General features: G+C 71.4%; 104 protein-coding genes, 3 tRNA genes and 3 pseudogenes (1 of these 110 cut by a window edge). 57 read left to right on the top strand and 53 right to left on the bottom strand.

The window, feature by feature from the left end:
• The 5 genes in view from JW592_RS03055 to JW592_RS03035 are tightly spaced (at most 2 nt apart) and all read left to right on the top strand, a layout consistent with a single transcriptional unit that may run on beyond the window.
• Positions 1–845 carry the 3' portion of a condensation protein gene (locus JW592_RS03055; protein WP_209263278.1) on the top strand. It extends 634 nt beyond the left edge of the window, so 845 of the gene's 1479 nt are visible here — the last part of the coding sequence; its start codon lies beyond the left edge, outside the window; its stop codon occupies positions 843–845.
• Positions 842–1621 (top strand): class I SAM-dependent methyltransferase, encoded by a 780-nt coding sequence (locus JW592_RS03050; protein ID WP_209263277.1) that lies wholly within the window; start codon positions 842–844, stop codon positions 1619–1621. Before JW592_RS03055 ends, JW592_RS03050 begins: the two co-directional genes overlap by 4 nt.
• Positions 1621–2634: a DMT family transporter gene (locus tag JW592_RS03045; protein ID WP_209263276.1), complete on the top strand. Its 1014-nt coding sequence runs from the start codon at positions 1621–1623 to the stop codon at positions 2632–2634. The genes JW592_RS03050 and JW592_RS03045 overlap by 1 nt, the downstream gene beginning before the upstream one ends.
• 2 nt (positions 2635–2636) lie before the next feature.
• Positions 2637–2873: a Trm112 family protein gene (locus tag JW592_RS03040; protein WP_209263275.1), complete on the top strand. Its 237-nt coding sequence runs from the start codon at positions 2637–2639 to the stop codon at positions 2871–2873.
• Complete coding sequence (locus JW592_RS03035; protein ID WP_209263274.1) at positions 2870–3637, top strand: FkbM family methyltransferase; 768 nt, start codon at positions 2870–2872, stop codon at positions 3635–3637. Before JW592_RS03040 ends, JW592_RS03035 begins: the two co-directional genes overlap by 4 nt.
• An 86-nt stretch (positions 3638–3723) precedes the next feature.
• Here the strand turns inward: JW592_RS03035 and ku are convergent, their stop codons facing one another.
• On the bottom strand, positions 3724–4758 hold the full coding sequence (ku, locus tag JW592_RS03030; RefSeq protein ID WP_209263273.1) for a non-homologous end joining protein Ku: 1035 nt from the start codon (positions 4756–4758) through the stop codon (positions 3724–3726).
• 30 nt (positions 4759–4788) lie between these two features.
• Here ku and ligD point away from each other — a divergent pair, with 30 nt between their 5' ends.
• Positions 4789–5688: a non-homologous end-joining DNA ligase gene (ligD, locus tag JW592_RS03025; RefSeq protein WP_209263272.1), complete on the top strand. Its 900-nt coding sequence runs from the start codon at positions 4789–4791 to the stop codon at positions 5686–5688.
• A gap of 111 nt (positions 5689–5799) precedes the next feature.
• Here ligD and JW592_RS03020 read toward each other — a convergent pair whose 3' ends face one another.
• Positions 5800–6087: a YtxH domain-containing protein gene (locus JW592_RS03020; RefSeq protein ID WP_209263271.1), complete on the bottom strand. Its 288-nt coding sequence runs from the start codon at positions 6085–6087 to the stop codon at positions 5800–5802.
• A gap of 191 nt (positions 6088–6278) precedes the next feature.
• On the opposite strand from JW592_RS03020, the gene JW592_RS03015 reads away from it, so the two are divergent.
• The 9 genes from JW592_RS03015 (at position 6279) to JW592_RS02975 (ending at position 15114) form a co-directional block, all read left to right on the top strand.
• Positions 6279–6351: transfer RNA gene (locus JW592_RS03015), tRNA-Asn, on the top strand.
• A 236-nt stretch (positions 6352–6587) separates the two neighbouring features.
• A tRNA-Ile gene (locus JW592_RS03010) sits at positions 6588–6661 on the top strand.
• Positions 6662–7059: 398 nt separating this feature from the next.
• Positions 7060–7338: a helix-turn-helix domain-containing protein gene (locus tag JW592_RS03005; protein WP_209263270.1), complete on the top strand. Its 279-nt coding sequence runs from the start codon at positions 7060–7062 to the stop codon at positions 7336–7338.
• 5 nt (positions 7339–7343) lie between these two features.
• On the top strand, positions 7344–7937 hold the full coding sequence (locus JW592_RS03000) for a Clp protease N-terminal domain-containing protein (RefSeq protein WP_209263269.1): 594 nt from the start codon (positions 7344–7346) through the stop codon (positions 7935–7937).
• Positions 7938–8127: 190 nt separating this feature from the next.
• Positions 8128–8664 carry a hypothetical protein gene (locus JW592_RS02995; RefSeq protein ID WP_209263268.1) on the top strand — a complete coding sequence of 179 codons (537 nt, stop codon included), beginning with the start codon at positions 8128–8130 and terminating at the stop codon, positions 8662–8664.
• A 261-nt stretch (positions 8665–8925) separates the two neighbouring features.
• Entirely contained in the window at positions 8926–9465 is a 540-nt protein-coding gene (locus JW592_RS02990) for a hypothetical protein (RefSeq protein WP_209263267.1), read from the top strand.
• A gap of 316 nt (positions 9466–9781) precedes the next feature.
• A complete protein-coding gene (locus tag JW592_RS02985; RefSeq protein ID WP_209263266.1) occupies positions 9782–11233 on the top strand; it encodes an FGGY family carbohydrate kinase in 1452 nt (483 codons plus the stop codon).
• Between the two features lie 228 nt (positions 11234–11461).
• Positions 11462–13195, top strand: coding sequence for an ABC transporter ATP-binding protein (locus tag JW592_RS02980; RefSeq protein WP_209263265.1), 1734 nt, complete (start codon positions 11462–11464; stop codon positions 13193–13195).
• On the top strand, positions 13192–15114 hold the full coding sequence (locus JW592_RS02975) for an ABC transporter ATP-binding protein (protein WP_209263264.1): 1923 nt from the start codon (positions 13192–13194) through the stop codon (positions 15112–15114). The genes JW592_RS02980 and JW592_RS02975 overlap by 4 nt, the downstream gene beginning before the upstream one ends.
• Before the next feature lie 45 nt (positions 15115–15159).
• On the opposite strand, the gene JW592_RS02970 is transcribed toward JW592_RS02975, so the two are convergent.
• The 7 genes from JW592_RS02970 to cutA form a co-directional block, all read right to left on the bottom strand.
• Positions 15160–15996: a S1 family peptidase gene (locus tag JW592_RS02970; protein WP_229375088.1), complete on the bottom strand. Its 837-nt coding sequence runs from the start codon at positions 15994–15996 to the stop codon at positions 15160–15162.
• A gap of 243 nt (positions 15997–16239) precedes the next feature.
• The gene (locus tag JW592_RS02965; protein ID WP_209263263.1) at positions 16240–17589 is read right to left on the bottom strand and encodes an RNA polymerase sigma factor; all 1350 of its coding nucleotides are present in this window, start codon (positions 17587–17589) and stop codon (positions 16240–16242) included.
• A 180-nt stretch (positions 17590–17769) separates the two neighbouring features.
• Positions 17770–19686: a DNA primase gene (gene dnaG / locus JW592_RS02960; protein ID WP_209263262.1), complete on the bottom strand. Its 1917-nt coding sequence runs from the start codon at positions 19684–19686 to the stop codon at positions 17770–17772.
• Positions 19687–19871: 185 nt separating this feature from the next.
• A complete protein-coding gene (locus JW592_RS02955) occupies positions 19872–21614 on the bottom strand; it encodes a pyruvate dehydrogenase (protein ID WP_209263261.1) in 1743 nt (580 codons plus the stop codon).
• A 124-nt stretch (positions 21615–21738) separates the two neighbouring features.
• Complete coding sequence (locus tag JW592_RS02950; protein ID WP_209263260.1) at positions 21739–23058, bottom strand: NAD(P)/FAD-dependent oxidoreductase; 1320 nt, start codon at positions 23056–23058, stop codon at positions 21739–21741.
• Between the two features lie 208 nt (positions 23059–23266).
• Positions 23267–24649: a deoxyguanosinetriphosphate triphosphohydrolase gene (locus JW592_RS02945; protein WP_209263259.1), complete on the bottom strand. Its 1383-nt coding sequence runs from the start codon at positions 24647–24649 to the stop codon at positions 23267–23269.
• Positions 24650–24677: 28 nt separating this feature from the next.
• Positions 24678–25010 carry a divalent-cation tolerance protein CutA gene (gene cutA, locus JW592_RS02940; protein ID WP_209263258.1) on the bottom strand — a complete coding sequence of 111 codons (333 nt, stop codon included), beginning with the start codon at positions 25008–25010 and terminating at the stop codon, positions 24678–24680.
• 87 nt (positions 25011–25097) lie between these two features.
• Between cutA and JW592_RS02935 the strand changes: the two genes are divergently transcribed.
• A complete protein-coding gene (locus tag JW592_RS02935) occupies positions 25098–25493 on the top strand; it encodes a VOC family protein (protein WP_209263257.1) in 396 nt (131 codons plus the stop codon).
• A gap of 49 nt (positions 25494–25542) precedes the next feature.
• Here JW592_RS02935 and JW592_RS02930 read toward each other — a convergent pair whose 3' ends face one another.
• On the bottom strand, positions 25543–26250 hold the full coding sequence (locus JW592_RS02930; RefSeq protein ID WP_209263256.1) for a helix-turn-helix transcriptional regulator: 708 nt from the start codon (positions 26248–26250) through the stop codon (positions 25543–25545).
• Between the two features lie 83 nt (positions 26251–26333).
• On the bottom strand, positions 26334–27353 hold the full coding sequence (locus tag JW592_RS02925; protein ID WP_307805266.1) for an AraC family transcriptional regulator: 1020 nt from the start codon (positions 27351–27353) through the stop codon (positions 26334–26336).
• Positions 27354–27433: 80 nt separating this feature from the next.
• On the opposite strand from JW592_RS02925, the gene JW592_RS02920 reads away from it, so the two are divergent.
• Both JW592_RS02920 and JW592_RS02915 read left to right on the top strand, forming a co-directional pair.
• Entirely contained in the window at positions 27434–28321 is an 888-nt protein-coding gene (locus tag JW592_RS02920; RefSeq protein ID WP_209263255.1) for an NAD(P)H-binding protein, read from the top strand.
• 154 nt (positions 28322–28475) lie between these two features.
• Entirely contained in the window at positions 28476–28799 is a 324-nt protein-coding gene (locus JW592_RS02915; protein WP_209263254.1) for a cupin domain-containing protein, read from the top strand.
• A 57-nt stretch (positions 28800–28856) separates the two neighbouring features.
• Here the strand turns inward: JW592_RS02915 and aroQ are convergent, their stop codons facing one another.
• On the bottom strand, positions 28857–29366 hold the full coding sequence (gene aroQ / locus JW592_RS02910) for a type II 3-dehydroquinate dehydratase (RefSeq protein ID WP_209263253.1): 510 nt from the start codon (positions 29364–29366) through the stop codon (positions 28857–28859).
• Positions 29367–29491: 125 nt separating this feature from the next.
• Between aroQ and JW592_RS02905 the strand changes: the two genes are divergently transcribed.
• From JW592_RS02905 to trxA, 3 genes are all read left to right on the top strand, one after another.
• On the top strand, positions 29492–30412 hold the full coding sequence (locus JW592_RS02905; RefSeq protein WP_209263252.1) for an oxidoreductase: 921 nt from the start codon (positions 29492–29494) through the stop codon (positions 30410–30412).
• Between the two features lie 142 nt (positions 30413–30554).
• Positions 30555–31010 carry a MerR family transcriptional regulator gene (locus JW592_RS02900; RefSeq protein WP_209263251.1) on the top strand — a complete coding sequence of 152 codons (456 nt, stop codon included), beginning with the start codon at positions 30555–30557 and terminating at the stop codon, positions 31008–31010.
• A complete protein-coding gene (trxA, locus tag JW592_RS02895; RefSeq protein WP_307805265.1) occupies positions 31007–31348 on the top strand; it encodes a thioredoxin in 342 nt (113 codons plus the stop codon). The genes JW592_RS02900 and trxA overlap by 4 nt, the downstream gene beginning before the upstream one ends.
• A 207-nt stretch (positions 31349–31555) precedes the next feature.
• Here trxA and ppdK read toward each other — a convergent pair whose 3' ends face one another.
• Positions 31556–34345, bottom strand: a complete 2790-nt coding sequence (gene ppdK / locus JW592_RS02890) for a pyruvate, phosphate dikinase (protein WP_209263250.1) — start codon at positions 34343–34345, stop codon at positions 31556–31558.
• Between the two features lie 422 nt (positions 34346–34767).
• On the opposite strand from ppdK, the gene JW592_RS02885 reads away from it, so the two are divergent.
• Positions 34768–35217: a gamma-glutamylcyclotransferase family protein gene (locus tag JW592_RS02885; protein WP_209263249.1), complete on the top strand. Its 450-nt coding sequence runs from the start codon at positions 34768–34770 to the stop codon at positions 35215–35217.
• Positions 35218–35299: 82 nt separating this feature from the next.
• On the opposite strand, the gene dusB is transcribed toward JW592_RS02885, so the two are convergent.
• Together dusB and JW592_RS02875 are read right to left on the bottom strand one after the other, a co-directional pair.
• Complete coding sequence (gene dusB, locus JW592_RS02880) at positions 35300–36439, bottom strand: tRNA dihydrouridine synthase DusB (RefSeq protein WP_209263467.1); 1140 nt, start codon at positions 36437–36439, stop codon at positions 35300–35302.
• Positions 36440–36520: 81 nt separating this feature from the next.
• Positions 36521–37483, bottom strand: a complete 963-nt coding sequence (locus tag JW592_RS02875) for a helix-turn-helix transcriptional regulator (RefSeq protein ID WP_209263248.1) — start codon at positions 37481–37483, stop codon at positions 36521–36523.
• Between the two features lie 101 nt (positions 37484–37584).
• Between JW592_RS02875 and JW592_RS02870 the strand changes: the two genes are divergently transcribed.
• Positions 37585–39063, top strand: a complete 1479-nt coding sequence (locus JW592_RS02870; protein ID WP_209263247.1) for an MFS transporter — start codon at positions 37585–37587, stop codon at positions 39061–39063.
• Between the two features lie 64 nt (positions 39064–39127).
• Here the strand turns inward: JW592_RS02870 and JW592_RS02865 are convergent, their stop codons facing one another.
• Together JW592_RS02865 and JW592_RS02860 are read right to left on the bottom strand one after the other, a co-directional pair.
• Positions 39128–40246, bottom strand: coding sequence for a pyridoxal-phosphate dependent enzyme (locus JW592_RS02865; RefSeq protein WP_209263246.1), 1119 nt, complete (start codon positions 40244–40246; stop codon positions 39128–39130).
• An 11-nt stretch (positions 40247–40257) separates the two neighbouring features.
• A complete protein-coding gene (locus JW592_RS02860) occupies positions 40258–40683 on the bottom strand; it encodes an ATP-binding protein (protein WP_209263245.1) in 426 nt (141 codons plus the stop codon).
• 210 nt (positions 40684–40893) lie between these two features.
• Here JW592_RS02860 and JW592_RS02855 point away from each other — a divergent pair, with 210 nt between their 5' ends.
• The 3 genes from JW592_RS02855 (at position 40894) to JW592_RS02845 (ending at position 42592) form a co-directional block, all read left to right on the top strand.
• Positions 40894–41766 (top strand): helix-turn-helix domain-containing protein, encoded by an 873-nt coding sequence (locus JW592_RS02855; protein ID WP_209263244.1) that lies wholly within the window; start codon positions 40894–40896, stop codon positions 41764–41766.
• The gene (locus JW592_RS02850; RefSeq protein WP_209263243.1) at positions 41763–41972 is read left to right on the top strand and encodes a DUF397 domain-containing protein; all 210 of its coding nucleotides are present in this window, start codon (positions 41763–41765) and stop codon (positions 41970–41972) included. Before JW592_RS02855 ends, JW592_RS02850 begins: the two co-directional genes overlap by 4 nt.
• A 71-nt stretch (positions 41973–42043) precedes the next feature.
• The gene (locus JW592_RS02845) at positions 42044–42592 is read left to right on the top strand and encodes a hypothetical protein (RefSeq protein WP_209263242.1); all 549 of its coding nucleotides are present in this window, start codon (positions 42044–42046) and stop codon (positions 42590–42592) included.
• Between the two features lie 61 nt (positions 42593–42653).
• Here the strand turns inward: JW592_RS02845 and JW592_RS02840 are convergent, their stop codons facing one another.
• The 3 genes from JW592_RS02840 to JW592_RS02830 are packed head-to-tail and all read right to left on the bottom strand — an operon-like array spanning position 42654 to position 45062.
• Positions 42654–43445, bottom strand: a complete 792-nt coding sequence (locus JW592_RS02840; protein WP_209263241.1) for an ABC transporter permease — start codon at positions 43443–43445, stop codon at positions 42654–42656.
• The gene (locus JW592_RS02835; RefSeq protein ID WP_209263240.1) at positions 43442–44383 is read right to left on the bottom strand and encodes an ATP-binding cassette domain-containing protein; all 942 of its coding nucleotides are present in this window, start codon (positions 44381–44383) and stop codon (positions 43442–43444) included. The genes JW592_RS02840 and JW592_RS02835 overlap by 4 nt, the downstream gene beginning before the upstream one ends.
• 10 nt (positions 44384–44393) lie before the next feature.
• The gene (locus JW592_RS02830) at positions 44394–45062 is read right to left on the bottom strand and encodes a DUF4097 family beta strand repeat-containing protein (RefSeq protein ID WP_209263239.1); all 669 of its coding nucleotides are present in this window, start codon (positions 45060–45062) and stop codon (positions 44394–44396) included.
• Positions 45063–45286: 224 nt separating this feature from the next.
• Here JW592_RS02830 and JW592_RS02825 point away from each other — a divergent pair, with 224 nt between their 5' ends.
• Positions 45287–46045: a helix-turn-helix domain-containing protein gene (locus tag JW592_RS02825; protein ID WP_209263238.1), complete on the top strand. Its 759-nt coding sequence runs from the start codon at positions 45287–45289 to the stop codon at positions 46043–46045.
• A gap of 33 nt (positions 46046–46078) precedes the next feature.
• Here JW592_RS02825 and JW592_RS02820 read toward each other — a convergent pair whose 3' ends face one another.
• Entirely contained in the window at positions 46079–46432 is a 354-nt protein-coding gene (locus tag JW592_RS02820; RefSeq protein ID WP_209263237.1) for a hypothetical protein, read from the bottom strand.
• Between the two features lie 130 nt (positions 46433–46562).
• On the opposite strand from JW592_RS02820, the gene JW592_RS02815 reads away from it, so the two are divergent.
• On the top strand, positions 46563–47201 hold the full coding sequence (locus JW592_RS02815) for a LysE family translocator (RefSeq protein WP_209263236.1): 639 nt from the start codon (positions 46563–46565) through the stop codon (positions 47199–47201).
• A gap of 61 nt (positions 47202–47262) precedes the next feature.
• Here the strand turns inward: JW592_RS02815 and JW592_RS02810 are convergent, their stop codons facing one another.
• Entirely contained in the window at positions 47263–48363 is a 1101-nt protein-coding gene (locus JW592_RS02810) for an NADH:flavin oxidoreductase/NADH oxidase (RefSeq protein WP_209263235.1), read from the bottom strand.
• 98 nt (positions 48364–48461) lie between these two features.
• Between JW592_RS02810 and JW592_RS02805 the strand changes: the two genes are divergently transcribed.
• The 3 genes from JW592_RS02805 to JW592_RS02795 all read left to right on the top strand — a co-directional run bounded on the left by JW592_RS02805 (position 48462) and on the right by JW592_RS02795 (position 50298).
• Positions 48462–48800: an ArsR/SmtB family transcription factor gene (locus JW592_RS02805; protein WP_209263234.1), complete on the top strand. Its 339-nt coding sequence runs from the start codon at positions 48462–48464 to the stop codon at positions 48798–48800.
• 251 nt (positions 48801–49051) lie between these two features.
• Positions 49052–49528: a Uma2 family endonuclease gene (locus JW592_RS02800; RefSeq protein ID WP_372446441.1), complete on the top strand. Its 477-nt coding sequence runs from the start codon at positions 49052–49054 to the stop codon at positions 49526–49528.
• A gap of 29 nt (positions 49529–49557) precedes the next feature.
• A complete protein-coding gene (locus JW592_RS02795) occupies positions 49558–50298 on the top strand; it encodes an SAM-dependent methyltransferase (RefSeq protein ID WP_209263233.1) in 741 nt (246 codons plus the stop codon).
• Between the two features lie 92 nt (positions 50299–50390).
• On the opposite strand, the gene JW592_RS02790 is transcribed toward JW592_RS02795, so the two are convergent.
• A complete protein-coding gene (locus JW592_RS02790; RefSeq protein ID WP_209263232.1) occupies positions 50391–51773 on the bottom strand; it encodes a glycine--tRNA ligase in 1383 nt (460 codons plus the stop codon).
• A gap of 231 nt (positions 51774–52004) precedes the next feature.
• On the opposite strand from JW592_RS02790, the gene JW592_RS02785 reads away from it, so the two are divergent.
• The 4 genes from JW592_RS02785 to JW592_RS02770 all read left to right on the top strand — a co-directional run bounded on the left by JW592_RS02785 (position 52005) and on the right by JW592_RS02770 (position 55292).
• Entirely contained in the window at positions 52005–52988 is a 984-nt protein-coding gene (locus JW592_RS02785; protein ID WP_209263231.1) for a metal ABC transporter substrate-binding protein, read from the top strand.
• A gap of 53 nt (positions 52989–53041) precedes the next feature.
• Positions 53042–53842, top strand: coding sequence for a metal ABC transporter ATP-binding protein (locus tag JW592_RS02780; RefSeq protein ID WP_209263230.1), 801 nt, complete (start codon positions 53042–53044; stop codon positions 53840–53842).
• On the top strand, positions 53839–54771 hold the full coding sequence (locus JW592_RS02775; RefSeq protein WP_209263229.1) for a metal ABC transporter permease: 933 nt from the start codon (positions 53839–53841) through the stop codon (positions 54769–54771). Before JW592_RS02780 ends, JW592_RS02775 begins: the two co-directional genes overlap by 4 nt.
• Positions 54772–54878: 107 nt before the next feature.
• A complete protein-coding gene (locus tag JW592_RS02770; RefSeq protein ID WP_209263228.1) occupies positions 54879–55292 on the top strand; it encodes a Fur family transcriptional regulator in 414 nt (137 codons plus the stop codon).
• Between the two features lie 143 nt (positions 55293–55435).
• Here the strand turns inward: JW592_RS02770 and JW592_RS02765 are convergent, their stop codons facing one another.
• A complete protein-coding gene (locus JW592_RS02765) occupies positions 55436–56209 on the bottom strand; it encodes a TetR/AcrR family transcriptional regulator (RefSeq protein ID WP_209263227.1) in 774 nt (257 codons plus the stop codon).
• A 130-nt stretch (positions 56210–56339) separates the two neighbouring features.
• Here JW592_RS02765 and JW592_RS02760 point away from each other — a divergent pair, with 130 nt between their 5' ends.
• Positions 56340–57281: an ATP-binding cassette domain-containing protein gene (locus JW592_RS02760; RefSeq protein ID WP_209263226.1), complete on the top strand. Its 942-nt coding sequence runs from the start codon at positions 56340–56342 to the stop codon at positions 57279–57281.
• Positions 57274–58029 (top strand): ABC transporter permease, encoded by a 756-nt coding sequence (locus tag JW592_RS02755; protein WP_209263225.1) that lies wholly within the window; start codon positions 57274–57276, stop codon positions 58027–58029. The genes JW592_RS02760 and JW592_RS02755 overlap by 8 nt, the downstream gene beginning before the upstream one ends.
• A 51-nt stretch (positions 58030–58080) precedes the next feature.
• Here JW592_RS02755 and JW592_RS02750 read toward each other — a convergent pair whose 3' ends face one another.
• Positions 58081–58743, bottom strand: a complete 663-nt coding sequence (locus JW592_RS02750; RefSeq protein ID WP_209263224.1) for a TetR family transcriptional regulator — start codon at positions 58741–58743, stop codon at positions 58081–58083.
• 140 nt (positions 58744–58883) lie between these two features.
• Between JW592_RS02750 and JW592_RS02745 the strand changes: the two genes are divergently transcribed.
• On the top strand, positions 58884–59045 hold the full coding sequence (locus tag JW592_RS02745) for a hypothetical protein (protein WP_209263223.1): 162 nt from the start codon (positions 58884–58886) through the stop codon (positions 59043–59045).
• Positions 59046–59047: 2 nt separating this feature from the next.
• Positions 59048–59320, top strand: a complete 273-nt coding sequence (locus tag JW592_RS02740) for a DUF4190 domain-containing protein (protein WP_209263222.1) — start codon at positions 59048–59050, stop codon at positions 59318–59320.
• Between the two features lie 43 nt (positions 59321–59363).
• On the opposite strand, the gene JW592_RS02735 is transcribed toward JW592_RS02740, so the two are convergent.
• From JW592_RS02735 to leuA, 8 genes are all read right to left on the bottom strand, one after another.
• Complete coding sequence (locus JW592_RS02735; RefSeq protein WP_209263221.1) at positions 59364–60197, bottom strand: isoprenyl transferase; 834 nt, start codon at positions 60195–60197, stop codon at positions 59364–59366.
• Positions 60198–60260: 63 nt separating this feature from the next.
• Positions 60261–61022 carry a DNA repair protein RecO gene (gene recO / locus JW592_RS02730; protein WP_209263220.1) on the bottom strand — a complete coding sequence of 254 codons (762 nt, stop codon included), beginning with the start codon at positions 61020–61022 and terminating at the stop codon, positions 60261–60263.
• Positions 61023–61026: 4 nt separating this feature from the next.
• A complete protein-coding gene (locus JW592_RS02725; RefSeq protein WP_209263219.1) occupies positions 61027–61749 on the bottom strand; it encodes a response regulator in 723 nt (240 codons plus the stop codon).
• Positions 61746–63029 (bottom strand): sensor histidine kinase, encoded by a 1284-nt coding sequence (locus tag JW592_RS02720; RefSeq protein ID WP_372446440.1) that lies wholly within the window; start codon positions 63027–63029, stop codon positions 61746–61748. Before JW592_RS02720 ends, JW592_RS02725 begins: the two co-directional genes overlap by 4 nt.
• A 75-nt stretch (positions 63030–63104) precedes the next feature.
• On the bottom strand, positions 63105–65261 hold the full coding sequence (locus JW592_RS02715; RefSeq protein WP_209263218.1) for an MMPL family transporter: 2157 nt from the start codon (positions 65259–65261) through the stop codon (positions 63105–63107).
• Between the two features lie 116 nt (positions 65262–65377).
• Positions 65378–66808, bottom strand: a complete 1431-nt coding sequence (locus JW592_RS02710) for a glycoside hydrolase family 1 protein (RefSeq protein WP_209263217.1) — start codon at positions 66806–66808, stop codon at positions 65378–65380.
• A 7-nt stretch (positions 66809–66815) separates the two neighbouring features.
• Entirely contained in the window at positions 66816–67484 is a 669-nt protein-coding gene (locus JW592_RS02705) for a TerB family tellurite resistance protein (RefSeq protein WP_209263216.1), read from the bottom strand.
• A gap of 273 nt (positions 67485–67757) precedes the next feature.
• Positions 67758–69554, bottom strand: a complete 1797-nt coding sequence (leuA, locus tag JW592_RS02700) for a 2-isopropylmalate synthase (protein WP_209263215.1) — start codon at positions 69552–69554, stop codon at positions 67758–67760.
• 332 nt (positions 69555–69886) lie between these two features.
• On the opposite strand from leuA, the gene JW592_RS02695 reads away from it, so the two are divergent.
• Both JW592_RS02695 and JW592_RS02690 read left to right on the top strand, forming a co-directional pair.
• The gene (locus JW592_RS02695; protein WP_209263214.1) at positions 69887–70984 is read left to right on the top strand and encodes a M4 family metallopeptidase; all 1098 of its coding nucleotides are present in this window, start codon (positions 69887–69889) and stop codon (positions 70982–70984) included.
• Positions 70985–71061: 77 nt separating this feature from the next.
• Positions 71062–71340, top strand: coding sequence for a protealysin inhibitor emfourin (locus JW592_RS02690; protein ID WP_209263213.1), 279 nt, complete (start codon positions 71062–71064; stop codon positions 71338–71340).
• Positions 71341–71388: 48 nt separating this feature from the next.
• On the opposite strand, the gene JW592_RS02685 is transcribed toward JW592_RS02690, so the two are convergent.
• Positions 71389–72180, bottom strand: coding sequence for an HAD family acid phosphatase (locus tag JW592_RS02685; protein WP_209263212.1), 792 nt, complete (start codon positions 72178–72180; stop codon positions 71389–71391).
• A gap of 367 nt (positions 72181–72547) precedes the next feature.
• Between JW592_RS02685 and JW592_RS02680 the strand changes: the two genes are divergently transcribed.
• The 6 genes from JW592_RS02680 to JW592_RS32445 all read left to right on the top strand — a co-directional run bounded on the left by JW592_RS02680 (position 72548) and on the right by JW592_RS32445 (position 77689).
• Positions 72548–73750 carry a carbohydrate kinase family protein gene (locus JW592_RS02680; protein ID WP_209263211.1) on the top strand — a complete coding sequence of 401 codons (1203 nt, stop codon included), beginning with the start codon at positions 72548–72550 and terminating at the stop codon, positions 73748–73750.
• A 147-nt stretch (positions 73751–73897) separates the two neighbouring features.
• Complete coding sequence (locus JW592_RS02675) at positions 73898–74983, top strand: PhoH family protein (RefSeq protein WP_209263210.1); 1086 nt, start codon at positions 73898–73900, stop codon at positions 74981–74983.
• A gap of 12 nt (positions 74984–74995) precedes the next feature.
• On the top strand, positions 74996–75496 hold the full coding sequence (gene ybeY / locus JW592_RS02670) for an rRNA maturation RNase YbeY (protein ID WP_209263209.1): 501 nt from the start codon (positions 74996–74998) through the stop codon (positions 75494–75496).
• Positions 75493–76839, top strand: coding sequence for a hemolysin family protein (locus JW592_RS02665; RefSeq protein WP_209263208.1), 1347 nt, complete (start codon positions 75493–75495; stop codon positions 76837–76839). The genes ybeY and JW592_RS02665 overlap by 4 nt, the downstream gene beginning before the upstream one ends.
• 142 nt (positions 76840–76981) lie before the next feature.
• Positions 76982–77344: an MmcQ/YjbR family DNA-binding protein gene (locus JW592_RS02660; RefSeq protein ID WP_209263207.1), complete on the top strand. Its 363-nt coding sequence runs from the start codon at positions 76982–76984 to the stop codon at positions 77342–77344.
• 108 nt (positions 77345–77452) lie between these two features.
• Positions 77453–77689 carry a hypothetical protein gene (locus JW592_RS32445; RefSeq protein ID WP_229375087.1) on the top strand — a complete coding sequence of 79 codons (237 nt, stop codon included), beginning with the start codon at positions 77453–77455 and terminating at the stop codon, positions 77687–77689.
• Between the two features lie 374 nt (positions 77690–78063).
• On the opposite strand, the gene JW592_RS02650 is transcribed toward JW592_RS32445, so the two are convergent.
• On the bottom strand, positions 78064–79554 hold the full coding sequence (locus JW592_RS02650) for an MFS transporter (RefSeq protein WP_209263206.1): 1491 nt from the start codon (positions 79552–79554) through the stop codon (positions 78064–78066).
• A gap of 84 nt (positions 79555–79638) precedes the next feature.
• Here JW592_RS02650 and JW592_RS02645 point away from each other — a divergent pair, with 84 nt between their 5' ends.
• Genes JW592_RS02645 through era form a run of 3 tightly spaced genes read left to right on the top strand, consistent with a single transcriptional unit; the run spans position 79639 to position 81945 of the window.
• A complete protein-coding gene (locus JW592_RS02645) occupies positions 79639–80520 on the top strand; it encodes a helix-turn-helix transcriptional regulator (RefSeq protein ID WP_209263205.1) in 882 nt (293 codons plus the stop codon).
• Between the two features lie 32 nt (positions 80521–80552).
• Positions 80553–80924: a cytidine deaminase-like protein gene (locus tag JW592_RS02640; RefSeq protein ID WP_209263465.1), complete on the top strand. Its 372-nt coding sequence runs from the start codon at positions 80553–80555 to the stop codon at positions 80922–80924.
• A gap of 46 nt (positions 80925–80970) precedes the next feature.
• Complete coding sequence (gene era, locus JW592_RS02635; protein ID WP_209263204.1) at positions 80971–81945, top strand: GTPase Era; 975 nt, start codon at positions 80971–80973, stop codon at positions 81943–81945.
• Positions 81946–81967: 22 nt separating this feature from the next.
• On the opposite strand, the gene JW592_RS02630 is transcribed toward era, so the two are convergent.
• The 6 genes from JW592_RS02630 to hrcA form a co-directional block, all read right to left on the bottom strand.
• Complete coding sequence (locus tag JW592_RS02630) at positions 81968–82888, bottom strand: ribonuclease Z (protein ID WP_209263203.1); 921 nt, start codon at positions 82886–82888, stop codon at positions 81968–81970.
• 29 nt (positions 82889–82917) lie between these two features.
• On the bottom strand, positions 82918–83301 hold the full coding sequence (locus JW592_RS02625) for a histidine triad nucleotide-binding protein (protein ID WP_209263202.1): 384 nt from the start codon (positions 83299–83301) through the stop codon (positions 82918–82920).
• 108 nt (positions 83302–83409) lie between these two features.
• Positions 83410–84147, bottom strand: a complete 738-nt coding sequence (locus JW592_RS02620) for a 16S rRNA (uracil(1498)-N(3))-methyltransferase (protein WP_209263201.1) — start codon at positions 84145–84147, stop codon at positions 83410–83412.
• Entirely contained in the window at positions 84144–85229 is a 1086-nt protein-coding gene (locus JW592_RS02615; protein ID WP_209263200.1) for a nitronate monooxygenase, read from the bottom strand. Before JW592_RS02615 ends, JW592_RS02620 begins: the two co-directional genes overlap by 4 nt.
• Before the next feature lie 291 nt (positions 85230–85520).
• Positions 85521–86654 carry a molecular chaperone DnaJ gene (gene dnaJ, locus JW592_RS02610; RefSeq protein ID WP_209263199.1) on the bottom strand — a complete coding sequence of 378 codons (1134 nt, stop codon included), beginning with the start codon at positions 86652–86654 and terminating at the stop codon, positions 85521–85523.
• Positions 86655–87671 (bottom strand): heat-inducible transcriptional repressor HrcA, encoded by a 1017-nt coding sequence (gene hrcA / locus JW592_RS02605; RefSeq protein ID WP_209263198.1) that lies wholly within the window; start codon positions 87669–87671, stop codon positions 86655–86657.
• Between the two features lie 242 nt (positions 87672–87913).
• Here hrcA and JW592_RS02600 point away from each other — a divergent pair, with 242 nt between their 5' ends.
• From JW592_RS02600 to hemW, 3 genes are all read left to right on the top strand, one after another.
• A complete protein-coding gene (locus JW592_RS02600; RefSeq protein ID WP_209263197.1) occupies positions 87914–88678 on the top strand; it encodes an MBL fold metallo-hydrolase in 765 nt (254 codons plus the stop codon).
• A gap of 153 nt (positions 88679–88831) precedes the next feature.
• Entirely contained in the window at positions 88832–89665 is an 834-nt protein-coding gene (locus tag JW592_RS02595; protein WP_209263196.1) for a DUF3097 domain-containing protein, read from the top strand.
• A gap of 59 nt (positions 89666–89724) precedes the next feature.
• On the top strand, positions 89725–90948 hold the full coding sequence (hemW, locus tag JW592_RS02590) for a radical SAM family heme chaperone HemW (RefSeq protein WP_209263195.1): 1224 nt from the start codon (positions 89725–89727) through the stop codon (positions 90946–90948).
• A 44-nt stretch (positions 90949–90992) separates the two neighbouring features.
• Here the strand turns inward: hemW and JW592_RS02585 are convergent, their stop codons facing one another.
• Positions 90993–92948 (bottom strand): SpoIIE family protein phosphatase, encoded by a 1956-nt coding sequence (locus JW592_RS02585; RefSeq protein WP_209263194.1) that lies wholly within the window; start codon positions 92946–92948, stop codon positions 90993–90995.
• A 288-nt stretch (positions 92949–93236) separates the two neighbouring features.
• Between JW592_RS02585 and JW592_RS02580 the strand changes: the two are divergent.
• A pseudogene (locus JW592_RS02580) lies at positions 93237–93350 on the top strand (response regulator); the annotation flags it as partial.
• Between the two features lie 127 nt (positions 93351–93477).
• Here JW592_RS02580 and JW592_RS02575 read toward each other — a convergent pair.
• Both JW592_RS02575 and lepA read right to left on the bottom strand, forming a co-directional pair.
• Positions 93478–95370 (bottom strand): AMP-dependent synthetase/ligase, encoded by a 1893-nt coding sequence (locus JW592_RS02575; protein ID WP_209263193.1) that lies wholly within the window; start codon positions 95368–95370, stop codon positions 93478–93480.
• A gap of 383 nt (positions 95371–95753) precedes the next feature.
• Positions 95754–97631 carry a translation elongation factor 4 gene (lepA, locus tag JW592_RS02570; protein ID WP_209263192.1) on the bottom strand — a complete coding sequence of 626 codons (1878 nt, stop codon included), beginning with the start codon at positions 97629–97631 and terminating at the stop codon, positions 95754–95756.
• A 308-nt stretch (positions 97632–97939) separates the two neighbouring features.
• On the opposite strand from lepA, the gene rpsT reads away from it, so the two are divergent.
• Positions 97940–98206: a 30S ribosomal protein S20 gene (gene rpsT, locus JW592_RS02565; protein ID WP_209263191.1), complete on the top strand. Its 267-nt coding sequence runs from the start codon at positions 97940–97942 to the stop codon at positions 98204–98206.
• A 274-nt stretch (positions 98207–98480) separates the two neighbouring features.
• On the opposite strand, the pseudogene holA reads toward rpsT, so the two are convergent.
• A pseudogene (gene holA / locus JW592_RS32440) lies at positions 98481–99404 on the bottom strand (DNA polymerase III subunit delta); the annotation flags it as partial.
• 170 nt (positions 99405–99574) lie between these two features.
• Between holA and JW592_RS32435 the strand changes: the two are divergent.
• A complete protein-coding gene (locus JW592_RS32435) occupies positions 99575–99820 on the top strand; it encodes a hypothetical protein (protein ID WP_307805281.1) in 246 nt (81 codons plus the stop codon).
• 46 nt (positions 99821–99866) lie between these two features.
• Here the strand turns inward: JW592_RS32435 and JW592_RS32430 are convergent.
• The 6 genes and pseudogenes from JW592_RS32430 to JW592_RS02535 form a co-directional block, all read right to left on the bottom strand.
• Positions 99867–102329 (bottom strand): annotated as a pseudogene (locus JW592_RS32430) (ComEC/Rec2 family competence protein); the annotation flags it as partial.
• Positions 102330–102610: 281 nt separating this feature from the next.
• Entirely contained in the window at positions 102611–103426 is an 816-nt protein-coding gene (locus JW592_RS02555; RefSeq protein WP_307805264.1) for a ComEA family DNA-binding protein, read from the bottom strand.
• An 874-nt stretch (positions 103427–104300) separates the two neighbouring features.
• The gene (locus JW592_RS02550) at positions 104301–105146 is read right to left on the bottom strand and encodes a DegV family protein (RefSeq protein WP_209263188.1); all 846 of its coding nucleotides are present in this window, start codon (positions 105144–105146) and stop codon (positions 104301–104303) included.
• A gap of 35 nt (positions 105147–105181) precedes the next feature.
• The gene (locus JW592_RS02545) at positions 105182–106000 is read right to left on the bottom strand and encodes a hypothetical protein (protein ID WP_209263187.1); all 819 of its coding nucleotides are present in this window, start codon (positions 105998–106000) and stop codon (positions 105182–105184) included.
• 232 nt (positions 106001–106232) lie between these two features.
• Positions 106233–109106, bottom strand: a complete 2874-nt coding sequence (gene leuS / locus JW592_RS02540; protein ID WP_209263186.1) for a leucine--tRNA ligase — start codon at positions 109104–109106, stop codon at positions 106233–106235.
• Positions 109107–109484: 378 nt separating this feature from the next.
• Positions 109485–109557, bottom strand: a tRNA-Ala gene (locus JW592_RS02535).
• 153 nt (positions 109558–109710) lie between these two features.
• Here JW592_RS02535 and JW592_RS02530 point away from each other — a divergent pair.
• The gene (locus JW592_RS02530) at positions 109711–111078 is read left to right on the top strand and encodes a glycosyltransferase 87 family protein (protein ID WP_307805263.1); all 1368 of its coding nucleotides are present in this window, start codon (positions 109711–109713) and stop codon (positions 111076–111078) included.
• Between the two features lie 28 nt (positions 111079–111106).
• On the opposite strand, the gene JW592_RS02525 is transcribed toward JW592_RS02530, so the two are convergent.
• Together JW592_RS02525 and JW592_RS02520 are read right to left on the bottom strand one after the other, a co-directional pair.
• Positions 111107–111340, bottom strand: a complete 234-nt coding sequence (locus tag JW592_RS02525) for a hypothetical protein (RefSeq protein WP_019358162.1) — start codon at positions 111338–111340, stop codon at positions 111107–111109.
• A 288-nt stretch (positions 111341–111628) separates the two neighbouring features.
• Positions 111629–113026 carry an MFS transporter gene (locus JW592_RS02520; protein WP_307805262.1) on the bottom strand — a complete coding sequence of 466 codons (1398 nt, stop codon included), beginning with the start codon at positions 113024–113026 and terminating at the stop codon, positions 111629–111631.
• Between the last annotated feature and the right edge of the window lie 251 nt (positions 113027–113277).

Below are 113277 nucleotides of genomic sequence, written 5' to 3'. Positions count from 1 at the left end.
AGCCTTCGCCGGGCGGGCGCTTGTGGACGCGTCCCGCCCGCGTGGCGGCGGACAGCCGGCATCCGGCAGCGCCCGGCAACGGCATGCTGATCGCCGAACTGCCGGTGCCCGCGCGGCCACCCCGCACCCCGGGCGAGCCGGCTCCCTACACCGTCAACGACCAGCTGTTGGTGGCCACCTGGCTGATGGTGGCCCGCTGGAACAGCGCCCATGAGCGTCCCGTACGTCCGGTGCGGGTCACCATGCCGGTCGACGACCGGCCCCGCACCCCGGAGATGCCGATCGGCAACGGCACCCGGCTGGTGGAGGTCACCTTCGGGGCACAGGAGCGTGAACTGCACCGGGTGCTGACGGGCCCCGGCACACCCGACCGGGAGGCTGTCGAGCGGCTGCTGCGGGCGACCGCGGCGCGGACCCGCGCGTTGAAGTCCGTACGCCGTCCCCAACTCGGTTTCAGCGGCGATCTGCTGACCACCCCGCTGCTGCCCGTGGGACTGCGCGCGGCAGGCATCCGTACGCTGCGCAGGGCTGCGGGTCCATGGGCCTCCACCACTCTGCTGTCCAACATCGGCCGCATCCCCTACCCGCTGGACTTCGGTGACGCGGGACGCGCTCGCGCTGTGTGGTTCTCGGCGCCGGCCAAGGTGCCGCGCGGACTGTCGGTGACGACCGTCTCGACAGGCGGACGGCTCCAGTTGGCGCTGCGCTGGTCGCACGCCCGGCTGGACGACAGCGCGGGAGAGCGCCTCGGCACACTGTTCGCCGAGGCGCTGGCCGCCACCTCCCACCCGCCCGGCGAGGCCCCGAGCGAGACGGCGGGACCGGACGAGGAGCCCGCGCCGTGAGCGGCGGCACCAGCAGCCTCCGGCAGCTCTACGAGGACCCCGCGACGCCGGTCGCCTCCGGAGGGGACCGTGCGCGCCGCCAGGCGGCGATCCTGGCGCGCGCTCTGGGCACCACCCCCTCCACGGTCCTGGACATCGGCTGCGGTGACGGCAGCGCGGCGGCCACCGCCGCCCGTTCGCTGCCGGGGCACCGCCTCGTGGGCGTCGACTGGTCACAGGACGCGCTGCGCCGCGCCTCGTCCCGTCTGACGGCCGTACGGGGCGAACTGTCGGCGCCCGGCCTGCCCTTCGCGACCGGCTCGGCCGACGCGGCGCTCTTCTCCGAGGTGATCGAGCACCTGGTGGACCCGGACGCCGCGCTGGACGAGCTGCACCGGGTGCTGCGCCCGGGCGGACATCTGCTGCTGTCCACCCCGAACCTCGCCGCCTGGTACAACCGGGCACTGCTGTTGCTGGGCACCCAGCCGGTCTTCTCCGAGGTGTCGCTGCGCGGCATCCACGGCCGCCCCGGCTCGCAAGTGGTCGGCCACCTGCGGCTGTTCACCGCGCGTGCGCTGCGCTCGATGCTGCCTGCGGCCGGTTTCCGCGTCGTACGGATCACCGGGGCGCCGTACCACGACGTGCCACGTCCGCTGCGCGGCCTGGACCGCGCCGCCTGCCATGTTCCGTCCCTGGCCTCCATCCTGCTGGTGCACGCGCGGGCGGTCCCACGGCGCGACGGGCCGCGGGGCTCGGGGGCACCACGCCGGGAGCCGCCCGGGGAGGAGGGCGTCTGATGCTCTGGGGCGTCGCGGCGGCGCTGTTGGCCAATCTGCTCTTCAGCGCGGGCTTCGTCATCGAGAAGCGGGCGCTGGGCTCGCTGCCGCCGCTCTCCGCCGGACACCCCGCCAGGCTCGTGCTGCACCTGCTGCGCAGTCCGCTGTGGATGGCGGGTGCCGCCTCGCTGCTGCTGGGTTTCGCGGCGCAGCTCGCCGTCTACCGCACGCTTCCCCTGGTGGCCGCCCAGGGACTCTTCGTCACCGGCCTGGTGATGCTCCTGCTGCTGTCCGCGCTCTTCCTCGGGGAGCGGTCAGGCGGGCGCGAACGGCGGGGGATGGTGGCCATTCTGGCCGCACTGCTGATGATCGTTCTCTCACTGCACGACAGCTCCGAGACGATCAGCAAGCTGGCGCCCGCGCCGGTACTGCTCGTCATCTGCCTGCCGTCCCTGGCGCTGGGGCTGGCCCTGTTCCTGTCGGCGGAACGGCGCTCCCGGCGGCGCCACCGGCTGCCGACGGCCGGTGTGCCCTACGGAGTCGCGGTGGGCTTCCTGTACGGGGTCAGCTCGCTGGCCATCAAGGGTGTCGCCGGGCTGCTCGATCCCGACGACCCGGGCGGCACTGTGACGGCGCTGCTCACCTCGCCGTACCCGTACCTGCTGCTGTTCACCGGTTCGACGGGGCTGGTGCTCTCGCAGACGGCGCTGCAGCGGTGCCGCGCTTCCCTCGTCGTGCCGGTGTGCACCACGGTGAACTTCCTCTACGCGACAGTCAGCGGCACCGTCGCCTTCGCCGAGCCGCTGCCCGACGAGCCGCTGCGGCTCGCCCTGCGGCTGGGCGGCGCGGCGCTGGCCGTCTGCGTCCTGATCCTGCTGCCCCGCCACGAGACAGGCACCGCGACGGGCGCTCCACAGTCGCCCGGTACGGAGCCGGCACCCGGGCCCGTACCGAAGGCTCTCCCTCCCGCCGGGCGTCCGCTGTCGGCGACGCTGCCGCCCGCGCACCCCGAAGACGCACCCGAAAGGCAGTGACCATGCCCCCCTTCTGTGCCGACGACCCCCTGCTGAAGATCCTCGCCTGCCCGCTGGACAAGGGGCCGCTCACCCTGCTCCAGCCCGAGGAGGCCCTCTACAACCCGCGCCTGCGCCGCCGCTATCCCATCGTGGACGGGATTCCCCAACTGCTCCCCTCCTCCGGCGAGCAGGTCGGCGACGAGGAGCACCGGCGGCTGCTGAAACGGCTCTCCGAGCCGGAGGCACCCTCCTCATGACGCTCGCCTCCCGGATCGGCCCGCACCTGCCCGCACGCCTGCTGACGGCCGCGACCGACCTGCTGTACCCGCGCTTCGAGCCGGAACTGGGACGGCTGGCCGACTTCTGCCCGCGCGGCGGCACAGCTGTCGACGTAGGCGGCTGGTACGGCCCGTGGACACGGCGGCTGGCCCGGCGCGCCGACCGCGTCGTCACCCTGGAGCCCGTCCCCCATCTGGCGCGCCGGCTGCGGGCCACGGCGCCGCCGCGCACCGAGGTCCTCCAGGCGGCGGCCAGCGACCACTCGGGGACGGCCACACTGTGGCTGCCGCCGGACGGACGCGGCGACCGTGGTGTCTCCTCCCTGGTACGTCGGGAGGTGCACCAGGCGGCCCTCGACGTGCCCTGCCTGCCGCTGGACGAACTCGCCCTGACCGAGGTCACCCTGCTGAAGATCGATGTGGACGGGAGCGAGCTGGCCGTACTGCACGGCGCGGAGGCCACTGTCGTGCGCGAGCGGCCCGCTCTCTTCATCGAGCTGGAGTCGCGCATCCAGCCGCTGGCACCGGTGCTTACTGTGCTGTCGTCCCACGGGTACACGGGCTGGGTGCTGCCCGGTCGCACCTGGGTGCCGCTGGCCGACTTCGATCTGGCCGCACACCAGCGGCGCACCGCGCATGTCGCCGAGCACGGACTGCTGCGCCGCTCGCTGGCACCGCACCGGCGGTATGTGAACTCGGTGCTGTTCCTTCCGGCTGGGCGCAGACCGGGCCACCAGGGCTAGGCAGGACGCGCACCGTCAGGGGCGCGGGGAACTGCCCGACAAGCCGCAACGGGCCCGCAGACCGCGCACCTCGGGCAGGGGCAGTTTCAGGCCGTCTTACGCGGCCGCGTGGACTTCTTCGCGGCTGTCTTCTTCTTGGCCGCCGCCTTCTTCGGGGCAGCAGCCTTGGAGCCCGTCTTCTTGGCGGCCTGCTTGGACGCGCCCTGCTTGGCGGCGGTCTTCTTGGCGGCGGCCTGCTTGGATGCGGCCTTCTTGGAGGCAGCGGTCTTCTTGGCTGGTGCCTTCTTCGCAGGCTGCCGGTCCGACAGCTCGTGCACCGTCGCCTCGCCCTCCTGGCGGCCGCTTCTGGCCTCCTGGACGCTGCGCTCCAGCACGGACATCAGGTCCACCAGCTTGCCGCCGCCCGCCTCGGCCCTGCGGCGCAGTTCCTCCCCGGGCGGCTCGGCGCCCTCCACCTTGGCCCTCACGAGCTCTTCCAGCGCCTCGCGGTACTCGTCCCGCAGGTCGCTCCAGTCCAGTTCGCCGAGCGTCTCCATCAGGGTGTCGGCCAGATCGAGCTCTGCGTCCCGCACCTCCACCTGTCCCTCGGGCGCCACTCCGCCGACCGCGCGGATCTCGTCGGGCCACAGCATGGTGTGCAGCGCCAGCGCGTCCTCGTACACGCGCAGCATCCCCAGGCTCTCCCGGGCGCGCAGCGCCAGCTTGGCGACGGCTACCTTGCCGGATCTTCGCAGCGCCTCGCGCAGCAGCACATACGGCTTGTCGGCGCGCTTGCCGTCGGCGGCCAGATAGTAGGAGCGGTCGAGCTGGATGGGGTCGATCTCCTCGGCAGGTACGAAACCGAGGATCTCCACCGTCTTGGCGGTGGGGAGCGGAAGCGCTGCCAAGTCGTCGTCGGTCAGCAGCACCGTGCGGCCCTCTTCGGTCTCGAAGCCGCGGCCGATCTCCTCGCGCGGCACCTCCTCCTCGTCCAGCTCGCACACCTTGCGGTAGCGGATACGGCCCCCGTCTGCCGTGTGCACCTGGTGGAAGGAGACGCTGTGGTTCTCGGTGGCGGACACCACCTTGATCGGGATCGAGACCAGCCCGAAGGAAATGGTCCCTTTCCAGATTGAACGCATACTTTGTCCCTTCTATGGGACTCTCAGGGTATGCCGCACACGGAGATCGGGGGCCACCGTCTGGCCCTCAGCAACCTCGACAAGGTGCTCTATCCGGCGACGGGTTTCACCAAGGGCGAGGCGATCCACTACTACGCCTCGATCGCCCCTGTCCTCCTCCCCCACCTCGACGGACGCCCCCTCTCCTTCCTGCGCTATCCGGACGGCGTCGAGGGCGAGAAGTTCTTCACCAAGCACGTTCCGCCGGGCACCCCCGACTGGGTGACGCGGCGCAAGATCACCGTCGTCAGCAGGGAGCCGCTGCACCAGGTGCTCATCCAGGACGAGGCGACCCTGGTGTGGGCGGCGAACCTGGCGGCGCTGGAACTGCACACCCCGCAGTGGCAGTCGGACCACCAGGCCGAGGCGGACCGTCTGGTCTTCGACCTCGACCCGGGCGAGGGCGCCGACATCCTGGACTGCCGCCGGATCGCCGACTGGCTGCGCGAGCGCACCGGCGCCGACGGCCTCACCCTGCTGCCCAAGACCTCCGGGTCCAAGGGACTGCACCTGATCGCCGCCATCGAGCGCACCCCCTCCGACCAGGTCTCGGCATACGCGAAGAAGCTCGCCCAGGAGGCCGAGGCCGAGCTGCCCGAGCACGCGGTCAGCAAGATGGCCAAGAACCTGCGCCCGGGGAAGGTCTTCGTGGACTGGTCGCAGAACAACCAGGCGAAGACGACGGCAGCCCCCTACACCTTGCGCGCAAAGGAGCGCCCCACCGTCTCCACGCCGCTCACCTGGGAGGAGCTGGCCGCCGCCAGGAAGCCGCAGGACCTGGTCTTCGTCAGCTCCGACCTGCCGCCGCGGATCGACGAGTGCGGCGACCTGCTGGCCCTTCTGCTGGAGGGCGGCGGGGACGGGAGCGGCCGGGGCCGCATCCCCGGGTGACCGCCCGCCACACCCCGGCCGCCCGTCACGCCCCGGCCGCCCGCCGGCTCGTCGGCCTCAGCGGCCGCTCCTTCGCATCAGCCGAGACCCACCGCCTCAGTGGGCCTCGGCTCAGTGGGCCTCGGCGCCCCAGTCGCTGCCCGCACGGGCACGGTGGTCACGGACCGTACGAACCCGGTCGCTCACCGGCGAAGGGAGCCGGTCCTGAACGGCGTCGGCCGCCTTGGTGGCCGCCTGCCTCCCGCTGAGCGCCGCGGCCTCCCCGGCATTGCGTACCGCCGGGTTCTCCGCGATCCTGCGCACGCCCTTCATGATCTGCTCGTAGCGCTCGCGTCCCGCGCGGGCGCCGAGCACATAGCCGACGGCCAGTCCGGACACGAACGTGAGCCGGTAGCGCATAGCTTGCCCCTTCTCTCGGCTGGTGGTCCTGCTGCCGGTGCCCCGGCGGCAGCTACCGCCGTCGGGACCCTTGAGGGGTACCGCGTACGGGCGACAGCAATACCGATTTCGGAGCACCCCCTGGCATGCGCTAATGTATTCCTCACCGCAAGGGAGCGCCCCGGGGTTCCGGAGTGCGACCGACGAGACGGTCCCGTGTAGCTCAATCGGCAGAGCAGCCGGCTGTTAACCGGCAGGTTACTGGTTCGAGTCCAGTCGCGGGAGCAGCACCCGAAAGGGCCCCTTTCACAGGGGCCCTTTTTCGATGCCACCACTCACTCCTCCGGAGCTCCAGGGGGACGTTCTTCCGTTGTCCAGGGGAAGTTGGCCCCGACCGGGAACCGATCACCCCTGGTTCGCGGTCCTCACCTGCGTAGATCTCCCCCGGCGCGGGCGGCAGATCCTATGAACGGTTATGCTGCGGCAGACGGCGCGCACAGATGTGCGCGGTGCGCCGTTACGGGGCGGTAGCTCAGCCGGTTAGAGCAGCGGACTCATAATCCGTCGGCCGTGGGTTCGAGTCCCACCCGCCCCACTTCAGCACGACCCAGCAGAAACGTTCCACGCTGGACCTTGGGCGGGGCGCTCCGGACAACCGGGCGCCCCGTCCCGCTTTTCGGCGACAGACCGGCCGGACGCCGCCCCCTCACCGGTAACCCGTTCGGGACGCGAGCCGACCAGCCGCCCGCAAGCCGCCCCGCGCTCGCTGCGAGCGCCGCGCGAGCCACACGGAACGGCGCCGCAGCGGCCCCGCGCGCCCCTCCCCGGAGCCCCCAGCCGGCATGCGCAAGCGCTCGCGGGCCCCGACGCCTCTTCGGCGCCCCAACCGCATCCCCACCGACACCGGGGCGTCGCCATGCGGCACCGTCCGCCTCTCACAGCACACGTCAATGAAGGTTGACACGGCCCACCCTGTCATCTTAAGTTGACACCATGGCAGGAACGGAAGCGCACGAAGCCGATGAAGCGGTGCACACCGCACAGGCGGCCGTGCACCGCGACCCAGCGGTCGGACTGCGGGCTGTCGCCGCGCTGCGGCGGCTCGCGGAGCGCCTGGAGGCACTGCAGGTCGCGAGCGCGCGCCACCAGGGGTGGTCCTGGGACGAGATCGGCGCGGCCCTGGGTGTCAGCAGGCAGGCCGTCCACAAGAAGCACGCCAACCGGACAGAGAAGCGAACAGAGAACCGGACAGAGAAGCGAACAGGGAGGTAGGGCCGATGTTCGAACGGTTCAGCAAGGAGGCGCGGGACGTGGTGATCCGCGCCCAGGGTGAGGCCGGCTCGCTCGGGCACGACCGGATCGGCAGCGAGCACCTGCTGCTCGCCGCGCTGCACCATTCCGAGCAGCCAGGCGCGGCGACGCTCCTGCGGCTCGGCGTCACAGCGGCGTCGTGCCGGGCCGCGGTCGCGGGAGTGGTCACCGGGGCACACGAGGATCTCGGTCCGCACGACGCGGAAGCGCTGCGGGCATTGGGCATCGACCTGGAGGAGGTCCGCAGGCGGGCGGAGGAGTCCTTCGGCGAGGGCGCGCTGGAGAGCACGCCGGACCCCGGCCACACGGAGCGGCGACGCGGCAAGGACACCACCGCACTCATCCGGCACGTTCCGTTCGCCGCACGGGGGAAGACGGTTTTGAAGCAGGCGCTGCGCGAGGCGCTGGCGCGCAAGGACCGGCGCATCGGCGTGGCACACGTGGTGCTCGGCGTGCTCCGCGCCGAGGACAACATCTCCTGCGCCGTCTTCTCCCGGCTCGGCATCGAGCCGGAAGCGGTGCGCGCGCTGGTACTGGACGACCTGCGGGCGGCCGCTTGAGCCCGCTCCTGAGCCCGGAGACGCCCGCGTTGATGCGGCGTCAACTCACGGCGAAGGGAAGCGCGGTGGCGTACAACCCCTTGAGGGGGCGACGTGTCGTACTGGGTATCCCGCGCATCAGACCCATAGCTCGGATGCCCCGGATATCCCTGATGCGACCGTTCTTCGCCAAAGAGGGGGAAAAATCACTATGCGTTCCACACGCTTCTCCAAGGGCGCACTGGCCGCCGCGACCTCGGCGCTGGTGCTCCTGCCCGCCGGTGCGGCGTACGCCGGCAGCGGCCCGGCCACCCCGCCGTCCCACCCGCAGAAGCTGACCCGCTCCACCGCCCCCTCCCCCGACGGGAACCCGGCGAGCAAGCTGGCGCAGGCGGCGGGCGTGTGCGACGACGCCGTGCCGATCGGCACCCGTGGGCTGATCAAGCGCGGGTCGGAGACGATTGCCTCGGTCAAGCAGTTCTATTCGAAGAAGTGCAACGAGAACTACGGCTATGTGTGGGTGTGGGAGAGCTTCCGCAAGACCGCGGCTCCCTACGACATCACCGTCGGCGTCTACAGCTACAGCGACGACTCGGTGCATGCCGCCAAGGCATGGAAGGCCACCAAGCAGCAGGAGTTCTGGACGGACGGCGCGAACACGGTCGACCACTGCACCTCCGGTGTGGGCAGCCTGCGCCCGGCGGGCGCGCCGCACCCCTTCCAGGCGTACTCCGAGAAGCGCTGCTGACCGAAGCGCCTGCTCCCGTCCCAGGGCCCCGCGTCACCTCGGTGACTCGGGGCCCTTCCTCGTCCTGTGGCGGGGCTCCACAGCGCGCCGGCCCCGCGGCTCCCGCCCTGCACAAGAGCCCGTCCCGCCCGCCGTCCCGGTGCTGTACGACCCGCCGTTGCGCGCGAATACCCGCCATGGGGGCCGAAGCCTCTTACTGTGAGCGCGACCGGTCTGACCGATATGACCGGATTCCAACCTTCTTCCGATAGGAGGAGATCTATGCGCAACTTCTCTCCCGCCAAGGGCCTCGTCGCCACGGCCGCCTGCGCCATGATGCTGGTGCCCGCCGGAGCGGCCCAGGCCGGCGGCGGTGCCCCCGCGCCCGCTCCGGCCTCGTCGACAGCCGGCGAGGTGACGGCCGGCAACACCTCTCCCGAGGCGGAGACGGCGAGCCCGATGACGCGTGCGGCGCACGTGTGCAAGGACGCGTACCAGATCGGCTCGACGGGCTACATCAAGCGCAAGGGCTACACCATCGGCTCGGTCAAGCAGTTCTACTCGCCCCGCTGCCACCGCAACTACGGCTACCTGTACGTGTGGAAGGGCTTCCGCAAGCACCACCGGCACTACACCACGACCGTCGGTGTCTACGACTTCAACGTCAAGAAGCTGCTGGGGCTCCGCATCTTCCGCAACACCTCGGCTTCCTCGTTCTGGTCCTACCCCACCAACACCGTCCGCCACTGCACCGCAGCGCGCGGCTCCATCACGGTGCCCGGGGAGCAGAAGCACTACGCCTACTCCTCCAAGCGCTGCTGAGCGGTGGTGCACCCGCTGAGCTGACAGCATCCGACACCGTCCGGCGTGTGCCTCCGCCGGGCGGCGTCGAAGACGAGGGCGACCTGGCCGCGCTCCGGAAGGCCGCGGCCGGGTCCTCGCGCGAAGTGGCCACGAGGGGGCCACGAGGGGGCCCGCGACGGGAACACGCACGCCGGGCTCTCACGCACGCCGGCCTCCCCGCACGACACCCGGGTGCACGAGACCGGCCACGCGCCGGGAAGCGGCCGGGAGCCGGGAAGCGGCCGGGAAGGGGTACCGGGCCCGGTACGGGCGGCTATGAGGCATCATTCCCGCCATGGGGATAGTCGCCGGACTGGACAGTTCAGCCGAGTACACAAGCATCGTCGTCTGCGACGCGGAGACGGGCGCGGTCGTCAGGCACGGCCACGCCGAGCATCCAGGTGAGCGCGACGACCCGCAGTCGTGGCTGCTCTCGCTCGGTACGGCGGCAGGCGCAGGGCAGCTCGCCGAGGTGCAGGCGATCGGTGTTTCCGCGCAGCAGCAGGGCCTCGTCGCACTGGACGGCGGAGGGAACCCGGTCGGGCCCGCACTGCTGGGCAACGATCAGCGGATGCAGACGGCGGCGGCCGATCTGGTGGACGCGTTCGGCGGGCGCGCCGCGTGGGCGCAGGCCGTGGGCACCGTGCCGCAGGCCGCGCACCCGGTCTCCAAGCTGCACTGGCTGGCCCGCGAGCAGCCGGAGGCCGCGCGGCAGGTGACCGAGATCCTGCAGCCGCACGACTGGCTGGTCTGGCAGCTGCTGGGCCGTCCCGCGCGGCGGGTGACCGACCGCGGGGACGCCTCGGGCACCGGGTACTGGTCGGCGGCGACCGAGTCCTACCGTCCCGACCTGGTCGAGCTGGCGCTCGGCCACCAGGTGGGGCTCCCTGACGTGGTCGGCCCCTCCCAGCCCGCCGGGCACACCCCCGAGGGGCTGCTGATCTCCGCCGGTACGGGCCAGACGATGGCGGCCGCCTTCGGCCTGGGGCTCGGCCTCGGCGACGTGGTGATCTCGCTCGGCGCCACGGGCTCGGTGTGCGCCGTGCACCACGAGGCGCTCGTCGACCCCTCCGGCACCATCACCTCCTACGCCGACGCCACCGGGATGCACCTGCCGGTGGTGCGCACCCTCAACGCGACCCGTGTGCTGCGCGGTGCCGCGGGGATGCTCGGCACCGATCTGGAGGGCCTCTCCGAGCTCGCGCTGACCTCGACTCCCGGCTCCTCCGGACTGGTGCTGCTGCCGTATCTGGAGGGCGAGCAGACGCCGCAGCTCCCGCACACGGCGGGCTCGCTGCACGGGCTGCGGCGCGAGAGCATGAAGCCCGAGTTCCTGGCGCGGGCCGCCGTCGAGGGGATGCTGTGCGGGCTGGCGGACGCGCTGGATGTACTGCGCGGCCGTGGCGTGTCCGTACGGCGGGTCTTCCTGCTGGGCCAGGCCGCCGGGCTGGCTGCCGTGCGGGACGCGGCCCCGGCGCTGCTGGACGCGCAGATCGTGGTGCCCGAGCCCGCCGACTACGCCGCGATCGGTGCCGCGCGTCAGGCGGCGTGGGCGCTGTCCGGTTCCGGCCTCCCGCCCCAGTGGCCCACCGCGGCCTGCCAGGTCTTCGAGGCCGGGGAGCAGCGGGCCGTCGGACAGGCGGTGCGCCAGCAGTACGCGACCGTGCGCGAGGAGATGTATCCGGGAGCCCTGCCCGAGCCGTATCCGGGCACACCGGAGCCGTACCAGGGGGCGGTGGCCGGGTAGCCCGCGCCCTCTGCCAGGACTTGGCCGGGGAAGGGCCGGAAACAAGCAAAACGGGGGGCGGGAGCGAGCCGCACACTTGTACGCTCTTTCCCTTCCGTCGCCATGCCCTCGTCCGTCCGCCGCCATGCCCGCATCCGCTTCCGCCGCTCCGCCCGCGGCACCCGAGCCCGCTTCCCCCGCATCTTCCGCCGCACACCCAGCTGTCACTGACCGACCGAGGAACTCTGTGTGCTGATCCGCCTCCTACGCGCCCGGCTGCGCCAGTACCAGCGGCCGATCGCGCTTCTCGTCCTGCTGCAACTCATACAGACGAGCGCAACGCTCTATCTGCCCACCCTGAACGCGGACATCATCGACAACGGTGTCGTCCGCGGTGACACCGGCTACATACTGCGCCACGGCGGCCTGATGCTGGCCGTCTCGGTGGTGCAGGTGGTCTGCAACATCGGTGCCGTCTACCTGGGTGCGCGCACCGCGGCGGCGCTCGGCCGGGACATCCGCGCGGGCGTCTTCGACCGTGTGCAGTCCTTCTCGGCGCGCGAGGTCGGCCAGTTCGGTGCGCCTTCCCTGATCACCCGCACCACCAACGATGTGCTCCAGGTGCAGACGGTGACACTGATGGCGTTCACCCTGATGGTGACCGCGCCGATCATGTGCTTCGGTGGCATCTTCATGGCGCTCGGCCAGGATGTGCCGCTCTCCGCCGTGCTGCTGGGTGTGGTGCCGGTGCTCGGTGTCACCGTCGGACTGATCGTGCGGCGGATGCGGCCGCTGTTCCGCTCCATGCAGCAGCGGCTGGACGGCGTCAACCGCATCCTGCGCGAGCAGATCACCGGGGTCCGCGTCATCCGCGCCTTCGTCAAGGACGACTACGAGCGCCGCCGGTTCCACGAGGCCAACAGCGACCTGACCCAGGTGCAGCTGCGCACCGGGCAGTTGATGGCGCTGATGTTCCCCGTGGTGATGACGGTGGTGAACGTCTCCAGCGTGATCGTGGTCTGGTTCGGTGCGCACCGCATCAGCAGCGGCGGCATGGAGATCGGCGCGCTGACCGCGTTCCTCGCCTACCTGATGCAGATCGTGATGTCGGTGATGATGGCCACCTTCATGTTCATGATGGTGCCCCGCGCCGAGGTGTGCGCCGAGCGCATACAGGAGGTCCTGGGGACCGACACCAGTGTCGTGCCGCCCACAGCTCCGGTCACCGCGCTGCGGCGGCACGGCCATCTGGAGCTGCGCGGCGCCGGATTCGGCTACCCGGGAGCCGAGGCCCCCGTGCTGCGGGATATCGACCTGGTGGCACGCCCCGGCGAGACCACCGCCGTGATCGGTTCGACGGGCAGCGGCAAGTCGACGCTGCTGGGGCTGGTGCCCCGGCTGTTCGACGCCACCGAGGGACGGGTCCTGGTGGACGGCGAGGACGTGCGCACCCTCGACCCGCAGCTGCTGGCCGGCACTGTCGGCCTGGTGCCGCAGCGCCCGTATCTCTTCTCCGGGACGGTCGCCTCCAATCTGCGCTACGGCCGCCCCGACGCCAGTGACGAGGAGCTGTGGGAGGCCCTGGAGGTCGCCCAGGCCAAGGAGTTCGTCGAGCGGATGGAGGGCGGTCTCGAGGCGCCGATCGCCCAGGGCGGCAGCAACGTCTCCGGCGGACAGCGGCAGCGGCTGGCCATCGCACGGGTGCTGGTGCACCGGCCGGAGATCTATCTGTTCGACGACTCGTTCTCCGCGCTCGACTACGCGACCGACGCGGCGCTGCGGGCGGCGCTCGCCCGCAGGACAGCGGACGCGACGGTGGTGATCGTCGCCCAGCGCGTGGCGACCATCCGGGACGCCGACCGCATTCTCGTCCTGGACGAAGGGCGCGCCGTGGGCGTGGGCCGCCACCACGAACTGATGGAGGGCAACGAGACCTACCGGGAGATCGTGCTCTCGCAACTGACCGAAAGCGAGGCCGCATGAGTGGGCCGGGGGGAATGGCCGCGGGGCCGCCGCGGCGGTCCATGGACTTCACGGGGTCGGGCAAGCGGCTGCTGAGACAGTTCCGGCCGGAGCGCGGACGGCTGCTGCTGATGCTGGCGGTGCTCGTGGTCAGCGTCGGGCTGAGCGTCGTCGGTCCCAAGGTCCTCGGGCACGCGACGGACCTGGTCTTCGCCGGCTTCATCGGCGAGAAGCTGCCGGACGGGGTGACCAGGGAACAGGCGCTGGAGGGCCTGCGGCAGCGCGGTGACGGCGGGGTGGCCGACATGCTCTCCGGGATGGACTTCACCCCGGGCCAGGGCATCGACTTCGGTGCCGTCGGCAGGGTGCTGCTGGTGGTGGTCGTCGTCTACGCGGCGGCCGGGCTGCTGATGCTGTGGGCGGGGCGGATCTCCACCCGCGTCATCACCAGGACCGTCTTCCGGCTGCGGGAGCGGGTGGAGCACAAGCTGGGCCGGCTGCCGCTGTCCTACCTGGACGGGCAGTCGCGCGGCGAAGTGCTCTCGCGGGTCACCAACGACATCGACAACCTCGGCCAGACGCTCCAGCAGACGATGGGGCAGCTGATCAGCTCGCTGCTGACCATCGTGGGCGTACTGGCCGTGATGTTCTGGATCTCGCCGCTGCTGGCGCTGGTCGCCCTGGTGACGGTGCCGCTGTCGGCGCTGGTCGCCACCCGGGTGGGCAAGCGCGCACAGCCGCAGTTCGTCGCACAGTGGAAGTCGACCGGCGCACTGAACGCGCACATAGAGGAGATGTACACCGGGCACGCTCTGGTGAAGGTCTTCGGCCGCCAGCAGGAGTCGGCCCAGGTCTTCGCCGAGCAGAACGAGAAGCTGTACAAGGCCGGTTTCCGTGCGCAGTTCATCAGCGGGATCATGCAGCCGGCGATGATGTTCGTCGGCAACCTCAACTACGTACTGGTGGCAGTCGTCGGCGGACTGCGGGTGGCGTCCGGTGCGCTGTCCATCGGCGATGTGCAGGCGTTCGTGCAGTACTCGCGGCAGTTCAGCCAGCCGCTCACCCAGGTCGCCTCGATGGCCAACCTCGTCCAGTCCGGAGTGGCCTCGGCCGAGCGGGTCTTCGAGATCCTCGACGCCGAGGAGCAGTCCCCCGACCCCGACGAGGCACACGCCGAGCGGCCGTCCGAGCTGCGCGGCCGGGTGGAGCTGAAGAACGTCTCCTTCCGCTACACCGAGGACAAGCCGCTGATCGAGAACCTGTCACTGGCGGTCGAACCCGGCCAGACCGTGGCCATCGTCGGTCCCACCGGGGCGGGCAAGACCACCCTGGTCAATCTGCTGCTGCGGTTCTACGAGGTGCGCGACGGCCGCATCCTGCTGGACGGCATTGACATCGCGGCCATGTCCCGCGAGGGGTTGCGCTCGGGCATCGGCATGGTGCTCCAGGACACCTGGCTGTTCGGCGGCACCATCGCGGAGAACATCGCGTACGGGGCACAGGGGACGACCCGCGAGCAGGTGGAGGAGGCCGCGCGGGCCGCGCACGCCGACCGGTTCATCCGCACCCTCCCGGACGGCTACGACACGGTGCTGGACGCGGAGGGCGACAGCGTCAGCGCTGGCGAGAAACAGCTCATCACCATCGCGCGCGCCTTCCTCTCGGACCCGGTGATCCTGGTCCTGGACGAGGCCACCAGCTCCGTGGACACCCGCACCGAGGTGCTGATCCAGCGTGCGATGGAGCGGCTGGCCTCCGAGCGCACCAGCTTTGTGATCGCCCACCGCCTCTCCACCATCCGGGACGCGGACGTGATCCTGGTGATGGAGAACGGCTCCATCGTCGAACAGGGCACCCATGAAAGCCTGCTGGCCGCCCAGGGCGCCTACGCACGGCTGTACCGGTCGCAGTTCGCGGCGGCGGTGGCGGAGGTGGAGTGACACCTCCGCCACCGCCCCGTGGCCTGCCCCGGGGCTTGCGAGGAGTCAGCCGCCGAGCTTGCCGGCTGCGGCCTGGATGTCCTTGGCGAACGTGCTGACCTCGGTGTACACCCCGGGCTTGCCCGGCCTGGCGCAGCCGTCGCCCCAGCTGACGATGCCGACCTGGACGAACTCACCGGCGTCGTCCTTGCGGAACATCGGCCCGCCCGAGTCGCCCTGGCAGGTGTCCACGCCGCCGGTGTCCATCTTTCCCGCGCACAGTTCCTCGTCCGCGACGAGGTTGGAGTAGGCAGTCTTGCAGGTGGCGTCGTCCACGAAGGGGACCTGCGCCTTGAGCAGATACCGCTGCTGCCGGCCGCCCTCCTGGTCGGCGCCCCATCCGGCGATGGTGAACTCGCCCTTGTTGTAGGAGGCGTCCTCGGCGATGGGCAGCGTCGGCTGGTCGATGGGCTTGTTCAGCTTGATGAGAGCCCAGTCCTTGCCCGTGCCGTCGTAGCCGGGTGCCTGGACGACCTCGGTGGACTTGGCGGTCTTGGCGGCCGGGTCCTCCAGGTCGACGACGCCGCCGGTGGCGGTGATGCTGGTGTCGGGGCCACTGCCGTCGACGCAGTGGGCCGCGGTCAGCACGATGTCCTTGGTCAGCAGCGAACCGCCGCAGCCCATGGACAGCCGCACCATGAAGGGGAACTCACCCTGCCCGGCCTTGGTGCCGCCGACGACGGTCGCGCCCGGGTCGCGGTGGCCACCGGGTCCGTCGTCCGGTATCGCGGAGGCGACCGAGGGGCTGAGGCTGAAGGCGGCGAGCGCGACGGCGCCGACGGCGGTGACTCTCTTGAGGTGCTTCCTGGTGTCCTGCGCGGACACTGTCCCGGAGTGCTTCAACGGGCTTCCTCTCGTGGGGGGTTGCTCGCGCACCCGCACCCGCCCGTGGCAGCACGACGACAGCACGGCAGCACGCACATGCGTGCGATGTGGGCGAGCATGCCCATGCCAAACTGCGCCGACAGCGGTCCGCTGGGCAGCACGCTCCGCCGGACGTCCCGTCACGAGGGGCCGGTCCGCGAGGTACTGCCGCGATTATGGAGAGGACTCGAACAAACTGACAAGGGCGCCTCGAACAGGCGATCAGTCGAGATAGCCCCGCAGTTGGTCGGCGAAGGCGTGGTCCCGCAGCTTGGTGAGGGTCTTGGACTCGATCTGTCGGATGCGCTCCCGTGTGACGCCGAAGAGCCGGCCGATCTCCTCCAGAGTGCGCGGCCTGCCGTCGATCAGCCCGTACCGCAGCTGCACCACCTTGCGCTCCCGCTCGCCCAGCGTGGAGAGCACCGCCTCCAGGTGCTCGCGCAGCAACAGGAAGGCGGCCGATTCCACCGGCGAGGGCGCGTCCCCGTCCTCGATCAGGTCGCCGAGGTTGACGTCGTCCTCCTCGCCCACCGGGGCGTGCAGCGACACCGGCTCCTGCGCCAGCCGCAGCACCTCGCTCACCCGCTCCTCGGACAGCTCGAGCTGGGCTGCGACCTCCTCGGCCGTGGGCTCGTAGCCCCGCTCCTGGAGCATCCGACGCTGCACCCGCACCACTCGGTTGATCAGCTCGACGACATGCACCGGCACCCGGATCGTCCGCGCCTGGTCGGCCAGCGCCCGGGACATCGCCTGGCGGATCCACCAGGTCGCGTACGTCGAGAACTTGTAGCCGCGCGCGTAGTCGAACTTCTCCACCGCGCGGATCAGCCCCAGGTTGCCCTCCTGGACGAGGTCCAGCATGGTCAGACCGCGCCCCACGTAGCGCTTGGCGACAGAGACCACCAGCCGCAGGTTCGCCTCTATGAGCCGCCGCTTGGCGAGCCTGCCGCGCACCACGAGCCGGTCGAGATCGAGCGCAAGCTGCCCGTCCAGGCTGGGCGAGTTCGCCAGCTTCTCCTCGGCGAACAGCCCGGCCTCCACGCTGCGGGCCAGCTCCACCTCCTCGGCGGCGGTCAGCAGCGGGATACGGCCGATCTCGCGCAGATACTGCCGGAAGAGGTCGGCCGAGGGGCCGCTGGTGGGCAGCTCCCGCTGCGGAACGGCCGGTTCCGCCTCCACCGCCACCTCGACCCCGGGCGCCCCGCCCTGTTCGGGGACGGCGGTCGGCTCGGGGACAGCGGTCGGCTCGGGCACGGGGACGGGAACGGGCGCGGGCCCGGGCGGCTCGAAGGCGGTCGGCTCGTGCGCGGGCGACTGCCCCGGGTGCGCGGGGGGCGCTGAGGGCGCAGGGGGCGTGGCCACTGCGGCGGTCGGGGCGGCGAGAGGCGCCGCTTTCAGGGTCCGGGTCTGCACGGGGGCGACCTCCAGTGTGATCGCTGCCGGTTCGGGGGCGGCGTGCGAGGCGGGGACGGCTGCGGCCGGGCCGCGCTCCATCCCGTACGAAACGTGCGGATCCGCGGGGGACTGCGGCCCTTCCCGGCCGGCACCGCCCCGCTCCGAGGACTCAGGCACCGCTCACCAGTGTGGGGTACGACACATGTCCGCCACGAGAGGCGTGCGGGCAGTTTTTCCGCCAAACGTCACCCTCAGCGCACGGGTCACTACGCGCCTTTGAGGTGTCGGGGGCCGCTGTGCCCCTTGGGGCGGCGGAACTCGAGCCTCCCTCGCGACCGCGGGGCACCCAGTCGGCCGTCAGAGCGCCGCAGCGCCCCGCTCGCGCAGCGCGATGCCGTACTGCTGGAGCGTCCAGATCTGCTGGCGCACACCCGCCGACTGCTCGTACTCCCCGCGGGCCTCCAGGCGCCGCGCCGCACCCTCCAGCTCGGCGATGCGGGCATTGACGGCGGCACGGCGTACGGCGACCAACTGCTCACCCGCGTACGCCTCATCGACCTCGCGGTTGCGGGCGCTGCGCAGCGGCTCGACAGCCAGCTCGGTGATCAGGGAGCGCACCGTGTCGTCCGGCGCCGCGTCCCTGACCCGGCCCAGATAGCCGCTGTCGCCGATCCCTGCCTCGGCGCCGCCGGCCGCCTCCAGCGCCTGCCGCACCACGGCATAGGGCGCCGCGGTGAACTCGTCGGCACCGTAGGCGTCGAAGGCGGGCGAGACCAGCTCGGGGCGCTGGAGTGCCAGCTTCAGCAGCTCACGCTCGACGCGGTGCGCGGGGCTGCGCAGATTCAGCGCCGGGCCGCGCGGCACGAACGGGGCCTGTACGGCGGGGGTTTGCGGCGTACGGGAGGCGCGGGCCGCCGCGCCCGGGGGCGCCTGGCCGCGCTCGCGCGCCCACTTGGCGAGCTGGGCGACACGGTGGACGACGAACTCCTCGTCCACGATGCCCAGCAGCCCGGCCAGCCGCACCGCGTAGCCTCGCCTGATGGAGGGGTCCTTGATCTGGGTGACGACCGGCGCCGCTTCCTCCAGCGCGGCCGAACGGCCCTCCGCCGTATCCACGTTGTGCCGGTCCACGATCGAGCGGATGGCGAAGTCGAAGAGGGGGGTGCGGCTCTCCACCACCTTGGCCACGGCCTCGTCGCCCTGTGCCAGCCGCAGGTCGCACGGGTCCATGCCGCCCGGCGTCAGCGCGATCCACGTCCGCGCCGCGAACTTCTGGTCGTCCTCGAAGGCGCGCAGTGCGGCCTTCTGGCCCGCCGCGTCACCGTCGAAGGTGAAGACGACCTCCGACTGGGAGTTGTCCATCAGCACCCGGCGGAGGATCTTCACATGCTCCCCGCCGAAAGCGGTGCCGCAGGTGGCGATGGCCGTGGTGACCCCGGCCAGATGGCAGGCCATCACATCGGTGTAGCCCTCCACGACGACGGCGCGGTTGGCCTTGGCGATCTCGCGCTTGGCCAGATCGATGCCGTAGAGCACCTGGGACTTGCGGTAGATGGGGGTCTCGGGCGTGTTGAGGTACTTCGGCCCCTGGTCGTCCTCGCGCAGCTTGCGCGCGCCGAAGCCGACGACGTCCCCGGTGATGTCCCGGATCGGCCACATCAGCCGACCACGGAAGCGGTCGATGGGCCGCCCGTTGCGGGCCTCCTGAGCGAGCCCGGAGAGGGTCATCTCCTTGTCGGTGAAGCCCTGCCCGCGCAGATAGCGCACCAGGTGGTCCCAGCCCGCCGGGGCGTAGCCGATGCCGAAATGCCGGGCCGCCTCCTGGTCGAAACCGCGGTCGGCGAGGAAGCGCCGGCCGATCTCCGCCTCGGGCCCTTCCAGCTGCTCGGCGTAGAACCGTGCCGCGATCTTGTGGGCCTCCACCAGGCGGGTGCGCTCGCCCTGCTGAGAGGCGCGGCCGTAGCCGCCCTCCTCGTAGCGCAGCGTGATGCCGGCGCGGGCCGCCAGCCGCTCGACGGCCTCGGAGAAGGACAGGTGGTCGACCTTCATCACGAAGTCGAGCGTGTCCCCGCCCTCCTGGCAGCCGAAGCAGTGGTAGAGCCCCTTGCTGGGGCTCACATGGAAGGAAGGGGACTTCTCATCGTGAAACGGACAGAGTCCCTTGAGGTTGCCGCCGCCCGCGTTGCGGAGCTGGAGGTACTCGGACACCACGGAGTCGATCGGGACCGCGTCCCTGACCGCCTTCACGTCCTCGTCGTTGATCCTCCCAGCCACGCCACGAGTCTACGGGCCGTCGCTGACATGGTTGCCCCCTCCCGGGAGGGGGCTCCCCCGTCTTCCGGTGCGGGGGTGCCCCTGTCCGTTGTCTGCGGGCTGCGGGTGTGGTGTGGCTGTGGGAGCACCTCCCGGCCGAAGGCTGGGGGAGCGCGGTTCCCCGCGCCCCTCCGGGGGTGCGTCTGCTACGGCCGGGGGAGGTTGCGGAGGTTGGAGCGGGCCATTTGGAGCATGCGGCCGACGCCGCCGTCCAGGACGGTGCGGCCCGCCGAGAGGGCGAAGCCGCTCACCTGTTCGCGGGTGATCTTCGGGGGGAGGGAGAGCGCGTGCGGGTCGGTCACGATGTCGATCAGTGCGGGGCCGTCGTGGTCGAGGATGTCGCGGAGGGCGCCGCGCAGCTGTTTGGGCTTCTCGACGCGGACAGCGTGCGCCCCCGCCGCCCGGGCGAGCGCCGCGAAGTCCGGATTGCGGTTGTGCGTACCGTAGGCCGGCATGCCGTCGACCATCATCTCCAGCTCGACCATCCCGAGCGAGGAGTTGTTGAACAGGACGACCTTGACCGGCAGGTCGTACTGGACGAGCGTGAGGAACTCCCCCATCAGCATGGCGAAGCCGCCGTCGCCCGACATGGAGACGACCTGGCGGCCGCGGTCGAGGAACTGGGCACCGATGGCCTGCGGCACGGCGTTGGCCATCGAGCCGTGGCTGAACGAGCCGATCACACGCCGCCGCCCGTTCGGGGTGATGTAGCGCGCCGCCCACACGTTGCACATGCCGGTGTCGACGGTGAAGACGGCGTCGTCGGCCGCCTCCTCGTCCAGTACGGACGCCACGTACTCGGGGTGGATGGGGATGTGCTTGTCGACGTTGCGGGTGTACGCCTTGACCACGCCCTCCAGGGCCTCGGCGTGCTTCTTGAGCATCCGGTGCAGGAACCCGCGGTCGGCCTTGGCCCGCACCCTGGGGGTGAGACAGCGCAGCGTCTCACGGACGTCGCCCCAGACGGCGAGGTCGAGACTGGTACGGCGGCCGAGGTGCTCGGAGCGGACATCCACCTGGACGATCTTGCAGTTCTTGGGCAGGAACGCGTTGTAGGGGAAGTCGGTGCCCAGCAGGATCAGCAGGTCGCACTCGTGGGTGGCCTCGTAGGCGGCGCCGTAACCGAGCAGTCCGCTCATGCCGACGTCGTAGGGGTTGTCGTACTGGATCCACTCCTTGCCGCGCAGCGCGTGCCCGACCGGGGCCTTGAGCCGCTCGGCGAACTCCATGACCTCCTCGTGCGCGCCCGCTGTGCCCGCGCCGCAGAACAAGGTGATCTTCTCCGCGTCGTCGATCATGCGTACCAGCGCGTCGATCTCCGCGTCCCCGGGGCGCACGGTGGGGCGCGAGGTGACCAGCGCGTGCTCCACCGGGCTCTCGGGCGCCGGCTCGGAGGCCAGGTCGCCGGGGAGCGCGACGACGCTCACGCCCTGCCGGCCGACGGCGTGCTGGATGGCCGTCTGCAGCACCCGGGGCATCTGCTGCACGCTGGAGATCAGCTCGCTGTAGTGGCTGCACTCGACGAAGAGCCGCTCGGGATGTGTCTCCTGGAAGAAGCTGGTGCCGATCTCGCTGCTGGGGATGTGCGAGGCCAGCGCGAGGACCGGCGCCATCGAGCGGTGCGCGTCGAAGAGCCCGTTGATCAGGTGGAGGTTGCCGGGGCCGCAGGAGCCGGCGCAGGCGGCGAGCTTCCCGGTGAGCTGCGCCTCGGCGCCCGCGGCGAAGGCGGCTGCCTCCTCGTGGCGTACCTGGACCCAGTCGATGGCCGGGGTGCGCCGGACCGCGTCGACGATCGGGTTGAGGCTGTCTCCCACCACGCCGTAGAGACGCTCCACTCCGCAGCGCACCAGGGTCTCGACGAACTGCTCGGCCACCGTCTGCTTCGCCATCGCTCACTCGTCCTTAGCTCGCCGCATGCGAAAGGCGGCGGTACGGGGCATCGGTCCTAGCCGGAACATATTCCCCGTCCGCCGCCCTGGCATCACGCGAATCCGCCGCCACGGCGGTCAGCGGCTACGAGGGACCGGCAGCGCCTCCGGCCGCACCCGTGGCACCGGCCGCTCCCGTGCCGTTCGCGGCGCCCAGCGTCTCCAGGGGGACACCCGGGTCGGCCAGCGCGTGCGGGTCCACCCGGACGCCGGAGCGGATCAGGTCCTGGATGGGCCCGGTCACATCCCAGACATTGGCGTTCAGCCCGGCCAGCACCTGGTTGTCGCGCAGCCAGAAGGCGATGAACTCGCGCTTGCCCACATCGCCCCGGCACACCACCTGGTCGTAGGAGCCGGGTGGGGCGTAGCCGGAGTACTCCATGCCCAGGTCGTACTGGTCGGAGAAGAAGTACGGCACCCGGTCGAAGGACACGTCCTTGTCCAGCATGGCGCGGGCGGCCGCCGGGCCGCCGTTGAGGGCGTTCGCCCAGTGCTCGACCCGCAGCCGCTCGCCGAGCAGCGGGTGCGCGACGGCGGCGGCGTCACCGGTGGCGTAGATGTCCGGGTCGCTGGTGCGCAGCGAGGCATCCACCGCGATGCCGCCGCCAGGGCCGGTGGCCAGCTCCAGACCGGCCGCCTCGGCCAGCGCGGTGCGCGGGGCGGCGCCGATGGCGGCCAGCACGTCGTGCGCGGGGTGCTCGTCACCGTCGTCGGTGCGGACACTCTGCACCATGCCGTCGGTGCCGGTGATCTCGGTCAGCCGGGCACCGAAGTGGAAGCGGACGCCGTGCTCGCGGTGCAGGTCGGCGAAGAGGGAGCCCAGCTCGGGGCCGAGCACGGTGTGCAGCGGCGTGGGCTCGGGCTCGATGACGGTGACCTCGGCCCCGTACGTCCGCGCGGCCGCGGCCACCTCAAGACCGATCCAGCCGGCACCGGCGATCACCAGATGGCCGTTCTCCTGGCCCAGCGCGCTCAGCACCCCGCGCAGCCGGTCGGCGTGCGCCAGTCTGCGCAGGTGGTGCACGCCGGCCAGGTCGGTGCCTGGGATGTCCAGCCGGCGCGGCTCGGCGCCGGTGGCCAGCAGCAGCTTGTCGTAGTGGACGCGGGTGCCGTCGCCCAGCCGGACCGACTTGCCGGCGCGGTCCAGCTGCACGGCCGGCTGCCCCAGATGGAGTTCGATGTCGGCGCCCGCGTACCAGGCCGGCTCGTGCACGAAGACGCTGTCACGTTCGTCCGAACCGGTGAGATAGCCCTTGGAGAGCGGGGGGCGCTCGTAGGGATGGTCGCGCTCGTCGCCGATCAGGATCACGCGGCCGGTGAACCCCTCCGCGCGCAGGGTCTCGGCGGCTTTCGCCCCCGCCAGCCCCCCGCCGACGATGACGAACGTACGGTGTGCGTCGACCACTTGAAGCCTCCTCCTAGAAGACGCTGCCCCCTGCGGGCCGTGCTGTCCCCCGTCGTCCACACGTGAGCGTCCCGCATCGGGGCAGGCGCGGGAAGAGGCAGGGGGCATGGATGGGACGTATGAGCACCACGACAAGTTCCGGGGCGCGGTGTGGACCGGAGGCACCCCCCAGTGGGGCGGAAGGCCCTCGCGCCGTCCTCGCGGTCCATCAGCGGCGCCCTCGTGCCGTCAGCGTCCCGTGCAGGGACCGGGCCGCCGCGTCGGTGAGCGTGGAGATCTGGTCGACGACCACCCGCAGCCGGGCCCGCTCGGGTTCCGGCGCGCCGGCCGCCTCCGCGTACAGCTCCGCGTACTGCGGGTCCAGGCCCTCGGGGGCACGCTCCAGCAGCGCCTCGGCCAGCTCCCCCACGACGATCCGCTGCTCGCTGCGGAGCCGCTCCAGATCCGGCCGCTGCATCACATAGCGGTCGGCCACCGCCTTGAGCACCGCGCACTCCAGCCGGGACGTCTCCGGGACGATCAGCTGGGCCGCGTACCTGGTCAGCGGGCCCGAACCGTAGGCAGCGCGGGTCGCGGCCTCGGCGGCAAGACAGAACCGGCCGATGAGCTGGCTGGTGGCGTCCTTCAGCCGGGCCTGGTCGGGCGCCGTTCCCTCGTAGCCGTGCGGCCACCACTCCTGTGCCGACAGCCGGTCGAGCGCGGCCGCGAGCTCACCGTCCGAGGCACCGGGCGCGTAGCGCTCGGCGGCGACGGCGAAAACCTCGCTCCGCTCGGGCCCGGACAGCAGCATGCGCGGGTCCAGATGCCCGGCCCTGATGCCGTCCTCCAAATCGTGCACCGAGTAGGCCACATCGTCCGACCAGTCCATGACCTGTGCCTCGAAGCAGGTGCGGTCCGCAGGCGCGCCCTTGCGCAGCCATTCGAAGACGGGCAGGTCCTCCGCGTAGACGCCGAACTTCGGCGAGCCCGGATCGGCGGGGTGCTCACCGCGCCGCCACGGGTACTTGGTGGCGGCGTCCAGCGCGGCGCGCGTCAGATTGAGACCGACGTGCACCTGTCCGTCCGGCTCCTCGGAGAACCGTTTGGGCTCCAGCCGGGTCAGCAGCCGCAGCGACTGCGCGTTCCCCTCGAAGCCGCCCGCCGGTGCGGCGATCTCGGCCAGCACGGCCTCGCCGTTGTGGCCGAACGGCGGGTGCCCCAGGTCGTGGGCGAGGCACGCCGTCTCGACCAGGTCGGGGTCACAGCCGAGCGCGGCACCCAGTTCCCGGCCCACCTGGGCGCACTCCAGCGAGTGCGTCAGCCGGGTCCGGGGCGTGGCGTCCCACGCCGGGCTGACGCTGCCGGGCGCGACCATCTGGGTCTTGCCGGCCAGTCGGCGCAGCGCGGCCGAGTGCAGGACCCGGGCCCGGTCGCGCTGGAAGGCGGTACGTCCCGGACGCTTGTCCGGCTCCGGCACCCAGCGTTCGAGGTCGGCAGGCGTGTAGCGGGGCGCCGGCGGGCCGCCGCCCTCCACCGGGAGCGTGCCGCCGTGCGCGGAGGTGTCCTGGGCGGACGTACCGCCGTGGGCGGGTGTGCCGTGGGTGGCGTGCATACGCCGACGGTAACCGCAAGGCCGCGCCTCAGGGCTGCTGGGAGGGCCGCGTCTCCTCCTCCACCCACCGCAGATAGTCCGCGCTGCCGCGCACCACCGGGGTGGCGATGATCTCCGGCACGTCGTACGGGTGGGCCTCGCGCAGGTACGCCTCGAGCGCGTCGTAGCGGGCGGCGCTCGTCTTGAACAGCAGCTGCCACTCGGGGTCGTCCTGTACGGCGCCCTCCCACCGGTACAGGGAGGTGACAGGGCCGTTGAGCTGCGCACACGCGGCCAGCCGCCGCGCGATCGCCTCCGCGGCCAGCGTCTTGGCCTCCTCCTGGGAGCTGGTCGTCGTCAACACGGTGAGGATCTCGGCCATCGCACCAGGGTAAGGGGGGCGCCGGAGGTCGGGAGAGAGGGCCGAAACGTTCAAGACCTGCGGGGCACGACGCCATAGCGTGCGGGTATGACACCTCGTTTCGACCTCATCGGCATCGTCACCTCCGACATGAGCGCCTCGCTCGCCTTCTACCGGCGGCTCGGACTCGGCATCCCCGCTGACGCCGACGCCCTGCCGCATGTGGAGTTCACCGGGCCGGGCGGCGTACGGATCGCCTGGGACACCGAGGAGACCGTCCGCTCGTTCGACCCCGACTGGACGGCGCCGCCACGAGGTGCGGGCCGGATCGGGCTGGCCTTCCTGTGCGACTCGCCCGCCGAGGTCGACAAGATGCACGGCGAGCTGACCGACGCCGGGTACGAGAGCCACCATGCGCCGTGGAACGCCGAGTGGGGCCAGCGCTATGCGACTGTGCTCGACCCGGACGGGAACGGGGTCGACCTGTTCGCCCCGCTGGGTTAGGGCCTGCCCCCGTCGGGGGGGCCGGCCTGTCACCGTAGGGCCGGCTCCCTCAGCGGCGGACCAGCTCGCTCATCGGTACGCCCGCCAGCGCACGCGTCTCGCGGGCCAGGTGGGCCTGGTCGGCGTATCCGGCCCGCAGCGCGGTCTCGGCGAGGGGTGTGCCCGACGCGGCAAGCTCCAGCGCCCGCTGCATCCGCAGCACCCGGGCCAGCGTCTTGGCGCCGTACCCGAAGGCGTCCCGGCAGCGGCGGTGGAGCTGACGTTCGCTCAGCCCCACCCGGCGGGCGACCTCGGCGACCCCGGTACCGTCCCGCAGCGCCGCCACGACGGCGTCCACCCGGTCCGCGTCGCGCGGGTCGGTGGCCGCGCGCCGCTCGGCGGCCAGCCGTCGGCCCGCGACGTCCTCCAGCGCCGCGAGCGGGTCACGGGCCTGCGCGATCCGCTCACGCAGCTCGCGCACCTGCCGGCCGGGCCACAGATCGGCGAGCGGTGCCCGCTGGTCGCGCAGCTCCCAGGCGGGGACGCCGAAGACGCGTGGGCCCGCCCCCGGCGGCAGCCGGAGGCCGAAGACCGTCAGGCCCCGGCGTTCGGTGGTCGGATACGCGCGGGTGTCGGGACCGGCGACGACGAGTTCGCCGTTCCACAGCAGCAGGTCCATGCAGCCGTCCGGCAGCACCCGCCCCGTCGTCCCCGGGGGCACGGGGGCGCGGGTCCACGCCACGGCGCCGCGCAACCGCGACGCCCGTTCCTCGTACATGTCCTCAGGATGCACCCGGCCACTGACAGCGGGGGCCGACGGGAGCCGGAGGTTCCCCGGGAGCCGGAGGTTCCCCGGAGGGCTCAGCGCCGAGGGGCGAGCCCCGCCAGGTACGCCGTCGGGCTGACCCCGCGCAGCCGTTTGAAGGCGGTGCTCAGCGCGAAGCCGTCCGCGTAGCCGACCCGGCGGGCGACGGCCCCGACCGTCGCGTCCGGTTCGCGCAGCAGCCGTGCCGCAAGGTCGATGCGCCAGTGCGCAAGGTAGGTCATGGGCGGTTCGCCGACCAGTTCGGTGAAGCGGCGGGCGAGGCCGGCCCGGGACACGCCCGCCTTGGCGGCGAGCGCCGCTACCGTCCAGGCGTGTCCTGGCTGCTCGTGCAGCAGCCGCAGCGCCACTCCGACCACGGGGTCGCTCTGCGCGCGGTACCAGGCGGGAGCCCGCGCCTCGGGGCGCGCGAACCAGGCGCGCAGCGCGGAGACCAGCAGCAGGTCCAGCAGCCGGTCGAGCACCATCTGCTGGCCCGGGGTGTCCTTGACGACCTGGGCGGCCACCAGCTCGATCAGCTCCGCCTCCCATTCGTCCTTCCGCAGCACCAGTACGTGCGGCAGCGCGTCCAGCAGCCGTGCGCTGAGGTCCCCGTGCAGCTGGTAGTTGCCGCTCAGCAGCGCGACGGGATCGTCCAGGCTGCGGCCCCAGGTGCGCACCCCCAGGGCGAGCTCCTCGCACATGTCCACCCCGTCCGGGGTGGTGCAGCAGTCACCCGGCTGGATCAGCAGTCCCGGTTCGGTCGCCGGGCCGTCGGCGAGGACGTACGGCGCCGGCCCGCGCAGCACCACCACATCGCCCGGCGCGATCCGGACCGGCTCAGGCGCCTCGGAGTGCCGCACCCAGCCTTCGCCGCGCAGCATGGACGCCACGGACAGCGGGGTCCCGTCCTGGATCCGGACGCCCCACGGCGGCGCCAGCACCGCCCGGTGGAAGAGCCCGCCACGCGCCCGCGCCCCGCTCAGCACGTCGGTGAGCGCCTCGGTGAGTCCGTCGATCTGCTGCGCCTGTCGCGCGCTGTCCGTGTTTCCCGGGTTTTCCGTCATGAGCGCCGTCACAACAGCAGCTTAGACGCGCGGACATGGAACCGAGCCGCTGAGCGATGTCCGATCGCGGCCGGACGGCGTTGGCTTGGGCCATGACACAGCACACGACGCAGCATGCAACGCAGCACACGACAGTGAAGGCAGCAGAGCGGCAGAGTGCGACGGCTCCGGTCCTCGTCCTCTGCGGCACCGGCAAGAACGGCAGCAGGGTTGTGCACCGGCTGCGCGAGCGCGGCCACCCGGTGCGGGTGGGCTCCCGCTCCGGCAGGCCGCCGTTCGACTGGGAGTCCCCCGACACCTGGGACCCGGCGCTGGAGGGAGTGGGCGCCGTCTTCCTCGTCTGCCAGCCCGATGTGGGTGCCCCGGGGACCGCACGGACGGTGCGCGCTTTCGCGGAGCGCGCCGTGAAGGCCGGGGTGCGGCGCCTGGTGCTGCTCTCGGCACGCGGCGAGGACCTGGCACTGGCAACCGAAGAGGCGGTCAGGGAAGCGGGCACGGAGTGGACGATCCTGCGCGCCGGCTGGTTCTTCCAGAACTTCACCGAGGGCGTCTTCCGGCCGTACGTCATGGCAGGCGAACTCCCCTTCCCGGCGGGTGACGTGCGAGAGCCGTTCGTCGACGCCGACGACATCGCCGAGGTGGCCGTGGAGGCGCTGACCGGCGATGGACACCACGGGCGCGTCCACGACCTGACAGGGCCGCGGCTGCTCAGCTTCGGTGAGGCCGTGGCCGAGCTGGCGGCGGCCGGCGGGCCGACGGCGCGCTATGTGCCGCTCCCGCCCGGGGAGTACGCCGAGTGGCTGGCCGGGCAAGGCTTCGAACCGGAACTGGTGGCCTTTTTGAGCGAACTGTTCGCGCAGCTCATGGACGGACGCAACGCGGTGGTCTCGGACGGCGTGCGCGAGGTGCTGGGCCGGCAGGGCCGGGACTTCGCCGACTTCGCCCGGGAGGCCGCGGCCGAGGGCGTCTGGCGGGGCTGACCGCAGGACCGGCCCGGCCGGCACGACACGAGGGCCGGGTGCACGACACCGGGCCCGGACGACGGAGCCCGCGGAGGGAATCCGCGGAGGGAATCCACGGGCGTACCGCGGGTCGCCCAGTTGCATCGTGTGGCATGCGGGGCACGATGGACGCATGGATGATGTGACCGCCCTGGCCGCCGAGCACCTGGCGCTGGCAAGGAAAGACCCGCACGGCCGCAGCGCGTACCTCTTCCTGCACGACGGACCGCTGCGGCAGTCCGTCATCGCGCTGACGGAGGGTGCGTCCCTGGAGGAGCACAACACGCCTCCCGCGTCGAGCGTCCACGTCCTCCAGGGCTCCATCCGGCTCACCGAAGGCACCGCCGATCAGGATGTCGGTGCGGGGCAGATCCAGCGGGTCCCGCATCTGCGGCACGGTGTGCTCGCGCTGGAGGACTCCGTGTTCATCCTGACGGCCGTCACGGGCACGGACTGACCCGGCCACCGGTCGGCGGCCGACAGCTGGGCCGGTCCCGCTGGGCCGGTCGGCCGGTCAGGCGTTCCCCCGGGCGGCGCTCCACTCCGCGATGCGGTGCAGTACCGAACGCAGCGCCAGCTCGTAGCCGAAGATGCCGTGCCCGGAGACCATCCCCTGACACACGGGAGCGGTCACCGAGGTGTGCCGGAAGGGCTCACGGGCGTGCACGTTGGAGATGTGCACCTCCACGCACGGAATGCCGAGCCCGGCGACGGCCTCCAGGGCGTCCCGCAGCGCGTAGCTGTAGTGCGCGTAGGCGCCGGGGTTGAAGACGATGCCGTCGTCGCCGCCGCGGGTGGCGTGGATCAGGTCGATGAGCGCTCCCTCGCTGTTGCTCTGGGCACAGCGGACCTCGGCGCCCAGCTCCAGGCCGAGCGCCGTGGTGCGCTCCTCGACGTCCCGCAGGGTGGTGCTGCCGTAGGTGGCCCGGTCGCGCTCGCCGAGCAGGTTGAGGTTGGGACCGTGCAGCAGCAGCACCCGCGGCCGTGTGGAGCCAGGTGCAGCGGAGGGAGGGTTCGCGTTCATGGGTGCAGCCTAGAGCCCCCTGGGGGCCGCTTCCCGGTCGCGGTGCTTCCGGCCTCGACCGTCCGGAGGCGTGCCGCTAGCCTCCTCGGACGAGGGGGCCGTCAAGGCGAGGAGCAGGGCGAGCGATGGGCTGGACAGCGCGGAACATCCCGGATCAGAGCGGCCGTACGGCGGTCGTGACCGGCGCGAACAGCGGGCTCGGTCTCGTCACGGCCCGGGAGCTGGCACGCCGCGGCGCCCGCGTCGTACTGGCCTGCCGGGACGAGGAGCGCGGCAGGCGCGCGCGGGACGCGCTCGTCGAGGAGCTGCCGGAAGCGGGGCCGCGCACCGAGCTGCGCAGGCTCGACCTGGGCGATCTGGCGTCGGTGCGGGCCTTCGCCAAAGAGCTGCCGGACGACCGGGTGGACCTGCTGATCAACAACGCGGGTGTGATGGCGCTGCCGTACGGCAGGACGGCCGACGGTTTCGAGCGCCAGTTCGGCGTCAACCATCTGGGGCACTTCGCCCTCACCGGGCTGCTGCTGGACCGGTTGCTGGCCGCCCGCGCCCCACGCGTCGTCACCGTCTCCAGCTTCGCCCATCTGCTGGCCAACGTCGACATCGCGGACCTCAACAGTGAGCACTCCTACCGGCGCTGGGTCGCCTATGCCCGTTCCAAGACCGCCAATCTGCTCTTCACCCACGAGTTGGCCCACCTCCTGGCCGACACCCCGCTGATCGCGGCGGCCGCGCACCCGGGCTACGCCGCGACCAACCTCCAGACAGCGGGGGCGCGGCTGGAGGGCCGCAGAGCCGTGGAGCGCGTGATGGCGCTGGGCAACCGGCTCGTCGCCCAGTCCGCGGACGCGGGCGCGTTGCCGATCCTCTACGCCGCGACGGCGCCCAGGGTGGCACCGGACTCCTTCACGGGGCCGCGTGTGCTGGGCTGGCGGGGCGCCCCGGTGCCGGCCTGGCGGGCGCCCTGGACGCTCAGCGATGTGGCCGCCGAACGGCTGTGGGCGGCCTCCGAGCAGCTGACCGGGGTCACCTACGCGGTGCCCTCCTAGGCATGCTTCTGCTCCGCTGCTGCGTTGACGTCTGCTGCGTGGATTTCTGTTGCGTTGACGTCCGCGTCAACCCATAGCGTGCCGAGCACCGTACGAGAGCACGGCGGACCAACGCGGCGGAGCACGCGGAAAGGAGGACCGTATGCGCATCGGGGAGCTGGCAAAGCGCGCCGGTACGACCACGCGCACCCTGCGCTACTACGAGTCGCGGGGTCTGCTGACCGTTTCGCGGGACGCGCACGGGTACCGCACGTTCGACGAGGACGATCTGCGAGTGCTGCGGCAGATCAGGGCCCTGCGCGAGAACGGCTTCGAGCTGGAGGAGACCCGGCCGTTCGTGGAGTGCCTGCGCGCCGGCCACCCGGCGGGCGACTCCTGCCCCGACTCGCTGGAGGTCTACCGCCGCAAGCTCGCCGAGCTGGACGCGTGCATGGCCGATCTGCGCTCCGTACGGGACGAGGTCGCGGCGCGGCTGGCCCGTGCCGAGGTGGAGGCCGCGGCGGGCTTGCCGCGCGGCCCCGAGCCCCGGTGCGAGCTGAGCCTGCCCGGCCCGTCGCCGGACACGCCACAGGGACACCAGGGAGACGAAGACCCATGAGCGCAACAACCGCACACCTGCGGGAAGTCACGGACGCGACGTTCGCCGAGGAGGTGCTGCGCTCCGACATCCCCGTGCTGGTCGACTTCACCGCCGACTGGTGCCCGCCGTGCCGGATGGTGGCGCCCGTGCTCGCGCAGATCGCCGAGGAGCGCCCGGACACCTTGAAGGTCGTCTCCCTCGATGTGGACCGGAACCCTGAGACGCAGGCCGCGTACGGCGTTCTGTCGATGCCGACGCTTGTTCTCTTCCGTGGTGGGGAGCCCGCCCGGTCCGTCGTGGGCGCCCAGCCCAAGCGCCGCCTGGTCGAACAGCTGGGCCTGGACGAGGCGCACTGAGCCGAGGGAGAACGCGCCCCGTCAGGGGTGCGGGGAACTGCGCGACCAGCCGGCACACACCCGCAGTCCGTGATGCGCAGCAAGGGGCGCACTGGCATCGGTCCTGGCAAACAGTGGAGGCGGCACCCCCGCACGGGTGCCGCCTCCTGGTCCGGGCCGTTCCGCGGTGAGGGTGGGTGCGGAACGGGAGCCCGGCGGTTGAATGGCTTACTTGCCGTCAGCCGGCCGCTGCGCCGCCGCGCGGCCCGCCTCCAGCCGGGCCACCGGGATGCGGAACGGGGAGCAGGACACGTAGTCGAGACCCACTTCGTGGAAGAAGTGCACCGACTCCGGGTCGCCGCCGTGCTCGCCGCAGACACCGAGCTTGAGGTCGGGCCGGGTCGCCCGGCCCGCCTCCGCGGCGCTGCGCACCAGTGAACCCACGCCGTCCTTGTCGATGGTCTCGAACGGGGAGACGCCGAAGATGCCCTTCTCCAGGTAGGCCGTGAAGAAGCTGGCCTCCACGTCGTCGCGGCTGAAGGCCCACACGGTCTGGGTGAGGTCGTTGGTGCCGAAGGAGAAGAAGTCGGCGCACTCGGCGATCTGTCCGGCGGTGAGCGCCGCGCGGGGCAGCTCGATCATGGTGCCGAGGCTGAGCCCGAGCTCGACGTCGTGCTCCCGCTCGATCTCGGCGATGACCTGCTCGGCCTCCTCGCGGACGAGCTCCAGCTCCTGCACGGTGCCCACCAGCGGGATCATGATCTCGGCACGCGGGTCGCCGCCGGCGGCCTTGCGCTCGGCCGACGCCTCCGCGATGGCGCGGATCTGCATGGTGAACAGGCCGGGGATGACGAGTCCGAGCCGGACTCCGCGCAGGCCCAGCATGGGGTTCTGCTCGTGCAGCCGGTGCACGGCCTGGAGGAGCCGCAGGTCGTTCTCGTTGGCGTCCTTGCGGGACTCGGCCAGCGCGACCCGTACCGACAGCTCGGTGATGTCGGGCAGGAACTCGTGCAGCGGCGGGTCCAGCAGCCGCACCGTCACCGGGAGTCCGTCCATCGACTCGAACAGCTCGATGAAGTCGCCCTTCTGCAGCGGCAGCAGCGCGCCCAGCGCCTGCTCGCGCTCGTCCTCGGTGCCGGCGAGGATCAGCCGCTCGACCAGCTCGCGCCGCTCTCCGAGGAACATGTGCTCGGTGCGGCACAGGCCGATGCCCTGGGCACCGAACCGGCGGGCGCGCGCGGCGTCCTCGGCGTTGTCGGCGTTGGCGCGTACGCGCAGCCTGCGTACCCGGTCGGCGTAGGCCATGATCCGGTGGACGGCCTTGACCAGCTCGTCGGCGTCGTCGGCGCCCGCGTGCATCCGGCCCTCGAAGTATTCGACCACCGGGGAGGGCACGACCGGCACCTCGCCTGCGTAGACCTTGCCGGTGGAGCCGTCGATGGAGACGACGTCGCCCTCCTCGACGACCCGTCCGTCCTGGGTCTTGAGGCAGCGCCGTTTGGTGTCGACCTCCAGCTCCTCGGCGCCGCACACACAGGTCTTACCCATGCCGCGCGCCACGACGGCCGCGTGGGAGGTCTTGCCGCCGCGCGAGGTGAGGATGCCCTCGGCGGCGAGCATGCCGTCCAGGTCGTCGGGGTTGGTCTCGCGGCGGATGAGGATGACCTTCTCGCCTGAGCGGGACCACTTGATGGCGGTGTAGGAGTCGAAGACGGCCTTGCCGACGGCGGCGCCCGGCGAGGCGGCGATGCCCCAGCCGATCTGGTCGGCGTCCTTGAGGCCGCCGTTGGAGTCGAAGCGGGGGAACATCAGCTGGGCGAGCTGGGTGCCGTTGACCCGCTGCAGCGCCTCGGCCTCGTCGATCAGGCCCTGGTCGACGAGCTGGGTGGCGATCCGGAAGGCGGCGGCCGCCGTGCGCTTGCCGACGCGGGTCTGGAGCATCCACAGCTTGCCGCGCTCGATGGTGAACTCGATGTCGCACAGATCCCGGTAGTGGTTCTCCAGGGTCTCCATGATCTGCATCAGCTGGTCGTACGACGCCTTGTCCAGCTGTTCGAGGTCGGCGAGCGGCACGGTGTTGCGGATGCCGGCGACGACGTCCTCGCCCTGGGCGTTCTGCAGGTAGTCGCCGTAGACGCCCTGCTGGCCGCTGGCCGGGTCGCGGGTGAAGGCGACGCCGGTGCCCGAGTCCGGGCCGAGGTTGCCGAAGACCATCGAGCAGATGTTCACGGCGGTGCCCAGGTCGTGCGGGATGCGCTCCTGGCGCCGGTAGAGGCGGGCGCGGCTGCCGTTCCACGAGTCGAAGACCGCACGCACGGCCAGGTCCATCTGCTCGCGCGGGTCCTGCGGGAAGTCGCGGCCGGTCTCCTCGGAGACGATGGCCTTGAACTTGCCGACCAGTTCCTTGAGGTCGTCGGCGGTCAGGTCCACGTCGGTGACGGCGCCGCGCGCGCTCTTGGTCGCGTCCAGCGTCTCGGCGAACCGCTCGCCGTCGATACCTAGCACCGTGTCGCCGAACATCTGGATGAGGCGGCGGTAGGAGTCCCAGGCGAAGCGCTCGTCGCCGGACTGGGCCGCGAGCCCGTGCACGGACTCGTCGGAGAGCCCGATGTTGAGGACGGTGTCCATCATTCCGGGCATCGAGAACTTGGCGCCGGAGCGTACGGAGACCAGCAGCGGGTCGTCGGCCTGGCCGAGCTTCTTGCCCATCCGCTGCTCCAGCGCGGCCAGGTGCTCGCTCACCTGGTCCCGGAGCGCGGCGGGGGCCTCGCCGGACTCCAGGTACGCCTTACAGGCTTCGGTGGTGATGGTGAAGCCCGGGGGGACGGGCAGACCGAGGTTGGTCATCTCGGCGAGGTTGGCTCCCTTCCCGCCGAGGAGGTCCTTGAGGTCCTTGTTGCCCTCACTGAAGTCATAGACGAACTTCCGCTGCTGCGACTGCTGCTGGGGCTGCTGCTGCGACGCGCCTACTGCGGACTCTGCGTCCGCGGACTCTGTGTTCTTCGTGTGAACCGGCACCGGACTCGGCTCCTCGTGGTCGGCTGCCCTGACGGCGGGGAGCGTACCCAGATCAAAGGCTTGCGAGTACGTCCAACGGCACGTCACACGGCTGTAACCACCCGTCTGCCGAGAGATCGAAAGTGCGGGGCCGTTCGGGGTGATTGGGCATACCATTCACAACTCGAATGGATGGTGACCGTGCGCCACTCGAGCCCCGAGATTCCCTCACTGAGAGTAGTGCGGCCTACGACTCGGAAACCAAGGGTCGGTAAAACCCCGGTCCGCTCCTTGGAGATGTACAGCTCACATCTGAGCGCTCATCTGAGCGCACCCCTGATCAAGGTGGCGCGAATCACTGCGCTGAACGGGTGAATGTCTCACTATGCGGACCGGTGCTGGGCGGCGGAAACCGGGATCGCGGGCCGCAGTACATTGCCCGGATGACCGAGCCGACGACCCGCCTCTCCCCCGTCGATCCCACGGCCGACGCCCTCTTCGTCTACGGCACCCTCCGCTTCGGCCGCATCCTCGCCGCTCTCCTCGGCCGGGTGCCCTCCACGACCCCGGCCGCCACCACCGGCTGGCGCACGGCGGCACTCGCGCGCCGCCCGTATCCCGGTCTCGTCCCGGCGCCGGGGCAGACCGCGTCCGGGCTGCTGCTGAGTGGGCTGAGCGCCCGCGAATGGCGGGCGTTGGACGACTTCGAGGACGACGAGTACGAGCTGGTGCCTTTGATGGTGGACAGCGGGGCCAGGGGTTTGCCGGGCCCGGGCACGGTCTGGTCGTACACCTGGGCGGCCCCGGGTGAGGTCCTCCCGGAGAACTGGGAGGCGGACGCCTTCGCGGAGCGGCAGTTGGACCGGTACGCCGCACGGCTGGAGGGGTTCTGAGCCTGGCACCCCGCATGGGGGCTGCGCTTGCCCACCCTGCGCCCCTGGCGCAGACTGCCCAAGCGCAGCAGAGGGACGCGGCCTAACCGCCGGAGGTGTCCAGCTCGGCGTCCGTGCCGACGCCCGTGCCGCACTCGTACGGGTCGTCCAGCCAGCCATCGGGCAGCACGACCTTGTTGCGGGAGTGGGTCCGGCCGCGCGGGCCGTCGGCGCCTTCCGGCCACTCCTGGGACAGGTCCAGCTCGTCGAGGAGCGCGCGCAACTGAGCCAGCGAACCGGCGACGGCCAGCCGCTTGCGCATCTCGGAGCCGACCGAGAAGCCCTTGGTGTACCAGGCGACGTGCTTGCGGAAGTCGATGACGCCGCGCCCCTCGTCCCCCAGCCACTCCCCCAGCAGCCGCGCGTGCCGCACCATGACGTCGGCGACCTCGGCCAGCGTGGGCCGCGCGTACGCCTGCGTGCCGTCCCCTGCCAGCGCGGCCACCAGATCGGCGAACAGCCAGGGCCGGCCCAGGCAGCCGCGCCCGACCACGACACCGTCGCAACCGGTCTCGCGCATCATGCGCACCGCGTCGTCGGCCGACCAGATGTCACCGTTGCCCAGGACGGGGATTTCCGGAACGGCCTCCTTGAGGCGTGCGATGGCGTCCCAGTCCGCGGTCCCGCCGTAGTGCTGGGCCGCCGTGCGGCCGTGCAGCGCGATGGCGGTGACGCCCTCCTCGACGGCGATACGGCCGGCGTCCAGATACGTCAGGTGCTCGTCGTCGATGCCCTTGCGCATCTTCATCGTCACCGGGCGCCCGTCCGCGTTGCTGACGGCCTCGTGCAGGATGGCGCGCAGCAGCGGCCGCTTGTAGGGCAGCGCGGAACCGCCCCCCTTGCGGGTGACCTTGGGGACGGGGCAGCCGAAGTTGAGGTCGATGTGGTCGGCCAGGTCCTCGTCGGCGATCATCCGCACCGCCTTGCCGACCGTCACCGGGTCGACCCCGTACAGCTGGATGGAGCGCGGTTTCTCGCTCGCGTCGAAGTGCACGAGCTGCATCGTCTTCTCGTTGCGTTCCACCAGCGCCCGGGTGGTGATCATCTCGCTGACGAACAGCCCACGTCCGCCGGAGAACTCCCGGCACAGCGTCCGGAACGGAGCATTGGTGATCCCAGCCATCGGCGCCAGCACCACAGGCGGCTGGACGGTGTGCTCTCCGATGTGCAGCGGCCGGGCCATGAGCAGGGGTTCCTCCGGATCGTTCAGTGCGCGGGGCAAGGTCAGCTCCCCATTGTCCCCCATCCGGGTCCGGGCCCCCGCCTACCCTCCGGCCTCGATCAGCCGGAGCAGGCGCTCGATCCGCGTCTGAGTCTCCTCGTCCTGCGGTACGTACGTGCCCAGGCGCGCGCCCTCGGCAGGGCCGAGCCACAGCCCGTGGTACGTGAAGGACAGCATGCCGACGTGCGCGTTGCGGAATCGCTTGGTCTGGTCGACAGCGCGAGCCACCTCGTGCCGCTCCCACAGCTCGCGGAACTCCGGTGAGGACCGCTCCATCCGTTTGAGCAGTGCCTTCCAGGCGGGCTCGGCCAGGTGCTCGGCCATCCGGGAGCGGAAGCGTGCCACCATCAGCCGGACCGTCTCCTGCCGGTCCGGCATGGCGGCCGCCCAGTCGGGGTCGGTGAAGGCCAGCCACATGCAGTTGCGGTTCTCGCGCTGATGCGCGTCCAGGTCGCCGAGCAGCCGGCCGTAGACGCGGTTGTAGGCCAGGATGTCGTAGCGCGCGTTCTGCACACAGGCCGGGAACGGTTCGAGCTGGGTGAGCATCTTGCGGATGCCGGGCGGCAGCACCGTCGTCTCGGCCGCGGGCGTCGGGTCGGCCGTGCCAGCGAGCGCGAACAGATGGGCGCGCTCGCTGGTGTCCAGCATCAGCGCCCGCGAGAGGGAGTCCAGCACCTGCGCCGAGACCTGGATGTTCCGGGCCTGCTCCAGCCAGGTGTACCAGGTCACACCGACTGACGAGAGGTGCGCCACCTCCTCGCGGCGCAGCCCCGGCGTACGGCGGCGCGGGCCGCGCGGCAGGCCCACCTGCTCGGGCTTGATCCGCTCACGCCTGCTGCGCAGGAACGCCGCGAGGAGCTCGCGGCGCACGCTGTCGGCGGGCGCGGACGCCTCCACTGCGGAAGCCTCCACTGCGGAAGCCTCCACTGCGGAAGCCTTCGCTGCGGAAGCCTTCGCTGCGGATGGGGACGCCTCCGCTTCGCCGGGGCCGGTGGTGACGCTCATGGCACCAGGGTGAGGCAGATCGCGTCCTGGTGCCAGGTAGTCGTCATACCAGGATGAGGACCGTCTGGTACCACACTGAAGGTCGGCCGAGGCTCGTGGTCATGAGTCACGAAGCCACCACCACGACCGCGCGGCCCGGGCCCGGCGGCGGGCAGCCCGCACCCCCGGCAGGCGCGGGGAGGGTGCCCCGGGCCTCCGGCGCACTCCGCCCCCTCGGGCTGTTCACCCTGCTGCTGGGCGCCGCGCTGCCCATGATCGACTTCTTTGTCGTCAACGTGGCCTTCCCCAGCATCGAAGCCGACCTCCACGCCTCCCCCGCGGCGCTGGAGATGGTCGTCGCCAGTTACGCCGTCGCCTACGCCTCGCTGCTCGTGCTGGGCGGACGGCTGGGCGACACCTTCGGACGGCGGCGGCTCTTCATCTGGGGCGTCGCCGCCTTCGGCCTCACCTCGCTCGCCTGCGGGTTCGCGCCCGGAGTGTGGTGGCTGATCGCCGCGCGAATGGCGCAGGGCGCGGCCTCCGCGATGCTGTTCCCGCAGGTGCTCGCCACCATCCACGCCACGAGCGAGGGGCGGGTACGGGCTCGCGCCATCGGCCTGTTCGGCTCGGTCGGCGGGATATCCATCGTCACCGGACAGGTGCTGGGCGGCGTCCTGGTCGCCGCCGACCTGGCGGGCACCGGCTGGCGGGCGATCTTCCTGATCAACGTTCCGGTGGTGCTGGTCGCGCTGGCGCTGGGAGTCCGTACGGTGCCCGACAGCCGCTCGGAAGCGCCCGCGCGGGGTGACCTCACCGGAACCGTACTGCTGGCGTGCGCACTGGGCGCGTTGCTGCTGCCGCTGACGGAGGGCCGTGCGGCGGGCTGGCCCTGGTGGGCGGTCGCGCTGCTGGTCGCTGCCGCCGTGCTGGCGTACGCCTTCTTCGCCGTCGAACGCCGGGAGGAGCGGGAGGGCCGCAGCCCGCTGCTGCCGCCCTCGCTGCTGCGCGAGAGCGGCGTACGGCGCGGACTGCTCGCCGGAACGCCGATCTTTCTGGGCTTCAGCAGCTTCATGTTCGAAAGCGCACTGCTGCTGCAGCGGGGGCTGCGCTACGGAGCCCTGGAAGCGGGCCTCACCATGGTGCCGATGGGGCTGGCTCAGTTCGTCGCCTCCGTACGGGCACCCAAGCTGACCGAACGGCTCGGCGCGGGACGGGTGCTGGCGTTCAGCGCGGTGGCGCAGGGCGCGGGACTGGGGGCGCTGTTGATCGCCGTCTTCGCGCAGTGGCCCGGCCTGCCGCCGGTCGCGCTGGCACCGGGGCTGGCGCTGTGCGGCGTGGGACAGGGACTGCAACTGCCCACCTATTTCCGCATCCTGCTCTCCGGCGTTCCCGCCGACCGCGCCGGTGCGGGCAGCGGCCTCGCCGCCACGGCCCAGCAGTCCGGGCTCGCCCTGGGCGTCGCCACCCTGGGCTCCCTCTTCCTCGCCCTGATACCGCACTTCGGCATGCGGGAAGCGCTGGGCGCGGTACTGGCGGTGCAGGGCTGCGGGCTGCTGGCGCTGGTGGCGGTGGGCCTGCGGATGCCGCGCTCGGTGGGGTGAGGGCGCCCTGGACGGACGTCTGTTGTTTTTCGTCACCGGCTCAGGGGGTGATGAAAAAAACTGGTCACCAGGTGCCTGTGCGGGCGAAGCGTTCCAGGTCGGCCTCGTACGGTGCGGGATCGAGGCCCCGGGCGCGTACCCACTCCGCACTGCAGTACGTGTCCCGGTACGGCTCGGACGCGTCACCGAGGACGAGGACGACGCTGCCCCGCTTCCCGGCTTCGCGCATCCGGGCCACCAGGTGGCACACACCCCACAGGGCGGTCCCGGTTGCCGGTCCGGCATCGATGCCCGCCGAGTGCAGACGGCGCATCGCCGCGATCGAGGCGGCGTCCGGCACCGGGATCACCAGGTCGATCACCGACGGCAGGAAACCCGGCTCGGTGCGCGGACGGCCGATGCCGGGAATCCGGGACGGCATCCCTGTGGCGTAGTCGTCACAGCCGCTCGCCCAGGCGGGGAAGTACGCGGAGTTCTCCGGGTCCACCACGGCCAGCCGACTGGGGCGGCCGTGGTACCGCAGGTGACGTCCGATCGTCGCCGAGGTGGCGCCGGTACCGGCCCCGGTCACGATCCATTCCGGCACCGGGTGCGGCTCGCCCCGCAGCTGGTGGAAGATCTCGTCCGCGATCGTCGGCTCCCCCCAACCGGCCACCGCCCGTTCGGCGTCGGCGAAGTGGTCGAGCAGGTGGCCGCCACAGCGGTCGGCCAGCTCGCGGGCTTCCTGCTGCACCGCGGCGGGCGGCCGCTCCCCCACCTGCCACTGCCCACCCGCGGCCTCGATCCGCTCCAGAAGACGCGCCGGGGTCTTCGCCGGTACGACGGCGGTGAACGGCAACCCGAGCAGCTTCGCGAACCGGGCCCCGGCCGCCGCGACCGCTCCGCCCGTCGCCGCGAACACCGGCGTGCCCTCCCCTATCCGCCCGCCGGTGAGTGCCTCGCCGAACATGGCACGCACCAGGCGGTACTTCAGGCTGCCGGTGGGCAGCGCGGACTCGTCCTTGAGATAGATGTCGACCCCCTCGACCCCCTCGAAGCCCTCAGCAGCGGACAGGCGCCGCAGCGGGGTGAGGGCTTCGCGCGGGCCGGCCGAGGCAGGCGCCTCAGGCGGGCCGTACCTGCCGTCTTCCTGTATGCGCCGGATCGCGTCCGCGGCCCAGACATGCGGGTGAGTCTCGCCCATGGCGCCGGACATTACCCTGGAGACCGCCGCGTTCGGGCGTCGCAGGGTGCGGCGAGGTGCACCCAGACTGTTTTGCCGGCCCCCGCGCGAGGGCGTACGCCCCACGCCTGTGAGAGGGCGTCGACCAGTAGTAATCCGCGGCCCGATACCTCTTCCGGGTCTGGTTTGCGGAGTTCCGGCATCTCCCACTGGAACGAGTCGGAGACCTCCAGCACGAGGACGCCGTCCCGGCGGCGGAGTACGAGTCCGAAGTAGTCGCCGATTCCCCGTGCGGCGTGGGTGACGACGTTGGTCGCCAACTCACTTGCGATGAGCACCGCGTCGTCGCTCACCTGTCCGAGCTTCCACTCTCTGAGTACCAGCCGCACATGTTCCCGCGCCTTCGGCACGGACGCCTTGCTGATGCGGAACCTTGCGATGTTCGTACGCCCGGACATGGGGCCTCCCCGGGGGCGGGTGAGCAGATGGAAGTCACTCACTCTTGGCGTCTTTGCGGACACACTGAGTGAGGCAAATCACGCTACGGCTAAGCGGAGCGCTTGGCAAGTCATCTACATGGCAAGCTTGCCAGAGAGTCTGCGCCTCAAACTGCTGTCCCACTCAGCCAGTTGATGTGCAGACTTGGGGAAGCAAGAAGGGGAGGACCCATGCCCTCGGACCGGAAGCCCACGATGCGCGGCAGGCGGCTCGGCTCCGCGCTGCGGCGATACCGACTGGCCGCGAAGCTCGATCAGGAGCACGCGGCCAAAGCGCTGGGCTGCTCGACGGCAAAGATAAGCCGCATCGAGTCCGGAGCGAACTGCGCCCGCGTCCCGGAAGTCCGCTACCTGCTGGACCTCTACGAGGTGGACGACGAGACGACGCGCTCACAGCTTGAGCGGCTTGCCCGAAGCGCCACAAAGCGCGGCTGGTGGGTCAACCAACCGGTACCGGTGCCGGACAAGCTGGGCGACTACCTGGCGTTGGAGTCCGACGCCACATTCATCCGCACGTGGCAGACCGCGCTGGTGCCGGGGCTGTTGCAGACTGAGCCGTACACGAGGGCGCTGGCCGCTGCGAATCCGACGCTATGCGAGGACGCGGGCATCGAGCGCATCGTCGCGATCCGCCAACAACGGCGGCAGCAGTTCCTCGGCTCCGGCGCCCGGCTGGCAGCGGTCGTCTGGGAGCCCGCTCTCACTTCGATGCCCGATCCGCGGACTCAGCGCGCTCAACTGCTCGACCTGCTCTTGCTTCAACAGCAGCCGCTGGTCAGTTTGCAGGTTCTCCCACTGGCCGAGTGGTCCGCGGCGACCAGTGCACCGCCCTTTGTCATGTTGTCCTTCGACGGGGAGTGGGCGCCGTCGGCGGTTGTCCAAGACACCCATCAGGAGAGCGTCGTCCTGGAGGACGACGAGTTGACGACGCCATACGCCCTCTCCTTCGACGCGCTGCGCTCAGCCGCCCTACCTACCGACCAGACCCGAGACTTCATCCAGAAGCTTGTCTCCGAGATCCCCGAGGAAGAGGAATCCGCATGAGCCCCCGGACCGTTGTCGGCCCGTTCCGCAAATCTCCGTATTCCGGCGGTGGTACCGCCAATGAGTGCGTGGAAGTGGCGGAAACGGCTGACGGTGGGTGCGCGGTCCGCGACAGCAAGGACCCCGCACGCGGGACCGCGTACTTCGGGGCGGGGGCGTGGCGGGCGTTCGTCGACGGCCTCGCGGGGCACCCCCTACCGCAGTAGGGGCCACAGCGGAGCGCATTGGCTCCGTGGTAGCTCGTACAGCGCGAAGCCTGCGCCGTAGCTTCGCTGTCATGAACGCTTCCCGGAATGCCACAGCGCCCGCATCCTCCTCCATACCGTCCCGCGGGGCAGGGTTCGGGCGGCAGATGGGAGAGGCCCTCACCCTCTTCCCGGCCGGCCTGTTCGCCCTCGTCATGGCGCTCGGCGGGCAGGACGCCCCGGCCCGGCGGGCACTGCGGGCCGGAGCGGGGACGGGGAGGGGGCGGGTCATGGTGCACGCTTTCCTCACTGTGCTGCTCGGCGTACTGGCGCTGATCGTGACGGGTGTGCTCGCCATTGGCACCGCGCGCGGGCTCTTCTACGGCTTCGTGGACAGCGGCCCCTACGACGACTCCTGGGGCGGGCCCACCAAAGCGGGGGCCTGGCTCGCGCACTTCGCGGTGAGTCTGCCGGTCACCGCCGTGTCGGTCGGGCTGCTGTACGGCCTCGCCGCCCTGCACCGGCGGATGACGGCGCCGCTGCGCGGTGAGCGGAGACCGGCGTGGGTGCTGCCGATCGTGCTGCTGAGCTGCGTTGGCGCTTCGTTGTTCGTGGTCGCGTTCTCGCACCAGTTGCACTGAGGCATGGCGGAGCCCCCCTTCCGTCCGGCGCTTCGCCATTGACGTAAGAGGGGGCTGCCGTCTACTTCGGGTCGCGGTTGAACTGTGCGGTGGACCAGAGGTAGCCGAGGAGGGTGAGGCCGACGGTCCAGGCGATCGCCAGCCAGGCGTTGTTGCCGATGTCGGTGCCCAGCAGGAGGCCGCGCAGGGTTTCGATGGCGGGGGTGAAGGGCTGGTACTCCGCGATCGGCTGGAACCAGCCCGGCATCGCCTCCAGCGGGACGAAGGCACTGGAGATCAGCGGAAGGATGATCAGCGGCGTGGCATTGTTGCTGGCCGCCTCCGCGTTCGGGGCGCCCATGCCCATACCCACCGCGATCCAGGTGAAGGCCAGCGCGACCAGTGCGATCAGCCCGAACGCCGCCAGCCACTCCAACGCTGTGGCGTCGGTGGAGCGGAAGCCGATGGCCACCGCCACCGCACCCACCAGCACCACACTGACAACCGACTGCAGCACGCTGCCGACCACATGCCCGATCAGGACGGAGGGGCGGTGGATGGCCATGGTGCGGAAGCGGGCGATGATCCCCTCCGTCATGTCGTTGGAGACCGAGACCGCCGTGCCGACCACCGTGCTGCCGATGGTCATCAGGAGAAGGCCCGGCACCAGGTAGGCGATGTAGGCGGAGCGGTTCGGGCCGCCGCCGTCGATGCCCGCGCTCATCGTGTCCCCGAAGACGTACACGAACAGCAGCAACAGCATGATCGGGGTCAAAAGCAGGTTCAGTGTGAGGGAGGGATAGCGCCGGGCGTGCAGGAGGTTGCGGCGCAGCATGGTGGTCGAGTCGCGGACGGCGAGGGACAGGGTGCTCATCGGGTGGTCTCCTTGGGCTGGCGGGTGGTGAGGGCGAAGAAGACGTCGTCCAGGTCGGGGGTGTGCACGGTCAGCTCGTCCGCTTCGATACCGGCCGAGTCCAGCCAGTCCAGGAGGGAGCGCAACTCGCGTTGGCTGCCGTCGCTGGGGATCTGGAGGGTGAGGGCGTCGTCGTCGCGGGTGGTCTCCCGCAGGCAGGAAGCGGCCGCCTGGTAGGTGGCCGGGTCGGTGAAGCGCAGCCGGATGTGGCCGCCGGGGATGAGGCGCTTGAGCTCCTCCGCGCTCCCCTCCGCAGCGATCTTTCCGTCGCTCAGGACCGCGATGCGGTCGGCGAGTTCGTCGGCCTCCTCCAGGTACTGGGTGGTGAGGAAGACGGTGACGCCGCCGGAGACCAGCTCGCGGATGATCTGCCACATGTTGTGGCGCGAGCGCGGGTCCAGGCCGGTGGTCGGCTCGTCCAGGAAGATGATCCGCGGGCTGCCCACCAGCGTCATCGCGATGTCCAACCGGCGTCTCATGCCCCCGGAGTAGGTGGAGGCGGGCTTCCTCGCCGCGTCCACCAGGTCGAAGCGCTCCAGAAGCTCGGCGGCGACACGCCGGCCCTCACGGCGCGGAAGGTGGTGCAGGTCCGCCATCAGAAGCATGTTCTCCTCACCCGTGATCAGACCGTCCACAGCGGAGAACTGACCGGTGACGCCTATCGCGCCACGCACCCCCTGCGCCTCACCGGCAATGTCGTGACCCGCGACCCGGGCCTGCCCGCCATCAGCGGCGATCAGCGTGGAGAGGATCTTCACCGCCGTGGTCTTACCCGCGCCGTTCGGGCCGAGCAGCGAGAAGACCGTTCCTTCGGGGACGGTCAGATCGATGCCGTCCAGTACCACCTTGTCGCCGTAGGACTTGCGCAGGCCGTTCGCCGTGATGGCGGGGTTCGTCATGGTGTGCTCCTCAGAGGCTGTGAGCGGCGATGTTGCCGTAGGCGGTGGTGGCGTGGATGTTCAGAGCGGCGGCGCCGTCGGTGTTCTTGAGGACGTTGTGGATGCGGCCGTAACCGGTGCCGGCGTCCAGGGAGGCGGAGACCCCGGCGGCGGCATTGACGGTGACGTCGCCCATCTGGGTGCTCAGCACGACCTCGCCCCGCACGGCTTCGCTGATGCGGAGGTCACCCTTTGCGGTGCTGATCTCCGCAGGACCGGTCAGGCGGCCCACCGAGACATCACCGCCGGAGGTGGTGGAGCGGACGGACGCGGCCTCATCGATCTTGATTCCGCCCTGTGCGCCCTGGAAGGTGACGTCGCCGAACCGTCCGACGCCCCGGAGTTCGGCGAAGGAAGACCTCATCGCGACATGGGAGCCGGCGGGCAACTGGACCGTGACCTCGATGGCCCCGGAGGCGCCGAAGTACTGGTTCTTCGCGGCCGGGGCGTGAATCCGCAGGACGCCGTCACCGTAGGCGACCTCGGTCTGTTCCGCCGCCTTCACATCGCGGCTCTTGGAGGCGTTCGCGGGCAGGACCTCGACGGTGGTGTCGGCACGGTCGGCGGCGATGAACTGCACGCGCCCGGCGGGGAGGTCCAGGTCGACGGAGACCGGGGCGGGGGTGTCGAACTTCTGCATCGTGCTCTCCTCTTGCGGTCGTCGTTTCTGACATCGAAAACGCTACGTTGCTTTTCCAGATCCAGCAACGAACCTGTTGCACTCGATCAGTATCTCCGCAGTTCAGATGCTCAATATCGTTGCAACTGACCACCACACAATGCAACGAAACACCCCTGACCGTTGCATTGACTAGGGAGTGAACGCTAAGGTGGAGGCACCAGGAAGCACGGAGGGAGATCGCGGTGCCGGGAGGCAGACTCACCCAGCAGGAACGCCAGAAGATCGCGCTGGGCCTGGCCGACGGGCTGGCCTACGCGGAGATCGGCAGACGTCTCGATCGCCCCACCTCCACGATCACGCGGGAGGTGATGCGCAACGGCGGTCCCACCGCCTACCGCGCCGACCTGGCACACCGCGCCACCGAACGTCGCGCCCACCGGCGCAGGCCGGCCGCCCCCCGAGGGGCCGCGCAGGTGCCCGAACAAGCCCACGGGCGCGACGCCGAGGTCGTGCGCGAGTACGAGGAGGGGTTCACCACCCTCCTGATGAAGCAGGGCGTGCCCAAGATGATGGCCCGGGTGCTGACCTGCCTGCTCACCACGGACGCGGGCAGCCTCACCGCGTCCGAACTCGTGCAGCACCTCCAGGTCAGCCCGGCGTCCGTCTCCAAAGCGGTCGCGTTTCTCGAAGAACAGGGCCTCGTCCGCCGGGAACGCGACGAACGCCGCCGCGAGCGCTACAGCGTCGACGACGACGTCTGGTATCAGTCGATGATCGCCGCTGCCCAGGGCACCATCCAGCTCGCCCAGACGGCACGGCACGGCGTCGGCATCCTCGGCCGCGGTACTCCGGCCGCCGCCCGGCTGGAGAACATCGCCCGCTTCATGGACTTCGTCGGTGAGAGCATCAGCCGTGCCGCCGAACAGGGCCGCGAGATCCTCCACACGAGACCCGAGGCGGACTCGGAGGGCGCTGCTGGACGCGGGCCGGATGACGGATAGGGCGCGGAGGCGAGCGGCTGGGGCGGGACGCCGCTACTCCTCGCCCTGGGACCAGGCGGCCACCGGGAGGGAGAGGTAGACACCGAAGTCGTCGAGACCGGTGGCCTCGGCAATGCTCTCGTGGAGCTGATCCACGCGCTCCTGCCGGTTGGCGGCTCTGCTCTCGAACCACTTGGAGCGGATCTCGATCACCACGTCCAGGCCGCACCGGTCGAAGGGGCCGAGTCGGCGGAAGCGGAGCTCCACATCGCCGGGTTGCAGATCACCGTCGTAGGGCTCCTCGGGGCACTCCACCGCAACGGAGACGAGGTGCGGGAGGACCGAGCCGAGCTCGCGGAGCGTCGCTTCGGGTACGTCGGGCGCATAGGTGACTTCGATGAGCGGCATCGGTTCGATTCACTCCTGAGGGGGCCCAGTTCGGACCCGTCGGCGACAGTGGCAGCTGCAGGCAAGCGGGGAACACCCGGCCGGTGCAAATGAATATGCGCGGCCGGGTGGACTCGGGTTTGATGAACGTATGCTCTCCACCGACCGTGTACTCGCCTTCGCCGCGATGTCGTTCCTGCTCATCGTCGTGCCGGGCCCCAGCGTGCTGTTCGTCGTCGGGCGGGCGCTGGCGCACGGGCGGCGGGCGGCGCTCACCACGGTGGTGGGGAACACGCTGGGCGCGTACGTCCTGGTTGTCGCTGTGGCGCTGGGGATCGGGACGCTGGTGGAGCGGTCCGTGCTCGTTTTCACGGTGCTGAAGCTGGCGGGCGCCGCCTATTTGGTGCACCTGGGCATCAAGGCGTGGCGGCAGCGCCGTTCGCTGCAGGATGCGTTCGAGGGTCGGGCCACGGCGCACAGCGGGCTGCGCACGCTGTGGGAGGGGTTCGCGGTCGGGGTCGCCAATCCCAAGACGATCGTGTTCTTCGCCGCCGTACTGCCGCAGTTCGTGGACCGGGAGCAGGGGCACGTGGCGGCGCAGATGCTGCTGCTCGGCCTCGTCTTCAACGTCATCGCCGTTGTCTCGGACGGCGTCTGGGGGCTGGCCGCGGCCACCGCGCGGAGCTGGTTCGCGCGGTCGCCGCAGCGGCTGTCCCTGGTGGGCGGGGCGGGTGGGCTCGCCATGATCGGGCTCGGGGTCACCGTCGCGGCGACGGGCCGCAAGGAGTAGACCGCCGCCAGCCCCCGGGGCGCCCCGGGCACCCCCTCCGAATCGTCACTGGTTCAGCCGATTACGATCTGTGGTACTGCACCGGACGGCGCGGTTCGGCGCCCAGTTCGGCCGCGGCCTCGTTCGCCCAGTACGGGCGGCGCAGCAGCTCGCGGCCGAGCAGTACCGCGTCGGCCTGGCCCGAGGCGACGATCTGCTCGGCCTGCCGGGGCTCGGTGATCAGGCCGACGGCGCCCACGGACAGGTCCGTCTCCTTCTTGACCCGCTCGGCGAACGGCACCTGGTAGCCGGGCGCTGCCTCGATACGGGCGTCGGGCGCGTTGCCGCCGGTCGAGGTGTCGAGCAGGTCGACGCCGCGGGCGAGCAGTTCCTTGGCGAGGCGGGCGGTGTCGTCGGCGGTCCAGCCCTCGCGCTCGTCGTCCGGGTTCTCGGTCAGCCAGTCGGTGGCCGAGATCCGGAAGAACAGCGGCAGTTCCTCCGGCCAGACGGCGCGGACCGCCTCGACGACCTCCAGCGCGAACCGCGTACGGCCCTCGAAAGAGCCGCCGTACTGGTCGGTGCGGCGGTTGGTGAACGGGGAGAGGAACTCGTTGATCAGGTAGCCGTGCGCGCCGTGGAGCTCGACGACCTTGAACCCGGCCTCGTATGCGCGACGGGCACTGTCCGCGAACTGCCGTACGAGCTGGGTCACCTGTTCGCGCGTCAGCTCCTCGGGCGTGGTGTGTCCGTCGGTGAACGGCAGCGGGCTGGGGCCGACCGGCTGCCAGCCGTGACCCGCGCCGGGTGCCAGCGGCGCGCCGCGGTCGACCCACGTGCGCTCGGTGGACGCCTTGCGGCCCGCGTGGGCGAGCTGGATGCCGGGAACGGTGCCCTGCTCGGACAGGAAGCGGGTGATACGGGCGAAGCCTTCCTGCTGGCGGTCGCTCCACAGGCCCAGGTCGTAGGGGCTGATCCGGCCCTCCGGGGTGACCGCCGTGGCCTCGACCAGCGCGAGGCCGAGCCCGCCGGCGGCCCGCGCACCGAGGTGGGCGAGGTGCCAGTCGGTGGGAACGCCCTGGCCCGGCCCTTCGGGGGCGGCCGAGTACTGGCACATCGGCGCCATCCAGACGCGGTTGGGGACGGTCACCGACCGCAGTGCGAGGGGCTCGAACAGTGCGCTCACAGCGCTCTCCAATCGGGGTGGGGCGGTACGGCGCTTAGTACGATAGCCGCCGTAGTACGACACCTGTCAAATTTCGATGACTGCCGTACTATGAAGGCGTGCCGACGACAACCCCCGTACGCCAACTCCCGCACCCGGGGCGCGAGGAGATCCGCCTGGAAGCAGTGCTGCACGCACTCGCCGACCCGATACGGCTGCGCATCGTCACCGCGCTGGACCCCTACGGCGAGGGCGATGGCAGCGGAGCCACCTGCTCCCAGGTCGAACTGCCGGTAACCGCCTCGACCAGCACCCACCACTTCCGCGTCCTGCGCGAAGCGGGCGTGATCAACCAGTGCTACCGCGGCACCGCAAAGATCAACTGCCTCCGCCGCACCGACCTGGAAGCCCGCTTCCCGGGCCTGCTGGATGCGGTTCTCAAGGCCGCCTCCGCCTGAAACGCACCCCTTCGAGGGACCCCACCGGGTGATCCGCTCACATTGTCGGTACGCCTGGCTACGGTGAGTTGCTAGCGGCTTACCGCACCTGGAAGGCGCATCATGACAGTGTTGCTTGAACGACCGACGGCCACAGAGACCCCCGAGGAACCGGACGGCAGTTTCGACGCGCTGTTCCGGACACTCCTGACCATGGAAGTGCCCGAGGGATACCGGGCGGAGATCATCGGGGGAAGCATCGTCATGTCGCCGTGGTCGAACCGTGGTCGAAGGGGTACTACCTGCGGGCGATGCGCTCCCTGCGTGCCCAGTTGGAACCGCATGTCCCCACGGGGACGATCGTGGACAGCTCCCCCTACCTCTTCACCTTCCCGGACCAGGAACGCGCCTTCGGGCCTGACGTCTTCGTCGCCTCCGAGAAGGCATTCGACACCGAGGCACGCTACACCGATGGTGAAGCCCTCGTACTCGTCGCCGAGTTGAGCTCGGCGACAACACGCAACGTGGACTGGAGCGACAAGTTGTTGGTCTACGCGAAGGCAGGCGTAGCCGTCTATTTGCTGCTCGACATGCAAGCGCAGGCCGTCTCTGTCTTTTCAGACCCAGCGCCCGAGGGGTACAGGACACGCAAGACGTGCCAATTCGGCAAGACTTTGCATCTCCCTCCGCCGTTCGACTTCGAGTTGGGCACGACCGCCTTCGACAAGCCTTCGAAAAACGAGGGGTGACCGGAGCGCCCCTCTGTCACAGTGCCCGGATGGACAGACAGACGCGATCCCTCCTCGCACACGCCGACCACCCCATCGCGGCCCCGCTCGATGACGACTCCGTGGGGCGGTTGCTCACCCGTGCGGTCGTACGGGACGACGCGCGCGTGCTCGATCTGGGGTGCGGGTCGGCGGCGTGGCTCATCCGCGCACTCGGACAGCGGCCCGGCGTGACGGCGGCGGGGGTGGACGTCTCCGCAGAGGCGCTGGAGCGCGCCCGGCGTGCGGCCGAGGAGGCGGGGGTCGACGGGCGGCTGACCCTGCACCGTGGCGAAGCCGCGGCGTTCGAGGCGCCGCACCCGTTCGAGGCGGTGCTCAGCGTGGGCGCGACGCACGCGTTCGGCGGACTGCTGCCCACCCTGGACGCCGCGCTCCGGCACCTGGCGCCCGGCGGCACCGTGCTGGTCGGGGACGCGTACTGGGAGCGGGAGCCGAGCCGGTGGGCGCGGGAGACGCTGGGCGAGTACGAGGATCTGGCGGGGACGGTCGAGAAGGTCACCGCTGAGGGCTGGACGCCGGTGTACGCCCATCTCTCCACACGGCACGAGCTGGACGACTACGAGTGGAACTGGACCGGCTCCCTCTCCCGCTGGGCGCTGGACCACCCCGAACACCCGGACAGCGCCGAGGCGCTGCGGGCCGCGGCCCGGCACCGGGACGAGTGGCTGCACGGCTACCGGGAGAGCTTCGGCTTCGTGTGCATGGCGCTGCGCCGCACCACGGATACGTGAAGGCGGACAGGTGAACGGACAGGTGAAGCGCGAAGGCCCGGCACCCCGTGCGGGGTGCCGGGCCTCGGCCTCGTCGCCATGAGGGCAGCGGCTCAGCAGCCGATGAGGCGGCCGGCCAGGTAGCCCTCGATCTGGTCGAGGGAGACGCGGTCCTGCTTCATGGTGTCGCGCTCACGCACCGTGACCGCGTTGTCGTCGAGGGTGTCGAAGTCGACGGTGACGCAGAACGGGGTGCCGATCTCGTCCTGCCGGCGGTAGCGGCGGCCGATGGCGCCCGCGTCGTCGAAGTCGATGTTCCAGTGCTTGCGCAGCGTCTCCGACAGGCCGCGGGCCTTGGGCGAGAGCTGCTCGTTGCGGGACAGCGGCAGCACGGCGACCTTGACCGGGGCGAGCCGCGGGTCGAGGCGCATCACGGTGCGCTTCTCCATCTTGCCCTTGGCGTTGGGCGCCTCGTCCTCGATGTAGGCGTCCAGCATGAAGGCGAGCATCGCGCGGTTGACACCGGCCGCCGGCTCGATGACGTAGGGCGTCCAGCGCTCGCCCGCCTCCTGGTCGAAGTACGACAGGTCGTGGCCGGACGCCTTGGAGTGCGCGGTGAGGTCGAAGTCCGTGCGGTTGGCGACGCCCTCCAGCTCGGAGAACTCGCTGCCGCCGAAGTTGAAGCGGTACTCGATGTCGGCAGTGCGCTTCGAGTAGTGGGAGAGCTTCTCCTTCGGGTGCTCGTACCAGCGGATGTTCTCCTCGCGGATACCCAGGTCCCGGTACCAGGCCCAGCGCTGGTCCATCCAGTACTGGTGCCATTCCTCGTCCTCGCCCGGCTTGACGAAGAACTCCATCTCCATCTGCTCGAACTCACGGGTACGGAAGATGAAGTTGCCCGGCGTGATCTCGTTCCGGAACGACTTGCCCATCTGCGCGATGCCGAACGGCGGCTTCTTGCGCGAGGTCTGCTGGACGGCGGCGAAGTTGGTGAAGATGCCCTGCGCGGTCTCGGGGCGCAGATAGGTGACCGAGCCCGAGTCCTGGGTGGGGCCGAGGTGGGTGGACAGCAGCCCGGAGAACTGCTTGGGCTCGGTGAAGCCGCCCTTGTTGCCGCAGTGCGGGCAGTTGATGTCGGCCAGGCCGTTCTCCGGCTCGCGGCCGTGCTTGGCCTCGTACGCCTCGGTCAGGTGGTCGGCGCGGAACCGCTTGTGGCACGAGGTGCACTCGGTGAGCGGATCGGTGAAGGTGGAGACATGGCCCGATGCCTCCCAGACCTCGGGGGCCAGAATCACCGACGAGTCGATGCCCACCACGTCGTCGCGGGAGGTGACCATGGAGCGCCACCACTGGCGCTTGATGTTCTCCTTCAGCTCCACGCCCAGCGGCCCGTAGTCCCAGGCGGCACGCTGACCGCCGTAGATCTCACTGCACGGGTAGACGAAGCCACGGCGCTTGCTGAGGCTGACAATTGTGTCGATCTTGTCGGCGGCCACGGTGCTCTCTTCATTGACGACGAGACGGAATACCTCAGATTACTGGGGGCCGTAGGGGGCGCGGCAAATCGGTTCCGGATTCGGCCGGAGCCGTCCGCCCGGTGTCATCGGGACCGTCCCGGATCATCCCTTCCGCGCACGTGCCGTGATCCGTGTCGTGATCCGTGTCGTGATCACGGAGCGCAAAGCTCTAGTTGACAATCGTTTCCAATTTCGGTGAAAATGAGTGTCATGAACATCGGTCCCCGCCCCCGTCGGCTCATACGCACCGGCGCCGCAGTCGGCGCGCTCACTCTCGCCTCCCTCCCCCTCGCCGCCTGCGGCAGCGACAGCGGGAGCAACGGGAAGGTGCGGGTGGCCGCGTCCTTCTACCCCATGGCCTACCTCGCCCAGCAGATCGGCGGGGACCACGTCGACGTCCAGAACCTCACCAAGCCCGGCACCGAGCCCCACGACCTGGAGCTGAGCCCCAAGCAGACCGGGGAGCTCAGCGAGATGGACATGGTCGTCTACCTCAAGGGGCTGCAGCCCGCCGTGGACGAGGCGGTCGAGCAGTCGGGCGTCAAGAACATCGCGGAAGCCTCCTCCTACACCGACTTGGAGGACCACGGAACCGATGTGCACGGCGAGGAGGGCCACGACGGGCACGAGAAGGACCACGGCGAGCACGAGGGCCACGACCACGGCGAGGACGCGGCGGGCGACCCGCACATCTGGCTCGATCCGGTGCGCTACGCCGAGGTCGCCAAGGGGGTCGGCAAGCAGCTCCAGAAGGCGGACCCCGACCACAAGGGCGAGTACAAGAAGAACACAGCGGAACTCGTCTCCCGGCTCAAGACCCTCGACAAGGACTTCAAGGCCGGTCTGAAGAACAAGAAGACCGACACCTTCATCACCACGCACGCCGCCTTCGGCTACCTCGCCGAGCGGTACGGTCTGCACCAGGAGGCCGTCGCCGGCATCGACCCGGAGTCGGAGCCCAGCGCCTCCCGGCTCAAGGAGCTGCACGAGGTCGCCAAGAAGGACCACGTCGACACCGTCTTCTTCGAGAACGACGCCAGCGACAAGACCGCCAAGACTCTTGCGGGCGACCTCCGGCTCAAGACCGCGGTGCTCAGCCCCCTGGAGACCATCAAGGACCCGAAGAAGGACGACTACTTCTCGGTGATGCACCAGAACCTGACCGCGCTCGAGACGGCTCTCGGCGCGAAGTGAGCCGGGACGGAGCCCGCCACGTAGTGGCCCGCCGCGTAGTGAGGACGTGAGGCATGACGAGGACGACAGCCGCCCAGGACGGCGCCGGCATAGCCGAGGCACCGCCTGCCGTCGCCCTGCGCGGTGCCACGGCCGCGCTGGGCGGGCGGCCGGTGCTGCGCGGAGTGGATCTGACGGTGGGGCGCGGCGAGACGGTCGCACTGCTGGGCGCCAACGGCTCGGGCAAGTCCACCACCATCCGTGCCGTGCTGGGTCAGGTGCCGCTGACCGGCGGTGAACTGGAGCTCTTCGGCACCCCGTTCGCGCGGTTCCGGGACTGGCACCGGCTCGGTTACGTTCCGCAGCGCTCCACCGCCGCTGCCGGGGTCCCGGCGACGGTGCGGGAGGTCGTCTCGGCCGGCCGGCTGGCCCGGCGCCGTTTCCGGCCGCTGGGCCGCGAGGACAAGGCCGCGGTGCGGCACGCGCTGGAGCTGGTCGGCATGGCGGAGCGGATGCGGGACCCGGTCGAGGCGCTCTCCGGCGGCCAGCACCAGCGGGTGCTGATCGCCCGCGCCCTCGTCGCCGAGCCCGAGCTGCTGATCATGGACGAGCCGCTGGCGGGTGTGGACGTCGCCAACCAGGAGGTGCTGGCCGACACCCTGCGCCAACAGGTGGAGCGGGGCACCTCGGTGCTGCTGGTACTGCACGAACTCGGCCCGCTCGCACCGTTGATCGACCACGCCGTGGTGCTGCGGGAGGGCCAGGTCGAGTGGGTGGACAACCCCGACCGGCTGCACGACCTGGCCTGCCACCCGCACGGCTCCGTACCCGCCGCCGAGGCGGCGCCGAAGATCGAGACGGGGTTGTTCTCATGATCGAGATGCTGAATTACGGCTTCATGCAGCGCGCGCTGCTCGCCGCGCTGCTGGTCGGCATCGCCGCACCCGCCGTGGGCATCTACCTCGTCCAGCGCCGCCAGGCGATCATGGGCGACGGAATCGGCCATGTGGCGCTGAGCGGTGTGGCGCTGGGCTTCCTGCTGCAAACCAACCCGGTGTGGATGGCCGTGCTCGTCGCCTCGCTGGGAGCCATCTCGATGGAGCTCATCCGCTGGTACGGCAAGGCGCGGGGCGATGTGGCCCTGGCGATGCTGTTCTACGGCGGCATGGCGGGCGGCGTACTGATCATCAACCTGTCGCCGAACGGCTCGAACGCCAACCTCACCACCTATCTCTTCGGCTCCATCACCACCGTCTCGCCACAGGACATCGCCGCCATCGTCGGCCTGTCCGCTTTCGTGCTGCTCGTCTCGCTCGGCCTGCGGCGCCAGCTGTTCGCCGTCTGCCAGGACGAGGAGTTCGCGCGGGTGACGGGGCTGCCGGTGCGGCTGCTCAACCTGCTGCTGGCCGTGACGGCCGCGGTCACCGTCACGGTGGCGATGCGGGTGGTCGGGCTGCTGCTGGTCAGCGCGCTGATGGTGATCCCGGTGGCCGCCGCCCAGCAGGCCACCCGCGGCTTCGCCGTCACGCTGGGCACGGCGATGGGTTTCGGGGTCGCCGTCACCCTCTCCGGCACGGTGACCTCCTACTACGCCGACGTACCGCCCGGCGCCAGCATCGTCGTCATCGCCATCGCCCTCTTCGCTCTCGTCACGGTGCTCGCCGCGCCGCTGGCCCGGCGCAGGGCAGCACGTGACGCGGACAGGACTGTCCCCACAGGGCCGGGAGGGGGCACCCTGGTAGCGGACGGGAACGAGAGCGCCGGCGACGGCACGGGGTCGGTGGACCGCCCGAGCAGGGTGTAATACCCGCTCGTGGGGGGCGCCTGGCACAATGGGTGGCCGCGAACGCCGCACCGGGCCTCAGCCGCCTCGGCGCCTCCCCGGAGCCGACGAACGTAAGGAGCCAGAGCGTGACCACCGCAGGTCCCCCTGTACGCGGCCGGTCGACCCGGCAACGCGCCGCCGTCTCCGCGGCACTCGCCGAGGTCGAGGAGTTCCGCAGCGCGCAGGAACTGCACGACATGCTCAAACACCGGGGTGACTCGGTGGGGCTCACCACGGTCTACCGCACCCTCCAGTCCCTCGCCGACGCGGGCGAGGTCGACGTACTGCGCACCGACGACGGCGAGGCCGTCTACCGGCGGTGCCACAGTGACGACCACCACCACCATCTGGTCTGCCGCGCCTGCGGGAAGGCCGTGGAGGTCGAGGGCCCCGTGGTGGAGAAGTGGGCCGCCTCGGTCGCGGCCGAACACGGCTTCGTCAATGTGGGCCACACGGTCGAGATCTTCGGCACGTGCGGCGAGTGTGCCGCCGCGGACTGATACTTGCCCCGCGATTTCCGGGTGCCCGGCATGGGGGGGCTGCGCTTGCCCGCCCTGCTCCCCCGGACTCGAACTGCGCGCGCAGCCGACAGCGCACCCGCAGTCTGCGACGGGCAGCAAGGGCAGCCCCTCCCCAGAACGCCTCAGCGCCGTGAAGCGGTAAGCGCCTCCACGCCGTCCAGGATCAAGCCGAGCCCGAACTCGAAGTCGGCCGTACCCTCCGAGTCGGCGGACTCCGCGCTGTCGGACAGCTCGCCGGAGGCCAGCAGCTCGCGGATGGCCGGAAAGTCCCCGGCCGAGGTGAGCTCGGTCAGCAACCCCCAGTAGCTGCGCTCGACGCCCTCCCACGTAGTGGCCGCCGCACGGGTCGCCTCATCGATGTCCGCCAGCAACGAGACGTTGCTGCGGACATAGCCGCTCACGGTGATCAGCACGCCCAGCTTTTCCTCGGCGTTCAGCCCCGTGCCCCGCAGATACGCCAGCGCCTGCTCCATCCACTCCACATTGTGCGGGGAGAGCGGCGGGGTGCCGATGGGGATGCGGACGATCCACAGGTGGTCCCGTAGGACGTCGCGGTAGGCACCGGCCCAGTGCGCCAGGCCCGCGCGCAGGCCCTCCCCCGCCGGGGGGCCAGGAGACGGGGAGCCGATGGCCGCGTCCTCCATGAGGATCAGCAGATCGTCCTTGCCCGCGACATAGCGGTAGAGCGCCATGGTCGAGACGCCGACCTCGGTGGCGACGCGGCTCATGGACACCGCGGCCAGCCCTTCGGCGTCGGCGACACCGATCGCGGCGGTGACGATCCGCCGCACGTCGAGCGCGCGCGCCGGCCCCTTGCCGGGCCGCTCCTTGAGGCCCCAAGCGGCGGCCACGCCTGCCGGGAGGCCGCTGGGGGACTGCTGCTCCCGCTTCGCCATCGTGTGCCGTTCCGCCTTTCGGGTTGCCGGTGACCACCGGACTCGTGTATAGCATACGCAGTAGCGTTTACGGCATACGCAGTAGCGCGTACGGACTACACAGAAGACAACGGAAGAGGGGGGATGTGCCATGCACCGGGAACCAAGGCCGAGTTGGGCGATCGAGACGCGCGGACTGAGCAAGGCGTACGGCTCCGTGCCCGTGCTCAAGGGGCTCGACCTGCAGGTGCGGCGCGGCAGCGTCTTCGCACTACTGGGGCCGAACGGGGCCGGCAAGACCACAACCGTGCGCATCCTGGCGACGCTCGCCCGGGCCGACACCGGGCAGGCCACCGTGGCCGGGCACGACGTGGTCGCCGCCCGCTCCCGGGTGCGCCGCGCCATCAGCCTCACGGGGCAGTACGCGGCGCTCGACGAGGAGCAGACGGGGCTGGAGAACCTGCGGATGATGGCCCGGCTGCGCGGCCGCTCACCCGCGGCGGCACGCCGCCGCGCGGCGGAGCTGCTGGAGCGGTTCGCACTCACCGGGGCAGGGGACCGCCGGGTGTCCACCTACTCGGGCGGAATGCGGCGCAGGCTGGACATCGCAGCCGGGCTGGTCGGCGACCCCGAGGTGGTCTTCCTGGACGAGCCGACAACGGGGCTCGACCCGCGCAGCCGCCGCACGATGTGGGCGACGGTCGGCTCGCTGGCCGGGGCGGGTGTGACCGTCTTCCTCACCACGCAGTATCTGGAGGAGGCCGACCAGCTGGCCGACCGGGTGGCCGTGCTGGACAGGGGCCGGATACGCGCCGAGGGCACACCCGAGGAGCTGAAGAAGACGGTCACGGCCCAGCGCCTGGACCTGACGATGGCGGGAAGCGCCGCCTACCAGGCGCTGGTCGGCCGACTGGGCGGACGGGCCCTGCACCGGGCACCGGAGGAGCTGGTGCTGGGCGTGGCCACCGACGGCAGCGCGGCCCATGTGCGGGCGCTGCTGGACGAGTTGGACCCCACCCGCGAACAGGTCGCCCGCTTCGCGCTGCACAGCGCCACCCTCGACGACGTCTTCCTGGAGCTGACCCATGAGTGATTACACGGCTTACGCGGTACTGGCGGGCCGGTCCGTGCGGCTGACCCGGCGCAACCCGGACGCCGTGATCACGGCGCTGGTGCTGCCGGTGATGCTGATGCTGGTGTTCGTCTACTTCTTCGGCGGGGCCATCGAGACGAGCACCGGGACGTACGTGACCTATGTTGCGCCCGGCGTGCTGATCCTGTGCGCCGGATACGGCGCGTCGATGACGGCGACCACCGTCTCCGACGACATGACCAACGGCATCATCGACCGCTTCCGCTCGATGGACACCAGCCCCACCGCCGTGCTGACCGGACATGTCGCGGCGAGCGTGGCACGGAACGCCGCGGCCACCAGCGCCGTACTGGGGGTCGCCTTCGCGATCGGCTTCCGGCCGCACGCGGGCGTGGTGGACTGGCTGGCCGCGTGCGGCATCCTGCTGCTCTACATCACCACGCTCTCCTGGCTGGGCGCCGCAGCGGGGCTGCTGGCCAAGTCCCCGGAGGCGGCGGGCGGATTCACCTTCGGGATGCTCTTCCTGCCCTACCCCAGCAGCGCCTTCGTGCCGATCGACACCATGCCGGACTGGCTGCACGGCTTCGCCGAGAACCAGCCGGTGACCCCTGTCATCGAGTCCCTGCGGGGCCTGCTCCTGGACCAGCCGACCGGTGACAGCCCCTGGCTGGCGCTCGCCTGGTGCCTGGGACTGCTGGCGGTGGCACTGCCGGTGTGCGCGGCGCTCTTCCGGCGGCGTACGGGCTGACGGGCGTACCGGCCGGCTGACGGGCGTACCGGCTGAAAGTGCTGGGGGGCATCAGGGTGCGGGGCTCGCCGGGTCGGAGATCCAGTGGCGGCGGCCGAGGCTGATGAGGCGGAGCTGACGGCGGGCCGTGTACGCGACGACGTCCTCCGGCGGCCCCTCCCCCTGGGCCGCCTCCAGAAACGCGGAGGCGGTCATCACCATGTGGTCGACGTAGGTTTCACCCAGCATCCGCAGATCCTCGGCGCTCCACCCCCGCGAGACCTCGTCGCGGGCCAGCGCCCCGGCCACCTCCTCGGCGAACCGGTCGAGTTGGGTACCGATGGCGGTGCGCACGGCGGCCACCCCGCCGTGCCGCTCGCGCACCACGAAGCGGATGTGCTCGGGGTGTTCGCGGACGAAGCGGGCGATGGCGTCCACGAGGTGGTCGATGCGCTCACCGTCCTCGCTGCGCTCGGTCAGTCCAGCCTGTATCACCGCGTGCAGGGTGCCCAGCGACTCCTCCACCAGGGCGACGCCCAGGTCGGCCACGTCCCGGAAGTGCCGGTAGAAGGCCGCGGGTGAGATGCCCACGGCGCGGGTGATCTCGCGCAGGCCGATGCTGCTGAGGCTCTGCTCCTCCAGCAGCTCCAGGCCGGCGTCCAGGAGCGCACGGCGTGTCCGGGCCTTCTTCAGATCCCGCTGCGTGTGGGGCGAGTGGGGGGTACTGCTGCTCATGGCCTCAGTAAACAGTTGTGCGCCGAGCGCCGCAATGCTGTAGTGTCGAACTCAGTGAACAGTTGTCACCACACTTGTTCACTGAACGACGCACACGCACGACGACCGCAGATACGAGACGAGTTGGGAGAGAGGAACAGATGATCTTCCTCGTCGCAGCGTTCCTCCTGCTGGGTGTGCTGGTGGGGCCGCCGGCCCAGCTGCCGCCCGAGGTGACCATCTCGGCAGCCGCGGTCATCGCCGCCTGGCTGCTGGTCTTCACCGTCCGCGAGCGCACCCGCCGCAACCGGAAGAGGAGCTGACCATGAGCACTGTCCTGCTCCGCAAGGGCCGTACCCGGACGGGGGACGCCGACGACATGGCCGTGGCCTCGTTCGTCATGGGCCTGGTCGGACTGCTGGTCTTCAACGTCGTCCTCGGCCCCTGCGCGCTGGTGCTGGGCGGGCTGGCGCTCGCCCGCGGCACGAACCGGCGCGGCCGCGCCATGCTGGGCACCGCGCTGGGCGCCGCCGACTTGATCGTGCTCGCCGTACTGATGACGGCGAACGGCACCGTCTCATGGAGCTTCACGGGCTGACGCCCCCAAGGGGCCCGCAGACACGTCGGGCAGGGGCAGCCCCTCACGCCCCCTTGGCGGCGCCCTGCTGGCCCTCGTCGTTGCGGGCACCGCCGAAGCGGCGGTCGCGCTGGGCGTACTCCAGGCAGGCCGCCCACAGGTCGCGCCGGTCGAAGTCCGGCCACAGCGTGTCCTGGTAGACCATCTCCGCGTAGGCGCTCTGCCAGATCAGATAGTTGGACGTACGCTGCTCGCCCGACGGCCGCAGGAAGAGATCCACATCCGGCATGTCGGGGTAGTACAGGTACTTCGCGAACGTCTTCTCGCTGACCTTGGCCGGATCCAGCCGGCCCGCCGCCACGTCCTCGGCGACAGCGCGCGCCGCGTCCGCGATCTCGGCACGGCCGCCGTAGTTGACGCAGAAGTACAGCGTCATCGCGTCGTTGTCCTTCGTCTGCTCCTGGGCGACCTGGAGCTCCTGGACGACGGACTTCCACAGCTTGGGCATCCGCCCCACCCAGCGGATGCGGATACCCAGCGCGTCCATCTCGTCCCGCCGGCGGCGGATCACGTCGCGGTTGAAGTTCATCAAGAAGCGCACCTCTTCCGGGGAACGCTTCCAGTTCTCGGTCGAGAAGGCGTACAGCGACAGGTTCTTCACACCCATCTCGATGCAGCCCTTGAGCACGTCCATGACGACGCCCTCACCGACCTTGTGGCCCTCCGTGCGCGGCAGCCCCCGCTGCTTGGCCCACCGGCCGTTGCCGTCCATGACGACCGCCACATGGCTCGGGACCAGCTCGCCCGGGATCTTGGGCGGCCGGGCACCCGACGGGTGCGGCTCGGGCGTCGCGTACTCGCGCTGCTGCGACCAGGACAGCATTCCGCGGCGTGCCATTCGGTACTCAACTCCAGCGGGCGGGACTCGCAGGGACAGTGCTGACCCGCCCGAGCCTAACCGCTACTGGCCGCCCGCCGCCTGCCGGACGTAGCGCAGCGAGCGCAGCCCGCGCTCCAGATGCCAGTGCAGATACGCCGAGACCAGCCCCGAGCCCTCCCGGCAGTGCCGGGCCTCGGCGGCGTCCGCGGTCTCCCAGTCGCCGGTCAGCAGTGCGCCCAGCAGCCGCAGCGCCTCCGGGGACGGCACCACACTGCCCGGCACCCGGCAGTCGACGCACACCACGCCACCCGAGGCCACGGAGAAGAACCGGTTCGGCCCCGGCAGCCCGCACTTGGCACAGTCCGCGAAGCTGGGCGCGTAGCCGCCCATCGCCAGGGACCGCAGCAGAAAGGCGTCCAGCACCAGACCCGCGCCGTGCGCCCCCGAGGCGAGGGTGCGCAGGCCGCCGACCAGCAGCAGATACTGCTGCACATTCGGCTCACCCTCGTGGTCGGTGAACCGCTCGGCCGTCTCCAGCATCGCCGTCCCCGCGGTGTAGCGGTCGTAGTCGGCCACGATGCCCTGGCCGTACGCGGCGATCGTCTCCGTCTGCGTACAGAGGGGGAGACCGCGGCCCACCAGTTCGCTGCCCCGCGCGAAGAACTGCACGTCGACGTGGCTGAAGGGCTCCAGCCGCGCGCCGAACTTCGACTTCGTCCGCCGGACGCCCCGCGCCACGGCACGCACCCGCCCGTGCCCGCGGGTGAGCAGCGTGATGATGCGGTCGGCTTCGCCGAGCTTCTGCGTGCGCAGGACGATGCCGTCGTCGCGGAACAGGCTCATGGCCTCATTGTCGCGTACCCGGTGTGATGAGCCCCGACTCATAGGCGGCGATCACCAGCTGTGCGCGGTCCCGCACGGAGAGCTTGCCCATGATCCGGCTCACGTGGGTCTTCGCCGTGAGCGGCGACAGCGAGAGGGTCTCGGCGATCTCCGTGTTGTTGAGGCCCCGCCCGACCAGGGCGAGCACCTGCCGCTCACGGGCCGAGAGCGCGCCCAGGGCCTCGGGACACGGCGCCGTCACGGCACCATCCGCGGGGGCGCGCAGCACGCGGGCGATCAACCGGGCCGTCGGCCCGGGCGAGAGCAGCGCCTCCCCCGCCGCGACGGTACGGATCGCCTCCAGCAGTTCGGCGGGCCGGGTGTCCTTGACCAGGAACCCGGAGGCCCCGGCACGCAGCGCGTCGACCACGTGCTCGTCGGTGTCGTAGGTGGTCAGGACGAGGACCTTCACCCCGGCGAGGTCCTCCTCGGCCGCGATCTGCCGGGTGGCTTCGATGCCGTCCAGGTCGGGCATCCGGATGTCCATGACGACCAGATCGGCGCGCGCCGACCGAGTGAGCGCCACGGCCTCCCGGCCGGTGGCCGCCTCCCCTACCACCGTCATGTCCTCGGCGGAGGCGATGAGCATGGCGAACGCGGCGCGCACCAGCGTCTGATCGTCCGCCAGGACGATCCGGATGGGGCCCGCGCCCTCGCGGAGATTGCTCGTCGAAGCGGTTTCCGTCATGACAGGGCTCCCCTCGGTGCGGCGGAAGACGCGAGTGCGGAGGTGGACGGCCGGGCGGGCAGCAGGGCGGTGACGGCGAACCCGGGCCCTGGAGCGCGAGGCCCGGCCTCCACGGTGCCGCCGACGCTGCGGGCCCGCTCCCGCATCCCGGCGATGCCGAACCCGCCGGGACCGCCGGCGCCCTCTCCCGGAGCGGGAGCCGCACCGTCCGGGCCGTCGTCGACGACGGAGACCCGCAGCGCCTCTCCCACGGCCTCCACCACGGCCCGTACCCGGACGGCCGGCCCGGCGTGCCGTACGGCGTTGGTCAGCGCCTCCTGGACGATGCGGTAGGCGGCGGCGCCCACCGCCGGCGCGGGCTCCAGGGCGTGCGCGCTCTCACCCACGGACAGCTCGACATGCGCGCCCGCGTCGCACGCCGACCGGGCCAGATCCGGCAGCCCGGAGAGGCCCGGCAGCGGCTCCATGCCCTCGGCGTCCCCGGCACGCAGCACCTCCAGGGTCGTACGCAGTTCGGCCCGCGCGCCCCGGCAGGTCTCGGAGATGCTCTCCAGCGCCTTGGCGACCGCCTCCCGGTCCAGCCGCTCGGGGTCGGCGACCAGGACATGGGCTGCGACAGAGGTCTGCACGCCGATCAGGGTGATGCTGTGTGCGAGCAGATCGTGGAGATCGCGGGCGATGCGCAGCCGTTCCTGGGCGACACGGCGGGCGGCTTCCTCCTCACGGGTGCGTTCGGCCCGTTCGGCGCGTTCGACGACGGCGGCGAGATAGTTGCGGTGCAGCCGTACCGTCTCGCCGAACAGCACACACACCACGATCCATCCGGACGAGCGCAGCATGTCGCTCAGCTCGTGGGTTTTGCCGGCGCTGCTCATCACCGTCACCATGATGCCGACGATCCCGCAGAGGGTGGCCAGCGAGCGCAGCGGCGGACCGGCGACCGCCATCGAGTAGAGGGCGACCAGCGCCCCGGGCACGGCAGCCAGGTGCGAGAAGTCCTGCGCGTGGTAAGGGCCCACGCACACCACGATCCCGAGCACCGTCAGCCACGGCGCCCTGCGGCGGAGGACCAGCAGCGCACCGGAGCAGGTCAGCAGCGTCCAGCCGAACAGCGTGGGGAAGCGCCCGTTGCCCGGTGAGGCGCTCAGCACCATGACCGTCTGCAGGGCGCAGACGGCCACCGCCAGGAGCACGTCGCGCCGACCGACGGGCGCTCCCCGCCGCTGGGGCCGCAGGGAGCGCAGCACGAGGGCCTTCACCGGATTCCGGGGCAGTTGCACAGGCCCAATCCTGCGGTACGGGCCACCGGTCGCGGTACCGGGGTGCGGTCCGGGCTGCAGCCCGGGGCGCGGCCCTCACTCACCGCGTGCGCTCCCGGCCGCGCTCCCGGCCTCCCCCTCCGCGCGGAAGAGCCGGCCCGGCCACCACATCCACCGCTTCAGCAACTGCGCGGCCGAGGTGACCAGATACGTCCGCACCAAGAAGGTGTCCAGCAGTACGCCCACCGCGATCACCAGGCCCAGCTCGGCCATCAGCACCATCGGCAGCGTCGCCAGCACACAGAAGGTGGCGGCCAGCACGATGCCCGCCGAGGCGATCACCCCTCCTGTGGTGCGCAGCGCGATGAGCGACGCCGCGGCGACGGGCACGCCGCGCAGCGACTCCTCGCGGGTGCGGTGCATCAGGAAGATGCCGTAGTCGACACCGAGCGCGACGAGGAAGACGAACGTCATCAGCGGTATGCCCGCGTCGAGCCCCTCGAAGCCCAGCACCGGTTCGAAGGCCAGTCCGCCCAGGCCCAGTGCCGCACCCCAGGTGGCGACGACGGCGGCCGTCAGGATGAGCGGCGCCACCAGGCTGCGCAGGAGTGCGATCAGAATGACCAGCACCGCGGCCAGCACCAGCGGGATCACCACCTTCCGGTCGTCGGCGTTGGTCTCGCGCAGGTCCAACTGCTGGGCGCTGGGCCCGCCGACGAGCGCTTCGGCACCGTCCAGCCCGGTCAGCTCGCCACGCAGCCGGCGGATGGTGTCCAACTCGCCCTCCGACTCGGGCCTGTCCTTCGCGAACGCGGAGAACTCCGTCCAGCCGCCGCCGCTGCGGCCCTTCTCCACCCGTACGACGCCGTCGGTACCGCGCACGGCCCGCTCGACGTCGGGGGCCGCGGTGGCGCGGGCGAGCACCGTCACGGGCCGACTGCTGCTGTCGGGGAACGCCTTTTGCACCGTCTCCTGTGCGGAGACCGACTCGGGCTTCTCGGTGAAGGTGTCCTGCTCGCGCAGATCGCCCGGCAGCGCGAGCGTGCCCAGGCAGAGCGCGCCCAGCAGCAGCGCGCCGCCCACCAGGACGGTGACCGGACGGCGCCCGGCCGAGCCACCCATGGCGGTGAACAGGGTGCGGCGGGCCGGCGCCGCGCTGCCGTAGGCGGGGATCAGCGGCCAGAACAGCCGCCGCCCCAGCAGCACGAGCAGTGCGGGCAGCAGCGTCGTCATGGCGACGAGCGCGCACACCACACCGACGGCGCCGACAGGGCCCAGTGCGTTCACGCTGTTCAGGTCCGCCGCCAGCAGGCACAGCAGCCCCGCTGCCACCGTGCCGGAGGAGGCGAGAACGGCGGGTCCGCAGCCGCGCAGCGCGGCTGTCATGGCGTCGAACGGGCGCTGATGGGCGCGCAGTTCCTCGCGGTAGCGCGACACCAGCAGCAGCGCGTAGTCCGTGCCGGCGCCGAAGATGAGGACCGTCATCACCGAGGTGTTCATCGTGGTGGCCGTCAGATCGAACGCCTGCACGAGCCCGTAGACCAGCGCCCGAGCCGCCAGCGCCGCGACCCCGACCACCAGCAGCGGGACCAGCCACAGCACCGGGCTGCGGTAGGTGAGGATCAGCAGCAGCGCGACCACCACAGCCGTGCCCAGCATCAGCGTCCCGTCGACGGACTCGAAGATCTCGCTGCTGTCCGCCGCCATCGCTCCCGGGCCGCCCAACTCGACCGTCAACCCGCGAGGCTGACCTGCGATCTCGTCCCGGATACGGTGCACCGCCTCGTCCCGTACGTCCTCGTCGCCCATCCCCGTGAGGGAGAACGCGGTCAGCAGGGTCTCGCCGTCCTTCGCCGGGACGGTGCGCGGGAGGGCGCCGTCCTTCTCGCCCGCGAGGGAGTAGGTGCCGGCGATCTGCCGCACCTGGCCGCGGGCCAGTTCGCGGTCGGCTGCCGTCAGCCCGCCGTCGCGGTGGTGCACGAGCAGCAGCGCGCTGGTGTTGCCGCCGGGCAGCTTCTCCACCAGGTGCTGCACCCGGGTGGAGTCGGCGCCGCCGGGCAGGTAGTCGGTGGGCTTGTCACGGGTGACGTCCATCAGCTTCCCCGCGAACGGCGCGGCCAGCGCGAGGGCGACCACCCACAGCGCGACGACGGCCCAGGGGACGGTGCGGGACCGGCTGCCTCCGGGCGCTCGGCCGCCGGATCGCGGGGTGGGCTTCGGCGCCCGCTCGGTCACTTCGGTCGCGGGTGGCATGGGGCCCCTTTTCGGTCGGGATGCTCGTCCCGACCAGGCTCTCCGCCGCTCGCCTCCCCTTCGTCGCCCGTGCGGCCGAACCCGGCGCTACCGCCCCGGAAGGCCCGGGGCCCCGGCTACTCCCGCGGTCGTACTCCCGCCGACGCACCGGCGGCGCGCTGGGCGCTCAGTGCGCGGCGGAACCAGTGGAACGAGGCTCTCGGGGTGCGCTCGAGAGTCGTGTAGTCCACATGGACCAGGCCGAACCGCTGACTGCGGCCCTCGGCCCATTCGAAGTTGTCCAGCAGCGACCAGATGAAGTAGCCGCGTACCTCGATGCCTTCGGCCAGCGCGGTGTGCAGCTCGCGCAGATGGGCGTCCAGGAAGGCGATACGGGCGCTGTCCTCGGTACGGTCCGGATATGCGCAGCCGTTCTCCGTGACCATGACGGGCGGCAGCCGGTCGCCGTACCGCACGCGGAGAATCCGCAGCGTCTCGGAGAGCCCTTCGGGTACGACGGCCCAGCCGAACCCGGTGCGTTCCCTGCCGGGCATCTCGTGGAGGGCGAAGGGGAGTTCGGCGGGGATGTCGACGCCCGCGAACCCGGCGCCGGGACCGTCCGCGATCCCGTCGCCCGGGCCGTCCGCCGGCCCGCCGGTGGACTCCGCGGCGCCGACCAGGGTTGGCTGATAGTAGTTGACGCCGTACCAGTCGAGCGGTTCCGCGATCACCCGCAGATCCTCGTCGACCGGCCCGGGCAGCAGCTCGGCCAGCCCCTCGGGATAGCGCCCCAGCAGCAGCGGGTCGGCGAAGAGCCGGTTGGTGAGGGTGTCGTAGAAGTCGGCCGCACCGGTGTCGGCCTCGCTGCCTGAGCACGCGTGTACGGGACCGTGCGAGTTGGCGATACCGATGGAGCGGGCTCCCTGGTCCCGCAGGGCGCGCACGGCCAAGCCGTGGCCGAGCAGTTGGTGGTGCGCGGCGGGCAGCGCCTCGAACAGCAGCCGCTTGCCGGGTGCGTGCACCCCGAGGCCGTAGCCGAGCAGGGTCACCTCGGCGGGCTCGTTGAGCGTGATCCAGTGCGCGACGCGGTCCCCGAGGCGGGCGGCGACCTCGGCCGCGTAGTCCGCGAATCGCCGCGCGGTGTCCCGCAGCAGCCAGCCACCGCGCTCCTCCAGCGCGAGCGGGGTGTCCCAGTGGAAGAGGGTGGGAACCGGCTGGATGCCGGCCTCGCACAGGGCGTCCACGAGCCGGTCGTAGAAGTCCAGCCCCGGCACGTTCAGCGGCCCCGCGCCGGTGGGCAGCAGGCGGGGCCAGGAGAGGGAGAACCGGTAGGCGCCGACGCCCAGTTCCCGCAGCAGTGCCACGTCCTCGGGCCAGCGGTGGTAATGATCGGTGGCGACGGTCGCGTCGCTGCCGTCCTTGATCCGGCCGGGCTCCCGGGTGAAGGCGTCCCAGGACGACGGCCCGCGCCCGTCCTGGGCCACGGCACCCTCGATCTGGAAGGCGGAGGTGGCCACACCCCACAGGAAGCCGTCGGGGAAGACGGGCAGCGGCTGAGGGGTCGTCATCGGCGCTTCAGGACGGGGTGCGGGCCTGGGCCAGCAGCCGGTCCACGTCCTCGGCTCCGATCTCCAGCGCCCGTCCGATGGTGGCCAGCACCTCGCGCTCGGCCGCGCAGTACACCCCGTCGGCGAGCGCGATCCGCGCCCCTTGCAGCAGCAGGCTCTCCCGGCCGGGCACGGCCAGATGCGGGGTGAGCGGGGCGAGCACCTCGTGCAGCTCGATCTCCAGGGAGATCCTGCCGTGGCCCTGCTGTCTGGCCTCCGCGGTGAGCGCGGCGAGCAGCGCGGTCAGCTCCTCCTCGGTGCAGCCGGGGAAACCGGCGGCCCGCACCGTCTCGGCGGCCGTCTCGCGGGCTGCCCGCGCGTCCGGACCGCCGGCCGCCAGCACGGCGAGCGCCACGCTGTGCACCGCCTCGCGCAGCATGCCGGCCAGCCGCGAGGTGGTGGGCCGGTCCAGGGCCTCGGCGCCGAAGTGGCCCCGGCAGGCCACGCATTCGACCACGGGCCCGGCCGGGCCGCGCGGGATGAGGGGAAGGCCGAGGACGACGAACCGGCGCCGTCCCGTACGCCGACGGTAGCGGCGGTCGCCGCCGCAGCCGGGGCAGAAGAAGTCGCCGTCGTCGAGGGTGCGCCAGCTCGTGCGGACCCCTACGAGACGTACACGGAAGGGTCGTTGGCGCATGGCCTCGCACCTCCATCACGATTCGGCAACGTCGCCGGGTGACGTGATATTAACCACAGCCGGGCGCCGGAGACAGCCCTTGGAGAGTTTTTCAGCCCCGCACGTCACATACCCCGACCCCCGCCGCCCCAACAGAGGCGCGGGGAACTGCGCGAGCGACCACAACGCACCCGCAGTCCGCAGACGCCGGCAAGAGGCACCCCCTCACCGGAACAAGCCCCCGGGCGGGCCGCCACCGGAATGCCGGCCGGCCCGCCCGGGGGGGCGTGCGGCTCAGCCCCGGTACGCGCGGTTGACCGCCGACACAGCGGCCTTGATGGAGGCCCGCACGATGTTGGCGTCGATGCCCACACCCCACAGCACCTGGCCGCCGATGGCGCACTCGATGTAGGCGGCGGCCTGCGCTCCGACGCCCTCGCTCATGGTGTGCTCCACGTAGTCCAGCAGCCGCACGTCCACGTCGATGGCGTGCAGCGCGTCGAAGAAGGCGGCCAGCGGGCCGTTGCCGGTGCCGCTGAGTACCACGGGCTCGCCGTCGACCACGGCCTCGACGGTCAGCGCGTCGGCGCCCTCGCTGGTGGTGGAGGTCTGCGCGCCGCGCAGCGCGATACGGCCCCAGCTCTTCTGAGGGGTCGGCAGGTACTCGTCCTGGAAGGCCGCCCAGATGTCGGCGGGTGTGACCTCGCCGCCCTCGGTGTCGGTCTTCTCCTGGATGATCTTGGAGAACTCCACCTGCATGCGGCGCGGCAGGTCCAGGTGGTGCTCGCCCTTGAGGACGTAGGCGATGCCGCCCTTGCCGGACTGCGAGTTGACGCGGATGACGGCCTCGTAGGAGCGGCCGACGTCCTTGGGGTCGATGGGCAGGTAGGGGACGGCCCACTCGATGTCGTCCACGCTCGTGCCCGCCTTCGCCGCGCGGGCCTCCATGGCGTCGAAGCCCTTCTTGATGGCGTCCTGGTGGGAGCCGGAGAAGGCGGTGTAGACCAGGTCGCCCACGTACGGGTGGCGCGGGTGGACCTCCATCTGGTTGCAGTACTCGTAGGTGCGGCGGATCTCGTCGATCTGCGAGAAGTCGATCATCGGGTCGACACCCTGGCTGAACAGGTTCATCCCCAGCGTCACCAGGTCGACGTTGCCGGTGCGCTCGCCCTGTCCGAACAGACAGCCCTCGACACGGTCGGCGCCCGCCATCACGGCCAGCTCGGCAGCGGCCACCGCGGTGCCGCGGTCGTTGTGCGGGTGCACGGACAGGCACACGTGCTCGCGGCGGGACAGGTGACGGCCCATCCACTCGAACCGGTCGGCGTGCGTGCTGGGCGTGGAGCGTTCGACGGTGGCCGGCAGGTTGAGGATGATCTCGCGGCCGTCCTCGGGCTGCCATACGTCCATGACGCCCTCGCAGACCTCCAGCGCGAAGTCCAGTTCGGTGTCGGTGAAGATCTCCGGGCTGTACTGGTAGCCGAAGGCGGTCCGGTCGTCCAGCAGCTTCTCGGCGTACTCCATCACCAGCCGGGTGCCGTCCACGGCGATCTGCTTGACCTGGTCGCGGGTGCCGCGGAAGACGACCTCGCGGAAGACCGGCGCGGTGGCGTTGTACAGGTGGACCGTGGCGTGGTGGGCGCCCTTCAGCGACTCGACGGTCCGCTCGATCAGCTCTTCACGGGCCTGGGTGAGGACGGAGATCGTCACGTCCTCGGGGATCGCGTCCTCCTCGATGATGGAGCGCACGAAGTCGAAGTCGGTCTGGCCCGAGGAGGGGAAGCCGACCTCGATCTCCTTGTAGCCCATCCTCACCAGCAGGTCGAACATCTCCCGCTTGCGGGCCGGGGACATCGGGTCGATCAGCGCCTGGTTGCCGTCCCGCAGATCGGTCGACAGCCAACGGGGGGCCTTGGTGATCCGGTTGTCGGGCCAGGTGCGGTCGGGCAGGTCGACGGCCTCGTACCGGCCGTACCGGTGTACCGGCATTCCGGAGGGGCGCTGGCGTACGGAAGCCGCGGTCAGCGGGGTGGCGCGGCCGATGGGGGCCTGTGTGGCCCGTGCAGGCTGGGCGGGCTGCGGGGATGTCATGGCGTTCGGGCTCCTGAAGAGGTAGCTGTTCCAAGACCGACGACAGCACTCGACTCCGCGGGGAGGGGGTCGGCCTTGCGGTGGCTACAGACCCTCGCCGCGGCAGCTAAGAAGAAGCAGCCCGAAACGCATGATGTTCGCATCATAACGGAGGTCCGGCGGGCAGCCAGGGGCGTATCACCATGCGGGATACCGGAGGGCACCACCGGGGCACCGGTGAGCGGGGTTCCGGTCGCGCTGTGCAACACGTTCAACACCGTTTCACCACCGTTTTGCGCGAATCATGGCCGCCACCGGTGACAGGTCGGTAACTCAGTGCCACATTGCTCTGTATGAACGCACACCGCGCGCACTCACCGCAGATCCATCCAGTCTTCTGCACGATCGTGCCTCCGCACCTCCTCGACCAGGTGTCCAGAAACAGCGACGACGTCCTCTCCCGGCCGGCTCGGCGCACTCTGGAGCGGGACGCGACCCAGCGCACCCGGCGCCAGATCACCACAGTGCGTTACGGCCTCCTCGCCTCCGCGCCCGCCGCGCCGGACGTCGACCCCGCCGACCGCAAGCCGCAGCGCACCATCTCCGACGCGGAGCGCAAGGAGCAGCTCCCCGGCGAGACGGTCCGCGAGGAGGGCGCCGAGGCGGTCCAGGACGCCTCGGTCAACCGGGCCTATGCCGGGCTGGGTGCCACCTTCGAGCTCTTCCTGACCGCCTTCGACCGCTACTCGATCGACGGCGCGGGGCTGCCCCTGGACGCGACGGTGCACTACGGCGACGAGTACGCCAACGCCTTCTGGGACGGCGAGCGCATGGTGTTCGGCGACGGGGACGGGGAGATCTTCCGCGACTTCACCCTGCCGGTCGACGTCATCGGACACGAGTTGACCCACGGAGTGACGCAGTACACCGCCAATCTGGAGTACCAGGGCCAGTCCGGGGCGCTCAACGAGTCGGTCTCCGACGTCTTCGGCTCCCTGATCAAGCAGCACAGCCTGGGCCAGGGTGCGCAGGAGGCGGACTGGCTGATCGGCTCCGGGCTGTTCACCGACCGGGTGGAGGGACAGGCGCTGCGCTCCATGAAGGCCCCCGGCACGGCCTACGACGACGACGTGCTCGGCAAGGACCCGCAGCCGGCGACGATGGACGACTACGTCAGCACCGGCGCCGACAACGGCGGGGTGCACATCAACTCGGGCATCCCCAACCACGCCTTCTACAAGCTCGCCGTCGACCTGGGCGGCAACGCCTGGGAGCGTGCGGGCCAGATCTGGTACGACACCCTCACCGGCGGCTCGCTGCAGCCGGACACCGACTTCGCGGCGTTCGCAGCGGCGACCACCGAGGCCGCCAAGTCCCGCTACGGCGACGGCAGCGACGAGCACGAGGCGGTACGCAAGTGCTGGTCCGAGGTGGGTGTGACGGCAGGCTAGGAGCCCGCCGAGGCACTCGGCCGGAATCCGGCCCGTCGGCACTTAACGTTCGGGCGGATCGCCGGGAAGATGGATGTATGCGTATCACTGTCATCCGCACGGGTGGCTTCGGCGGGCTCACCCGCCGGGCCACCCTCGAGACCGCGGGCCGGCCCGACGCCGGGGAACTGGCGCGCCTGGCCGACCAGGCGGTGCGCGAGGGCCTCGGCGAGGCGCCGATGGGCGTGCCCGACGGGTTCCACTACGAGGTGCGTACCGAGACCGGGGGCTCGGTCGCCACCGCCCACTTCGCCGACCCCAAGCTCACCGAGGCACAGTCGGCGCTGGTGAGAAAGGTGCTCAAGGAAGGAGCATGACGGCCCTGCCCTGATGGCGCCGGGTCAGGGCAGGGCCGTACCTCCGGGTCAGGGCAGGTAGTACATGGGATTGGGGAGCTTGACCCTGCGGTCGGCGTGCCCGCCCTTCAGGTCGCTGTACTGGTCGCCGAAGTTGGCCAGGATGTCGTAGCCCTGGTCCTCGATGTGCTCACGCGTGCCCGACTTGTACTCGACGGTCGTGCAGTCGCTGCCGCAGTCGAGGTAGGAGGGCGGGTTCTCCTCGTTCTTGAGGAAGAAGTGCTCCTTGTCGACCGGGTTCTTGTAGCCGACCTTCTTGAGGTTCCGCACGCTCCAGTCGCGCTGGTACTCCTTGCGCCCGGTCACCAGGAACACCGTGATGCCCCTGCTGTCCGCCCAGTTGACCAGCTTGCGCATGCCGAAGACCGGGTCCATGTTCTTGGTGCGCAGGTACTCGTCCTGCGCCTGCGGCGTGAAGTGGTAGCCGATCTCCCGCTCGAAGTTGTAGGTGAGCAACGTGGTGTCGTCCACGTCGAACACCACAGCGGGCTTCTTGTGCGGTTTGTGGGCAGAGCTGTACTCGTGCAGATCGCTTTCGAGGTCCTTGCGGGCCTTCGCGGCGATGCGGCGTGTCTGCTTGGCGTAATTGCTGTGCGGGGAGGCGTAGTGCTCGCCGTCCTCGGTCTCGATGTCGCCGTAGTACGCCTCGATCCTGGTCTTCACCTGATCGAGGTTGGGGATCTCCTTGTCGGTCCTGGGCACCGAGTGCTCGGCGGTCGCCTGGCCGATCCCGAGGAACGCGGTGCTCGCCACGGCGGCGACGGCCACGAGGGGCAGAACTGTACGGAGGGAACGGGACATCGGGGCGGCTCCTCGCGGCGACTCGGCACGGGCAAGAGATCCCCGGGAACGTAACAGCGCACCCAAAGGTGCATCTACGCGCGAAGATTCAATGATTCGCAAATTCCCTGGCACCCCGCGAGAGGCGCGGGGAACTGCTCCCCCACAACCACAGCGGCGCCGCAGCCGACATGCACCGGACAGGGCACAAGATCTCGTCCGGACACGGAAGAGGCACAGGCGACAGGCCCGGAAGCACTATGGTCGGTGACACGCACGCCGCGCAGGCGCAGGCGCAGGTGCCGGCGCAAGCACAGTGCGGCGCAGGTGCGGGCGTAGACACAGGCGCAGGCACCAGAAGGCACGTCACAGTCACGGGGAAGGCACGGTGAGCACGGTGAGCACGCGCAGGCCCCCCGCGGCCGGTCAGCACCCAGGTGCCCCGGGCCGCCCGGCACCGGCGAAGGGCTCCCCGCGGCAGCCGCCCCGCGCGGCGCTCTCCCGCCCGCTGTTCGACCCGTTGGCGGCGGTCCGCGCCGCAGGCGACCCGCGCTGGGACGTCTATCTGACCGGCACCGTCTTCCTCGACATCATCTTCACCGGGCTCGACTCGGCACCCGTACGCGGTACCGAGTCCTGGGCCCGCGGTATGGGCTCCTCGCCCGGCGGCATCGCCAACATGGCCACCGCGCTCGCCCGGCTCGGCCTGCGCACCTCGCTGGCCGCCGCGTTCGGCGACGACATGTACGGCGACTACTGCCGCGAGGAGTTGGAGGCGGGCGAAGGCATCGACCTCTCCCTCTCGCACACCGTCCCCGGCTGGCACTCGCCCGTGACCGTCTCGATGGCCTACGAGGGCGAGCGCACGATGATCTCGCACGGGCACGAGGCGCCGCCCAAGAACGCCGCCACCGCCTACGACCCGGACGCGCCCGAGTGCCCGCCCCCGGCCACCGCCTGCGTCTCCTCGCTGGTGCCGGGCCGCGCCCAGGAGTGGATCGCGACCGCCGCGCGGCGCGGCAGCCGGATCTTCGCCGACGTCGGCTGGGACGAGACCGGCCGCTGGGATCTGGCGGCCCTGGCCGAGCTGCCCCACTGCGAGGCGTTCCTGCCCAACGCCGTCGAGGCCATGCGCTACACCCGCGCCGAGACCCCGCAGGCGGCCGCGCACGCCCTGGCCGAGCGGGTGCCGGTTGCCGTGGTCACCATGGGGGCCGACGGCGCCTACGCCGTGGACGCGGGCAGCGGCGAGACGGCCACCGTGCCGGGCATCGCCGTGGAGGCGCTGGACACCACGGGCGCCGGTGATGTGTTCGTTGCGGGCTTCGTCACCGGCAGCCTCGCCGGCTGGCCGCTGGCCGACCGGCTCGCCTTCGCGGGGCTGACCGCCGCGCTGTCCGTACAGGAGTTCGGCGGCTCCCTGTCGGCGCCCGGCTGGCCCGAGATCGCCGCCTGGTGGCACCGGGTGGGCTCCCAGGAGCCCGGCTGCCGCCACTACGGCTTCCTGAGCCGCATCCTCACGGATTGCTCCGCGTCGAGGCCGCCCCGCCGCGCGGTGCCCACGCTGGGCTTCCGTGAGCGGGAGGGCTGACGGCGTCCGCCGAGCGTGACAGCGGGCAGGGCGCCCTCACCAGCCCGTACGAAAACCAGGCCGGCCCGGCCCCGGGGGCGTCGTACCCTGGAGCCGTAGTGGAAGTACGGCGCAGCGAGGGAGATGAGCAGGCCCCAGAGGCCGCCCATGACGCAGACAACCCCATCCCAGGCCGGATCCGGGCAGGAAACAGCCCGCTTCACCGTGCCACCCAGCCACCCCATGGTGACGGTGCTGGGCTCCGGAGACTCTCTGCTGCGCGTGATCGAGGACGCGTTCCCCGGTACGGACATCCATGTCCGGGGCAACGAGATCAGCGCCACCGGTAACCCGGCGGAGGTCGCCCTTGTCCAGCGCCTTTTCGACGAGATGATGCTGGTGCTGCGCACCGGCCAGCCGATGACGGAGGACGCGGTGGAGCGCTCGATCTCCATGCTGCGCGCGCAGGAGAACGGCACGGGCGCCGTCGACGAGACGCCCGCCGAGGTGCTCACCCAGAACATCCTCTCCAACCGGGGCCGCACGATCCGTCCCAAGACGCTCAACCAGAAGCGCTATGTGGACGCCATCGACAAGCACACGGTGGTCTTCGGGATCGGCCCGGCCGGCACCGGCAAGACGTATCTCGCGATGGCCAAGGCGGTGCAGGCCCTCCAGGCCAAGCAGGTCACGCGCATCATCCTGACCCGCCCTGCGGTCGAGGCGGGCGAGCGGCTCGGCTATCTGCCGGGCACGCTCTACGAGAAGATCGACCCGTATCTGCGGCCGCTGTACGACGCCCTGCACGACATGCTCGACCCCGACTCGATCCCCCGTCTGATGGCCGCCGGAACGATCGAGGTGGCACCACTGGCCTATATGCGGGGTCGCACGCTCAATGATGCGTTCATCATTCTGGACGAGGCGCAGAACACCAACCCCGAGCAGATGAAGATGTTCCTCACCCGGCTCGGCTTCGACTCGAAGATCGTGATCACGGGCGATGTGACCCAGATCGACCTGCCGGGCGGGACCAAGAGCGGGCTGCGCCAGGTCAGGGAGATCCTGGAAGGGGTGGAGGACGTCCACTTCTCGCTGCTGACCAGCACGGACGTGGTCCGGCACAAGCTGGTGGGCCGTATCGTCGACGCGTACGACCGCTACGACAGCGCCCAGCAGCAGGCGGGCCCCGCCGAGGGCGGCGGCGCGAGCGGCAGTGCGCCCGCAGGCCGTGGCAACCGCAAGAGGAAGTAACCGGCAGACACCATGTCGATCGATGTCAACAACGAGTCCGGCCGCCGGGTCGACGAGGAGGCGGTGCTCGACATCGCCCGCTACGCCCTGGCCCGGATGCGTATCCATCCGCTGTCGGAGCTGTCGGTGATCGCGGTCGACGCGGACACCATGGAGCAACTGCACCGGCAGTGGATGGAGCTTCCTGGGCCCACGGATGTGATGTCCTTCCCGATGGACGAGCTGCGTCCGCCGTCCCGGGACGAGGAGGAGCCCCCGCAGGGCCTCCTCGGTGACATCGTGCTGTGCCCCGAGGTGGCCGAGAAGCAGGGCGCCGACGCGCCGACGAAGCACTCCATGGACGAGGAGCTGCAACTGCTCACCGTGCACGGGGTGCTGCACCTGCTCGGGTACGACCACGAGGAGCCCGGCGAGCGGGCCGAGATGTTCGGCCTGCAGTCCGCGATCGTGGACGGCTGGCGCGCCGAGCACGGCCTGTCCGGGCCCTCCCCCACGCCCACCACGACGTCGTGAGTGCTCCGCTCGCCGCCGCCGTCTTCCTGCTGGTGATCGTGGCGTGGCTGGCCGCCTGCGCCGAGGCGGGCCTGGCGCGCACCACCAGCTACCGGGCTGAGGAGGCGGTACGCCAGGGCCGGCGCGGCGGCGCCAAGCTGGCCGCGGTCGCCGCGGAGCCCACCCGCTACCTCAACCTGGCACTGCTGCTGCGGGTGGCCTGCGAGGTGGCGGCCGGGGCGCTGGTGACGTACGCCTGCTTGCGGGCCATCGAGGGCACCTGGGAGGCGCTGGCCGTCGCCATAGGGGTGATGGTGTTCGTCTCCTATGTCGCCATCGGGGTCTCGCCGCGCACCATCGGCCGCCAGCATCCGCTGAACACGGCAACGGCCGCCTCGTACGTACTGCTGCCGCTGGCCCGCATCCTGGGCCCGGTGCCGCAGTTGCTGATCCTGCTCGGGAACGCGCTCACGCCGGGGAAGGGGTTCCGCAAGGGACCGTTCGCCAGTGAGGCGGAGCTGCGCGCCATGGTGGATCTCGCCGAGCGGGAGTCGCTGATCGAGGCGGAGGAGCGGAAGATGGTGCACTCCGTCTTCCAGCTCGGCGACCGGCTGGTGCGCGAGGTGATGGTGCCGCGTACGGACCTGATCACCATCGAGCGGTTCAAGACGATCCGACAGGCGCTGACGCTGGCGCTGCGCTCGGGTTTCTCGCGTATCCCGGTGGTCGGGGAGAGCGAGGACGACGTGGTGGGCATCGTCTACCTCAAGGACCTGGCGCGGAAGGTGCACATCAGCCGGGACGCGGAGAGCGAGCTGGTCTCCACCGCCATGCGGCCCGCCACCTTCGTGCCCGACACCAAGAACGCGGGCGATCTGCTGCGGGAGATGCAGAAGGACCGCATCCACGTCTCCGTGGTGATCGACGAGTACGGCGGCACGGCCGGAATCGTCACCATCGAGGACATCCTGGAGGAGATCGTCGGGGAGATCGCCGACGAGTACGACCGCGAGCTGCCGCCCGTCGAGGAACTGGGCGAGGGCCGCTACCGGGTCACCGCGCGGCTGGACATCGGCGACCTGGGCGAGCTGTTCGGGCTGACGGGGCTGGACGACGAGGACGTGGAGACGGTCGGCGGCCTGCTCGCCAAGTCGCTGGGCCGGGTGCCGATCGCCGGTGCGACCACCACGGTCGATGTGTCCCAGGACCACTCCGACCCCACCCTGACGGGGCTGCGGCTGACGGCCGAGTCCCCGGCGGGCCGCCGGAACAAGATCGTGACGGTGCTCGTGGAGCCGGTCCGCGAGCCCGTGCTCGCGGACGGCGGCGAGGGCTCGGCGGGCCCTGCCCTCGGCGAAGGCTGACACCCCGACGGCCGGTCTCCGGGCGGCCGGCGTCCGGGCGGGGCGGCGTCCGGGCGGGGCGGCGTCCGGGCGGGGCGGCGTCCGGGCGGGGCGGCGTCCGGGCGGCCGGCCGGTGTCAGAGTCGGCACCTACGCTTTCGACCATGACGCCGGACGAGCTGAAAGCCTGCTGCCTGGAGCAGAACGCTGCATGGGAGGACTTCCCATTCCCCGGGAACCCGGAGCTTTCCACGTTCAAGGTGGGGGCGAAGATCTTCGCCATCAGCGCCCTCGACCAGGCGCCGCTCCAGGTGAGCCTCAAATGCGATCCGGAGATCGCCCTCCAGTTGCGTGAGACCTACCCGGCGGTGCGTCCCGGGTGGCACCTCAACAAGCGCCACTGGAACACGGTGACCCTCGACGGGAGCATCCCCGACCGGGCCGTGAGGGAGATGGTCGAGGACTCCTACGACCTGGTGGTCGCCGGGCTGCCCCGGTGGGAACGGCTGCGGCTGGGACAGGCATGAGGGAACGGATGTGCGGCGCCGTCCGCCACCTGTGTTCGGGGGTCCTCGGCTCGCGGGCCGACGCTGCGGCTGATGGGTTGGGGGAGAGGCCGTCCGAAAGGCGATCCGATGCGCGCTGCTCGCTGCTCTCCCTTCGCCGGCACCCTGGCCGTCGCCGCCCTGCTGGCCCCGGCGGGCTGCGGCGACGGCGACGGCGGGAGCTCCGGCGAGACCTCGTCACCGTCACCCCCGCCGTCGAAGTCCGACGCCGGCCCGACAGGTTCGCCCTCACAGGCGGACGGGCCGCTGAGCGAACAGCAGACCCGTGCCGCGCTGCCGGCCGAGGGGAACCTGCCCGCCGGATGACACCACGCGGACCCGGACGACACCACGGCGGCGGGTGACGCACCCGACGATCTGAGCACCAAAGGCCGCAACTGCAAGCAGCTGTTCGACGCGCTCGGCGGTGATCTGGACCGGCACGAGGCACGGACCGACGCCTCCCGCGACTACCGGAAGAGCGCGAACGGCCCGTATCTGGCCACCGAGGTCGCCTCCTACGACGAGGAGGGCGGCGACGGCTCGAAGCGGGCCTTGAGCACCTTCAAGAGCGTGCGCGCCAGTTGTGAGAAGTTCACCGCGAAGACCGCCGTCACCCGGCTGAAAGCCGTCACGGAAGGGTGCGCCCCCTCCCCGACGGTGCCGCCGCCGGAGGGCGACTGAAGCGGGGCGCCCCCTCGCTAGCGTCGCCGACGGGCCAGGGTGAGGGCCACCAGGGTGCCGACGGCCAGCAGGACGACCGTGTCGGCGGCGAGGCCCAGTTTGATGCCGCCCAGGGTGGCGGCGTCAGCTGAGGTGCCGCCGCTGCGCAGGACGCCGGCCCAGCCGACGGACAGGGCGCTCAGCAGCGGGATACCGAGGGCCATGCCGAGCTGCATCGCGCTGGTGACCAGGGAAGTGGCGCGGCCCTGGTCGGCGTCGTCGAGGCCCGAGGTCGCGGTGACGCCATAGGTGACGACGGCCACCAGGTGCAGCCCGCTGGCGAGCGAGACGGCGACCACGACCAGCCACAGCCCGCTCCCGGTGCCCAGACCCAGCAGTGCCGCCGTCAGCGCGCCCTGGCCGAAGAGGCCCAGCGCGAGGGTGCGCGGGGCACCGATACGGCGGGCGATCCGGGGTGCGAGGGCGCCGCCCGCGACGGAGGCGAGGCCCTGCACCCCGAAGACGAGCCCGGAGACGAGCGCGGAGACGCCCAGCAGGTCCTGGAGGTAGAGCGTCATCAGGAAGACGACGGCGGTCATCATCGAGACGGTGACGAGCCCGGCGAGGTTGCCGAAGGCGACCGAGGGGCGGCGCAGCATCCACAGCGGCAGCAGCGGCTCGGCGCTGCGGGACTCCACCCGCACGAACAGGACGAGCAGCAGCAGGCCCGCGACGATGGCGACCAGCACATCGGGCCGCGAGAAGCCCTCCTCGGCCGCGGTGGACAGCCCGTAGACGATGCCGAAGAGCCCACCGGTCACGGTCAGTGCCCCGGGCACGTCCAGCCGGGTGCGCTCGCCACGGCTCTCGGTCAGCAGCCGGGGGGCGGCCAGCAGCACCAGTACGCCGCCCACCCCGAGCAGGCCCATGGTGGAGCGCCAGCCGAGAGTGTCGGTGAGGACGCCGCCGACGACCATGCCGACGGTGAAGCCCAGTGCCATCAGGGACCCGTTGATGCTCAGCGCCTTGGTGCGCTTGGGGCCCTCGGCGAACGAGGTGGTGATCAGCGCCATGCCGGTGGGCACCAGCGCGGCCGCGCCGAGCCCCTGCAGGGCACGTCCGGCCAGGAAGAGCGGCGCGGTCGGCGCGAGCGCGGCCAGTACCGAGGCGCCGGTGAAGAGGGCCAGCCCGGTCAGGAACGTACGGCGGCGGCCCAGTTGGTCGCCGAGGCGGCCGAAGAGCAGCAGGAAGCTGCCGGTGGGCAGGGCGAACGCGGTCACGGCCCACTGCAGTCCGGCCTCACCCAGGCCCAGGTCGGGGCCGAGGACGGGCAGCGCGACATTGAGTACCGAGAAGTCGAGCGCGACGAGGAACTGCGAGGCGCACAGCACCACCAGCAGCAGAATCTCGCGCGGCGTGAACCGGTGGGACACGGACGAGGGTTCGGGACGGACGGGGGAGGTTTCGGTGACGGTTTCGGCGACCGGCGCGGGCGCGGTCGTCTCCGGTACGGAGGCGGTCGTTGGCATGATCACAGCCTGCTGGCGCGGAACACCCCGTGGGGAGCTGCTGTTTATGGTGGTGCCCGCACCACCAGCCAGGAGGGGGATCAGGTGGCCAGTGCCACGAGGAGTCGAGCGGAGCGGAACCGGCGCGGTGAGGAGTTGCGTACGTTCCTGCGCTCCCGCAGGGCCCGGGTCTCGCCGGCGGAGGCCGGACTGCCCGAGGGCGGTCCCCGTCGCAGGACGCCCGGACTGCGCCGGGAGGAGGTGGCCGTGCTCGCCGGTGTGGGTGCCTCCTGGTACCAGTGGCTGGAACAGGGCCGGGACATCAGCGTCTCGCCGCAGGTCCTCGACGCGGTGGCGCGGGTGCTGCGGATGAACCCCGCCGAGCGCCGCCACCTGTACGTCCTGGCGGGGCTGAACCCGCCGCTGCCCGAGTCCGAACACGACCGCGACCACCTGTGCGCCGGGATGCAGCGGCTGATGGACGGCTGGATGCCGTACCCGGCGCACATCATGGACCCGTACTACAGCGCCGTCGGGCTGAACGAGGCGGCACGGCTGGCGTTCAATCTGGAAGTGCAGAACAACTGCGTCATCAACTTCTTCTGCGACGCGCGTTACCGCGCCCGCGCCGTCAGCTGGGAGGAGAACGCGCCGGTCGTTGTCGCCGAGCTGCGTGCCTCGCTGGCCGAGTGGCCCGAGGACGAAGGGTTCCAGCTGCTGCTGGAGGAGCTGCTGGAGAACAGCACCGAGTTCCGCGCGCTGTGGGAGCTGGGGAACGTGTGCCGTCCCGGGCAGCGGCTCAAGGAGCTGGACCATCCGGTGGTGGGCGCGCTGTACTTCGAGTCGACCACGCTCCAGGTGCCGGCCCGGCCCGACCTCAGGCTCATCCTGCACAACCCGGTGCCCGGCACCGGAACGGCGGAGAAGCTCCAGCGGCTGGCGGAGCCGGGTGTACGGCGTGCGGCGATGCGCCAGGTCGCGGGCTGAGCCACCCGGCAGCGCTGTCGGTGGCACCGCATATGCTCGCCGTCATGAGTGACCAGAGCACCGCCGGGCTGGACCCGGAAGACCGCAAGATCGTCACCCTGGCGCGCAGCGCCCGCGCGCGCAACGCCGTCCCGGAGGGCGCAGCCGTACGGGACGAGACGGGGCGCACCTATGTCGCCGGGTCGGTCGCGCTGCCCTCGCTCCGGCTGTCCGCGCTGCGCACGGCCGTGGCGATGGCGGTGGCCTCGGGCGCCACGTCCCTGGAGGCGGCGGCGGTGGTCTCCGACGCCGCCCAGGTCCCGGCCGAGGATCTGGCGACCGTACGCGACCTGGGCGGCCCCGCCACCCCCGTCCTCCTGGCGGGTCCGGACGGGGAGGTGCACACCACGGTGACGGCGGGCTGAGGTCACCCCCGCACACCCAGCGCCGCCGTCAGGGACAATGGTCGTCATGAACGCATCTTCCGCCCCCGCCAGCAAGACAGAAGGCGGCACCCCTCACGAAGACCGACCGCACCGGTCGGGCTTCGCCTGCTTCGTCGGCCGCCCCAACGCGGGCAAGTCGACGCTGACCAACGCGCTGGTGGGCACGAAGGTCGCGATCACCTCCACCCGGCCGCAGACCACCCGGCACACGGTGCGCGGCATCGTGCACCGCCCCGAGGCACAGCTCGTCCTCGTGGACACCCCCGGTCTGCACAAGCCCCGCACGCTGCTCGGCGAGCGCCTCAACGACGTGGTGCGCACCACATGGGCCGAGGTCGACGTCATCGGCTTCTGTGTGCCGGCCGACCAGAAGATCGGCCCGGGTGACCGCTTCATCGCGAGTGAGCTGGCCGAGCTGAAGAAGCGCACGCCCAAGGTCGCCGTGGTCACCAAGACCGACCTGGTCACCAAGGAGGCGCTCGCTGAGCAGCTGCTCGCCGTGGACCAGCTCGGGCGGGAGCTGGGCATCGAGTGGGCTCAGATCGTCCCGGTCTCCGCCACCGAGGGCTCACAGGTGGACCTGCTGGCCGAGCTGCTGGTGCCGCTGCTGCCCGAGGGGCCGCCGCTGTACCCGGACGGCGATCTGACGGACGAGCCCGAGCAGGTCATGGTCGCCGAGCTGATCCGCGAGGCGGCGCTGGAGGGCGTACGGGACGAGCTGCCGCACTCGATCGCGGTGGTGGTCGAGGAGATGGTGCCCCGCGAGGACCGCCCGGCGGACCGCCCGCTGCTGGATGTGCACGCCAACATCTTCATCGAGCGGCCCAGCCAGAAGGGCATCGTCATCGGCCCCAAGGGCAAGCGCCTCAAGGAGGTGGGCAGCACCTCGCGGCGGCATATCGAGGCGCTGCTGGGGACGCCCGTCTACCTCGATCTGCATGTCAAGGTCGCCAAGGACTGGCAGCGCGATCCCAAGCAGCTGCGCAGGCTCGGCTTCTGAGTCCTTCCGCCGCCGGGCGGCGTCAGGCCCGCTTGGGCACCGGAATGCGCATCAGGTCCCGCGCCGCCGTCAGTTCGCCCTCGAACCCGGCGGCCCGGGCTTCGGCGGCGAACAGCGCGGTGTCCTGGTAGCGCTGCGAGAAGTGGGTCAGCACCAGGTGCCGTACGCCGCACTCGGCGGCGACCCGACCGGCCTGAAATGCCGTCAGGTGCCCGGAGAGCTCGGCCAGTTCCGCGTCGGCCTGCAGGAACGTCGACTCGATGACGAGCATGTCGCAGCCGTCGGCCAGCTCGTGGACGCCCTCGCACAGCCGGGTATCCATGACGAAGGCGAAGCGCTGTCCCCGCCGTGGCTCGCTGACCTCCTCCAGCTGTACGCCGCGCAGCTCACCCTCGCGCTGGAGACGGCCGACGTCCGGGCCGCTGATACCGTGCGCCGCCAGCCGCTCGGGCAGCATCCGGCGTGCGTCCGGCTCCGTCAGCCGGTACCCGAAGGTGTCGATCCGGTGCGAGAGCTGCCGCGCCTCCAGAGTGAAGGGCACCTGTGGCTCATCGGCGCCGCCGGCGAGCGTCCCGGGCTCGCTGACGGGCGCCTCGCGCAGCCGCACCGTGTCGTGGAACGGCGTGGCATGGCGCAGCCGCTCGAAGTAGTGGCGCCCGCTCGCCGGAAAGTACGCCGTCACCTCGTGCGGCACCCCGTCGAGGCTCATGTGCTGGATGATCCCGGGCAGTCCGAGCGCGTGGTCACCATGGAAGTGCGTCAGGCAGATACGGGTCAGATCGTGCGCGGCGACGGAGGTGTGCAGCATCTGCCGCTGGGTGCCCTCACCCGGGTCGAAGAGGATGCCCTCGCCGTCCCACAGCAGCACATACCCGTTGTGGTTGCGCTGCCGGGTGGGCACCTGACTCGCGGTGCCCAGTACGACCAGCTCGCGGACCGACACCCCGGCTCACCACCCCGTCTCGGCGGACCTCACCCGGGCGGCCATTCGAGGCCACGGCCCCCGAGCACGTGCGCATGCGCGTGGAAGACCGTCTGGCCCGCGCCCGAACCGGTGTTGAAGACCACCCGGTACCCGGTGCCGGGGCCGCCGTCCGCCACCGCGATCTTCTCCATCGCCGCGACCTCACCGGCCTCCTGCACCACATCGGCCATCAGCTGGGGCTCAGCGGTCGCGAGGGAGGCCGCGTCCGGGTAGTGCACCTTGGGGATCACCAGAACGTGGGTGGGCGCCTGCGGGTTGATGTCCCGGAACGCGACGGTCGTGTCGGTCTCCCGCACCAGCGTCGCGGGCACCTCACGTGCGACGATCTTGCAGAACAGGCAGTCCGGCTGCGGTTCTCCGTTGGAAGCCATGCCGGGATGTTACCCGAGCACCCGTCAGCGCCCCGGCGTGCGGCTCGGGGCCCGCCGCGCCCGCCCTCGCCCCAGGACCGCTTCCGGGTCCGGCCCGCGCCCGTTCGCTCAGCTCCAGCGGCCGCAGCGGGCGAGCACGACGGCGGCGGCAGCCGTACCGGCCGTCGAGGTCCGCAGCACGCTCGGCCCCAGCCGGAACGGCGCGGCACCCGCCTCGGCGAACAGCTCCAGCTCCTCCGGCGCTACCCCGCCCTCGGGTCCCACCACCAGCACGATCTCCCCCGCCACCGGCAGCTCGGCGGTGGCCAGCGGCGTGCTGCCCTCCTCGTGCAGCACGCCGGCGAAGTCCGCGGACTCCAGCAGTTCGGCGACCTGGCGGGAGGAGGCAAGCTCGGTCACCTCGGGGAAGCGGAGCCGACGCGCCTGTTTCCCGGCCTCCCGCGCGGTGTTCCGCCACTTGGCCAGCGCCTTGGCCGCCCGCTCGCCCTTCCACCGGGTCACCGCGCGCGACGCGGCCCACGGAACGACGGCGTCCACGCCCGTCTCCGTCATCGTCTCCACGGCCAACTCGCCGCGGTCGCCCTTGGGCAGCGCCTGGACGACGGTGAGCCTGGGGCGCGGTTCCGGCTCGTGGCGGACCTCGCGGACGTCGACCGTCAGCCGGTCCTTGCCCTCGGCGGCTGTCACGCTCCCGTACGCGCCCCTTCCCGCGCCGTCCGTCAGCACGACCTCCTCGCCAGGGCGCAGCCTGCGTACCGAGACGGCGTGCCGCCCCTCCGGCCCGTCCAGCACCACCGGGCCCGGCCGCAGCAGACCGGAGTCGGCGAGAAAGACCGGCGCGCTCACGAGGCCGCCTCCGACAGCGCGGCACGCGCCTCGGCGAGCTCCGTCACCAGCACCTCCACCAGCTCCCCGGCGGGCAACTCCCGGGCCAGCCGGTGCCCCTGACCCGCCCACAGCGCCATCGCCTGCGGGTCCCCCGCCTTCGCCGCCGCCCTGCGCAGACCCGCCGTCAGATGGTGGAGCTGCGGATAGGCGGCGGGCGCGTAGGGGCCGTGCTCCCTGACGAAACGGTTGACCAGCCCTCGCGCCGGACGCCCGGAGAACGCCCGGGTCAGCTCGGTGCGGGTGAAGAGCGGATCGGTCAGTGCCCGCTTGTGCAGCGGATGTGCCCCGGACTCCTCGGTGGCCAGAAAGGCGGTGCCCAACTGCGCCGCCACCGCACCGGCGGCCAGGACGGCGGCGATCTGCTCTCCGCGCATCAGCCCGCCCGCGGCGACCAGCGGGAGCCGCACCGCCTCCCTGACCTGCGTGAGGAGTGACAGCAGCCCGATACCGCCGCTCCCCCGGTCGCCCTGCGCGTCGTCGCGGTGGGTGCCCTGGTGTCCGCCCGCCTCTATGCCCTGCAGGCACACGGCGTGCGCACCGGCCGCCTGCACGGCGCTCGCCTCGGCGACCGACGTCGCGGTCACCATGGTGCGGGTGCCCAGCCCCGCGAACCGCTCCAGCACCCGGGGGGCGGGGCAGCCGAAGTGGAAGGAGACGACGGGTACGGGGTCGTCGAAGAGTATCGCCAGCTTCGCCTCGTACGCGTCGTCCGTCATGCAGTCGGTGTCGCCCAGCTCCGTCTCGTACCAGGTGGCCTCACCGGCGAGCTGTTCGCGGTAGACGTCGACCGCGGACGGGTCGGTGGTAGGGGGCTGCGGCATGAAGAGGTTGACGCCGAACGGACGCCCCGTCAGCTGCCGGAGCTGCCGGATCTCCTCGTACATCGCCTCCGGCGTCTTGTAGCCGGCGGCCAGGAAACCCAGACCCCCCGCCTCGCTCACCGCCGCGACCAGCTCGGGACGGGCGACCCCGCCTGCCATCGGCGCCTGGATGACGGGATGCGCAGTCAGCTCGGAGAGCGAGGGCGACGAGTTGGCCATGGCCACATCCTGTCACGCCCCCACCACGACCCGACCGCACCCACCCGGGGCACCCCCGGGCCCCGGCCGGGTTCAGCCGGCAGCGCCTCACCGTCCGTTACAGCACCCTCCGGGGGACAACCCCCGGACCCCCGGCCGGATCGGACAGCAGCGCCTCACCGTCCGTTACAGCACCCTCCGGGGGACAACCCCCGGACCCCCGGCCGGATCGGACAGCAGCGCCTCACCGTCCGTTACAGCACCCTCCGGGGGGCAACCCCCGGACCCCCGGCCGGATCGGACAGCAGCGCCTCACCGTCCGTTGAAGGCGTCCTTCAAGCGTGAGAAGAGGCCCTGCTGGCCCGGCTGGAACTGGCCCGTCGGGCGCTCCTCGCCGCGCAGCTTGGCCAGACGACGCACAAGCTCCTCCTGCTCCGGCTCCAGCTTCGTCGGCGTCGTCACCTCCACGTGGACGATCAACTGACCACGACCGCCGCCACGCAGGTGAGTGATGCCCCGCTCATGCAGCGGAATCGACTGCCCGGACTGGGTGCCGGGCCGGATGTCCACCTCCTCCATGCCGTCCAGCGTCTCCAACGGCACCTTGGTGCCGAGAGCCGCGGCCGTCATGGGGATCGTGACAGTGCAGTGCAGGTCGTCACCCCGGCGCTGGAAGACCGGGTGGGAGTTCTCGTGGATCTCCACATACAGGTCGCCGGCCGGTCCGCCGCCCGGGCCGACCTCGCCCTCGCCGGCGAGCTGGATGCGGGTGCCGTTGTCCACACCGGCGGGGATCTTCACCGTCAGACTGCGCCGCGAGCGCACCCGGCCGTCGCCCGCGCACTCCGGGCAGGGGGTCGGCACCACGGTGCCGAAGCCCTGGCACTGGGGGCACGGCCTGGAGGTCATGACCTGGCCCAGGAAGGACCGGGTGACCTGGGAGACCTCGCCGCGGCCACGGCACATGTCGCAGGTCTGCGCCGAGGTGCCGGGCGCCGCGCCGTCACCGTTGCAGCTGTTGCAGACGACGGCGGTGTCGACCTGGATGTCCTTGGTGGTGCCGAACGCCGCCTCTTCCAGGTCGATGTCCAGCCGGATCATGGCGTCCTGGCCCCGGCGGGTGCGCGAGCGCGGGCCGCGCTGCGCCGCCGTACCGAAGAAGGCGTCCATGATGTCGCTGAAGTTGCCGAAGCCCGCGCCGAAGCCGCCGGCTCCGCCGCCCGCCGCGCCCGAGGCCGGGTCCCCGCCCAGGTCGTAGACCTGCTTCTTCTGCGGGTCCGAGAGCACCTCGTAAGCGGTGTTGATCTCCTTGAACCGCTCCTGGGTCTTCGGGTCCGGGTTGACGTCCGGGTGCAGCTCGCGCGCGAGTCTGCGGAACGCCTTCTTGATCTCGTCCTGCGAGGCGTCACGCTGCACGCCGAGGACCGCGTAGTAGTCCGTCGCCACTTATGACTCCGCCAGGATCTGTCCGACGTACCGTGCCACTGCGCGTACAGCTCCCATCGTTCCGGGGTAGTCCATGCGGGTCGGTCCGACCACGCCGAGTTTGGCGACTGCTTCGTCGCCCGAACCGTAACCGACCGAGACGACCGATGTGGAACTCAGTCCCTCGTGCTGGTTCTCATGCCCGATTCGTACGGTCATACCCGGGTCCTTGGCTTCTCCGAGCAGCTTCAGCAGGACCACCTGCTCCTCCAGCGCCTCCAGCACGGGCCGGATGGTGAGCGGGAAGTCGTGCCCGAAGCGGGTCAGATTGGCGGTGCCGCCGATCATCAACCGCTCCTCGGTCTCCTCGACCAGGGTCTCCAGCAGGGTGGCCAGCACCGTCTGGATCGTGCCTCTGTCGTCGGCGTCGAACGCCTCCGGCAGGTCCTGCACCAGGGACGGGACCTCGGTGAAGCGCTCGCCGACGACCCGGCTGTTGAGCCGGGCGCGCAGGTCCGCCAGGACCGTCTCCCCGATCGGCGCCGGGCAGTCGATCATCCGCTGCTCGACCCGCCCGGTGTCGGTGATCAGCACCAGCATCAGCCGCGCGGGCGCCAGCCCCAGCAGCTCCACGTGGCGCACCGTCGAACGGGTCAGCGACGGGTACTGCACCACGGCCACCTGCCGGGTGAGCTGCGCGAGCAGCCGTACCGTACGGCCGACGACGTCGTCGAGGTCGACGGCGCCCTCCAGGAAGTTCTGGATGGCGCGCCGCTCGGGCGACGAGAGCGGCTTGACACCGGCGAGCTTGTCGACGAAGAGGCGGTACCCCTTGTCGGTGGGGATACGGCCCGCGCTGGTGTGCGGCTGGGCGATGTACCCCTCTTCCTCCAGCGCCGCCATGTCGTTGCGGACGGTGGCCGGGGACACCTTCAGGTTGTGACGCTCCGTGAGGGCTTTGGAGCCCACCGGCTCCTCCGTCCCCACATAGTCCTGGACGATGGCGCGGAGGACTTCAAGTCGACGCTCGCTGAGCAAGGCGCACACCTCCCGTCCGGCCGCTGTCTTCAGTCCCGTTCCTGGCGGTCTGTCTCTGGCACTCTTCGTGCCGGAGTGCCAAGTCCCTGAGCCAGTGTACGGCCGGTCACCACGGCCAGGGCAAGGGCCGCCTGATCGCAGGCCCGACCGTACCGCGCCACCTGGCCCCGCCCGCTCCTTTCGGTGCGCCGAGGGGCGGTGCGCCGAGGGCGCGGTCGACGGGCTGCGGTTAGCGTCGTCCTATGCAGCCGTTCGGGGAAGACACCAGGCAGAATTCGTCGGCCGGTGACGCCGGTGACCGGCGCTGGGAGCAGCTCGCGCCCGGAGTGCTGCGGCGCAGACTGCCGCAGTGGGACGCGACGGTGGGCGCCGTCAGCGGCGACGGCGGCGTGCTGCTGATCGACGCCGGGTCCTCGCTGCGGGAGGGCGCCGAGATCCGCGCGGAGGTGAGGGCACGGCTGGGGAACCGGGTGACGCGAGTGGTCCTCACCCATCCGCACTTCGACCACGTCTTCGGCACGGCCGTCTTCTCCGGCGCCGAGGTGTACGCGGCGGTCGGCGCCGCCGGGCTGCTGAGCCGGAACGCCGAGGTGCTGCGGGACGACGCCGTGGCGAACGGGCTGCTGGAGGACGAGGCCGCGGAGGCCGCCGATGTGCTGGTGCGCCCGCACCACGCGGTCAGCGGGCAGCTCACCCTCGATCTGGGCGGCGGGCGCGAGGCCGTACTGGTCAATGTCGGCCCCGCGCACACGGAGCACGACCTGGCCGTGCTGGTGCCCGGCACCCCCGACGTCGTCTTCTGCGGCGACCTGGTGGAGGAGTCCGGCACACCCCAGGCGGGACCCGACGCGCACCCCTCCCGCTGGCCCGCCGCGCTGGACCGGCTGCTCGCGCTGGGCGGCGAGGACGCGCTCTACGTACCGGGACACGGGGCAGTGGTCGACGCGCAGTTCGTCCGGGCACAACGGGAGGAGCTGGCACACCGGTTCGCGTCGTACGGGAGGTAGCCGCCCGGCACCGGACGCGTAGCAGAATGTGCGGCATGCGCAGCAGCCGTTACGACAACCCCGACCTCACGCCTCCCTGACCCCCTCCCCCGGGGAACAACCCCCGGACCCCCAGCCGCACCCACACCTCCCCGCACAGGACAGAGCACACAAATGCGCAGCCGTTACGACAACCCCGACCTCACGCCTCCCTGGAAGCGGCACCGGGCCGTGCCCGAGGTGGTGGCCGAGCGGGATCTTGTGGTGGAGGAGGTCGGCACCGGGTTCTGCGGGGCTGTCGTGCGGTGCGAGAAGACGGCCGAGGGGCCGACGGTCACCCTCGAGGACCGCTTCGGCAAGCACCGGGTCTTCCCGATGGCACCGGCGGGTTTTCTGCTGGAGGGGCGGACGGTGACGCTCGTACGCCCCCGGACCGGTTCCGGTGGCGCCGCCGCGGCGGCCGGGCCGCGGCTGACCGCCTCCGGCTCCCTGGCCGTGCCCGGCGCGCGGGCCAGGGTGGCGCGCGCCGGACGTATCTACGTCGAGGGACGGCACGACGCCGAGCTGGTCGAGAAGGTGTGGGGCGACGACCTGCGGATCGAGGGGGTGGTCGTGGAGTATCTGGAGGGCGTCGACGACCTGCCCGCCGTCGTCGAGGAGTTCTCGCCCGGTCCCGATGCCCGGCTCGGGGTGCTGGTCGACCACCTGGTGCCCGGCTCGAAGGAGTCGCGGATCGCCGCCGAGGTGAGCGGCGACCACGTCCTGGTGGTGGGACACCCCTATATCGACATCTGGGAAGCCGTGAAGCCGGAGTCCGCCGGCATCCGGGCCTGGCCTCGGGTGCCGCACGGCCAGGACTGGAAGACCGGGGTGTGCCGGGCGCTGGGCTGGCCCGAGAACACCGGCGCCGCCTGGCAGCGGCTGCTGGGCCGGGTCCGCACCTACAAGGACCTGGAACCCGCGCTTCTGGGCCGCGTCGAAGAACTGATCGACTTCGTCACCGTGTGACGGTGCGCACGTCGGCCGCAGCCCCGTAGGACGCCCGGCGGTGCCGGACAATGGGGAGCATGCCCTCCGCACTTCCCGACGGCGAGCCCGTGCCCCGCGACGGTTCGCTGCCCCCGCAGGCGCTCGACGGCGCCGCCGGCCGCCCGCTCGGCTTCTATCTGCACGTCCCGTACTGCGCCACCCGCTGCGGCTACTGCGACTTCAACACCTACACCGCAACCGAGCTGGGTGGAACCTCCCGTGAGGGCTACGCGGAGCAGGCCGTCGGGGAGATCCGGCTGGCCCGCAAGGTGCTCGGGGACGATCCACGCCGGGTCGAGACGGTGTTCGTCGGCGGCGGCACGCCCACCCTGCTCCCCGCCGCTGATCTGGGCCGGATGCTCGCGGCGGTCAGGGACGAGTTCGGGCTGGCCGACGGCGCCGAGGTCACCACCGAGGCGAACCCCGAGTCGGTGGACCCGGACTACCTCGCCGAGCTGCGCGACCAGGGCTTCAACCGGGTCTCCTTCGGTATGCAGAGCGCCCGCCCGCACGTACTGCGTGTGCTGGACCGTACGCACACTCCCGGGCGCCCCGAGGAGTGTGTCGCGGAGGCGCGCAAGGCCGGCTTCTCCCATGTGAACCTCGACCTGATCTACGGCACGCCGGGCGAGACGGACGAGGACTGGCGCGCCTCCCTGGACGCCGCGCTGGCCGCGGGCCCCGACCACATCTCCGCGTACGCGCTCATCGTGGAGGAGGGCACCCAGCTCGCCAGGCGTATCCGGCGGGGCGAGGTGCCGATGACCGACGACGACGTGCACGCGGACCGCTACCTGATCGCCGAGGAGCGGCTGACGGCGGCCGGTATGGAGTGGTACGAGGTCTCCAACTGGGCGGCCGGAAGCCGGCAGGCGGCCCGCTGCCGGCACAACGAGCTGTACTGGACGGGTGCCGACTGGTGGGGCGTCGGCCCCGGCGCGCACAGCCATGTGGGCGGGGTGCGCTGGTGGAACGTCAAGCACCCCGCCGCGTACGCGCAGGCGCTGGCCGAGGGCCGCTCGCCCGGCGCGGGGCGCGAGCTGCTCACCGCCGAGGACAGGCGCGTCGAGCGCATCCTGCTGGAGCTGCGGCTCAGCCGGGGCTGCCCGCTCTCGCTGCTCGCGCCACAGGGTGCGCGGGCTGCTCGGCGGGCCCGGGAGGAGGGCCTGCTGGAACCGGGCCCGTACGAGGAGGGGCGTGCGGTGCTCACGCTGCGGGGCCGCCTGCTGGCGGACGCGGTGGTCAGGGACCTGGTGGACTGAGCGGCGGGCCGGAGTTCCCCGGGGGGCGTCGTTTCCCGGTGCGGTCAGCCGTCGAGTACGGCCCCGGCCGGTTCCGGCACCCGCAGCACCAGCATGGCCAGGTCGTCGGCGGGCAGGTCCGGCGCGAAGGCGTACACCGCGCGGCGCAGGTGCGCGGCCGTGGCGGCTGCGTCCAGCCCCGTACAGTCGGCGAACCGGGTCGCGAGACCGTCACCGTCGTCGAACAGCCGGCGGCCGCTGCGGCGTTCGGTCACCCCGTCCGTGACGCACAGCAGGGTGTCACCGGGACGCAGCGTGAAGGACTGGCACTCGTAGCTGACCTGCTGTGCGACGCCCAGGAGCAACTGGGGCCGCGCGGCCGTCCACACCGTCCCTGCGGCGTCCCGGACGAGCGGCAGCGGGTGCCCGGCGCAAGTGAGCGTGCAGTCCACCAGCCCGTCCCGGAAGGACAGTTCGCCGTAGATGACCGACAGGAACCGCGCCTGCTCGCCCACCTCCCGGTTGAGCCTGTCCAGCGTCTCGGGAACCGAGTGGCCCTCCCTGGCGAGCAGCCGCAGCACGGGGCGGGCCAGTCCGGTGACCACGGCCGCCTCGGGGCCGTTCCCGCACACATCGCCGAGCGCGAAGCGCCAGCGGCCGTCGGGCAGCCGCAGCAGATCGTAGAAGTCGCCACCCGCCCAAGCGCCCTCGCCCGCCGGCTCGTAGACGAGCGCGGTGTCGAGGCCGGGTACGTGCATGTTCTCGCGAGGCAGCAGCCCGCGCTGGAGGATCTGGCTGATGTTCGCCTGGAGCGCGTAGCGGCGCGCGGAGAGCACGGCGAGCGCCACCCGGCGTGCGAAGTCCTCGACCAGGCCCAGCACTTCGTCCGGTATCCGCAGCAGCCCGGCGCGGCCCATCACCAGCGTGCCCACGGGGCGGCCGCCGACGACCAACTCGCACAGGACCGAGGCGCCCTGCGCGGTACCGTCCACCGCCTCGCCGGGCCGGCACCAGGGGGCCGCCTGGCCGGGCAGCACGCCAGGCGCGGGGACGGGCGGCCGTCCGGCGAGTCCGGCGCGCAGCTCCTCGATACGGCTCTCCTGCGCGTGCCAGACCCGGGCCAGCCTGGGCACCCGGGAGCGCTCGTCGTCGCGCAGCCATACGGCACACCAGTCGGCGAATCGCGGCACCATCAGCTGCCCGGCGAGCGAGGCGACCTTGTCCTCGTCGGTGTGCCCGGCCAGCAGATCGGACGCCTCGGCGAGGAAGGAGAGCGCGCCGTTGCCGGTCCACTCGCGGTACGCGTCCGAGGGGGCGGCCGGGGCCCGGCCGGGACAGGCCACCCCGGGATCGGCCCCGCCGGTCGGGAGCTCGCACGGCGCGGGGGTTACGGACGGCACGGGGGGTACGGACGGCACCGGTGTTGCGGACGACGCGAGTGTTCCGGACGGCGGGAATTCGCCATACCCGGGGGCGCCGGGCAGGCGTTCGCCGGGCGGGAGGTGGGGCGCCACCGTGCCCGGCTCGCCCTCGTCGGCCGTCAAAGCGTGTGGTGCGGGGCCGAGTTGGAACCATACGGCCTTACGGTCCCTGCGATAGCTGATGCCCCACTCCTTGGCCAGCGCCCCGACCAGCCGGAGCCCGTGGCCCTCCTCACCGTGCGCGGCCACCCGGCGGGCGGGGTGACGGTCGGCGACCTCCGCGTAGACGACCCCGGCGGCGTAGCGGCACTCCACATCGACCGAGGTACCCGCGTGCACGACGGCATTGGTCACCAGTTCGCTGACCAGTAACACCGTGTCCTCGGCGCAGGTACCGCGCACGCCCCATCCGTCGAGCACGGCGTGTGCGAAGCCGCGCGCGGCTCCGGCCGCGAGCGCGTTGCCCGGCAGTTCGGTACGGATGGCGTGCGGCAGTTCACCGCCGGGCTGTAACGCATCCGACGGAGGTGCCGCGGCCGTGCTGTCCGCGCTGTCCTGCCTGTCCGCCCCTGTGGTTCCCGCCTCGTCCGCGCTGTCCATCGCACCCCTCCCCGGGCTCTCCCCCGGGCACTCCCCCCGGCCGTTCCCTCACCGCGCTCGGCGCGGTAGAGCAAGGGTGACAGAAGGGGCCCGGTCATACGCACGGAGTCACGGAAATCGTGGCCGAACACCGCCGTTTTCCGCTGTGAACGGTTGACATCGGGCAGCTGCCGGGTAACCTGCTCGCCTTTCCAGATCCCGTTCCCGGTCCTTCTCCCCGGTCCTTCTCCCCGGTTCTTCTCCCCGTCCCTTCCCGGTCCTTTCCCGATCCGCGATCGCCGCTCGATCCTCGATGTGCCGCTGGGAGGGGCGCGGTCCGGTCAGGAGGCGACGCGGGCGCTGCTGCGGCAGGAGGTCGCGCTGGTCCTGCTGGATACGGCGATGCCGGGAATGGACGACTTCGCCGGCCGCTTGGCGGCGGTGGAGAGCCACCTGACGGCCGACGGTACGGCCGACACCGCCCGGCCGACCCGCGAGGTCGCCGCGCCGGCCGAAGCGCTGGACGAGCTGCGCGGAGGCTGACAGCTCCTCAGCGCTCCCGGGCGCCCTCGTACATCTCCTCGATCAGGTCGCCGAACTCCTTCTCCACCACCGGACGCTTCATCTTGAGGCTGGGCGTCAGCTCGCCGTGCTCGATGTCCAGGTCACGGGGGAGGACGCGGAACTTCTTGATCGTCTGCCAGCGCTGGAGCCCCGCGTTGAGCTGCTCGATGTAGCCGTCCACCAGGCTGCGCACCTGTTCGGAGGTGACCACCTCGGCGTAGGGCTTGCCCTTGAGGACCTCGTGGTCGGCGGCCCAGGCGGTGATCGCCGGCTCGTCGAGCGTGATGAGCGCGGTGCAGTAGTTGCGGCCCGCGCCGTGCACCAGGATGTTGGAGACGTACGGACAGATCGCCTTGAACTGGCCCTCGACCTCGGCGGGCGCGATGTACTTGCCGCCGGAGGTCTTGATCAGGTCCTTCTTGCGGTCGGTGATCCGCAGATAGCCGTCGTCCGTCAGTTCTCCGATGTCGCCGGTGTGGAACCAGCCGTCCTCCTCCAGCACCTCGGCGGTCTTCTCCGGCAGCCCGTGGTAGCCCTGCATGATGCCGGGACCGCGCAGCAGGATCTCGCCGTCCTCCGCGATCCGCACCTCGGTGCCGGGCATCGGCTTGCCGACCGTACCGGTGCGGAAGTTGTCGGTGCGGTTGCAGAAGCTGGCGGCCGAGGACTCGGTGAGCCCATAGCCCTCCAGTACCGGGATGCCGGCGCCGGCGAAGAAGTAGCCCAGGTCGGGCGCCAGCGCGGCGGAGCCGGAGACGCAGCCGACCATCCGGCCGCCGAACGCGTCCCGCAGCTTGCTGTAGACGAGCCGGTCGGCGATGGCGTGCTTGACCTTGAGACCGGTCGGTGCGTCGGCGACCCCGGTACGGCGCTGGTTGTCCTGAGTCGTCCGCGCGTACTCACGGGCCACCTCAGCAGCCCACTGGAAGATCCTGTACTTGGCAGCGCCCCCGGCCCGCGCCTTCTGCGCGACACCGTTGTAGACCTTCTCGAAGATCCGCGGCACCGCGCACATCTTCGTCGGCTGGACGACCGGCAGATTCTCGATGATCTTGTCGACTCTGCCGTCCACTGCGATGACGTGCCCCGAGTCGATCTGCACGGAGATCAGCATCTTGCCGAACACATGCGCAAGCGGCAGCCACAGGTACTGCACGTCGTCGCGGTGCAGCAGGCCCGTCTGCGGCACCGCGCGGGCCATGTACGACCAGGCGTCCTGGGGCAGCCGGACGCCCTTCGGCTTTCCGGTCGTACCGGAGGTGTAGATCAGCGTCGCCAGCTGATCGGAGCGCAGGCTCTCCACCGTCTTGGTGATCGCGTCCGGGTGCTTCTCCCGGTAGGCGGCGCCGCGCCGCTCCAGCTCCGCGAAGCTCAGCACCCAGTCGCCCTCGGCGTCCTCGGCTCCGGGGTCACCGTCGATGAGCACCACATGCGCCAGGTGCGGCAGCTCGTCCCGGTGCGCGCGCACCTTGGCGAGCTGGTCGGCGTCCTCGGCGATCAGCACCCGGCTGTCGGAGTCGGCGAGGATGTAGGCCGTCTCGGCGGCGTTGGTGCTGGGGTAGACGGTGGTCGTGGCGGCGCCGGCGCACAGGATGCCCAGGTCGGAGAGGATCCACTCGATCCGAGTACCAGAGGCGATGGCGACGCGTTCCTCGGGGCGCACGCCCAGGTCCATGAGCCCGGCCGCGATCGAGAACACCCGCTCGGACGCCTCGCGCCAGCTGTAGGAGCGCCACTCGTCGGGCCCCTCGCTCTCGCCCGCGGGCCGGATCACCGGGTAGCGGTATGCCTCCGCGTCGGGGGTGGCCTCGACCCGCTCCAGGAAGAGCGTGGCCACGGAAGGCGGCCGGTTCTCGATCAGGGACTGTGTGTCGCTCACGACATCCTCCGGGACCCGCGTCCTGCTTGTCGTCCTTGGTGCTTGGCGTCCTGCTGCGTCCTGCCGCGTGTCGGCTCGCGCTTATTGACTCACGCTTATTGACTCACGAGTAACTACTGAGCAGTGATCAGAGTAAAGGCAGCGGCCCCCTTACGTAAGGGGTCTGCCCTTACGTAAGGGGGCCGGGTCCCGAACGGGCGCGGGGAACCGCACCCGAAGGGGCGCGGGGAACTGCTCCCCCAGCCTTCGGCCGGGAGGTGCCCCCAGCAGCCACAACACACCGGCGGACTGCGACGCGCCACAAGGGGCAGCCGGGAACCAGCCCCCTGCCGGCGGAGCAGTGCGCAGCCGGCGCGGGGCCAGCAGCCCGCGCAGGCCGGGGGCTACTTCTTCGCCTTGGCGGCCTTTCCGTCACCCGCGGCGTCGTCGCTGGACAGCGCCGCGATGAACGCCTCCTGCGGCACCTCCACCCGGCCGACGACCTTCATCCGCTTCTTGCCTTCCTTCTGCTTCTCCAGCAGCTTCCGCTTCCGCGAGATGTCACCGCCGTAGCACTTGGCGAGCACGTCCTTGCGGATGGCGCGGATCGTCTCGCGGGCGATGACCCGTGCGCCGATGGCGGCCTGGATCGGCACCTCGAACTGCTGCCGGGGGATGAGCTCCCGCAGCTTGTTGGCCATCCGGGTGCCGTAGGCGTACGCCTTCTCCTTGTGGACGATCGCGGAGAACGCGTCCACCTTGTCGCCCTGGAGGAGGATGTCCACCTTGACCAGGTCGGCCGTCTGCTCACCCGTGGGCTCGTAGTCCAGCGAGGCGTAGCCGCGGGTCTTGGACTTCAGCGCGTCGAAGAAGTCGAAGACGATCTCCGCGAGCGGCAGCGTGTAGCGCAGCTCGACCCGCTCCTCGGACAGGTAGTCCATGCCCTGGAGGTTGCCGCGCCGCGACTGGCACAGCTCCATGATCGCGCCGATGAACTCGCTGGGAGCGATGAGCGTGGCCCGCACCACCGGCTCGTGCACCGTGGCGAGCTTCCCGGTGGGGAACTCGCTCGGGTTGGTCACCACGTGCTCGGTGCCGTCCTCCATCTCCACGCGGTAGATGACGTTGGGCGCCGTGGCGATCAGATCGAGGCCGAACTCGCGCTCCAGCCGCTCGCGGATCACCTCCAGGTGCAGCAGCCCCAGGAAGCCCACCCGGAAGCCGAAGCCCAGCGCCGCCGAGGTCTCCGGCTCGTAGGTGAGCGCGGCGTCGTTGAGCAGCAGCTTGTCCAGCGCGTCCCGCAGCTCGGGGTAGTCGGAACCGTCCAGCGGATACAGCCCCGAGAACACCATCGGCTTGGGGTCCTTGTAGCCGGGCAGCGGCTCCTGGGCGCCCTTGGCCAGGAGGGTGACCGTGTCACCGACCTTGGACTGGCGGACGTCCTTCACACCGGTGATCAGATAGCCGACCTCGCCCACGCCGAGCCCGTCGGCGGGCGTCATCTCCGGCGAGTTCGCGCCGATCTCCAGCAGCTCGTGGGTGGCTCCGGTGGACATCATGCGGATGCGCTCGCGCTTGCTGAGCATGCCGTCGACGACCTTGATGTAGGTGACGACGCCGCGGTACGCGTCGTAGACCGAGTCGAAGATCATCGCACGGGCCGGTGCGTCCGCGTTCCCGACGGGCGGGGTGACCTGGCGGACGACCTGGTCCAGCAGCTCCTCGACGCCCTCGCCGGTCTTGGCGGAGACGCGCAGCACGTCCTCGGGCTCACAGCCGATGAGGTGGGCCAGCTCGGCAGCGAACTTCTCGGGCTGCGCCGCCGGCAGGTCGATCTTGTTCAGCACGGGGATGATCGTGAGGTCGTGCTCCATCGCCAGATAGAGGTTGGCGAGGGTCTGCGCCTCGATCCCCTGCGCGGCGTCGACCAGCAGGATGCACCCCTCACAGGCCGCCAGCGAACGCGAGACCTCATAGGTGAAGTCCACGTGGCCCGGGGTGTCGATCATGTTCAGGACGTATGGGGTGTCCGGATTGTCGGTGGGCGCCCAGGGCATCCGCACGGCCTGGGACTTGATCGTGATGCCCCGCTCGCGCTCGATGTCCATACGGTCGAGGTACTGCGCACGCATCTGCCTCTTGTCCACGACGCCGGTCAGCTGAAGCATCCGGTCGGCAAGCGTGGACTTGCCGTGGTCGATGTGCGCGATGATGCAGAAGTTACGGATCAGCGCCGGGTCGGTACGGCTCGGCTCCGGCGCGTTCGTTGGGGTCGCGGGCACGCAGTGTCCTGTCGGTTCTGGCCTGTCGGTTTCGGGCTGTCGGGTCTTGCGGCGAGGTCTCGCACGTCCCGGTACGGTCGCACGGAGGCGCCCTCGGGGCGCTCCCGGACGCGTTCGGGAGCCGGTACGGGCCCCGTCGAGCCGGTGGTCGAGACGGTGTGTCGTATCCCATGGTCCCATGCGCGCGGGGTACCGCCCGGATTGGGAGGGCCGGTACCCCGACTGGTAGCCTGACCGACTGTGCCTGATGGCACTGGACGGTGCCTTCCGGCACCGAGTGTGAATCTCCGAACCGCAAAGGCTCATTCGTGGCGAACATCAAGTCCCAGATCAAGCGGATCAAGACCAACGAGAAGGCACGGCAGCGCAACAAGGCCGTCAAGTCCGAGCTGAAGACCGCGATCCGTCGCACCCGCGAGGCCGTGGCCGCCGGCGACACCGACAAGGCGCTCGCAGCCCAGCGGCACGCCGCCCGGAAGCTCGACAAGGCCGCCAGCAAGGGCGTGCTGCACAAGAACAACGCTGCCAACAAGAAGGCGGCGCTGGCCAAGCACGTGGCCTCTCTCAAGGGCTGACCTCAGCTTCTCGGAGCTTCTTCGCGGAGCTTCTCGCAGCTCGTCGGTCTCCGACCGCTCGGACGTTGTGAGGCGGGCCCTCTCTCATCCGCCGTACGCCCGGGCAACCGCTTGAGACAGCGCGCCGCACGCGGCCTGCGTTCGCCACGCGGGTGCGGCGCACCACACAGTACGAAGCGAGGCCCCGTCCCGAGCCCCTCCCCAGGGCCCCGGGACGGGGCCTTCGCCATGTGGGAGCGCGTGGCCCAGGGCCCGCGGGCGGGCGCCGACCGGCTCAGCGGGAGCGGGCGGCACCGGCGATGGTCACGACGGCCTTCTCCAGCGCGTACTCCGGATCCATTCCGCCGCCCTTGACGGCCGCGTCCGCCTCGGCGACAGCGCGCAGCGCCGCAGCCACACCGTCCGGCGTCCAGCCGCGCATCTGCTGCCGTACCCGGTCGATCTTCCAGGGGGGCATGCCCAGCTCACGGGCCAGATCGCCCGGCCGCGCACCGCGCGGTGCCCCGGCCAGCTTGCCGATGGCCCGCACCCCCTGCGCCAGCGCGCTGGTGATCAGCACCGGCGCCACCCCCGTGGCGACCGCCCAGCGCAGCGTCTCCAGCGCCTCGGCCGCCTTCCCCTCGACCGCGCGGTCGGCGACGGTGAAGCTGGATGCCTCGGCCCGGCCCGTGTAGTAGCGCCCGACCACGGCCTCGTCGATGGTGCCCTCGACATCGGCGGTCAGCTGCGTACAGGCCGAGGCCAGCTCGCGCAGATCGCTGCCGATGGCGTCCACCAGCGCCTGGCACGCTTCGGGTGTCGCGGCCCGCCCCAGCGTCCGGAACTCCCCGCGGACGAACGCCAGCCGGTCGGCGGGCTTGGTCATCTTCGGGCAGTCCACCTGGCGCGCGCCCGCCTTCTTGGCCGCGTCCAGCAGCCCCTTGCCCTTGGCGCCGCCCGCGTGCACCAGGACCAGGGTGATCTCCTCCACCGGGGCCGTCAGATACGCCTTCACATCCTTGACGGTGTCCGCCGGCAGATCCTGCGCCCCGCGCACGACGACGACCTTGCGCTCGGCGAAGAGCGAGGGGCTGGTCAGCTCGGCCAGCGTGCCGGGCTGGAGGTCGCCAGGCGCCAGATCCCGCACGTCCGTGTCGGCGTCCGCAGCCCGCGCGGCGTCGATCACCGCACGCACGGCGCGGTCGATGAGCAGCTCCTCCTGCCCCACCGCCACGGTGACGGAAGCGAGCGGATCGTCCGAGGTCTTCTTACGCGTACCAGCCATCGCGACCAGCATCCCACGCCGCACCGACACCACGGCCCGTGGAGCTGCCCTCCGCGGCTCCCCCGCGGAGCCACTCTCCGGGGCGCCGTTGAGAGAATGCCCCGGTGAACGACGTACGGCATGTACTGGTGCTGCCCGACAGGGACGCGGCCGAAGAGGTCGCCGCCGAGCTCGAAGTGCGCCTCGGGCTCGCCGAGGAACCCGAGCTGGTCCGCGAAGCGCTCGCCGGGGAGGACGACGCCGAGGACGCCCAGTGGCTGGTGGTCCTGGAAGACCCGCAGGCCGCCTACGACCCCGCCCTGCTGGACTCCCTCGCCGCCGCCCACGAGGGCTGGCTGGAGCGCGGCTGACCGTCCCGACGGCGAGGGGGCTGCCCCGCTGGGTCACCACGGCGGGGGTGCCGTCCGGGCGCCTCATCAGGGCCAGGGCGCCGTGCCGATCGGTCCTCGCCACGAGGGCCCCGGAGGCCGTCAGCTCGTTCAGCGTTTCCGGCGCCGGGTGTCCGTACGGGTTCTCCCGGCCGGCCGAGACCAGGGCCACCCGTGGCCGCAACCGCCGCAACAGCTCCGGGTCCTGGAAGCGCGAGCCATGGTGCGCAACCTTGAGCACGTCGACCCGCGGCAGGTCGGGCCGCAGGGCCAGCAGCGCCTGCTGCGCCGCAGGTTCGAGGTCCCCCGGAAGGAACAGCCGCAGGCCCGAGGTACGGACGAGCAGCGTGACGCTCGCGTCGTTGGCACCTTCCCCGCTCCGCTCCTCTCCTCCCCCGCTGCCGTGTGCGCCGGCCCCCGTGCCGCCCGCGGCCGGGGACGGCGGCCACACCACCTCCCAGCGCAGATCCCCGGCCCGGCGCCGCTCCCCCGCCCGCGCACCGAGCACCGGGACCCCCGCCCGGCGCGCCGTGCCGCGTACGAACTCCGCCTGGCCCGGCGGCCGCGCCAGACCCGTGGTCTGGATCGCTCCCACCCTCCGTCCGCGCAGCAGCCCCGGAAGTCCGGCCACATGGTCGGCGTGGAAGTGGGTCAGCACGACCAGCAAAACCGTGCGCACCCCCAGCTGACGCAGGCATCTGTCGACGGCTTCGGGATCGGGACCCGCGTCCACCACGACCGCCCCGCCCGAGCCGCCCCGCTCCCCGTCAACGGCCAGCACCAGCGCGTCGCCCTGCCCGACATCACAGGCCACCATCCGCCACCCCGTGGGCGGCCACCCGGTGAACGGCCGCACCAGCGGCGTCGGCCGCAGCACCACCAGCAGCAGCACCAACGCGCAGGCGGCACACAGCCACCGTCGATACGGCGACGTCAGCCGGGCCCCCACCACCAGCACCACGACCAGCGTGACCGCCAGCGCCAGCGCACCCGTCCAGGTGGCGGGCCAGCCGATCTCCCCGCCCGGCAGCCCGGCACCCGCCCGCGCGATGCCCGCGATGGCCTCCACCGGCCAACCGGCCAGCCACGCGAGCCCCTTCGCCACCGGCATCGCCACCGGTGCGGTCGCCAGCGCGGCGAAACCCAGGACCGTGGCCGGTGCCACCGCGAACTCCGCGAGGAGGTTGCACGGCACCGCAACCAGGCTCACATGTGCCGCCAGCACCACGACCACCGGCGCGCATGCCGCCTGCGCGGCGGCCGCTGCCGCCAGCGCCTCGGCCGGCCGGCCCGGACAGCCGCGCCGCCGCAGCGCCGCCGACCACCGGGGCGCCACCGTCAGCAGGGACGCCGTGGCCAGCACGGAGAGCAGGAACCCGAAGTCCCGTGCCAGCCAGGGGTCGTAGAAGACCAGCAGCAGCACCGCTGCCGCCAGCGCGGGCAGCAGCGAACGCCGCCGCCCGGTACCGATCGCCCACACCGTGATCAGGCCGCACACCGCCGCCCGCAGCACGCTCGGTTCCGGCCTGCACACCACCACGAAGCCCAGCGTCAGCAGCGCGGCCACCACCGCGGTAGCGCGCAGGGGAAGTCCGAGCCGGGGCGCGAGACCCCGCCGCTCCGCACGGTGCGCCAGCCCGGGCGGTCCGATCAGAACGAACAACAGGATGGAGAGGTTTGCCCCGCTTACGGCGAGCAAATGACTCATGTCCGTCGTGCGGAACGCGTCGACCAGCTCCTGGCTCAGTCGCGAGGTGTCCCCCACCACCAGGCCGGGCAGCAGCCCTCGCGCGTCCGCACCGAGCCCCGCGCTCGCCTCCCGAAGCCCGGCCCGCAGCTCGCCCGCAGCCCGCTGGACAGCCGTCGGCCCGGCGACGATCTCCGGGGGCCCGGGGCCCGTCCGCAGCACCGCCGCGATGTCCTGGCCCCCTCTCCGGCCGGAGGCGGGCGGCACGAGCTCGGCCCGTACCCGCAGGCGGGTGGAGGGAAGCAGCCGCAGCCATCCGGACCGCGCCGCCTTCGCCGCGGCCTCCTTTCCACCGCCCCCGTCACCGTCCTGCTCCACCCGGACGAGCAGCAGCACCGGGGTACGCAGCCGGGTCCTGGCACCGTCCTCGTCCACCAGCGCGACCGCCCGGGCCGGGGCCACCACCATCCCGGCCAACTGCCGCGCGCCCCGCGTGCTGGGCCGGGTCAGCCGTGGGTCCTTGGTGAGAGTGACCTCGACGGTGGCCCGCGCGTGGCTGTCGGCCAGCCCCGGCAACGGCCCTCTGTGCAGATCGGCGGCGTACAGCGCCGCGCTGCCGCCCGCCGCCGCGGCACACAGCCAGGTGACCGCGGCACCCACCAGCAGCCTCCGGCCGGGACGCCGCCGACGAGGCGCTGGCCGGCCTGGGCGCGCGGGGCGGGAGAGGTGGGAGGGGAGCGTCGCGGCCGGAGCTGGGGCATGCGCGGTTGCCGGATGGCTCCCGTCGGCCCGGGCGCTCTTCATCGACCAGGCCAGCAGAGTCAGCCCCACCAGAGCGCAGAGAGCCACACCGATCGCGGCTTGCTCCGCCGATGCGCCCAGCGCCAAGGCTGCCGCCGCCCAGGCCGCCAGAGCGGGCAGCACCAGCCGCAGATCGGAGGGTTCTTCCCGCGACGACAAGCCGTCCGTCGCCGGGCCCGGGGACAGGCCCGGACCGGGCACCGGCGCCTCCTCCGCGCTCCGTGCGTCCGGCGGCCCGCCGGGGCGCGGTCCGGCACGTGCTCCGGCCGCCGGCCCGCCGCCGCTCATGGCGTCACCTGCGGCTTGATGTCCGCGAAGCGCTTCTCCCCGATGCCGTTGACATCCTGGAGCTGGTCGATCGAGCGGAAGCCGCCGTGCTCTGTGCGGTAGTCGATGATGTGCTGCGCCAGCACGGGACCGACGCCCGGCAAGGTCTCCAACTGCTCCTTGGTGGCCGAGTTGAGGCTGATCGGCGCTCCCGAGGCACCTGCTCCGCCGGCCGGTCCCGGTGCGGGGCCCGGCCCGGTGCCGGCGGCGGCCTGGGAGCCGCCGGGCGCGCCCACCACGATCTGCTCGCCGTCCACCAGCAGTCGGGCCCGGTTCAAGCCCTTGGTATCTGCTCCCTTGCGCACCCCGCCTGCGGCCTCCAGCGCGTCGGCCACCCGTGACCCGGCGGGCAGCCGCCGCACCCCTGGATTGCGCACCTTCCCCGAGACGTCGACCACCAGCCGCTTGCCGCTCGCGGCGCCGGTCGCGCCCGGGGCGGCCCCGCCTGCGGCGAGGGCAGGGGAGGCCCCGCCCTCCGTAGGAGGTGCCGAAGCGCCGCCCTCCGGGGCGCTCGGTGCGCTGGGGACCGCGACCTCCTGGGGCCGTCCCGTCCAGAAGTGGTGCACCGCGAAGCCGACTGCGACCAACAGCACCAGGCAGAGCGCCACCAGTGTCTTGGGCTCCATCCCGCACCGAACCCGCAGCCACACCGGCAGCCGCTCCTCCAGGGCGAGCCCCCAGCGCTCCCGCAACGACAGCCGGCCAGACACCCTGTCCCGTTGCTCGGGCTCCTCTCGCTCCTCCCGCTGCTCGGTGAAGAAGCCGCCACCCACCCGCCCCGGCTCCGAACCGTCCCCGGGCCCCGGCTCAGCGAGCGCTTCGGGCCACACCGGCTCGGGCAGGGGCTCGGTGCGAGGGCCGGGTCCCCGTACCGATGGCGGGCGTGCGGGCGGAGCCGCAACCGCAGTCGGAGCCAGTGACAGAGCCGGAGACGAAGACGGAGTCGGCACCGGAGTCTGCGGGCCGCCGGAACCCGGCACAGCACGGCGCTGGTGGCCGTTGCGCTCCCTGCCGTCCCGCACAGCCGCACGGGCCGCCGCGATGGCCTCGGCGCGCGGCATCACAGGGAGGGGAGCCGAAGCGGGGTCGGGATCGGGGTCGGGAGCGGAATCCGGCCGTTCCGCCTCCGGCAGCGCTTCCGGCACCGTGCTCGCAGGGGGCTCGGGGCCCGAGGGCTCGCTGGGAGGGGGTTCCGTCAGCAGCGAGCGGGCGCGGAGCGCCGCGCGGGGCTCCTGAGCCGGTGGGCGCACCCGTCGTGGCCGGCCGTGTGCACGCCGTCGCCCCGGCCCAGGGCCCGGGGCCGCGCGAGGACCCCGGGGCGGCCGACGGCGCGGAGGCCGCCTGATCCCGGCACCGCCGCCGCTCCCCTCGCCGCTCCCGGCCCCCGCCCCGATTCCAGCTCCCGCACCCGTTCCGGCCACGCTCCCGCCGAGGGCGCCCTCGGCTCCCCCACCCGCCGCGTACTCCGGCACCGCCTGCCCGCCCCGGACACCGGCTGACTTCGCTGCTTCGGCTGCTTCTTCTGCCTCTGCTGCTGCTTCTACTGCTCGTTCGCTCATGCCCACCGACGGTAGGCAGCCGGACCTCAGCGCAGTGATCTTGCTCGATTCCGGTGGACAACCCGCGAGTTGTGGAAAACTCGCTCACTCATCTGAGGGAGAGCACGGCCCCCAGCAGCCCAGGACCTGTGTGCGCGCCGATGACCGCGCCCACCTCGCTCACATGCAGCTCCCGCAGCCCCGGGACCCGCGTGCGGAACCGCTCCGCGAGCTGCTCGGCGCGCTCGGCGGCAGCCAGGTGGTGCACCGCGATGTCCACCCGGGCGTCCCCGGCCCGCTCGACCACGATCTCCTCCAGCCTCGCGATGGCCTTGGAGGCGGTCCTGACCTTCTCCAGCATCCCGATCCGGCCGTCCGCCACCTCCAGCAGCGGTTTGACGGCGAGCGCGGAGCCCAGCAGCGCCTGGGCGGCGCCGATGCGGCCGCCCCGGCGCAGATAGTCGAGGGTGTCGACGTAGAAGACCGCCGAGGTGCCTTCGGCGCGCTTCTGCGCCGCCGCTACCGCCTCGTCCAGCGACGCTCCTGCCTCGGCCGCCTCGGCGGCCGCCAGGGCGCAGAATCCCAGGGCCATGGCGACAACTCCGGTGTCCACCACGCGCACCGGCACCGGCGCCTGCCCGGCGGCCAGCAGGGCGGCGTCGTAGGTGCCGGAGAACTCGGCCGACAGGTGCAGCGAGACAACTCCCGCCGCGCCCGCCTCGGCCGCCGCGCGGTAGGTGCGCGCGAAGGTCTCCGGACTGGGCCGGGAGGTGGTGACAGGGCGCCGCTCGCGCAAGGCGCTCGCCAGCGAACGGGCGGAGATCTCGGTGCCCTCCTCCAGCGCCTCCTCGCCGAGTACGACGGTCAGCGGCACGGCCTCGATCCCGTGCCGCCGCAGCGCCTCGGGCGGCAGATAGGCGGTGGAATCCGTGACGATCGCAAGGAGGCCGTGCATGGGACGGAGCGTATCGGGCGGCGGACCGGGGCTGTTCAGGAGGCGCTCCGCGGGCGGCGCTTCTCGAACGCCGTCACCGGACCCTTCCGCTCGGCGGTGGGATCGGTCAGATCGGCCAGGGACGCCTGGAGACCGTCCTGCTCGGACGGCCCCAGCTCGGGCTTCCTGGGCTCCTCACCCTGCCCGTCGGCGGGAACGGCGTCCGGCCGGGAGGCGTCGGTGGCCGAGGCGCCGGACGACTGGGCGCCGGACGGCAAGCCGTCGGCCGACGGGGAGCCGGACGACGTCCTGTCGTCCGCGGGGTCGGGGCCCGGGGTCCAGTGCCGGAGGGCACCGGACTCGATGTCGATCCGCTCACGGAGGGACTTCAGCCCCTCCAGGTCGAACTGCCGTGCCCGGTCCTGGGCCGCGAAGCGCAGCGAGTCCGCCGACTCCTTGATGTGCCGCATCCGCTCCCGCGCCTCGGGCAGCCGGTCGGCGATCCGGGAGTGGTTCGGCTCTCGCTCCATCAGCAGCCGCAGTTCGCCGTCCAGGTGGCGGGCGTGTTCGTGCAGCTTGTCGAGGAGATCGACGGCTTCGGCGAGGCTCGGGTCGTTCCGCGCGCCGGCTTCCAGCGCGGCACGGGTGCCGTCGATCGAGGAGCGCAACTCCAGGCGGATACGGGCGGCTTCGCCGACCGGGCCGGGCTGCGCCGAGCGGGCCTTGAGCAGCGTCTCCTCCGCCGTGCGCCGCACCTGCGCTCCGGTGCGCTCCACGCCGCGTTTGACGGCCCGGACGACCCGCAGCGTGACAATCGTGCCGAAGATGAGGACGGCCAGCACGAACATCAGGCCGATGACGACTCCCACGTCCACAGATCGCTCCTTCGTCGTCCGTCCGTCACCCGTCTCCGTTCAGCGTAAACGGGCGGGGGCGCCGCCGGGTTCCAGTCGACCCGGAGCCGCCCCCGTAACGTCCCGTAGGGGTCGGTTTCCGCACGGATCTCCGCACACGCACGGAGCTCCACACGGAAGTCCGCACGGAAATCCGCATCGATCTCCGCACGGAGGTCCTGCCGGCCCCTGCCGCGGCAGGGGCCGGCAGGCACTACGCGGGAACGATGTTGACCAGCTTGGGAGCCCGCACGATCACCTTGCGCACCTCGGCTCCGCCCAGCGCCTTGGCGATCGCCGGCTCGGCCAGCGCCAGGGCCTCCAGCTCGGACTCGGAGGCGGAGGGCGACACCTCCAGCCGGGCCTTGACCTTGCCCTTGACCTGCACGACGCAGGTGACGGTCTCGTCCACCAGGTGGGCCGGGTCGGCGACGGGGAAGTCCTCGTAGACGACCGACTCCTCGTGACCCAGCTTGCGCCACAGCTCCTCGGCGATGTGCGGAGCCAGCGGGGCGACCAGCAGCACCATGGTCTCGACCACGGTGCGTGGCACCTCGGTCAGCTTGGTGACGTGGTTGTTCAGTTCGGTGATCTTGGCGATCGCGGTGTTGAACCGCAGCCCGGCCATGTCCTGGGTGACGCCGTCGATCGCCTTGTGCACAGCGCGCAGCGTGGACTCGTCCGGCTCGCTGTCGACGACCTTCAGCTCGCCCGTCTTCTCGTCCACGGCGTTGCGCCACAGCCGCTGCAGCAGCCGGAACTGGCCGACGACAGCGCGGGTGTCCCAGGGCCGGGAGACGTCCAGCGGGCCCATGGCCATCTCGTACAGCCGCAGCGTGTCGGCGCCGTACTCGGTGCAGATCTCATCCGGTGTGACGGCGTTCTTCAGGGATTTGCCCATCTTGCCCAGCAGCCGGGTTACCTTCTCGCCCTGGTAGTAGTACGCGCCGTCGCGCTCCTCCACCTCGGCAGCGGGGACGGCGATACCGCGTGCGTCCCGGTAGACATACGCCTGGATCATGCCCTGGTTGTACAGCTTGTGGAACGGCTCCGCCGAGGAGATGTGGCCCAGGTCGTGCAGCACCTTCGACCAGAAACGCGCGTACAGCAGGTGCAGCACGGCGTGTTCGGCACCGCCCACGTACAGGTCGACGCCGCCCGTGGGCTGCCCCTCCCGCGGGCCCATCCAGTAGCGCTCGACCTCGGGGTCGACCAGCTTCTCGTCGTTGTCCGGGTCCAGGTAGCGCAGTTCGTACCAGCACGAGCCCGCCCAGTTGGGCATGGTGTTGGTCTCCCGGCGGAAGCGCCGCGGGCCCTTGCCGTCGCCCAGGTCCAGGGTGACGTTGGTCCACTCCTCGTTGCGGGACAGCGGGGTCTCCGGCGAGGTGTCGGCGTCGTCCGGGTCGAAGGTGCGCGGCGAGTAGTCCTCGACCTCGGGCAGCTCCAGCGGCAGCATCGACTCCGGCAGCGCGTGGGCGATGCCTTCCTCGTCGTAGACGATCGGGAAGGGCTCGCCCCAGTAGCGCTGCCTGCTGAACAGCCAGTCGCGCAGCCGGAAATTGACGGTACCCTCGCCGATGCCCTCGCGCTCCAGCCACTCGGTGATGCGCGCCTTGGCCTCGGCGACGGTCAGGCCGTCCAGGGAGATCTCGTCGTTGGCGGAGTTGATGATCTTCGCGTCGTACGAGCCGAAAGCGGTCTCCCACGTCGAGGGGTCGGTGCCCCGGCCGTCGGTCGGCTCGACGATGCAGCGGATCGGCAGTTCGAAGGCGCGCGCGAACTCGAAGTCGCGCTGGTCGCCCGCCGGGACGGCCATGATCGCGCCGGTGCCGTAGCCCATCAGGACGTAGTCGGCGATGAAGACGGGAATCCGCTCGCCGTTGACCGGGTTGGTCGCGTACGCGCCGGTGAAGACGCCGGTCTTGTCCTTGGCGTCGGCCTGCCGCTCGACGTCCGACTTCGAGGCAGCCTCCGCGCGGTACGCGGCAACCGCCTCGGTCGGCGTCGCATAGCCGCCGGTCCACACCTGGCGGGTGCCCTCCGGCCAGGCGGCCGGGGTGAACTGCTCGACCAGCGGGTGCTCGGGAGCCAGCACCATGTACGTCGTGCCGAACAGGGTGTCCTGGCGGGTGGTGAAGACCGGGATGCGCTCGCCGTCGATCGGGAAGTCGACGCGGGCGCCCTCGCTGCGGCCGATCCAGTTGCGCTGCTGCAGCTTGATCGCCTCGGGCCAGTCCAGCTCCTCCAGGTCCTCCAGCAGGCGGTCGGCGTAGGCGGTGATCCGCATGTTCCACTGCCGCAGCTTGGCCTTGAAGACGGGGAAGTTACCGCGCTCGGAGCGGCCGTCGGCCGTGACCTCCTCGTTGGCCAGTACGGTGCCCAGCCCGGGGCTCCAGTTGACCGGTGCGTCGGAGGCGTAGGCCAGTCGGTACTCGCCCAGCAGGTCGGCGCGCTCCCGCTCGCTCAGCTCGCTCCACGGCCCCCAGCCCTCAGGGGTCTCACGGGTGCCGGAGGCGAACTGCTCGACCAGCTCCTCGATGGGGCGCGCCTTGCGGGCCTCGGTGTCGTACCAGGAGTTGAAGATCTGCAGGAAGATCCACTGGGTCCAGCGGTAGTACGAGGGGTCGATCGTCGCGAACGACCTGCGCTGGTCGTGTCCCAGCCCCAGGCGGCGCAGCTGCGCCTTCATCTGCACCATGTTCGCTTCGGTCGAGGCGCGCGGGTGTGTGCCCGTCTGTACGGCGTACTGCTCGGCGGGCAGGCCGAAGGCGTCGAAGCCCAGCGTGTGCAGCACGTTGTGCCCGGTCATCCGCGCGTAGCGGGCGTAGACGTCCGTCGCGATGTAGCCCAGGGGGTGCCCGACGTGCAGTCCCGCACCCGAGGGGTACGGGAACATGTCCATGATGAACTTCTTGGGCTTGGCGGCCTGCTCCGGATCGCCGCCCAGCGAGCCTTCGCCGGGGTTGGGCGCCTCGTAGGTGCCGTGCTTCTCCCAGAAGTCCTGCCAGCGTGCCTCGATGTCGGCGGCCAGTGCCGCCGTGTAGCGATAAGGGGCCGCGGTCTCGGCGGCGGTGGTCGTCTCGCTCATCGTCCTCAAAGCTCCATCGGTCGTCTCTGCCCAGCGCTCCTGAAACGAAAAAACCCCTCGCACAGGAGGGGGAGCCGCGCCGATTCCGGTCCGCGGGAGAGGGACCGGCGTGATTCAGCGCGGCTCGCTAAGCAGAAGGCGTACGGCACGCATAGCGCACAGGGTACCGCACCCACCCCCACCCCCTCACGGGGGAGCAACGACCTGAGAAAGAGAGCAACCCCGGAAGCAGAGCAACCCCACCCCTCACGAGGGGGAGCACCCACCCAAGGGGGTGTGGGTGGCGAAGCCCCCACCCCGCGCGGCGAAGCCGCGCAAAAAACAAAGGAAGCGAGGCAGCCTGCGCTCTCCGCAGGCACACCTCGCCTCTCGCTTCCGTGGAGCTAAGGAGAATCGAACTCCTGACCTCTTGCATGCCATGCAAGCGCTCTACCAACTGAGCTATAGCCCCAGATTCCTGGTCCGCCGGGGGCTTCCCCGCGGCGGCTTCGCCAGCTTACACGGGGTGCACCGCGTTGTGGCAAATCGCTTTCCCGGGCGCCCGCCCCGGCAGGCGGCCACTGACCGCCACCGCTTATCCGGCGCGGGTCGGTACTGTCGGCCCGTGAGCACGTCGCACCAGGTCGCAGAGACCAGACGGCCGCCGACGCTTCTGGGGCAGGTCGGATTCGCCAGACATCTGCTGCGACGGCCGGTCACCCTCGCGATAGCCGCGTCCGTGGTGTCCTTCGCCGCCTTCTGGGCCGCACAGCGCACGGCGAACGTCTCGATGATCGATCTCATGGTCTACCGGGCAGAGGGCTGGGCGGTGCGCAGCGGTGACGACCTGTACTCGATGCGTGCCACCTACGCCGGCCTGCCCGCCACCTACCCGCCGTTCGCCGCGCTGCTGTTCCTCCCGCTGACGCTGCTGGACGTGGCCGGCATGCGCGGGGCGGCGACGTTCGTGAACCTGGGCCTGCTGGTCGTGCTCGCCCACCTGTCGCTGCGGCTGCTGGGGCGCCCGGCGCGCGTCCCGCGCTGGGCGGCGGCGCTGGCGATCGCCTCGGCCATGGTGTGGTGCGAGCCGGTGTGGACGACACTGCGCTACGGCCAGATCAATCTGCTGCTCGCGGTGCTGGTGCTGTGGGACCTGACGCGCCGCCCCGGGCACCGCTGGGCAGGGGTGGGCATCGGCGTCGCGGCGGGGATCAAGCTGACGCCCGCCATGTTCGCCGTCTTCCTCGCGCTGTACGGGCTGGCCCGTGCCTGGCGGCGGCTGCCGCACACCGGGCGGCCGGTGAGCCTGTGGAACCCGTGGCTGCGGCAGGCGGCGGTCGCCACGGTGACCTTCCTGTGCACGGCGCTGTTGTCGGCCGTGGTGCTCCCGCACGACTCTTTGCGCTTCTGGGGTGGCGCCGTCTTCCAGTCCGGCCGGGTCGGGCGGACGGAGATCACCGACAACCAGTCCCTGAGCGGCGTCGCGGCCCGGCTGCTGCACACCGGTGAGCCCGGCGGGCTGTGGATGGCGCTCGCCTTCCCGGTGGCCGTTCTGGGCCTGGCCACGGCTGTGGCGGCAGCCCTCGCGGAACGGCGCGGGCTGCCGCACGCGAGAGCCTGGTCCGTCGTCGCCTGCGCGGTCACCGCGCTGCTGATCAGCCCGATCTCCTGGTCGCACCACTGGGTGTGGTGCCTGCCGCTGATGCTGCTGCTCGGCACGGAGGCGCAGCGCCGCGGTAGCCGCCGCTGGCTGGCCGGGGCGCTGCTGGCCGGGCTGGTGTTCTGCTCGTACGCGCTGTGGTGGGTGCCCCGGGACGCGGGGTCCGCGCACCCTCCCGAACTACGCCAGAGCGGTGCCGAGATGGTGCTTTCGGCCTGCTATCCACTGGTGGGCGCCGCCTTCTTGGCCGTCACGGCGGTGGTGGCGCTGCGCACACTGCGCGGCAGGGCGTCAGGGACGAGTGTGAAGGAGGGGGAATCGGCGCCGGTGTGACCGGCCTTCAGGCTGTCGCAGGGGACGTTCAGGCTGTCGCGAAGGAGTAGAAACGCTTCAGCGTGCAGTGGGCCTCCAGCAGGCGGCCGTAGATCGGCTCACCGTCCAACTCACGGTAGGTCTCGATCGGGTCGCCTTTTATGATCAGCGCCCGAGCGCAGTCCTCACACCAGTACTGGTAGGCACTGTTGACCGGCTCCATGTCCCGGACGATCGGGGTGCCGCTGCCGCACCAGTCGCACTTCCTGCTGTGGGCGCCCATCGCTCAGTCAGCTCCAGATGTGGCCGCAAGCCGTGCACACGTAGGACACTCCTCCATTGTCGCCGAGCACTTGGGCGACGTTCGCCGAACCGCAGGACGGGCACTGCAGATTGCACGGAGCCTCCCTGGGGTGCTCCGCACGGGGCGGGGGCCACATGGGCGTGGGCGCCGGGCCGTCCCAGCCAAGGACCGTCGCCGACATCGCACTCGTCCCTCCCCTTCCCCCTAGGCTTCCCCCTTCCAGCCGTCACGATTCTGCCACGTTCCGGCCTCTGGACTAAGGGCCGGTCAGCGATCGTGCGGCAATCCCCTCGCCCGGCGCGCCAGCCCGTTGAACGGTCCCGCCGCGGCGCCGATGAGCGATCCGGTGACCAACGCCGCGCAGGTGACGGTGAGCGCGTGTGCCGAGGTGGCGGCCGAGGGCACCGTGCGCTCTGCGGTCTCCAGGAAGACGGCGCCGAACAGCGCCACCCCGCTCAGCAGTCCGAGCTGCGCCGTGGTCACCAGCAGACCGCTGGCGTCGGCCGCTTCGCTCTGTCGGACACTGGCCAGGGCGCGGGAGAGAACCGGGTTGTACGCGAGGGACATCCCGATGCCGCTGGCGGCCTGACAGACGTACAGCCAGGCGCCGCCGTCGCCACCGTCCGACAGCAGAGCCCCCAGCCAGCCGAAGGAGGCCGCGGCGATCAGGAACCCGGCCGAGGACAGGCGGGGATGCCAGGACTGCGGCAGCCGCCGCCAGTTCGTGCCGACCACCGCGAACAGCACCGCCGTCGGCACCATCGAGAACCCGGCGAGCAGCGCGCTCTTTCGCAGGCCGGTCTGCAGATGCAGCATCACCACCAGGACGAACCCGGAGTTGACGGCCATCATGCAGAAGATGCGGACAACGGCGAGCGTTACGCCCGGCGCCCGCAGCACCAGCGGGGAGATCAGCGGCCTGCCGCCGCGCCGGGCCAGCAGCACCTGGTAGCGCCCGAAGACCGGTACGAGCACGGCGCACAGCGCCAGAGCCGCCCAGGCCCACAGCGGCCAGCCCCGCTCCCGGCCGAGCACCACCGGAACGGTGAACAGCAGCAGCACCGCACCGAGCAGCGCCAGACCGGGCAGATCCAGTGCCCGGCGCTCGTCGGCACCGCCCCTGGCCTCCCCTCGCGCGCCCATCAGCCAGGGACCCAGCGCGAGCAGTACGACGCCCACCGGAACGTTGATCAGGAAGACCGGGCGCCAGCCCCAGCCGAACAGGTCGGCGCTGACCAGCACCCCGCCCAGCAGCTGGCCCGCCGCCGCGCCGACGCCGAGCACGGCGGCGTACGCGCCCAGCGCGCGCCCCCGGGCCTGTCCGGTGAAGGTGCGCTGGATGAGGCTGAGCACCTGCGGCAGCATGGCCGCGCCGCCCGTGCCCTGCGCCAGCCGGAAGGCGATGAGCTGGCCGGTTCCGGTGGCCAGGCCGCAGGCGAGCGAGGCGGCGATGAACAGCGCAAGACCGGCCAGGAAGACCCTGCTGTGGCCCAGCAGCGCGCCCAGCCGGGCCCCGGTGATCAGCAGCACGGCATAGGCGATGGTGTAGCCGGCGATCACCAGTTGCAGCCCCGCCCCTGAGGCGTGCAGGTCGGCGCGCAGATCCGGGGCAGCGACGTTGACGATGAAGGTGTCCAGCAGCGCCATGAACTGGCCGGTGAGCACGATGGCGAGCAGCCAGCCGGGGCGGGGGCCGCGGCGGGCAGCACCCCGGCCGCTGTCAGTGGCGTGCTCTTTACTGAGAATCCGACCGGCGAAGGGACGGCGTCCGGCGGCGGTGACGGCTGCGGCGGCAGCCGCGGCAGGACTCGGGACCGGAGACGGAGAAGCCGAGGACGAAGGAGACGGAGAAGCCGAAGACGGGGACGAAGGAGCAGAGGTCATGCGCAGAGCCTGGCCCGGCCGGACCGGACATC

It is taken from the genome of Streptomyces spirodelae (assembly GCF_017676385.1).
Taxonomy (GTDB): domain Bacteria; phylum Actinomycetota; class Actinomycetes; order Streptomycetales; family Streptomycetaceae; genus Streptomyces; species Streptomyces spirodelae.
The sequence above is the reverse complement of the archived record's forward strand: the minus strand, read 5'-3'. Positions and strand labels throughout refer to the sequence as shown.

Bases quoted from the DNA above. Each gene is read 5' to 3' on its own strand.
- JW592_RS03045 (WP_209263276.1), top strand. From the start codon at position 1,621: ATGCTCTGGGGCGTCGCGGCGGCGCTGTTGGCCAATCTGCTCTTCAGC.
- JW592_RS03040 (WP_209263275.1), top strand. From the start codon at position 2,637: ATGCCCCCCTTCTGTGCCGACGACCCCCTGCTGAAGATCCTCGCCTGC.
- JW592_RS03035 (WP_209263274.1), top strand. From the start codon at position 2,870: ATGACGCTCGCCTCCCGGATCGGCCCGCACCTGCCCGCACGCCTGCTG.
- ku (WP_209263273.1), bottom strand. From the start codon at position 4,758: ATGCGTTCAATCTGGAAAGGGACCATTTCCTTCGGGCTGGTCTCGATC.
- ligD (WP_209263272.1), top strand. From the start codon at position 4,789: ATGCCGCACACGGAGATCGGGGGCCACCGTCTGGCCCTCAGCAACCTC.
- JW592_RS03020 (WP_209263271.1), bottom strand. From the start codon at position 6,087: ATGCGCTACCGGCTCACGTTCGTGTCCGGACTGGCCGTCGGCTATGTG.
- JW592_RS03005 (WP_209263270.1), top strand. From the start codon at position 7,060: ATGGCAGGAACGGAAGCGCACGAAGCCGATGAAGCGGTGCACACCGCA.
- JW592_RS03000 (WP_209263269.1), top strand. From the start codon at position 7,344: ATGTTCGAACGGTTCAGCAAGGAGGCGCGGGACGTGGTGATCCGCGCC.
- JW592_RS02995 (WP_209263268.1), top strand. From the start codon at position 8,128: ATGCGTTCCACACGCTTCTCCAAGGGCGCACTGGCCGCCGCGACCTCG.
- JW592_RS02990 (WP_209263267.1), top strand. From the start codon at position 8,926: ATGCGCAACTTCTCTCCCGCCAAGGGCCTCGTCGCCACGGCCGCCTGC.
- JW592_RS02985 (WP_209263266.1), top strand. From the start codon at position 9,782: ATGGGGATAGTCGCCGGACTGGACAGTTCAGCCGAGTACACAAGCATC.
- JW592_RS02975 (WP_209263264.1), top strand. From the start codon at position 13,192: ATGAGTGGGCCGGGGGGAATGGCCGCGGGGCCGCCGCGGCGGTCCATG.
- JW592_RS02955 (WP_209263261.1), bottom strand. From the start codon at position 21,614: ATGGCGAAGCAGACGGTGGCCGAGCAGTTCGTCGAGACCCTGGTGCGC.
- JW592_RS02945 (WP_209263259.1), bottom strand. From the start codon at position 24,649: ATGCACGCCACCCACGGCACACCCGCCCACGGCGGTACGTCCGCCCAG.
- cutA (WP_209263258.1), bottom strand. From the start codon at position 25,010: ATGGCCGAGATCCTCACCGTGTTGACGACGACCAGCTCCCAGGAGGAG.
- JW592_RS02935 (WP_209263257.1), top strand. From the start codon at position 25,098: ATGACACCTCGTTTCGACCTCATCGGCATCGTCACCTCCGACATGAGC.
- JW592_RS02930 (WP_209263256.1), bottom strand. From the start codon at position 26,250: ATGTACGAGGAACGGGCGTCGCGGTTGCGCGGCGCCGTGGCGTGGACC.
- JW592_RS02920 (WP_209263255.1), top strand. From the start codon at position 27,434: ATGACACAGCACACGACGCAGCATGCAACGCAGCACACGACAGTGAAG.
- JW592_RS02915 (WP_209263254.1), top strand. From the start codon at position 28,476: ATGGATGATGTGACCGCCCTGGCCGCCGAGCACCTGGCGCTGGCAAGG.
- aroQ (WP_209263253.1), bottom strand. From the start codon at position 29,366: ATGAACGCGAACCCTCCCTCCGCTGCACCTGGCTCCACACGGCCGCGG.
- JW592_RS02905 (WP_209263252.1), top strand. From the start codon at position 29,492: ATGGGCTGGACAGCGCGGAACATCCCGGATCAGAGCGGCCGTACGGCG.
- JW592_RS02900 (WP_209263251.1), top strand. From the start codon at position 30,555: ATGCGCATCGGGGAGCTGGCAAAGCGCGCCGGTACGACCACGCGCACC.
- trxA (WP_307805265.1), top strand. From the start codon at position 31,007: ATGAGCGCAACAACCGCACACCTGCGGGAAGTCACGGACGCGACGTTC.
- JW592_RS02885 (WP_209263249.1), top strand. From the start codon at position 34,768: ATGACCGAGCCGACGACCCGCCTCTCCCCCGTCGATCCCACGGCCGAC.
- dusB (WP_209263467.1), bottom strand. From the start codon at position 36,439: ATGGCCCGGCCGCTGCACATCGGAGAGCACACCGTCCAGCCGCCTGTG.
- JW592_RS02875 (WP_209263248.1), bottom strand. From the start codon at position 37,483: ATGAGCGTCACCACCGGCCCCGGCGAAGCGGAGGCGTCCCCATCCGCA.
- JW592_RS02870 (WP_209263247.1), top strand. From the start codon at position 37,585: ATGAGTCACGAAGCCACCACCACGACCGCGCGGCCCGGGCCCGGCGGC.
- JW592_RS02865 (WP_209263246.1), bottom strand. From the start codon at position 40,246: ATGGGCGAGACTCACCCGCATGTCTGGGCCGCGGACGCGATCCGGCGC.
- JW592_RS02860 (WP_209263245.1), bottom strand. From the start codon at position 40,683: ATGTCCGGGCGTACGAACATCGCAAGGTTCCGCATCAGCAAGGCGTCC.
- JW592_RS02855 (WP_209263244.1), top strand. From the start codon at position 40,894: ATGCCCTCGGACCGGAAGCCCACGATGCGCGGCAGGCGGCTCGGCTCC.
- JW592_RS02850 (WP_209263243.1), top strand. From the start codon at position 41,763: ATGAGCCCCCGGACCGTTGTCGGCCCGTTCCGCAAATCTCCGTATTCC.
- JW592_RS02845 (WP_209263242.1), top strand. From the start codon at position 42,044: ATGAACGCTTCCCGGAATGCCACAGCGCCCGCATCCTCCTCCATACCG.
- JW592_RS02840 (WP_209263241.1), bottom strand. From the start codon at position 43,445: ATGAGCACCCTGTCCCTCGCCGTCCGCGACTCGACCACCATGCTGCGC.
- JW592_RS02835 (WP_209263240.1), bottom strand. From the start codon at position 44,383: ATGACGAACCCCGCCATCACGGCGAACGGCCTGCGCAAGTCCTACGGC.
- JW592_RS02830 (WP_209263239.1), bottom strand. From the start codon at position 45,062: ATGCAGAAGTTCGACACCCCCGCCCCGGTCTCCGTCGACCTGGACCTC.
- JW592_RS02820 (WP_209263237.1), bottom strand. From the start codon at position 46,432: ATGCCGCTCATCGAAGTCACCTATGCGCCCGACGTACCCGAAGCGACG.
- JW592_RS02815 (WP_209263236.1), top strand. From the start codon at position 46,563: ATGCTCTCCACCGACCGTGTACTCGCCTTCGCCGCGATGTCGTTCCTG.
- JW592_RS02795 (WP_209263233.1), top strand. From the start codon at position 49,558: ATGGACAGACAGACGCGATCCCTCCTCGCACACGCCGACCACCCCATC.
- JW592_RS02785 (WP_209263231.1), top strand. From the start codon at position 52,005: ATGAACATCGGTCCCCGCCCCCGTCGGCTCATACGCACCGGCGCCGCA.
- JW592_RS02780 (WP_209263230.1), top strand. From the start codon at position 53,042: ATGACGAGGACGACAGCCGCCCAGGACGGCGCCGGCATAGCCGAGGCA.
- JW592_RS02775 (WP_209263229.1), top strand. From the start codon at position 53,839: ATGATCGAGATGCTGAATTACGGCTTCATGCAGCGCGCGCTGCTCGCC.
- JW592_RS02765 (WP_209263227.1), bottom strand. From the start codon at position 56,209: ATGGCGAAGCGGGAGCAGCAGTCCCCCAGCGGCCTCCCGGCAGGCGTG.
- JW592_RS02760 (WP_209263226.1), top strand. From the start codon at position 56,340: ATGCACCGGGAACCAAGGCCGAGTTGGGCGATCGAGACGCGCGGACTG.
- JW592_RS02755 (WP_209263225.1), top strand. From the start codon at position 57,274: ATGAGTGATTACACGGCTTACGCGGTACTGGCGGGCCGGTCCGTGCGG.
- JW592_RS02750 (WP_209263224.1), bottom strand. From the start codon at position 58,743: ATGAGCAGCAGTACCCCCCACTCGCCCCACACGCAGCGGGATCTGAAG.
- JW592_RS02745 (WP_209263223.1), top strand. From the start codon at position 58,884: ATGATCTTCCTCGTCGCAGCGTTCCTCCTGCTGGGTGTGCTGGTGGGG.
- JW592_RS02740 (WP_209263222.1), top strand. From the start codon at position 59,048: ATGAGCACTGTCCTGCTCCGCAAGGGCCGTACCCGGACGGGGGACGCC.
- JW592_RS02735 (WP_209263221.1), bottom strand. From the start codon at position 60,197: ATGGCACGCCGCGGAATGCTGTCCTGGTCGCAGCAGCGCGAGTACGCG.
- recO (WP_209263220.1), bottom strand. From the start codon at position 61,022: ATGAGCCTGTTCCGCGACGACGGCATCGTCCTGCGCACGCAGAAGCTC.
- JW592_RS02725 (WP_209263219.1), bottom strand. From the start codon at position 61,749: ATGACGGAAACCGCTTCGACGAGCAATCTCCGCGAGGGCGCGGGCCCC.
- JW592_RS02715 (WP_209263218.1), bottom strand. From the start codon at position 65,261: ATGCCACCCGCGACCGAAGTGACCGAGCGGGCGCCGAAGCCCACCCCG.
- JW592_RS02710 (WP_209263217.1), bottom strand. From the start codon at position 66,808: ATGACGACCCCTCAGCCGCTGCCCGTCTTCCCCGACGGCTTCCTGTGG.
- JW592_RS02705 (WP_209263216.1), bottom strand. From the start codon at position 67,484: ATGCGCCAACGACCCTTCCGTGTACGTCTCGTAGGGGTCCGCACGAGC.
- leuA (WP_209263215.1), bottom strand. From the start codon at position 69,554: ATGACATCCCCGCAGCCCGCCCAGCCTGCACGGGCCACACAGGCCCCC.
- JW592_RS02695 (WP_209263214.1), top strand. From the start codon at position 69,887: ATGAACGCACACCGCGCGCACTCACCGCAGATCCATCCAGTCTTCTGC.
- JW592_RS02690 (WP_209263213.1), top strand. From the start codon at position 71,062: ATGCGTATCACTGTCATCCGCACGGGTGGCTTCGGCGGGCTCACCCGC.
- JW592_RS02685 (WP_209263212.1), bottom strand. From the start codon at position 72,180: ATGTCCCGTTCCCTCCGTACAGTTCTGCCCCTCGTGGCCGTCGCCGCC.
- JW592_RS02675 (WP_209263210.1), top strand. From the start codon at position 73,898: ATGACGCAGACAACCCCATCCCAGGCCGGATCCGGGCAGGAAACAGCC.
- ybeY (WP_209263209.1), top strand. From the start codon at position 74,996: ATGTCGATCGATGTCAACAACGAGTCCGGCCGCCGGGTCGACGAGGAG.
- JW592_RS02660 (WP_209263207.1), top strand. From the start codon at position 76,982: ATGACGCCGGACGAGCTGAAAGCCTGCTGCCTGGAGCAGAACGCTGCA.
- JW592_RS32445 (WP_229375087.1), top strand. From the start codon at position 77,453: ATGCGCGCTGCTCGCTGCTCTCCCTTCGCCGGCACCCTGGCCGTCGCC.
- JW592_RS02650 (WP_209263206.1), bottom strand. From the start codon at position 79,554: ATGCCAACGACCGCCTCCGTACCGGAGACGACCGCGCCCGCGCCGGTC.
- JW592_RS02640 (WP_209263465.1), top strand. From the start codon at position 80,553: ATGCTCGCCGTCATGAGTGACCAGAGCACCGCCGGGCTGGACCCGGAA.
- era (WP_209263204.1), top strand. From the start codon at position 80,971: ATGAACGCATCTTCCGCCCCCGCCAGCAAGACAGAAGGCGGCACCCCT.
- JW592_RS02625 (WP_209263202.1), bottom strand. From the start codon at position 83,301: ATGGCTTCCAACGGAGAACCGCAGCCGGACTGCCTGTTCTGCAAGATC.
- JW592_RS02615 (WP_209263200.1), bottom strand. From the start codon at position 85,229: ATGGCCAACTCGTCGCCCTCGCTCTCCGAGCTGACTGCGCATCCCGTC.
- JW592_RS02600 (WP_209263197.1), top strand. From the start codon at position 87,914: ATGCAGCCGTTCGGGGAAGACACCAGGCAGAATTCGTCGGCCGGTGAC.
- JW592_RS02595 (WP_209263196.1), top strand. From the start codon at position 88,832: ATGCGCAGCCGTTACGACAACCCCGACCTCACGCCTCCCTGGAAGCGG.
- hemW (WP_209263195.1), top strand. From the start codon at position 89,725: ATGCCCTCCGCACTTCCCGACGGCGAGCCCGTGCCCCGCGACGGTTCG.
- JW592_RS02585 (WP_209263194.1), bottom strand. From the start codon at position 92,948: ATGGACAGCGCGGACGAGGCGGGAACCACAGGGGCGGACAGGCAGGAC.
- JW592_RS02550 (WP_209263188.1), bottom strand. From the start codon at position 105,146: ATGCACGGCCTCCTTGCGATCGTCACGGATTCCACCGCCTATCTGCCG.
- leuS (WP_209263186.1), bottom strand. From the start codon at position 109,106: ATGAGCGAGACGACCACCGCCGCCGAGACCGCGGCCCCTTATCGCTAC.
- JW592_RS02525 (WP_019358162.1), bottom strand. From the start codon at position 111,340: ATGGGCGCCCACAGCAGGAAGTGCGACTGGTGCGGCAGCGGCACCCCG.